This window comes from Poritiphilus flavus, from assembly GCF_009901585.1.
Taxonomy (GTDB): domain Bacteria; phylum Bacteroidota; class Bacteroidia; order Flavobacteriales; family Flavobacteriaceae; genus Poritiphilus; species Poritiphilus flavus.
Map to the genome: position 1 here is coordinate 288,358 of NZ_WXYO01000007.1, position 115,343 is coordinate 403,700.

Here is a 115,343-nt window from a genome sequence, read left to right on the forward strand (position 1 = left end):
TCCTCTGTTCTCCCAACAACCCTACAGGAAATTGTTTTAGTGCGGACCTCATTCGGGAGTTGCTGGAAGGATTTCCCGGTCTTGTGGTCATAGATGAAGCCTATATCGACTTTTCAACTCAGGAAAGCTGGACAAAGCAATTGAGTAATTATTCTAATCTGGTGGTTACTCAAACACTTTCCAAGGCTTACGGAATGGCAGGGGTTCGCATGGGAATTGTTTATGCCAGCTCGGAGATCATTGCGGTTCTGGATAAGATCAAACCTCCGTATAATGTCAATACCCTGACACAGTCCAGAGTGAATGAACGTTTGCGAAACAAAAGCATTGTAGCCAATGAAATTATCTCAATTTTAAGTGAAAAGAAAAAACTATCTAAAGCGTTACTTGAAATAGGTTTTATCTCCTCAATTTATCCTTCGGATGCTAATTTTCTCCTGATTAAGGTGGATGATGCGGATAGGCGCTACCGCGAAATGATAGATAGAGGCCTGGTGGTTCGGAACAGGAGTTCTCAACCGCTTTGTGAGAACACCCTGAGGATAACAATAGGAACGCCCGAAGAAAATAAAAAATTAATCACCACTTGTAAAGCAATGGAAACATGGGACGCAAAGTACTCTTTATAGACAGAGACGGAACCATCATTACCGAAACCAAAGACGAACAGATAGATGCCTTTGAGAAGTTGGTTTTTTATCCAAAGGTTTTTAGCTATCTGAGTCGGATTGCAAAAGAACTGGATTTTGAGTTGGTCATGATTACCAATCAGGATGGCCTGGGAACCGATGTTTTCCCGGAGGAGAGTTTTTGGCCGGTTCACAACTTTGTACTGGAAACCTTTGCCGCTGAGGGTATAGTTTTCGATGAAGTATTTATCGATCGTACTTTCCCGGAAGAGAATGCAGCTAGCAGGAAACCTGGTACGGCCATGCTTGGGTCCTACTTTTCCGATTCTTATGACCTGGAGAACTCCTTTGTTATCGGGGATCGCCTTACGGACATGGAACTGGCAAAGAACCTGGGTTCCAAAGGTATTTTTATTAATGACAATACGCAGTTGGGTACAGACGAAATTACAGTGAAACGAGATGAACTCGATTCCTATATCGCTTTGGAAAGCAATGACTGGGAGAAGATCTACGAATTCCTCAAATTACCGACCCGGACCACAGCCGTCAAACGTACAACCAAAGAAACGGACATTGCTATTTCATTAACGCTGGACGGTACTGGCAAAAGTGATATACAGACAGGCCTGGCCTTTTTTGATCATATGCTGGATCAACTGGCAAGACATGGGCAAATGGATCTCGAGATCCGTGTACAAGGAGATCTTGAAGTGGATGAACACCACACTATTGAAGACACGGCGATCACGCTCGGCGAGGCATTCAGCAAGGCATTGGGTAACAAACTCGGCATTGAACGCTACGGGTTCAGTTTACCGATGGACGATTGTCTGGCCCAGGTAGCCATAGATTTTGGCGGGCGGAATTGGCTGGTCTGGGAAGCGGATTTCAAACGGGAAAAGATTGGGGATATGCCTACAGAAATGTTCTATCATTTCTTCAAATCCTTTACGGACGGTGCAAAAGCCAATTTGAACGTAAAAGTAGAGGGCACCAATGAACATCATAAAATTGAAGCGATTTTCAAAGCCTTCGCAAAAGCCATTAAGATGGCAGTGAAAAGAGACGTTGAGAAAATGGTCCTGCCCAGCACCAAAGGAGTGTTGTGATTTACGATATACGATATACGATATGCGATATGCGATATGCGATATACGATATGCGATATACGATATGCGATATGCGATATGCGATATGCGATATGCGATATACGATATGCGATATGCGATATGCGATATGCGATATGCGATATGCGATATACGATTTGCGATATAAGATATACGAATTAGTATTCAACTGAAGTATTGAAAGATGAAGGCGATTATTGAAAAGAGAACACAAGAGTTGGCAATTGAATGTTGGAGGTTTTGTGCAAGACTGCCGAATTCAAGGGAATACAATAATTATGTAAATCAATTGCTTAAAAGTTCCAGTTCAGTTGGAGCAAATTACAGAGCTGCTCAGAGGGCCAAGTCTACGGCCGACTTTGTCAATAAGCTAAAAATTGTTGAAGAAGAGGCCGATGAAACGCTATACTGGCTGGAGATTTTTAAGAAAATAGCCGATGGGCATCAAAAGGAGATTCAAAGATTGTACAAAGAAGCAAACGAGATTTTAGCAATTGTCGTCGCTTCAATAAAAACAGCAAAAAGTAAACTATAAATTCTAATATCTAACATCTAATATCTAACCTAACATCTAATATCTAACATCTAACATCTAACATCTAATATCTAACATCTAATATCTAACATCTAATATCTAACATCTAACATCTAACATCTAACATCTAACATCTAATATCTAACATCTAATATCTAACATCTAATATCTAACATCTAATATCTAACATCTAATATCTAACATCTAATATCTAATATCTAATATCTAACATCTAATATCTAATATCTAACGTCTAATATCTAATATCTAATATCTAACATCTAATATCTAACATCTAATATCTAACGTCTAATATCCAACCGTCTAACAATCCAAAAATCCAACAGTCTAACCATCTAACACTCAACAATCCAAAATGAAAATCGTTATCATAGATTACGGAGCCGGAAACATTCAAAGTATCAGGTTCGCCCTTGCCAGATTGGGCTATGATGCTGTTCTCAGCCATAGTGCCGAGGAGATCCGCCAGGCGGATAAGGTCATATTTCCAGGGGTGGGAGAAGCCAGTAGTGCTATGCAAAAACTAAGGTCCAGTGGTTTGGACTCCCTTATACCTGATCTAAAACAGCCAGTACTGGGCATTTGCCTTGGGATGCAACTCATGTGCAATTTTTCGGAAGAAGGAAATACCGATGGTTTGGGCATCTTTGACGTGAATGTGGTCAGGTTCAACGGGAATGTTAAAGTACCTCAGATAGGATGGAACCAGATAAGCAGCCTGAAGACGGAACTTTTTCGTGACATCCCGGAGCAGCAGTATATCTACCTTGTACACAGTTATTACGCTCCCTTGTGCCAGGATACCATTGCTGAATCAGACTATTCACTCCGTTATAGTGCAGCCTTGGGAAAAGACAACTTTTATGGGACCCAGTTTCACCCGGAGAAAAGTAGTACTGTGGGCGCGGAGATATTGAAGAACTTTATAGAAAGAACCTGAGCATGAGCATGAGAATTTCTACGGACAAGAGTGAATTAGACCTGGATGTAATCCATGAATACATCAGTAACCAGTCTTACTGGGGCAGGGGAAGGACTGTGGAGCAGGTACAGAGAACCGTTGATAATTCACTTTGTTTTGGAGGATATGTTGAAGGGAAACAGGTATGTTTTGGCCGGGTAGTAACAGACAAAACGGTCTTTGCGTATTTAATGGATATTATAGTGTTTGATCCCTTCCAGGGCCGGGGTTATGGCAAGGAACTCCTTCGATACATCATGGAGCACGATGCGATCAGGAATGCGTCTACGGTTGCGCTCAAAACCAAAGACGCACATGGCTTTTACGAAGCATATGGGTTTAAGAGCATAGGAGATTCCAGCTTGTGGATGGCCAGGGACACCCTGTCCTTATTATAAAACGAATATGAGAATAATACCGGCGATAGACATCATAGAAGGTAAGTGCGTAAGGCTTTCCAAAGGGGATTACAGTACCAAAAAGGTTTACAATGAGAACCCTCTGGAGGTTGCCAAGGCTTACGAAGCCCATGGTATCACATACCTGCACCTGGTTGACCTTGACGGTGCAAAATCCCGGCATATCGTAAACCATAAAATTCTGGAAGCGATTAGCCAAAAAACCAATCTCAAGGTCGATTTTGGCGGAGGCCTCAAATCTGACGAAGACCTTAAAATTGCTTTTGATTCCGGGGCATCTCAGGTCACAGGAGGTAGTATAGCAGTAAAGGATAGCCAAACATTCCTGGGCTGGTTGCAGAACTACGGCCCGGAACGTATTATCCTGGGGGCAGACGCTGATAATGAGCTTGTAGCCATTTCCGGGTGGCAGGAAGCCTCTGAGGAACAACTGATACCCTTCGTAAAGCGTTATCAGAAAAAAGGGATTCAATACGTCATCTGCACGGACATCAGTAAAGATGGTATGCTGGAAGGCCCTTCATTTGATCTTTACACAAAATTGTTGAAGCAAACGGCCGTAGTAAAGACCGAAATAACTTCCAGTGGAGTACAGGACAAAGAGGTACCGGGAATAAAGTTAATAGCAAGTGGGGGAATATCAGATATCGGGGAGCTCCCTCAACTGCAACGCATGGGTTGCGAAGGAGTGATCATTGGCAAGGCCATTTACGAAGATAAGATCAGCCTTAAGCAACTGGAACAATACATTATAGGACAATGAACGACAACGACATCAGTGAAAAAATGCGGTCAGAAATGGTCAAAAACGCGCATTACCGCATGGATGAAAGCAGCAGGATGATCAGCATATGCCTGGATCAGATAGGGGAAAAAGAAGTCTGGGCAAGGCCAAATAATATTTCAAATAGCGTGGGTAACCTGATTTTACATCTCTGCGGGAATATCAGGCAATATGCCATAGCATCGCTTGGGCAGACCCAGGACACCCGCGATAGGGATAGTGAATTCTCCGCCAGGGAAGGCCTGAACAAAAAGGAGTTGTTCGCCAAGCTCAGGGATACTGTAGAAGAAGCCAAATCCGTCATGGAAAATACTCCGGTATCAGAGTTGATCAGGCCAAGGGAAGTCCAGGGATTTAGTTTTTCAGGAATTGGGATCATCACGCATGTTGTGGAACATTATTCCTATCATACAGGACAAATCGCCTTCTGGACAAAACAATTAAAGAATGCGGACCTCGGTTTTTATGACGGGGTCGATCTCAATGTGAAAAATTCAGATACTTAACACCAAATTAGCACAAGAAATGCTTACAAAACGCATTATTCCCTGCCTTGATATTAAGAACGGACGCACCGTAAAAGGGGTAAACTTTGTAGATCTCAGAGATGCCGGAGACCCGGTGGAACTCGCCGCCATCTATGCGGAAAAAGGGGCAGACGAGCTGGTCTTTCTGGATATCTCTGCGACAGAAGAACGAAGAAAAACCCTGGCGGATCTGGTTCGTCGGGTGGCCGAAAAGGTAAATATTCCTTTTACGGTTGGAGGTGGGATCTCCTCAATAGAAGATGTGAACATCCTCCTGAAAAACGGAGCGGACAAAGTATCGGTAAATTCCTCTGCGGTAAAGCGCCCGGAACTGATCAACGAACTTGTGGCCAAATTCGGATCACAGTGCATAGTCGTAGCTATTGACGCTAAAAAGATAGGTGAGAATTGGAAGGTGCACCTGGTAGGAGGAAAGGTTCCCACGGATGTTGATCTGTTTGAATGGGCTGAAGAAGTGGAGAAGCGTGGCGCCGGTGAGATCCTGTTTACTTCAATGGATCATGACGGAACAAAGAACGGGTTCGCGAACGAGGCTTTGGCTCAGCTTTCAGAATCCCTTAAAATTCCGATAATCGCTTCAGGCGGAGCCGGAAATATGCAACATTTTGTGGATACCTTTGTCGATGGGAAAGCAGATGCGGCTTTGGCCGCCAGTGTCTTCCATTTTAAAGAAATTGAAATAGCAGACCTTAAAGAAACACTTAAACTCAACAATATTCCGGTTAGGATCTGACGGCCAATTCAATGAGCTTAATTGATCATTGAGAACTGTATTCCTGGCAGATATATTTATAGAGACTTAATTATTAAGATATGAAGATTGATTTTACCAAAAGTCCGGATAATCTGGTTCCTGCAATTGTACAGGATAATGAGACAAGAAAAGTGTTGATGCTGGGTTATATGAACGAGGAAGCCCTGAACCTGACGAGGAGCAGCGGTAAAGTCACGTTTTACAGCAGATCTAAACAGCGACTCTGGACCAAGGGGGAAGAAAGCGGGAACTATTTGCAATTGGTAGAGGTGAAAGCCGACTGTGACGCGGATGCGCTTTTAGTTTATGCTACTCCGCAGGGCCCTACCTGCCATACCGGAAGTGATACCTGCTGGAATGAGGAAAATGACCCCAATTATGGATTTTTGAGTCAGCTTGAAGGGATTATTGCAGATAGAAAAGCCCTTGCCGAATCCAAAGATCAGGCCCAAAAACCAAGTTATGTGGCCTCATTATTTCAAAAGGGGATCAATAAAATTGCTCAGAAAGTAGGAGAGGAGGCCGTAGAAACGGTCATTGAGGCAAAAGATGATAACGACGATCTATTTCTCAATGAAAGTGCAGATCTGCTCTTCCATCTGTTAATACTTTTGCAGGCTAAAGGCTACAGTTTGCAGGACATTGTGGGGGTTCTAAAATCCCGTCATTAAACAAAATCGTTAAGTTTTCTTAAAAAGATCAGCCATTTTACGAAATGTAGTATTTTTATAAGATGGCTATGATATCGAGAAAAGGCTTCCGCTTTTCTTCCTATGAAGCACCGGAACAGACCCCTTTTGAAAAACTCTTCGAAATTTTTCAGGAACTGATCACTCACACCTCTGGGGATGTGGATGAGGCACTGGATTGGCTCAGGGAGTTGGACGAGGAATACGAGCTCACGGACGACGAGTACACCATAGATGATTTCATTGAAGACCTCAAGGCCAAGGGCTATTTGCGGGAAGAATTTGAAGATGGAGGTGGAGAAGGTGAGGGTCAGGAAGGTGAGGAAGGTGATGGCGATGGCAATGGGACGCTTTCCATAACAGCAAAGATGGAGAGGATCATCCGAAAAAGGGCCCTGGATCAGATCTTCGGCAAATTAAAACGCAGCGGAAACGGGAACCACAAGACTGGAAAATCCGGTAGGGGAGACGAGCATACCGGAGAGTTCCGGGAATACCGCTATGGAGATGGCCTGGAACATATTTCCATGACCGAAAGCCTAAAGAATGCCCAGATCAACCATGGGATGGATAGCTTTTCGCTGGACGAAAATGATCTTGTAGTAGAAGACACCCAGCATAAGGCACAAATGAGTACTGTTCTTATGATAGATATCAGTCACAGTATGATCCTTTATGGGGAAGATCGCATTACACCTGCTAAGAAAGTGGCCATGGCCCTGGCGGAATTGATCACCACGCGCTATCCGAAAGATACCTTGGATATCCTGGTGTTCGGAAATGATGCCTGGCCCATAGCCATTAAAGAGTTGCCCTATCTTAAAGTAGGGCCTTATCATACCAATACGGTTGCCGGCCTTCAATTGGCTATGGACATGCTCAGAAGAAAGCGAAATACCAACAAGCAGATCTTTATGATCACAGATGGAAAGCCTAGCTGCCTGAGGATGCCGGATGGTACCTATTATAAGAACAGTGTAGGGCTGGACGACTTTATTGTTGAAAAGTGCTACAATATGGCCAGGATGGCACGGAAATTACATATCCCGATTACCACTTTTATGATCGCTCAGGACCCTTATCTGATGCGTTTTGTGCGCCAATTCACTGAGGCGAACAAAGGCAAGGCGCTTTTCACCGGGCTTCAGGGGTTGGGGGAAATGATTTTCGAAGACTATGAACAAAACAGAAGGAAACGATTAAGAGGATAAACCTATTTACAACTTAAAGAGGACAAAGCGTACAGATGAAAATAGAAACCAAAAAGCTGAAAACTTTAGGTGATTTAAAGAAAAGTGGCTACATATCCAGATCTATCAAGGACGAACTACGCCATAACCTTGTAGCTAAGATAAAAAATGGTGAAACCACATTTGAAGGCGTATGGGGTTACGAAAACTCAGTGATCCCGGAATTGGAAAGGGCCATACTATCCAGGCATAACATCAATTTATTAGGACTGAGAGGACAGGCCAAAACACGTCTGGCCAGACTAATGATAAACCTGCTGGATGAATGGATCCCCATTGTGGAAGGTTCGGAGATCAATGATGATCCCTTTAAGCCCTTATCGCGATATGCCAGGGAACTGATTGAAGAGCAGGGAGACGCCACACCGATTTCCTGGCTTCACAGGAGCGACCGTTTTTATGAAAAGCTGGCTACACCAGATGTCACGGTAGCGGATCTCATTGGTGATGTAGACCCTATAAAGGCAGCTAATCTCAGACTGTCTTATGCGGATGAACGCGTAATACATTTTGGAATGATCCCAAGGGCTAACCGCTGTATCTTCGTGATCAACGAATTGCCCGACCTGCAGGCCAGGATCCAGGTATCTCTTTTCAATATTTTGGAAGAAGGGGATATCCAGATCAGGGGCTTCAAACTGCGCTTGCCGCTAGACCTGCAATTTGTATTTACAGCAAATCCCGAAGACTATACGAATAGGGGAAGTATCGTTACACCTTTAAAGGACAGGATTGGCTCTCAGATACTGACGCATTACCCTGAAGATATTGAAACTGCCAGGAAGATCACGGATCAGGAATCAGCGCTGGAGCAAGACCAGCAAGATATGGTCTATGTTCCGGCTTTGGCTAAAAACCTCCTGGAACAGATCAGTTTTGAAGCGAGAAAAAGTCCGTATGTAGACGCTAAAAGCGGTGTTAGTGCCAGAACAAGCATCACAGCTTACGAAAACTTACTCAGCACGGCAGAACGCCGTGCATTACGACTGGGGCTAGACCGTACGACCGTACGATTAAGTGATTTTATGGGCTTGGTCCCGGCAATTACAGGAAAGATAGAATTGGTGTACGAAGGGGAGCAGGAAGGTGCGGATACCGTGGCCACCCTGCTGATCGAGGAAGCTGTAAAATCCATATTCCCCGATTTCTTTCCTAAGATCAACAAATTGGAACACAAAGACGCGGAGTCGCCCTATGACGAGTTGATTCACTGGTTTTTTGAAGGTAACGGGTTTGAGCTATTGGACGATCTGGATGATAAGGATTACCAAAAAGAACTGGACAGTATTCCACCGCTGAACCAATTATTAAAAGAACATCAACCCCACTTTCCTAAAAAGGACAGTTACTTCCTTAAGGAGATATTACTTTGGGGTCTGGTTGCCCATAAAAAATTGAGCAAGTACCGCTTTACTCAGGGCTACCAATTCAAGGATGTCTATGGTAGCTATATCAGCCGTTTATAAAATCAAAGAACCCTGACGCTTGGTCAGGGTTCTTCCTTTCATAGCAATTATTTTCCCATTATACCTGATAAGCCGGTAAATTGAAAATAAAAGAACTGCCTTCTTTCGGTTTGCTTAAAACCGTAATAGTGGTATCGTGTAGATCCATGATTTTTTTGACGATCGCCAGGCCAAGCCCGTACCCTTGTTTTTTAGTGCCCTTGTCCACCTGTTTGTAGCGATCAAAAATAAACGGCTGTTCACTCAGAGGTATGCCCGTCCCGGTATCTGTAATATTAATCTCAACGTTCTCGTTCTTCCGTTTCAGGGATAGAACAACCTTACCCTTGGGTTCCGTAAACTTAATCGCGTTTTCTATGAGGTTTTGAAGTGCCCTTTCCACAAGGCTTACATCGGCGAAAACCATACTGTTCTCTTCAGGATTATCCAGTTCCAGCTGCACACCTTTTCTTTCCGCAATAACTTTGAATTTGGCAATAAGGTCATGAGACAATTCAGTTATGGAGAAGGGTTCCTTAACCGGTGTTACCTGTTCCGCTTCTAATTTGGAGTATTCAAACAACTGGTTGATAAGCTTTGAGAGTTTATCTACATTGTCGTGAGTAATCTGTAAATATTCCTCTTGTTCCGCCTCGCTGAGCGAACTCTTTTTCATCTGAAGCGTTTCCACGTAACCTTTCAATATGGCTAATGGGGTTCGGAGGTCGTGTGATACGTTTGCGATCAATTCACGCCTCAACGCGTCTACCGATTTCATTTTATCTATGTTCCCCACAATGGTATCCGCCATTTCATTAAAGGAATAGGCAAAAACTTCGATATCCGATTTTTCAGGATTTTCAATCCGGACATCCAGGTCGCCCTCACGAAACTTGCGAACGGTTTGAGTGATCAGTCGTAGGTTCTTTGTGAGGAACCAAATACTTAACATGCCTATAAGGGCGGCGAATAGCATGGTCAGGATAGTGGCGCCAACACCCAGTTTTGCAAAATACTGCCCCATCAGATTGTCGCTGATAAGCTCAAATTCCCGCCCAGCCAGTATAATATAAATGTAACCCTCGCGTCCGTCTACATTAAAACTGGCCGCGGAGAATATTTTTTGCTTTTCGGGATCCCGGGGATCATCGCCCAGGATATAGTTTTCTCCTTTATCAGCTATAAAAGAATTCACCGGATCCAGAGAGACAAACTTAGCCGGAGCATTGTCACTGTGATCCAGTACCACCGAATAGAGTATCTCCCCTGTGGTATCCAGAAGGTATACTTCTATGCTTCGGTTAACGGCCATCATATCGTGCATCAGGTCGCCAAACAGTTCTTTGTTCGGGCTACCGTCTTCCAAAAAAGGCGAGGCGTTCTGAAACTTTTCTTCGATCAGGTGATTGGCAATATTTGCATTGACCCGCTGTGCTGTGGCCTGATTGTATCTGTTGGCAAAGTAGCCCGTGATAAAAACATAGGAAGCTCCCATCAGTACAATGATCAATATGAAAGCCAACCACAACTTTTTTACCAAACGGGGTGTAAGTGTTTTTTCCGCGTTGCTCATGTAGCGATATCTTCGTTAAACTTATAACCTACGCCCCAGGTAGTGAGTATATAGGTCGGATTGGCCATATCGGACTCGATCTTCGCCCTTAGCCTATTGATGTGAGAGTTTACCGTATGCTCGTAACCTTCAAAATTATATCCCCAAATCATGTTCAGCAGTTCGCTCCTGGAGTAATTCCTCCCTGGATTAGACGCCATCAAAACCAGTAATTCAAACTCCTTGGGAGACAATTCTATTCGTTTGTCGTTCAGCAGTATCTTTCGCTTTTCTATGTCTATATGCAGGTTCTCAAAATTGAGGGCACTACTTTGTTCTTCTTCCTTGGGTTGAGCGCTTGACCGTCGAATCACCGCTTTAATTCGCGCCAACAACTCCCTTATACTGAAAGGTTTAGTAATGTAATCATCAGCGCCAATCTCCAGACCAAGAACGCGATCGATCTCTTCGGATTTAGCGGTAAGCATAATTATTGGGGTGGATTTCTGGGTGCGTAATCTTTTACAGACCTCAACGCCATCCATGACCGGAAGCGTAAGATCCAGCAATATAAGGTCATAGTCATTTTCCAGGGCCATTTGAAGGCCGGTTTCACCATCCATTGCCTTATCTGTTGAGTAGATAAGATCGGTTAAATGGATTTCCAGCAGTTTGATGATCTCCTGGTCGTCTTCTATAATTAGGATTTTCTTCATAATCTAGGGTACGAAAAACGTTAAAAAGTATCACATAAATATCACACCTCTATAAAATTAGGTGATCTGTTCCAATTCTTCAAAAGCGCTAAAAATTACTGGGATTACCGGGCTTCCAGGATGACTTTTGTCCGAAATAATCACAAAACCCTTACAAGAATCACGGAAAAGTTTAAGGTTTTGTGACATTTCTGTTATGTAGTTAAGGTTAATTTGATAGAAACTGTTAAAACATTAGAAAATGGGAAAAAAATTACTCGTGAAAAAGATTACGGATCAGGATTCAGGCCTCTGGGAATGGCTGATACCTCTGTTCTTGATCTGTTTTTTGTTTTTTAGCTCCAATACCTTTGCGCTTTCGGGCCCGGAGGTACCCTCTTCCGAAGCACTCAACATTGACGGAGGGGAGATTAGCGGTGGCCCTTTTGAGTTTTGTGTGGGTGATGGTATACCTGACAATGTATCCGGCATTACACTAACCGGAAACAATACTGAAAACTCTCAGTGGGTGGTCACCGATGAAGCCGGAACCATTCTCGGACTACCTCCAACTCCGGAAGCCGTAGATTTTGACGGAGCGGGTCCGGGAGTATGCCTGATCTGGCATCTGAGTTATGCGGACGGACTCTTAGGCCTGGAGGCAGGCAATAATACGGCAACCGACCTGATTGGAAGTTATGACTTCTCCAATTCCATTACCGTTTACAGAAACCAACCAGACGGTGGAGTCCTTACCGGCGGGCCCTACGAGTTTATAGTAGGAGACGGAATTGCAGACAATGTATCTTCCGTGGAACTGTCCGGCAATTCAGGGGCTTATTCACAATGGGTAGTTACCGATGAAGCCGGAACCATTCTTGGACTTCCTCCATCTCCTGAAGCGGTTGACTTTGATGGCGCAGGACCAGGCGTTTGCCTGATCTGGCATTTGAGTTACGAGGACGGACTTACCGGCCTGGAAGCAGGTAACAATGCAACTACTGATCTACAGGGTTGTTATGACCTTTCTAACGACATTCGTGTTGTTCGCCGTGAACTGGACGGTGGGACCATTAGCACAGAAGACGAAACAGAGCTTTGCCTGACAGGGGAGGAGATCTTCCTCAACTTTGAAGTTAGCGGGGAGTATGGCCTTAATACCTATTGGATACAGACTGAGCGGGCAAACGGAAAGATCATCAAGGTACAGTCTTCATCTGAATTCGGTTTTGATTTTCCGGCCTGGTGTACAATTTATCATATTTCTTTTGGAACGGTTACCGGCCTGAGTCCTGGAAATTTCATCGGAGATCTCGGGGGTACATTCGACCTTTCCAACGGGATAGATGTATATCGCTCTGAAGCTATCGGAGGGGAAATTTCAGGAGGACCTTTTCAATTTAGAGTAAGCGATGGCCAGGCAGACCATGTTTCGGGAGTTTATGTTTCCGGCAATAAAGGGGCTAATTCGCAATGGGTGGTAACAGACGAAGCAGGGACTATCCTGGGTTTGCCACCAACTCCGGAAGCGGTTGACTTTGATGGCGCAGGACCAGGTGTATGCCTGATCTGGCACCTTAGCTATGCCGATGGCCTTACAGGCCTGGAGGCTGGCAATAATGCCCTGACGGATCTGGAAGGTTGTTATGACCTTTCTAACGAAGTTCGGGTAGAACGTATTGAAGTAATAGGCGGTGAGATCAGCGGGGGACCTTTTGAGTTCTGCGTGGGAGATGATGTGCCTGATAATGTTTCTGGAGTAAGCCTTAGCGGCAATTCAGGCTCTAATTCACAATGGGTGGTAACAGACGAAGCAGGGACTATCCTGGGCTTACCACCAACTCCGGAAGCGGTAGACTTTGATGGAGCAGGACCGGGTGTATGTCTGATCTGGCACCTTAGTTATGAAGACGGACTGACAGGCCTGGAACCCGGGAATAACGCTCTAACGGACCTATATGGATACTACGATCTCTCCAATGAAATAAGGGTTTATAGAGATCAGCCTGAGGGAGGAGAAGTGACTGGCGGACCATTTGAATTCCTGGTTGGTGATGGCCTTCCGGATAATATATGGGTAGACGTTTCAGGGAATAGCGGTGATAACTTCCAATGGGTGATTACCGATGAAGAAGGAAATATACTGGGACTTCCCGGGAATCCTGAAGAAGTGAATTTTGACGGCGCAGGACCAGGTGTCTGCCTGGTATGGCATTTGAGCTACTCCGACGGCCTGACCGGGCTGGAAATGGGTAATAACGCCTTGACCGACTTAGAAGGTTGCTATGACTTTTCTAATTATGCCAAGGTCGTACGGACTACAGTGAACGGAGGTGAGATCAGCGGCGGACCATTTGAATTCTGCGTAGGAGATGGAGAGGCGGACAACGTTTCTGGCATCACACTAAGCGGAAATATTGGGGCGAACTCTCAATGGGTGGTTACCGATGATTCGGGAACCATCCTTGGTCTGCCTCCAATGCCGAGCGCTGTTGATTTTGACGGTGCAGGGCCAGGACTATGCCTGATTTGGCACTTGAGCTATGCGGATGGACTAACCGGACTCGAAGCCGGGAACAACGCCCTTACTGACCTGGATGGAGATTACGACCTTTCTAATGAAATAGCTGTATACAGAAATCAACCTGAAGGGGGCGAACTTTCCGGAGGACCATACGAATTCCTTGTTGGAGATGGAAATCCCGATAATGTGATGAACGTAGTCCTGAGTGGAAATAGTGGCGCTAATTCCCAATGGGTAGTTACCGATGAAGCAGGAACTATTTTAGGATTACCGCCTGCACCGGAAGCTGTTGATTTTGATGGAGCCGGTCCTGGTGTCTGCCTGATCTGGCACCTGAGCTATGCCGATGGTCTGATGGGCCTGGAAGCGGGCAACAATGCACTAACCGATCTCTATGGATGTTATGACCTTTCCAATGAGGTCCGCGTAGTACGCAAAACAGTTAGTGGTGGTGAAATCGCCGGGGGTCCTTTTGAGTTTTGTGTGGGTGATGACCAGCCGGACAATGTCTCTGGTGTCACGCTTAACGGAAACGTAGGTCCCAACTCCCAATGGGTGGTAACCGATGAAGCAGGAATGATCCTTGGCCTGCCTCCAAACCCGGAAGCTGTAAACTTTGATGGGGCCGGCCCTGGCGTTTGCCTGATCTGGCACCTTAGCTATGAAGACGGCCTGACCGGCCTGGAAGCAGGGAATAATGCGCTTACGGACCTTATGGGTTATTACGACCTCTCTAATGATATTCGGGTATACCGAAACCAGCCTGAAGGAGGCGAGATAAGCGGTGGTCCCTTTGAATTTACTGTAGGCGATGGTGTGCCCGACAATGTTTCCGGGGTTAGTGTTAGCGGAAACAGCGGCGCTAATTCCCAATGGGTGGTGACCGATGAAGAAGGGCTCATTCTTGGCCTGCCACCAAATCCGGAAGCAGTAGACTTCGACGGAGCAGGAGTTGGTGTATGTCTGATATGGCATTTGAGCTATGCGGACGGACTCACCGGACTGGAAGCAGGAAACAATGCGCTGACTGACCTTGTCGGTTGTTATGACCTCTCAAACGAGGTGAGGGTGGAACGCGTAGACGCGCAAGCCGGCAAAAGCAGTGTTACACTCTTCCCAATACCGGCAAAAGGAGTGCTGAACGTGGTTTCTAAAGAAATGGATGCCAGTAAGGCTTCATTTAACCTGTTCGACCTTGGAGGCAATAATATTACCGCGAGACTAAGGCCAATAGATGATGAGGGAACATCCTTCGATATCCAATCCCTTCCAAGCGGGATGTACTTTTTGCAGATCAGGGACGAAAACGGCAGATCCTATACCAAAAAGATAATTAAGCAATAACCATTAACATTAGTTTATCTGAAGAACCTTGGGATCCCGTTCCCAAGGTTTTTGTTTTCGCTGATCTGACCTAATGCTACAATAAATATGAAGATTTTAAAAGTTTAAACTTTTGTGATACTTATGCCACTTTCTTTGGCTTAATTTACATCGTATGGAAGTTCGGATCGTCCGTGCTGTTCTATACACTTTAATTGTTAGGTTGTTGTTTGTTTTAAATGAAAAGACCTTGGAATAAGCTCCAAGGTCTTTTACTTTGCCATAACATGAATTTCTTTAGGGCCAGGGATCTATATTTTCGTTGATGTTGTCAAAATTGTAGTCTCCAACCTTGTTCTTTCGATGCCATATCACTAATACGGTTAGTGCCATAAGGCTGAGCTGTAAGCAGAATATCAAGATCCCCATGGGCAGAAATGTTCCGGGCAGAATATGGTCCTCATAGTCTTTATAGCTCATTAAAATGTAAAATGTATCGCTCGCCTTAAAGAGATATATCAGGAAAATAGCATAGAGAGCATATTCCAGGTTTCTCATGGCAGGGTCTGTATACTCTTCCTCCCTGATCTTAAATCTAAGGACATATAGGTAGGTAAAGTGTATAATAGTAAGCAGCGGAAAAATATAATTATCAAACTTTACCAGGTAAAACTTATTGGTATAGAGCCCGTAAAAGTTTAGTACTATCAACGAGATCAGCACACCTATAGTCAACGCCAGACACCTATTTAAGGTAAATAGTTTTAAGATCGAGTTCATATAAGTAGGTTTCAAGGTTTTGGGGACCTTGTACGCAGTCTAAAACGACTACGGTGAAACCTTTATTTCAAAAAAATCGATGAAGCGCACGCAATGTTGAGTAACCTCTGATTCTTGTGGCGAAACCCTATTAATTGTAAGTCCGAAATCCTTAAACTACCGCTTTGTCGATCATCTTCCTTTTACGGAAAGGATAGCGCCTGAAATAAGTAAGGCTGCGCCATATCCACTCCAGTGGCCCATAATAGAAATAGCGGAGCCACCATTTGCTCAGTAGCATTTGTACAACGATGATTCCCAGGGCGATAAGGAAGGTGTAGCTGTTCCTTATTTCTCCAAGATATCCCAATCCCCAGCCAAAAAACAGAAAAGTCCCAGCAATGCTTTGAAAAACATAATTGCTAAGCGCCATTCTTCCGTAAGGAGCGAATTTCGATAACCATTTCCGCGGTTTCTTCATTCGATAACAAATGACAAAGAGAGACAGGATTATGAAGGTCATCGCAATATTGTTAAGGTCCAAAGCTGTCAGGCCTATCATAGCCAGCCAATTGTCAAAAGTCACTTCGGGGCCAAGATTTGCAAATGCCAGAATGGTAAGTCCGATGGAGACCACAAATAAGGCGATTGACCAAAGCAGTACATTTTTAACCAGCTTTTTGTGTTCTATAAAGTTTTTGAACAACCCCAGTCTGCCTACCATAAGTCCCAAAAGGAAAAATCCAAGTGTCAGATACGCCCTTCCAAAAATGCCCAACTGAAAGTCAGCTTTCATTAAATGTCCTTCTGTAGCGTTGGAGTAGAAGACCTCTTGTATTGTTCCTGTTTTCAGAATTTCAAAATAGTTTGCGATAAGCGGACTTGCGGGGGTGAGTTCACCCGGAAAGAACAGGTTTGCATCCTTAAATATGGCAAAGATCACAAAACGCCCTACACCAATGAATAGTAAGGATGCCAGGGCTATCAACCACTTATTGGAAACCTTATAGAAAGGGATCAAAAAAATACCCAGGACCGCATATATGGTAAGGATGTCCCCTCTGTAAAACATATGATGCAAATAACCGATCCCAAGCAGTAGCATTAGTCTCCAGAAAAAGCGCGCCCGGAAGTCCTCACCTCTGTCATAGGCGGAATCCATTTGTAAAAAGAAGCTCAGCCCAAAAAGAAAGGAGAACAAGGCAAAAAACTTTCCTCTTAAAAGTAAAAAAATGAAGCCGTCAACAATGTTGTCGGCAATACCCTGATGAGTGGCTTCCATAGCGCCCTCAGGCGTCGGAGCTCCAACATAATTCTCAACAATATGAACGATTACAATACCGGCAAGGGAAAATCCACGTAAGGCATCAACGATCTCCAGCCGTTTTTTAGGGGTTGTGGTGGTCATGAGGTGTTGTTTATTGATTGATAGACAATAAGTAAGATGACCTTTAGGGAAAAATGTTACATAATATCAGCTCAAATTTGAAAAAAAAGGGATTTTTTTAAGCAATAAAAAACCTGCTGGAAAAACTCCAGCAGGTCCGGCTGATTTAGGCTGGTTAGTTTCCGTTTTAGCTCAGCCAAAGCTTTTTGTCTGCCAAACGTGCAAAAAACACCAGGGCAATTCCAACAATGATCACGAACAGGGGAATTATGAGTCCCTGAACCTGCCCGTATAATTCTACTGAATTCGTCATAAAAAAACCATGGGCCATTTGGACCAGGATAGCCAAAAGGCTCAATGTCAGAACAGGTTTTGCCCATTTTTTCCGAAGAAGCAAAGCAATACATCCTAAAAGGCCACCCCAGGTAGCTATAGCAAAAGCTGCAGTAACCCAGGCGGGGGTACTATCGAATAATGCTGCCTGCTCCGGGCTTAGGTCTGCCCTGATCTGATCTTTCATAAAAGCGCTTCCCAGATAGGCCCAAACGCCTACCAGGTTCCATAATAGCGCCAAAACCGTTACAACCCAATACCAGGTTGGCGGCTTACTGCTGGATTTTTCAGTCATATAAATTTGGTTTAGTTGTTCGGTTTAAGGTACAAAAAAATACAGAATACAAATTGCGAATGGCTGCCGCTTTTCGTTCAGATACCAACCAAAGCGCCAAATGAGCTTACCGGAACGTAGCGGTAAATTTCCCTGAAGCGATTTTATCAGTTACTCCTTAAATTTATACTATGGATAAAAGATACTATTACCTGATCCGCTTGCAATACCTGGGGTTCCGCTATAGTGGTTGGCAAAAACAACCGGAATACAAAACCATTGAAGGAATGCTGCTTAAAACCCTGAAATTCGCACTGCCAGAACGGGATTACAAAATACTTGGAGCAGGCAGGACAGATGCCAAGGTTTCTGCCGAACAAGCTGCCTTTGAGCTATTTCTCAAAGGAGCCCCACTGGTGGATATGAAGCTCTTTCTGGAGACGATGAATAGCAATTTACCTCCTGATATTAAATTGATTAATATAGATGAAGTTAATGAAAACTTCAATATTATTAACCAATCAAAAATTAAAGAATATCATTACTTTTTCTCCTATGGTTCTAAGAATCACCCATTTTGTGCTCCGCTAATGGCCAATTTTCTTTTTCCTCTTGATATTGATTTGATGAAGCACGCGGCCACACTTTTCGCGGGCACCTATGATCTCAGGGCCTATACGACCAGGAGTAACGAAAACAAGCAATTTGTGAGAACAATTACGGCCTGTGAGCTGGTTGAAAATACCCTGATGCAGGCCAGTTTCTTTCCGGAGAAAAGTTATGTGCTCAAGGTAAGCGGCCCCGGTTTTATGAGGTATCAGATACGGATGATCATGGGCGCTTTGGTGGAATTGGGTAGGGGAGCCCTTAGTTTAGACACCATAAAGCAATCCCTTCAACCCAACTCTGATGTGCAATTCTCTTTTGTAGCACCGGGATCCGGACTGCAGCTGGCCAGGCTGGAGTTTCACGCCAACCCTTTGTAAGACCGAGATTTTTTGTACATTGAAAATAAATGACTTCCATGCCGGTTTGGGCTTACATTCTGCTGATCATTCTCGCGATCTACGCGATCATTAGTCTATTGCTGTATTTCTTGCAGGATTATTTCATGTTCAAACCCGAAAAACTACCCAAGGATTTCCAGTTTTATTATGACAACCAGGTGATCGAGGAATACAATGTGGAAACCAGGGATGGAGAAACCTTGAACGGTCTCCATTTTAAGACTCCAAACCCCAGAGGGATTGTGTTTTATTTAAAGGGAAATTCCAAGAGCATCAAAGGCTGGGGCAAATTCGCGGTAGATTTTACCAGGCACCGTTATGACGTGATTATGGTAGACTACAGGGGATTCGGAAAAAGTACGGGAAGGCGGAGCCAGAAGGCCATTAAGCGGGATATGCAGGTGGTCTATAACAAGATCAGGGAGAAAGTCGCGGAAAAGTATATTGTGCTATACGGCCGCTCTCTGGGATCCGGATTCGCTGCCAAGTTAGCTTCGATGAACAATCCCAGGATGCTTATCCTGGATGCCCCTTATTACAGCCTCAGGAAGGTGGCTAAGAAATATATTCCCTTCATGCCGCTCTCCTTGTTGTTGAAATTTCCCATGCCCACTTACAAATGGCTTAAATACGTCAACTGCCCGATTCATATTATTCACGGCACAGATGACAAGTTAATACCCTATAAGACCAGTGTAAAACTTTCCAAGATCAAACCAAAACTCACAACACTCTACACTGTAATAGGAGGAGGGCATAAAAACCTGAACAATTTTGAGTCTTACCATAAAATGCTAAGCGCGATCTTAACCACCAAACCAAAGAAAGTAAACCTTGAAGGATCGAGTATTGAAGTAAATCATTCCTCAAAACGCATCAATGCCTAGGTTGAAAAAGTTTGGGCTAGCCGCATTCTCAGGGTATCTTATTATTGCAGCGATGTTGTATTTATTACAGGAAAGACTCATTTTTTTGCCCACAAAATTACCTGCGGACTATCAGTTTAGCTTTACCCAGCCATTTCAAGAGGTTTTTTTGAAAGCCGGAGATGAGGCGCTGCTAAATGGAATTCATTTTACACTGGATAACCCAAGGGGGGTGATCCTGTATTTTCACGGAAATGCCGGAGACCTTAGCAGATGGGGGCAGATCACTTCTTTCTTTACAACAAAGGGATATGAAGTGATTGTGATGGATTACCGCACCTACGGTAAGAGCACAGGAAAGCTAAGTGAAGCGGTTTTATATACGGATGCAGCCTTGTTTTACAACTACGCCCAATCTAAATTCCCGGAAGATAAGATCATAGTCTACGGGCGTTCTTTAGGTACTGGAATTGCCTCTAAAATAGCTTCTTTAAATAATCCATCTAAACTAATACTTGAAACACCTTACTACAGTCTTGAAGATGTTGGCAAGTCCAGGTTCCCCTGGTTACCGGTTAAACTTCTCAGTCGTTATGCTATGCGATCTTATGAATTCGTGGCTCAGGTTAATTGTCCTATCACCATATTGCACGGTACCAGGGATCAGGTTGTGCCCTTTGAGTCTGGAGAGAAGCTCTTTGAGGCCATTCCGGGTAAGCAAAAAAAAATGATCGTAATAGAAGGGGGTGGGCACAATAACCTCGCAGGTTATGAGGCTTACCAAAATGCCATTAATGCCATATTGCTGGAGACCAATTAGAACAAGTCGGATGACAGGTACCGATCACCCCGGTCACATATAATGGAAACAATAGTACCGCTATCCAGTGTTTCCGCAAGCCTTAGTGCCGCGGCGGCAGCACCACCACTGCTCATTCCAGCGAAGATCCCTTCCTCTTTAGCCAGCTTTCTGGCCATTTCAGTAGCTTCAGCCTCACTGACTTCCAGGATCTGATCTACTTTTTCAGGCTTAAAGATCTTTGGCAAATAGGCTTCGGGCCATTTTCGGATCCCGGGGATCCTGGAATTATCAGTAGGCTGCACCCCTACGATCTGAATTCGTTCATCCTGTTCCTTCAGAAAGGTAGAAGTACCCATAATAGTTCCTGTGGTTCCCATTGAAGAGACGAAATGAGTAATCCCTCCTTCGGTATCTCTCCAGATCTCCGGCCCGGTAGTTTTGTAGTGGGCCCGCCAGTTGTCGTCATTGGCAAACTGGTTCAGCATTTGATAACCTTCGTCCCTTACCTTGGCCTCGGCATAGTCCCTGGCGCCCTCAATCCCAACATCCGCTGAAGTAAGTGTAACCTTTGCGCCATAGGCTCTCATGGTTTGTACCCTTTCTTTGGTAGAGTTTTCGGGCATCACCAGTTCGATATCCAATTTGTAGATCCCTGCTATCATAGCAAGCGCGATACCGGTATTTCCGCTAGTCGCTTCTATCAATCTGGATCCCGGCTTTATGTCGCCACGCTCCAGGCCACTTCGTATCATATTCAACGCAGCCCTGTCCTTAACACTTCCTCCGGGATTATGTCCTTCGAGCTTAAAAAAAAGCCGTACGTTCTTATTGGTATTCAGGACGGCAGATTCCACCAGGGGAGTGTTCCCTACAAGATCCAGTAAACTATGAGACACGCCTGGAGGTTTTTATTTTGATTTCCGGGGTATGAAAAACCGTGGAGTTAGCCGGAACCGAAGAAGTTAACCAGGAATTCCCGCCTATGACCGAATTTTCACCAATAACGGTTTGCCCGCCAAGGATGGTAGCGTTAGCATATATGGTAACATTGTCCTCAATGGTCGGGTGCCTTTTGGTCTTTTCCAGGTTTTTGGCTACATAAAGCGCTCCCAGAGTAACCCCCTGGTATATTTTGACATTATTTTTGATGACCGCAGTTTCCCCTATGACAACACCGGTAGCGTGATCAATGAAAAAGGAATCCCCGATCTGTGCCCCGGGATTGATGTCCACACCAGTCTGCCGGTGGGCGTATTCGGTCATCAGTCTCGGGACCATAGGAAAGCCTTTGCCGTAAAATCCGTGCGCAAGCCGGTAAATGGCAATGGCATAGAAACCGGGATAGGCCATATATACCTCTTCTATGGATAAGGAGGCCGGATCGCAACTCGCAATAGCTTCGGCATCCAGGTTGAGTTTCTCCAGGATCTGAGGAAGTGTACTCACATAATTCTGCCAGATCTGCTTACAGGGTTTTTTCACGTCCCAGCAAGCCAGGCTGACCAGTTCATCAAATTGTACTTCCAGTTTTTCCAGGTTCTCCGCAACCGGGGTTTCAATATCGAAAAGTGTCAGAAACAATAGATCTGTGAATGCTTCTGTTTTCTTCTTCAGCCGGTACCTGAGGTTTGGCTGCTTCTTGTTTTCCTTTATCTTTTGGATGATTGATGAAGTATCCATAAGTCTTAAGTTGAAATCCAAAATTAACTATTATTTACAAAGCCTATCGGACAAAAAGGTTAACTTTAGCATAAAATTTTAGGGTAAGGTTTTATGGCAATTTCCGTAATCTCAAAAGAAGTAATCCAGTTTCTGGAACAGTTAAAAAAGAACAATAACCGCGAGTGGTTCACTGCCAATAAAAAGATATTCAAAGCCCGGGAGGCCGAGGCAAAAGAGTTTTTTAACGCCTTGATGAGTGAGTTGAATACTCATGACGATATTGAGAAATTGAAGATGTTCCGGATCTACAGGGACGTTAGATTTTCCCATGACAAAACTCCATACCAACCGCATTTTGCGGGTTCGTTTTCGAGGGCTGGCGCACATCTCAGGGGAGGCTACTATTTGCGAATAAGACCTGGGGAGTCTTTTATTGCTACAGGTTTCTGGGGTCCGGAGAAGAATGACCTGCTCAGGATCCGGAAAGAATTCGAGATGGATGCCGGGGAATTCCGCAAAGTGATCAATGCCAAACCACTTAAGTCTGTTTGGGGCGAGTTGGAGGGAGAGGAAGTGAAGACCGCTCCCAAGGGCTTTAGTAAGGAAGATCCTAATATTGACCTAATCAAAAAGAAACAATTCATCTTCGTCCGGAATTTCACGGATGATGAAGTCACCGATCCGAATTTTCTGAATGAAGTAAACCGCTCGTTTAAGGCCATCAGACCTTATTTTGATTTGATGAGCGACATACTGACCACCAACCTCAACGGGGAATCGCTGCTAGACTAAAAGCGGCTCTTCAAATAATTGGATCTGATCCTTAAGCCTGGCGATGACCATATTCATCATTCGCTTGTTTAAAGCTGAAGAATTTGTGATATAACCGGAGTACTCTTCGGCTGTAAATTGCCCAATGACCATACCTTTCAAAGAGTTTCTGAACTTAATGTCCTTTTGGATGGCATTTTCAATATACAGTAGCCTTTTCTCGAGTCCCAGATCGTAAAAATGCCCCTTGTGCTTGTTTACGTAGTTTCTAAATGCAGCCAGGAATAGATCATTCTGAAATTTAATGATAGGCCTTAAAGTCGCGTTTTGAAAACGCTCTTCTTCGCTCATTTCAGGACTTACTCTTGCACTTGGAATATTCGGACGAATCTGTAGAAGACTTTGGGATCGTTCGTTCATCACTGGAAGTTTTTATAAAGTTAGGGATAACAGCAAATGGTATTTTTTGGGATTTCTGTTAGTTGTTAACCGGGTTATGAACAGTTTTCCGATTGACGAATTGAACTATTTAAACCCTGCTCACGCTTTAATTTATGTGGGATGGGATTTGACAGGGCCCGGATGCCTGATCATTAAAAAAAGGAAAAATTCCGACCGCTTATACAACTTATCCTACCATACATACAAAAGAATTCGCTCCGGTTTCCTAAATGAAGTACTTTATTATGGTCATGCCAATTATCATGCGTGAACTAGTAATTGATCATCCATAAAAACCCCCCGCCATGCCCTTCGCACTAGAAAAACTTATCGATAAAGCACACAGCGAAAAATCTTTCGAAGAAATTTGTGAACTCCCGGTAGCTGTACTGAGAGGAGTAACGGATAAAGATGCCATGCTCCTGGAGAAAGCTTTCGGGATCACAACCGTAGAAGACCTGGGAACGAATCCCTATTTTCTCAATGCACTGAATATTTTCAGGGCAACTCTGGACAAGACCTACGATTCCGGACCGCCGGCATTCTGGGTCAAAAAATTTGCCAGGCTTTCTGATGATTATTTTATCAATCACCCTTCGGAACGCTTTAGAACCAGCTTCGGGGGTGTCCTCTACCGCGGTCGGTTGGACAATACCGCCAGGCTGCTCATCATAGGGCAGGACCCCTCTACCGATGAAGCCATTGCGAGAAGGGCCTTTGTAGGCTCTGCGGGCCAACGCTTGCAAAAATTCCTCAGTAAAATTGGAATCACCCGATCTTATACCATCATGAACACTTTTGCCTATAGTATCAAAGGACAGTTCAATACGGAAATGCGGAATATCTCACTCGAAGCGCCCTTAAAGGAATTCCGGGAGGAGCTTATGGACACTATAATTGCAAAAAACCCCATACAAGCCATTCTTACCTTCGGAGCTGGTGCAAAACACGCCGTGGAAAATTGGGAAAATAGAGAGGAAATTCCGGTTTTCCATCTGGTACACCCCACGGCTCCGGAAGGTACTACACACCCCAGTTGGAACGAGATGTTGCCTCAAATCGCGGATTTTGTGATCCCGGACGATCCCTCACTTGTAGACCTCACTCCCTATGAAGGAAATTGGAATAACGAGCTGCACGCAATAGATATTCCCCGATTCGACCTGCCTTATGACGTTCCCTTTTGGCACGGGACTGGCGGAACACGAAGTCGCCGGGACCCTGCAGACCGTGTAAAAAACATAATTTGGCAATCACCATAAATCATGCCCGACCAACAGATACATGCCCATTTTGACTTGAAATACGCCCTTGAGGGCAGAATAGTAACCCTTGATGAAAACAGCACCGTGATAGATCGGGGCAGACTGTTTATTGATAAGGGAAACATTGTTGATATCCGTCCCGTGGGCGGTGGGTTCCCGGAAGGTTTTGGGAGCAAGGACGTTATAAAATCAGGGGGCACCATTTTCCCCGGGCTTATTGAACTCCACAATCACCTTCCCTACAATATTCTTCCCTATTGGGTGGCCGACAGACAATATACCAATCACGAGCAGTGGAAAAGGGTAAAGGGATATAAGGTCAATGTTACCGGACCCATGCAAACTCTCGGAAAGACCCCGGGTTTCCCCGAGGCCATCGTCAGATATGTGGAATGCAAGTCACTCATAGGTGGTGTCACTACCTCCCAGGGGATCACGCTTGCCAATTCCAGCCTGACAAAAAGGATATTTCACGGGATCACCAGGAATGTGGAAGAGACCAATGAGGCTGTACTGCCGGAAGCTCTTACCCGAATCGCGGATGTCCGGCCCGGGCAGGCAGATGCTTTTAGCAATTCCCTCTCAACAGTAAAGACCAGATTGTTACATCTTTCGGAAGGTATTGATAACAAAGCCCGATCTTTCTTTACTAACCTCCGGAAGCAGGATGGTAGCTGGGCCATCACGGATAAACTGAATGGAATACACTGTACCGGTCTTCATTCTGAAGATTTTGCGGTTTACGGCGCTCAGGGCGGAACCATGACCTGGTCTCCCATGAGTAACCTGGTACTGTACGGAGCCACTGCTGATATACAGGCAGCAAAAGACAATAACATCCTGATAGCCCTGGGATCAGACTGGTCTCCCAGTGGCAGTAAGAATCTTTTGGAAGAACTCAAAGTGGCCTACCTGGTCAGTAAGAATCATGCGGACATGCCCTTGTTCAGCAATGAAGAACTGGTTCGAATGGCTACTTCAAACCCGGCCAGGATTCTCGGTTGGGAAAATGCTCTGGGATCCTTAAGCGTGGGAATGAAAGCTGATCTCATAGTAGTCAGTGGCTATAAGGGGGATGCCTATGAAAAACTTATAGAGGCGACCGAACGCAGTCTTGTGGCCGTTTTCGTCAATGGAGTAGTGCGCTGTGGACAAAATCGCATCCTCAGGAAGTTTAATTTTGATACAGTTGATATAGAAAAATTCCAAATCAATTCCTCAAAAAGATACCTTTACCTTAAGGAATCCAATACGGACACAGGGCTTTCAAATATTACCCTGAACGAGGCTAAAACCAGGATCTCCTCCGGTCTTCTGAATATACAGCAGCTGGCCCTGGATCTGGAAACAGCCCATGGCGATGGCCTGCTTTCTGCTTCAGCCAATCCTTTTGATATGGACTGGTATTTAGTCCCGGATTTTCACAGTGACCTGGACGGACACGATCACGATGACGCTCATCTGGAGTGGGGGGCAAGTGTACCCTTTAGTGAGGTCGCGGAACCCATTCCCATAGATCTGCTTACCGTTTTGGAGGATGATGAGCACTTCCATCGAATGGCTCAACATCCGGTACCGGATTACATTCGCAAAGAACTGCCTGCCTTTTATGACCGGCCTGCACTATCCCTGGATCAAAGCATGTATTCTGATGAGGATGGCAGATGGGACAACTTTGCCGAGCTTATGCCTCTTGAAACCTTTTTGAAATCTGCCAGCAATCTCTCGGTTGAGGACAAGTTACTCATCCTGCAACAGGCCAGGGCTATACTGGAGGAAGCTTACGTCCACAGAGTGCTGAAGAAGTCCATGTATGCAATACATCCAATAGATCGTATATCATTGATGATTAGGGATATAAGGTATCGTACTTCAACTGATGAAGACGACAAGAACTTTCATAAGGAACTATTGGATATCTTTAGTTCGCTACGCGATTTGCATACGCGTTATATACTCCCACACCCCTATAAGAATCGTTTCGCATTCCTTCCTTTCCTGATCGAACGATATTATGCCACCCCTGAAGATGAGGATGCGGTTTATATCATAACTACGGTCTTCAAAGGGGTGGAAAAGGACTTTCCGGAACTGAAAGCCGGTCTTGAGGTGCTCTACTGGAATAACATCCCGATAAAGCGGGCTATTGAGCTCAACTCAGAGAACCAGTCCGGAAGTAATGAAGAAGCCCGGATCGCCCGTGGACTGGATACCCTAACTGTTAGATCATTAGGTACAACCACTCCGCCGGATGCGTCTAGGATCCGCTTGTCTTGTTATGACCATGAAATAGGGGAGCCTGTAGATCTGGAATTTGAATGGTTAGTGTCTTACTACCCGCCTTATTTTGACAGTTCCGTGGAAGAATTAAGTGCAACATTGGTTGCCCATGGATTTGATTATGATACGCTTTCCGTGAACCAAATGAAAGCCAATTTGTATAGCGGGGTTTCCGGTAAGAAGAGGCGTAAAAAAAGTGGCAAATGGGTTAGGCCCACCAACTACCCAAAGGCTATGAAAGGCCGTATTATAGATGGGAAAAATGCAAATAGTACTGTGGGCTATATCCGGATATACAGCTTCGCGGTTCCCGGCGCTTTGGAATTCCTGCAAGACTTTGAAGAAGTTTTCTCCGAATTAGAGAATCGCGGTATTAAAGGGTTGATACTCGATATCAGGGGAAATGGCGGAGGCCTTATAACGGCAAGCGAAATGCTGCTCGCGAGATTGGTGGGGAAAGAAGTGGAGTTTCAGAAGGCCCAGTTCATCAATTCCGAACTAACCCTGAAACTTTGCGAAAATTATGGGGTAGATAGCCCTATTATAGATCTGTCTAACTGGACACGCTCCATATCGCTTTCTAAACGTACAGGAGACTATTATTCCAACGGCTATCCAATCACTAAAGTAGCGGATAAAAGCAAGATAGAACGTCTGTGCAACTTGCCTATGGCCCTGATAACTGATGCTCTCTGTTATAGCGCGGCGGATATGTTCGCTGCCGGTTTCCAGGATCACAAACTAGGAAAAGTTATAGGGATCGATGGAAACACGGGTGCAGGTGGAGCTAATGTCTGGAGCCATGAAACGCTAAGACGACTGACAGCCAGGGCAGGATTGGATCAACTTGGATTAAAACCATTGCCTAAAGGAGCGAACTTCAACTTTGCCGTGAGACGCATTCTCAGGAAGAACAATGAGCCGATAGAAGATTTAGGAATTCTGCCGGATGTAGTGCATAAAATTACCAGGGAAGACTTGCTCAAAGGCAATCCGGACCTGATCAGGCGAACCATGGAGGTGCTGTTCGAGTCTTAGTCAGCTTTATAGGCTATTGCAGCTGAAACACCAGTTTTAGCCTTACCTTATTGTCCTCTTTTTTCTTCTTCAGGACGGTTATTCCAAAATCTACCGTGTTAAGTGTAGCTGTGCCGGTCAACAGATCACCCTGCTTCCGGAAGGCAATGGTAAGTGGTTTGGAAATCCCTTTCATAGTTAGGGTTCCGTTCACTTTGTAGTCGTTCCCGCTGACTGTTATCTGATTGCTCTTAAAGCTGATTTCAGGAAAGTTGTCCTCGTCAAAATACTTTCTGCCTTTCAGAGACCAGTCCCTTAAAAAGTTACCCGTTTTGAGGGTTGTAACCTTTACCGAACCCTTGAAAACAGAGCCGGGCAGGTCATCAGCATATACCTTGGAATCTGAAGTAAAACCATCAAGGGTGCCATCTACTCCTTTGGCTAAAAATTCAAATGAGATATCCCTGGCAACAAGTTTTTTCTGGCCGAAAACTGTGGGTTGCAAAACGAGCAATGCCAGCAACAGCAAAAAATTCAATTTCATAGTTCTTTTTTTATCGCCCGGAGGCCTTGCTAAATTAGCACAAAAGAATTTAACGACGAATTGGTGAAAAAACTCGACGGAAAGCTCTTAATGTACTAAAATACAGGGATGTAGTATGGAGAATTTGTAGTAATTTGCAAAGAGGACAAATCACTAATTTGAAAATGAAAAGAACTTCACTCTTAGCCCTGGGGTGCGCCTTTTTCTTTTGCATGGCGTTTCAAGCCGTTAACGCACAACAAAGGGATCCAAATACTACAGACGATAAATCCCTGAAAGTAAAAAAGAGGACCGTAATGGAAAGGTATGAGCCGGAAATGATCCTTTCTGTTGAAAAACGCGTTGAATTAAAGAAACAAAGACTTGCCACGATCAAAAAACGCAGGCAGATCATAGATACCCTCGATATATCAGAACGTAAAAAGCGCCGTCTCCTGAAGGAACTCTATCAATCCCCGTCCTCTGAGAAATGGGATAAGTTGATCGCAGACATAGAGTTCGAAGAGGATCCGCAAGACTGAGTGCTTAGCTCCCGGAAACAGGCAGGTTTTCGGGCTTTAAAATGTTAAAGCTATACCAACAAATCGTTAAACTATCGGTTAGGATGTTTTGGCAGTAGGAAATTATGCGCAAATTGCGTAACTTAATGTGCGCATTAGCGTAGAACAACCCCAAAACTCCTAACTGATGAAGACAGCGGAATATCCTTCCAGGAAAGACCGGGACACTATGCCCATGATCCTAAGGCTAGAACGTAACAATTCGCAAATCCTATGCCTTAAAGACAAATTGAGTTCGTATGTCTGCGAACCAAAGACCCTGAGTTTGTTTGAACACATGGAATCGCTGAAAAGCAGATTGGAACGTATGCGAAATTCCAATCTGGAGGTAATTTCCATGTTAAAAGACCAGAAGAAAGCTCTTGAAATCAGAAAAGAGAACATCGTCAACCGCTTTAAGGAGTTCAAAGAGTTGGAAGACAATGTGTTTGAATATATCGGGATGGCGCGCATGCACTGTTAGAGCACCAAAAGTTACTCCTCCAGTACTCTTTCAGGAATTCTCACAGAGGCTACTATCCCCGCCACAAGGGAGACTACGATAACCGTTAGTGATACCCACTCCGGGGGGTGGATATAATCCGATAGCAACATTTTTAGTCCTACAAAAGCCAGGATCACCACCAGGCTATAATTGATATACCTGAATTTCTGCAGCATTCGGGAAACCAGAAAATACATGGACCGCAATCCCAATATGGCCAGGATGTTAGAACTAAAAACGATAAAAGGGTCAGCGGTAATAGCCAGTATGGCCGGAATACTGTCTAGTGCAAAGAGAATATCTGTCAGTTCAATGACCAGTAAAGCAACGAATAGGGGGGTAGCCGCTAAAAGCCCCATCCGCTTTACAAAGAACTGATTTCCCTGAATGGCTCCGGTAACCGGAAAGATCTTTTTTACCTTGCGGAACACAAAGGACTTATTGGGATCAAAATCATCGTCCTCCGATTTCAGCATTTTAAAAGCCGTGTACAATAGGAACAGCCCAAAAACATAAATGATCCAATCAAACTTGTTGATCAGCGCTACTCCGAATACGATCATCAAAGCCCTGAAGACGATGGCTCCTAAAATACCCCAGAAAAGCACCCGGTGCTGATAAAGGGGTGGGATCTTAAAGGAGGTAAAAATTACAGCGATCACAAAGACATTATCAATGCTCAGGGAGAGCTCGATCAGATAACCCGTTATGTACTTTAGTACAGCTCCTCCCGGGCTCAGGCCGGTAGGATTCTCAATAAGTCCGTCGGAAAATAACCAGAAGATCACCCCACTGAAAGAAAGGGCAACGGTTACCCAAACAGCAGTCCAAATCCCGGCTTCCTTACTTCGGATAACATGGTCCTTCCGGTTAAATACCCCCAGGTCTAGCGCGAGAAATACGAAAATCAGGCTAATGAATGAGCCCCAGATCCACATGGTTAGTGATTTTAAGCGGCTAAGATAAACATAGTTTTCCCAACAAAAGCCTGGCTGAACGGTATACTGAGAAAATACCCTTCAAAAATCCCATACTTAACTTTTTATTTATAAAATCAGGGCTCACCGAAATCTGAAATCTCATACCTTTGCGCACATGTATTCCTAAAGTTTTAGCATGAACAAATCGGTATATGTAGCAGCCCTCGAATCTCACAGTGGAAAATCCCTTTTTGTTTTAGGTTTCATGCGATTATTGCTTGGCAAGATGGCCAAGGTGGGATATTTCAGGCCAGTGATTGATGATACCCAAAATGGCGAAGTAGATAATCACATCCAAACGGTGCTTTCCCATTTTGATCTCGCCCTGGAACCCGAATCAGCCTACGGACTTACTCAGAGTAAGGTCATTGAATATTACAACAACGGGCGGGAAGGTGATATCCTGGATGAGATCATCGCCAAATACAAAAAAGTCGAAGAGGATCACGAGTTTACCTTAGTTGAAGGCAGCGATTTTTCTAAAGAAGGCAGTGTTCTGGAGTTTGATCTTAACCTCGATATAGCCAAAAACCTGGGCTTCCCTGTAGTCCTTGTAGACAATGGAAGGGGAAAGACCCTGGAGGAATTCTGTGGCAACGTCGAATCCGCCGTCACCACTTACACCAATAAAGGGATAGAAATCATTGCGGTTATCGCCAATAAACTAAGGCCGGAAAACCTGGAGTTGGTCAGGGATACCCTTGCCAAATCCCTGTCCAAAAATATTATCATTGCTACGGTGCCCAGGGTAAAAAACCTGTCGCATCCCACACTAAAGGAGATCGTTCATAATTTGAACGGAAAGATACTGTTTGGTGAAGAACATATTGACAACCAAACCGGAAGTTTTGGAGTAGGGGCCATGCAATTACACAATTACCTGAACCATCTCAGGGACAGGAGCCTGGTGATTACCCCGGGCGACCGGTCTGATATTATTCTGGGTGCACTGCAGGCGAATTTGTCTGAGAATCACCCTTCCATTTCCGGAATGCTCCTCACCGGGGGCATTATTCCGGAACCTTCAATACTCAAACTTCTGGAAGGTTTTAACAATGCCGTACCGATCATTTCTGTTGAGCAGGGAACGTTTGACGCGACCTATCAGGTGGGTAGTATAAAATCCAAAATATACGCGGAAAGCAAACAAAAAATAGCCACTTCCATTTCGCTTTTCAATCAACATGTGGATGGGGAACGAATTCTGGACCGTCTCAGCACCTTTGAATCCGGGATCACCACGCCAAGAATGTTTCAGTATAATTTGATGCAACGGGCCAAAAAGGAGAAAAAGCACATTGTACTCCCCGAAGGTGAGGATCCGCGTATCCTGGAGGCCGCGGTAGAGCTTACGGAATTGGATATCGTTCAAATTACCCTGCTCGGCGATCCAAAGAAGATTGAGAACAAGGCGCTGCAGCTGGGGTTGGATATATCCGGCCTGGAGATCATCAACCCGGTTGAGGCCTCTAATTTTAATGACTACGCTTCCACTTTCTACGAACTGAGAAAGCATAAGGGGGTAAATATGGATATGGCCAAAGACCTGCTTCACGATGTCTCCTATTTTGGTACAATGATGGTCTATAAAGGGCATGCGGACGGTATGGTTTCCGGAGCGGTACATACCACACAACACACCATAAGGCCGGCATTGCAGTTCATCAAGACCAAACCGGGAATCAAAGTGGTTTCGTCTGTGTTTTTCATGTGCCTGGAAACCAGGGTTTCCGTTTTCGGAGATTGTGCCATCAACCCCAACCCCAACGCCGAACAATTGGCAGAGATCGCGATTTCCTCAGCGGATTCAGCCAGAAATTTCGGGATTGAACCTAAGGTGGCCATGCTTTCCTACTCGTCCGGGAGTTCCGGAAAAGGTGAGGATGTGGAAAGAGTGAGGGAAGCAACCGAAATCGTTAAAAAGCAAAGACCTGAACTTGCTATAGAGGGCCCCATACAGTACGATGCCGCTGTGGATCCCCTGGTAGGGAAGAGTAAACTCCCGGATTCCGAGGTGGCCGGGCAGGCTTCCGTACTGATCTTCCCTGATCTGAATACCGGAAACAACACCTATAAAGCGGTACAGCGGGAGACGGGGGCTATCGCCATTGGACCCATGCTCCAGGGATTGAACAAACCGGTTAATGACCTTAGTAGAGGTTGCACGGTAGACGATGTATTTAATACTGTGATAGTGACAGCCATTCAGGCCCAGGAAAATTAAAGATAAAGCAGATGCGAATTCTGATCATTAATTCGGGAAGTTCTTCCATAAAATTCCAGCTTATTGAAATGCCCTCAGAAACGGTGTTGTGCAAAGGCATCGTTGAACGCATTGGCTCTAAAAAAGCGAGGGTCCATTACAAAAACGGAATAAAGGAATTTGAAGAGGTTAAGGCGATTGAAGATCATTCGGCCGGTCTGAGTATCATTACCGATATGCTCACTAACCCTGAAAATGGAGTGATAAAACACCCTGACGAAATAGCGGTAGTTGGGCACAGGGTGGTCCACGGAGGCAAAAATTTTGATAAGCCCACGAAAATAACTCCTAAGGTATTGCGCAGTATTAAAAGGCTATCTCCCTTAGCACCCTTGCATAATCCGGCCAATGTACTGGGTATAAAAACAGCCTCCAGGATTTTTACCAATGCGGATCAGGTTGCCGTATTTGATACGGCATTTCATCAAACCATACCGGAAAAAGCACATCGATATGCTATCCCAAAGGACCTTGCTGATAGTCATTCTCTCCGTGTTTACGGCTTTCACGGTACAAGCCACAAGTACGTATCCGAAAAAGCCAATATGCATTTAAAAACCGGGAATTCTAAACTGATCAGTATCCATTTGGGTAATGGCTGCAGTATGACGGCTGTTCAGAATGGTAAGAGCATAGATCATTCTTTGGGTTTCGGTCCTTCCAATGGGCTGATCATGGGGACAAGGTCCGGGGATATTGATCAGTCCGTGATCTTTTTTCTGATGGATTCCTTTGGGCAGTCTTCCAAACAGATCAACAAAACACTGCAGAAAAAAAGCGGACTGTTAGGGCTTACAGGCCACTCAGATATGCGAGATATTCAGAAAGGCGCTGATAATGGTAATGCTGATTGTATTCTTGCGCTGGAAATGGTAGCCTATCGCATACAGAAGTATCTGGGGAGTTACGCGGCCGCTATGAACGGTTTGGATGCAGTGATCTTCACCGCTGGAATAGGTGAGAATTCAGCCGAACTACGAAAAAGGGTTTGCCAGGAAATGGACTTCTTTGGTATATCCCTGGACGATTCGCTGAATTCAGCGCTAAAATTTGATTCCGGAGTAGCAGAAATTCAATCTGACGGCAGTAAGGTAAAAATCCTGGTGATCCCAACCAACGAGGAGCTTGAGATAGCCAGGCAGAGTTATTTTTTAAACAAGGATAAATAAGGAATTGGCCAGGGGTTGGATCATCACAATCTTTGTTTGTTTGGCCAAAGGAGATTCAGATACTAAAACGCATTGACTCTCGTTCCATTTAGTCATGTTCTTAAACGGATTCAGAATCCAGGACCTCCTTCTTTCTGTATCTCAGTTTCCCCAATTCAATTCCAATTGAGGTTTTTGCGAGCATTGTAAAGATGAACGCCCCCAAGGCCCATATTCCAAGGGTTACCCATATTTCTATCCATGTTGGGGTATATTCCGCAATTTTCCCGTAAGGTCCGGGAATAAAACCAGGCACGATCAGACCGAATCCCTTTTCAATCCAAATGGCGACGAAGAGAATAAAACAGCAAAAATAGAGTACGTTGAGATTGTTGCGTAGCTTATGAAAGGTTAACAGAACCGTTGCCAGAATATTCAGTGGTATTGCAGTCCAGATCCAGGGCAGTAGGGCCGTCTTTCCCTCCAATCCGAAAAAGAGGTAATAGGCACTCTCACTGTGATGTGTGGGGGCATAAAACTCTTTGAACAATTCAGAGATCAGCATAATCAGATTGATTTGGGCCGCGACAGTCACGATCATTGCAATTTTCTTAATGGTCTTGTCCTCTATCCTGAATTCGGAAAATTTGCGAATGGCTGCCAATACCAGAATGATCAGTGCGGGACCCGCGGCAAAGGCCGAAGCCAAAAAACGAGGGCCTAAGAGGGCGTTATTCCAAAAGGGGCGCGCCTGAAGCCCTTCGTACAAAAAGGCGGTTACCAAATGAATACCCACTGCCCATAGAACGGATAGAATGGAACCGGGAATATAGACGCTGGCTTTGGCTTCTTTTCCCTGGTAGTGGCGAAACAGAATGTAAAGTGGAATGGAAATATTGATAAAGAGATAGCCGTTGAGCACAATGACATCCCATGCTAACATGGAATTTGGGAAATTAAAAACACCTATTCCGGGTATCATATGCCACAAGACCGAAGGGCCACCCATATCCGCAACTACGAATGCAAGGCACATAATAAGTGCGGCTACTGCAAGCCCTTCACCTATCAATACGGCCTGCTTAAAGTCTATATCGTGCAAAACATAAGTTGGCATTACCAACATAACGGCCGCGGCCGCTACACCTACCAGAAAGGTGAAATTGGAAATGTAAAGCCCCCAGCTTACCCTATCTGTCATACCAGTAACACTCAGGCCTTCGTCTAATTGAATCGAATAGCAATACATGCCAATCAGCATGATCACTGTCAGGAAGATCATCCAAATATGATAGGTCCTAGAGCCGTGGGTAATATAGCCCAGGCTGTCTTTGACCATACTCATAAATGCTTTTATTGTTTCCATTCCGTTTCACTTTTAATCCATGAAATACCAAAACTTGGGTTCTGTTCCCAGGTCTTCCTTTAAGCGGAAAACCTGTTTGTTTTCTAAAACCCATCGAATCGTACTGTCCGGATCCAGCAGGTTGCCAAATATCCTGGCTCCCGTTGGGCAGGCTTCCACACATGCCGGGTCTTTTCCGGCCCTGGAACGCTGTACACAGAAAGTGCACTTTTCCATAACCCCCTTCTTGCGCATTCGGTTACCTAAATAATGTTGATTCTTATTTACTTCGTCTTCCGGCACCTCCGGTTTACTCCAGTTAAAGCGTCTTCCATCGTAAGGGCAGGCTGCCATACAATAGCGACAGCCAATACACCAGTCGTAATCGATGACTACCAGTCCGTCTTCTTCGCGCCAGGTAGCTTCTACAGGGCATACGTTAACACAGGGAGGGTTATCGCAATGAAAACATTGGGTTCCCATATAAAAATGTCCCTCTGCAGGTACTTCGTGATAATAATTGTCGTCTGCCTCGTTGAATTTGAAGCCCTCTCCGTCTTTCATTTCATGAATACGTATGTATTGCATTTGCGAGTTTCTATCCTGGTTATTCTCCTCCACACAGGCACTTACACAATTCATATATCCCTGACATTTAGAGATATTAAAGGCGTATCCGAATAGCACATCTTTTGAAGCATCTGCCGAAGACATTTTGATATTCTTCTTCTTGCGCAATTGATAGGAACGGACCAGGCGATCAACAGTAGCCTGCTTTTCTTCCTTTGTCATCAGTTTGTAGTTGCCCTTAAATTGCTCTTCCCAATCTATCTGGGCTTTTTCTTTGGTTTCATTACCTGCAGTCAGGCTACAGGAAGTATGGACTGCACCTGCGCCTACGAGCAGACTGGCGGTGAGTTTTCTAAAGGCGGTCCTGCGGTCCATCTTAACGTCGAACACCTGCTGGAATCCGTCTTTTTGAGTCTGGCTTACAGCTGTTTCTCCCATAAGTTCCTTTTCAACAGCCGCGTCGAATTCCTCTGCCGTAAGCCTGTATTCCTTATCGGGGTGATCTGAATGTGATCCACAGTCACCGCTGTCCTTCCCACAACCACAGCTTCCGCTGCCTTGTGCTTTGCTTAACCCCAGGTCTAATTGAAACCACTTTTTCTTCTCAGCCATTTCCTCGCTATTTTCTTTCCATTTCTTTTTGAGTATTAAAGCGAACCGGCCATTTCGAGGCAATCTGCGGTTCGTGAGGGTTGTGGCAATTCACACAGCTCATAGCTGCTCTGGGATTAGCCCAACCGCCAATATTTTTTCCATGTGCACCACCTTTCCAATCCTCAAACTGAGAACTATGACATTGCGCACATAGTCTGTAACTCTGATTGAAATCTATTTCAATTCCCGCCAGACTATTTAGATGATTCATATCCCCAGGATTGTGGCAGGTGGCGCAATTCATGGTCTGTGAATTAGCGTGTTTGATCTTGATTTCCCAATGCGCCTGTTGCTGGTCCCTTGCCTGTTGTAATTCGCTTAAGGGTTTAGAGTGACACTCTGTACAGGCATAGGACTTTAGCTGGCTTTTGCGTTCCGGGATTAAAAAAGTATGCTCTCCTTCAGTAATTTCAATAGTTTCAATATCCCCTATATAGACTTCCGACGAAATTCCGGGATCCTGATAGTGCTTGCTTTCTTCTTCTATTTTTTCCTTCAGGTTGTGATAGCCACTCTCCTTGTGTTTACAAGAAGACAACAGACATATAATGACCAAAATGAACAGTTTAGGCTTTATTTTCATTGGTCAACAGTATTTGCTCTTACGAACAGTTCAACATTTTCTACCTCTTGCTGTTGCGGTACGTGGCACTGTCTGCAATTGACGCGTTCCGGATGATCTACCCATAACTCTTTTACCGCAGCTGGTCCTGCATGGCAGGATAGGCAGTTCTCACGCATTTGTAATTGATGTGGTATTGTAGGCGGACTTCCTGGCAAAGCACTATTTACACCTACAGCCGGCCCGGGTTTTTTGTAGAAATCCGTAGCGGCAAAATAGTTTTTGGTCTGCTGCTCCACATGACACTGTTTACAATTAATCATTTCGGGATGGGGTGTTACCGGGGCATAAGCGTTAAACTTCTGTACAAAACCACCATTTTGATGGCATTGCAGGCATATGTTACCGCCCATACCTAATTTTTCCTTTACCGGATGTGGTATACTGGGAGGTGCTCCGGGATAGGCCCGATTGTCATAATAGGATTCCAGGGTTCTTTGATGATTTTCATCCTGAGGCATATTCAAATAGTCCAGGGCGTACTCAGATCGTTCAAACACCTTTTTTTCCGAAGGGATAACGGGAGGTGCCTTGGTTTCCATAATTGGTATGTAAGCTTCCTCCAGACCCTGGTAATAGCTATAGGTCCAATTTGCGGAAAACCCGACAAACAATATGCCGAAAACCAATAAGATCCCTAATCGTTTTTTCATCTTAAGCTTTTTCCACTTTTACGGCACACTTCTTATAATCCGGTTCCTTTGAGATCGGACAGAAGGAATCCAGGGTGATGTCATTGATCAGCATTTGCTCGTCGAAGAAGGGTACAAAGACCTGCCTTGGTGCCGGCACCCCTCGCTGGTTAACAGAAGCTGGCAGAGAAATTTCCCCTCTTCTGGTTGTCAGTTTTACCATGTCCCCGGTTCTTATTTGCATGCGCTCAGCATCTTCCGGATGCAGCTCCACGTAAGCATGCGGCATGGCCTGGTGTAAAACCGGTATACGCCTGGTCATAGAACCGGTATGCCAATGTTCTACCACCCGACCGGTGCCCAGCCAGAATGGATAGTCCGCGTCAGGTTCTTCGGCAGCGGGCTCATAAGGCCGTTGCCATATGACAGCCCTGCCGTCTTTCTTGCCATAAAAATGGAAGTCTTTTCCGTTGGTACAGGCCGGGTCGTACTTTGCGTTGAAACGCCACTTTGTTTCTTTTCCATCTACATAAGGCCACATAGCACCAGGCTGATTTTTCAATACTTCCAGCGGGGCCATATTGTGTTTTTTACCTTCGTGATGTCTTCTATATTCGGAGTATATCTCTTCTATATGGGTTTCGTCCTTATAGTAGAACTGCTTTTCAAAGCCCATTCGTTTGGCCACTTCAATAAGTTGCACGGTATCGCTTAGGGCTTCACCAGGTGGTTCCAGCATTTGTTCAAAATACTGCGTACGGCGTTCGGAATTGCCGTATAAACCTTCCCGCTCTACCCACATGGCCGAGGGCAGGATCACATCAGCAATATCTGTGGTAGGGGTAGGGTAGACGTCGGAAACCACAATAAAACGACCTTCCTTTTTTGCCCCATCCCGATATCGTTTCAGTTTGGGCATGGTCACCATAGGGTTGGTGACCTGTATCCACATAAAACGGATATCACCTCTATCCAAAGCGCGGAACATCTCTACGGTGTGATAGGTGGGTTTTGGATCGATATTCTCAACCGGAACATCCCAGATCTTGGCGGCAAATTCCCGATGTTCTTTGTTGGCGACTACCCCATGGGGTAGCTTATGCGTTAAGGTACCAACTTCACGTACGGTGCCACAGGCACTGGGTTGACCAGTTAGAGAAAAGGGACTGTTGCCCGGACTTGAGATCTTCCCTGTGAGCAAATGGATATTGTAAACCAGATTATTGATCCAGGTACCCCTTGAATGTTGATTCATACCCATACACCAAAGGGACATCACCTTTTTGTTGGGATCCCCAAAATGTGCCGCAAGGTATTTGATGTCCTTTACTGAAACTCCGGATAGACCCGATACCTTTTCAGGCGTATAATCCTCCAAAAAGGCCTTGTATTCTTCGAAGCTAATGGCCTCTGGTCTATCGGTGAATTTGTAATGGTCCTCTAAACCATAACCCATATTGGTCAGGCCTTTACTAAAGTTGCAATGCTCTTCTACAAAGGCTGTGTTCATCCATCCGTTGTTGATGATCTCATAACAAATGGCATTGGCTACAGCCAGATCCGTTTGTGGATTAAAGATGATGGTTTTGTCCGCTGCCATGCTCGTTCGGGTGGTACGGGTAGCGAAATCGATGATCTTTACACCACGCTTCAGGCGTTGATCTAATAATCTGGAAAACAGTACGGGGTGCATCTCTGCCATATTATTACCCCATAAAACAAAAGTATCTGCGTAGTCAATATCTTCATAACAGCCCATGGGTTCGTCCAAACCAAAAGAGGAGAGGAAACCCGTTACCGCTGTGGCCATACACAGGCGGGCATTGGCCTCGACATTATTGGTGCCTATACATCCCTTAAACAGTTTGGAAGCCACATAGCCATCGGGAATAGTCCATTGACCGGAGCCATAAATGGAGACTGCATCCTTACCATGCTCTTTGATGGTCTCCTGCATTTTAGAGGCTACCAAATCCAGGGCTTCTTTCATGGAAGTTTCTACATATCGGCCATTTTTCTTTACAAGGGGCTTTTTGAGCCGGTCTTTGCCGTACATCGCCATAATGGAATGGTAGCCTTTAACACAGCACAATCCCTTATTGACCGGGGATTTTGGATCGCCTTTTACCGCAATTGCCTTTCCATTTTCTGTACCTATAAGAACACCACAACCTACTCCACAAAAACGACAGGGGGCTTTCTTCCAATCCAGATTGGCGCCATCAGGGATCCCCTTTTCCTGTTCCTCAGCGAAGATGATCCCGGGAAACATTCCAGCTGCAGCGGTCATTGCGGAGAGCACTGCCATTTTTTTAATAAATTCTCGCCTGTTGGTGAACACTGATTGATACATAATTATGTATTTTTTGGAGTATTGAAACCAGATACAAGGGCCATCAGCTTAATATCCCTGAATTGTTGAAGCTGCTCCCTTAGTAATTCTTCTTCTTTTTCGGAGTACGTCTCCGTGACCAAAACGAGCAGCTCTTCGTTCTTCGCGGCTATTACCTCGCATTGATCCATATTTGAAAGTGCATTCGCTACTTCCCCTTTTTTTCCTTGCTTCGGATGTACCAAATAGCTCTTTATTGGCATAACTAATCAGTTTTAGTTTGGAATAGCGTTGGCTTGATGGTTACCATGGCCCATCCCCAGTAATTCACATTACCATCAAAATTGTTCTTTAGTACTTCCATGCCGTCCGATGCGAACAAATGAGAGTACCCTGCCTGTATATTGATGTCTTTTTTGAAATTATAGTTAAGAACAAAATCTGCCTCGACACCCAATTGTTTGGAATCGGAATTTTGCAGATCGGCCGCGGCCGAAAAATTATGGACCCGGGCGTAGATAGATGCTTTTTCTCCCAGGCCAATTACAGAACCAAGATACACATCCAAGAGCCCGACGTTATTGGCGTGATTGCCTACAAAGAAGTAATCCATCAATCCATTGAACTTATGGTTGGTGCCGTAGAAGGGATTGAAAGCCTTGTTCTCTCCATTATCAGGTAATCCGTTATCGTTTCCGCTTATTAGTTCTCCGCCTAAGATCAAGGACCAGTTTGGTCCGCTTTTGTAACTGGCTTCCAAAGCAAGTAAATAGGCACTTATATCGTTATCATCGACATCCTTTCCGAACTGATAATAGACATTGGTCCACCAACTGAATAGTTGCTTATTAGACTTTAAATGGGCTCCAATAGTTTGACTAAATCGGGTTTCGTTGTTGTCCGGAATAAGATCATCAATAAACTGCAGTCCGTTATTCAGGAACAGAAAGCTGGCGGAAAGTGCGCTCCAATCCTGGTGAAACCAAAGGAATTGCAGGCTTTTATATGTATTTTCAGTAGTAAGAACGTTACCGAGGTTAGATTCACCATCCTGATTAAATGCTGCCCCCGCTAACAGTTTTGAATCGTTCTTATGATATGTGAAAAGAGCCATATCATGACTCCTTGCCTGTTGTGCCCATGCGACACTGCCAAATATCCGCTGGTCGTCCAGATCCAGGGCCTGCCTTCCTAATTTTAGAGTAACAGAAGGTGAAAAAACCACTGCTCCCCAGGCCTGAAACAGCCCAAGTCCATTACGGTCCGCCCGGTTCAATTGGGGTACGTCTCCCCAAACCCGAATATCCTGAATGCTCAGGTATAACTTAAGATAGTCTTTTGAAAAACTTGAATACAGACGTGTGCGTTGTGAAATGAAAGCAGAGGCATCCGCATTGTCCGGAAAGAGTGTTCCGAAACCATGTCTGTATTCAAAACGGGGTCTTACTTCGGCTTCAATTGTCAGTTGAGCTATGGCGGGCGACCATAGTAGTAACATGAAAAACAGCCCTAAACCATAGTTTTTCATCTTCATTAAGTGGTTATTTTTCTTGTAATAAATTACGTATTAAAAAATCCCAAACAAAATTTTATACTTTATTAATCGGTTACTTCTTATTATTTAAACTGGTTCAAAATAGTTCGATTGCAGCTTCTCCTTCTAAGTCATTTGGAGTTCATGACGGATACCGGACTTCGATTCAAAATCACGAGATTTCAATATGTTTATGATCGCAATACCGGACTGGTTCTAAATTTCCATAAGGGATAATTCCTTCCTGCCTGAAGCCTTTCCTGTAGCGGTATGAAGTTTGAATAGAGATCGGTTTTTAATTTCAAAAGCCAGTTATAATATTGTCCTTAAATAGGAGATCAAAAAACTTCAGGGGAAAAAGAAAATTTGAGATTTGGATTATGATAACTGTATGAGAATAGCTATCTTTTGAATCTATATAACCACTTAATCACCTTTTATTGGAGCACTATAACCAACGAATGCGGCGGGGGATCTATTCTCTCTTTTTAATCTTTTTGCCCTTCTTGCTTATTGCTCAGCAGAAACCGGAGTATACCATTGGCATTCTTGTGGATTTCAGAGCGGCGAATGTTGCTCCTCTTTTGGAAAAGCTAACATCCGAGATAGAAGCTGTAGTAGGGCAGGATGCCGATCTGCGTTTTCCCAACGAGTATATCCTGGCCAACAATTACAATTTGGAGGTGGCCCGGCAGCAATATCAAACCCTATTAGATAACGACACAGATATCATTCTGGCCTTTGGGGTGGTCAATAACGAAGTGATCACCAAACTGGACCAGCACCAAAAACCTACCATCCTCTTTGGGGCGGTTAACCGGGATGTGACGGGGATTGATTTCACCAAGACCAACTCCGGAATTGAGAATTTCACTTATCTGGTGGAGTCCGAATCCTTTGAGGAAGACCTGAAAACATTCCAGGAACTCAGTAGCTTTAAAAATCTGGGGATCGCTATAGATGCCCCATTTTTGGAAATCCTGCCGCTAGAGGAAGTATTTGACAAAGAGGTTTCCGCACTTGGAGCGGAATACAAAATGATCCCGTTCCGCTCTGTGGATGATATCCTTAATAATCTGGAAGGTATAGACGCTATTTATATGGCAGGTGGATTTTTTCTGAACGATGCTGAAAACCAACGGCTGGCCAAAGCTTTCATCGAACGTAATTTACCCTCATTTACCGTAAACGGGGTAGAAGATGTTAAGTCCGGGATTATGGCTACCAATCAGTCCAGTGATAATCTGGACCAGTTCTTTAGGAGAATAGCCCTGAATATTGAGGCATACATCAGCGGAACACCTCTGGAGGACTTACCGATCTACATAGACTATACCCCCAGACTAACGGTAAACTTCAATACTATGGAAACTATTGGAGTTCCCATAAAATATAGCCTGATTGCGAATACTGATTTCGTAGGGGAGTTTATTAATGTGCTTTCTGAAAAACGATATACGCTTTTAACGACTATTGATGATGCCCTGAAAAACAACCTGAATTTGCAAAGCAGCCAAAAAGACGTGGAGCTTAGCGGTCAGGATGTAAAATCTGCAGTAAGTAATTACATACCTTCGCTAACGGCTTCCGGTACGGGCACCTATATAGATCCAGACCTTGCCGAAGTCTCTAACGGGCAAAATCCGGAGTTTTCCACATCGGGGAATATTACCTTGCAACAGACCATTTTCTCTGAAGCGGCAAATGCTAACATCAGCATACAAAAGAGTCTGCTAAAAGCTCAGGAGGCCAACTTCAATGCCACTGAACTAGACTTGATCTTTGATGCTGCCAACGTTTATTTTAACGCTTTGATCCTTAAAGCGAACCTCCGGATCCAGAATCAGAATCTCGATCTGACCAAACGAAACCTGGAGATTGCCACGCAGAACTTTGAGGCCGGAGAGTCCAGTAAGTCTGATGTACTTCGTTTCCGCAGTCAGATGGCGCAGAATACCCAATCCATGGTTGAAGCAGTGAATCAGCTGGAGCAGGGTTATATCACTTTAAATCAAGTTCTTAATAATCCTACAGGAATGGAAATTGATGTGGAAGACGTAGATATGAACGACGAGATCTTTACCGATTATAACTACGATCAACTGATCTCTTTGCTGGACGATTCCACCCTCCGCGATCCCTTTATAGAATTCCTTATTGATGAGGCATACCAGAATGCTCCGGAATTGCGGGCATTGGATTTCAACCTCAAGGCAACAGATCGGAATGTAAAGCTGAACAGCTACGGCAGGTTGCTTCCAACCCTGGCCTTGCAAGGGCAGTATAACAGAATTTTTAGCCGTTCAGGCGCTGGCAGTACTGCTCCTCCCAGTTTCCCGCAGGTAGACAGCAACTATAACCTGGGATTGAGCCTTTCTATCCCATTAATCAACCAGAATCTGAATAATATCAATCGCCAAACGGCGCTCATACAAAAGGAACAATTAGAGATCAACAAGGAGAATACCACCCTGGCCATTTCAGCCAATGTTAGAAATGGTGTTCTCACTCTGGTAAATCAATTGTCCAATATCTCCCTCTCTGAGGTTTCGGAAGAAGCGGCGGAGGAGGCTCTGGACCTTACGCAGACGGCCTATTCCAGTGGGGCAGTAAATATCGTTCAACTGCTGGACGCTCAGAACAACTATCTGAATGCACAACTGGCAAGAACGAACGCCGTGTACAATTTCCTGCTGAATGCCTTGCAATTGGAGCGTTTCCTCGGGTATTACTTCTTATTGAATTCAGAAGAAGACAACAATGCGTTCAGGCAGCGATTTTTTGAATATTTAAACAGTAGAAACTAAGTCTTATAATTCCCATAGCCATGAAGAAAACAGTACATATTGGCCTATTCCTTTTAGGATCACTTTTAATCCTGTCCTGTGGGGAAGAAGAAAAGAAAGAAGTGAAATTCGTTCGGCCGGTGAAGTCGCATGTAGTAGGCTTTGTAGGTGGTGAGAAGGTCAGGACCTTCAGCGGAACGGCTCAGACGGAAAAGATCATAAACCTCAGTTTTAGGAACACCGGAATTATCACAGAGTTCAATATTAAACTGGGGCAGCGTGTTAAAAAAGGACAATTGCTGGCAAAGCTGGACAATGTACAATCCCGTTTGGCCTATGAGCAATCCGTCACCCAACTCAATAGCGCAGCCTCTCAGATGAATACAGCCAAGCTCAGCCTGAACCGGGTGCGATCCCTATACGAAAAGGGAAGCGCGGCCTTAAGCGACTTTGAAGCGGCAAAAAATTCTTTTAAAACGGCTGAGGAAGGCTATCGCTCCGCGGAACGCGGGGTAGATATTCAGCAGGAACAGATCAGATACGGTTATATCTATGCCCCTGAGGACGGTATAATCGCCTCCATTTCGGCGGAAGTGGACGAAAACGTTTCTCCAGGCCAGACCGTGGCCGTTCTCAATGCCGGTACGGAAATGGAAATTCAGTTGGGATTGCCAGAAAGTGTGATCAATAGGGTAAGTGAAGGGATGCAGGTGAAAGTAGGGTTCAGCGCATTACCCGACAATGAGTTCAATGCCAAGGTAACCGAAGTTGCTCCGGCGGTAGATGCAAATACAGCCACCTATCCTGTGAAAGTAATGGTTACCAATCCCAGCGATGATATAAAAAGCGGTATGGCCGCAAACGTAACCTTTGATTTCTCCGATCACAGCCCCGGTGGCCAGCAGGAACTCGTAGTACCCGCACATGCCGTGGGAGAAGATAGTGATGGCCGATTTGTTTTCCTGATCGAGGAAAGCGGGGAAGACGCCAAGGTGGTAAAACATCCAATAACTGTTGGCGAGTTAACATCCGAGGGCTTTGTGGTAACCGCGGGCTTGTCCTCAGGGCAACGTATCGCGACCGCGGGATTGCAAACCTTGTTAGACGGGCAGGAAGTAAAGTTGTAGCTGCAGTTAAACCCGGAAATCAGCATTGAAACTAATGGCTTAAACCTTTAAGGAATACTAGAACCAACCGAATGAATTTAGCGAAATTCTCCATTGAAAAGAACCGAATAACCCTGATGGTTTTGGCTACGATCATCCTGCTGGGAATGGCTATGTACTCCAGCTTGTCCAGAGATAGTATGCCGCCATACACCGTTCGGGTGGCTACAGTGGTTTCCAGTTTTCCTGGGGCGAGCCCGGAAAGAGTAGAGCAGTTGGTAACTGATAAGATCGAGAAGTTAGCTCAGGAGCTTCCAGAACTTAAAGAAGTTACAAGTACCTCAAGAACAGGACTTTCTGTGGTGTCAGTTACATTAAAAGATGAAATTCCTGAAGAAAAAATGCAATCCGTCTGGGACCGGCTCAGGCGCAAGCTGAATAGTGTTGAAGGGCTTCCTGAAGGTGTCAATCCCAACCTTAACGACGATGGTATAGGGGATGTTTACGGTATAGTTGTCGGGCTGACCTCAGATGGTTATTCCTATGCTGAAATGAAGGAGTATGCCGATGATATTCGGGATGATCTCATCAAGTTGCCTGATGCCGCCAAAGTGGAGCTTGGTGGTGTTCAGGAAGAACGGGTTTTCGTGGAATTTGACAATACGCGTCTGAAGGAGTACGGCCTATCAGCTTCCAGGCTCCAGCAAAGTATTGCAGCCACCAATATTTTGAATTCCGGAGGGCAGATCAATATGGGGGATGAGCGGATCATTCTCGAGCCAACAGGGAATTTTAACTCGGTTGACGATATCAGCAACATGTTGATCTCCGTTGGGAATGGGCAAAGCCAGCAGTCTATTAAGCTCGGAGATATCACCAATATAAAAAAGGGTTATATCGATCCGCCTACCCAAAGAGTAAGAGTAAATGGAAAAGAAGCCATTTCACTTCATGTTAATCTTAAGGAGAATGCTAACGTTATCTTCTTAGGTGAGGAAGTTAATGCAGTGGTTGAGCGTTGGCAGGGAAGGCTGCCTGTGGGCCTGGAACTCACCCGGGTTTCCTCCCTGGACATTTATATAGATGATAAGGTAGATAACTTCATCGGAAACCTGATGCAATCAATCACCATCGTATTGCTGGTAATGCTGGTTTTTCTTGGAATCCGAACCGGATTTGTGATCGCCAGTCTGATCCCGATCGTAACGATAATGACCCTGATGATCATGGGGCTCATAGACATGGGATTGAACCAGGTAACCCTGGCTGCACTAATTATGGCTCTCGGAATGCTTGTAGATAACGCCATTGTGGTCGCTGAAACCATTATGGTAAAAATGGAGAAGGGAATCAACTCTAAAGATGCAGCGGTTCAGGCCTTTTCAGAATTGTGGATGCCTTTATTGATCTCTACACTAACCACATCGGCTGCTTTCCTGGCATTTTATTTATCCCCTACGATTATGGGAGATATCGTTGGGCCCATCTTTGTGGTGATCACCATAGCACTGATGTCTTCATGGATCATCGCTCTAACCGTGATCACTATGTTCTGCTACCTGTTTATCAGGGTAAAACCTAAAGGTCAGGCAAAGCCAGGCTTGGTGGACAGGGTTATTGCCAAATTAAAAAAATACTATAAGAATCTGATCCTTTGGGCGTTAGGCAATCGATGGAAAGTTATCATTGGCATATTCATCGCCTTTTTTGCGTCGATCTATGGGTTTGGTTTTATTGCCTTCATTTTCTTTCCGGACAGTGACCGCAACATGATCACGGTAGACATCAACCTGCCGGAAGGAAATAAAATAGAACGCACCTCCGAGGTTGTCGAGCGATTGGAAAAGTATATGGCAGATTCGCTTCAAACCAATGAAAGCAGAACTTTGGGAATTGTAGACTGGTCTTCCTATGTGGGTGAAGGACCGGAATCTTATGACCTGGGTTATAACCCGGATGAAGCCAACTCCAATTACGCGCATATCCTGGTCAATACTTCCTCGTTCAATGAGAACAATGCCATGATAGCACGTGTGGACCGTTTTGCTTTTAACAACTTCCCCAATGCGGATATTAAAGTTGGTCCCCTTGGTGCAGGAGGAGGAGGAACACCTATTGAGATCAAGGTTTCAGGTTCTAACCCGGATGAGTTGGCTACTATAGCCGGAAAAATCAAAATTCAATTATCCGGCATTTATGGAACAAAAAACGTTAAGGATGATTGGGGACCTAAAAGTAAAAAGTTCCTTATAGAAATAGACCAGAACCGGGCCCAGAATGCCGGGGTTACCAGCCAGGACATCGCGACTTCCCTAAAAACGGTCTTAGACGGATTTCAGACCGGAGAATACCGGGAAGAAGACAAGTCTATCCCTATACTCATGCGGAGTGATAGCGAACAGCAACAATCGCTTGCATCATTAGAAACCCTTAACGTCTATTCTCAAAATACGGGTAGAAGCGTACCCCTTTTGCAAGTGGCTTCCATAATCCCGGCCTGGCAGTATGCTAAGATCAAAAGACTGGACCTCAGAAGAACTATCAATGTATCCAGTGAATTGCGGGAAGACGGTAACGCTTCCGCGATCACGGCGGAGATCACCCCCTGGTTGGAAGAGCAGATGCAAACCTGGCCAGAGGGCTATACTTACGAATTCGGGGGTGATGCGGAAAGTACAGCCGAAAGCATGGGATCAGTAATAGGTTATCTTCCTGTTTCAGCGTTTATTATAGTACTTTTATTGATTATTCAGTTTAACTCCTTTAGAAAGATGGGAATGGTGGTTCTTACTATTCCCCTGGGTATCATCGGGGTAGTAATCGGACTGCTGGCCTTTCAGGAGCCTTTCGGTTTTATGCCTTTTCTGGGTGTAATTTCTTTGGCAGGGATCGTTATTAACAACGCTATTGTTTTGATAGACCGGATGGAAATCGAACAAAACGAACTTAAAAGATCAGAACAAGACGCTGTAATAGCCGCCTGCCTACAGCGTTTCAGACCTATATTACTGGCCACCTTTACTACGGTATTAGGCCTCATCCCGCTTTATGTAAGTGGGGGAGAAATGTGGGAAGGAATGGCTGTTAGCATTATGGTAGGATTGCTGTTCGGTACCGTAATAACCCTTGTGTTTATACCTTCACTGTACAGTGTATTGTTCAGGGTGAGCTACAAGGATTACACCTTCAATGATAGCTTGTTAGAGGAATAAGCCGGGAGTTATGATCCGTAAATTGTATGAACACCGGTTCGAATTGTTTTTAGGGACCCAGATCCTGATCCTCTTTGGGTCCTTGTTTTTCCCCCTGAATTTTTTTGAAGATATTCTACTTCCGGTATTGTTCTCACTTAATATTGCAGCCGGAATACTATTGATTTCAAAGAAGAAAGGGTTGATGTGGTTTTTTATAGCCCTCTTCCTCATCGCTGCGGTCAGTTTTGGAGGCGGCATGTTCTCCAAAGAGGCTGGACCTTATATACAGATCCGCCTGGCGGTTTATTTTATCTTTCACATAATCGTAACCCTGGAGATCATTAAACAGGTTTGGCAGGCTCGTTTGGTTAACAAGACTGTGATCATAGGTTTGATGAGTGGCTACATATCCCTGGGCTTTTTGGGTTTTTTTCTTTTCCTCTCTATTGATCTATGGGAGCCGAATTCATTTAGCGGCATCCTTATGGATAACGCCGGTTTCGATACACGGGCGGATAATCTCATGTATTACGCCTATATCACGCTATTGACCATCGGATATGGGGAGATCGTTCCTGTTACACAAATTGCCCAGAAGGCCGCCATCTTGGTTGGTTTAACGGGTCAATTCTACCTGGTGATCATTACCGCCGTAGTGGTGGAAAAATACATCAGGCATTCCACCAAATGAAATTCCGGACAACCGGATCTTACCAGTTATTGGCCTAATCATTCTGGGAAGTTAACTACTGTACTTACAGCACGTTAAAGTTAAGTTAATTGGGAATTCCCGGTTCTTTTCGACTTTCAAAAAACGATATTTTTAGGAAACTACTAATCCGATACCAATGAGAAAACTAATTGCAGGCCTGGCGCTTATTGCCTTGGTAATGCTAAGCATTTCTGCGACCAGAGACACATTCACATCAGATCTTAAGGCAGGATTCACACTGGGGGATCCGGATATTGCTTCAATCAACAAACTCACTTTTGGGCCTGAAGGCATACTTTTTATGGGTGATACCAAAAGTGCCACCATCTATGCACTTGACACTAAAGATATCACTCCAAAAGAAAAGGGAGACGAGATCCGCATCGAAGGGTTTGACAAAAAACTCGCGGCTTCACTTGGTACAAGTACAGATGATGTCAAAATTTACGATATGGCGGTAAACCCGATTTCAAAATCCATTTATTTCTCGGTTTCCACCACAGATGGTACCCCGGTGCTGTTAAAGCTCAAGGGTGAAAAATTGGAAAACGTTCCTTTGAAAAACGTCAGTTATTCCAAGATCGGTCTTGTAGATCCGGTCGGACTAGAGGCCAAGGACAGAAGAGACCGGCCACTTAGGGTCTGGGCCATTTCCGACTTAAAATACCACAACGGCAAAGTTCTGGTTTCAGGACTTTCCAATAAAGAGTTCAGTTCTACTTTCAGAAGTATCCCGTTCCCTTTCTCAGAAAGCCAGGATTACGCCACCCTGGAGGTTTGGCACGCCGCACACGGACAGTTTGAAACCTTTGCACCCATAAAGACCTTTGACATCATCCAAATTGAAGGAAAGGATTATTTGATGGCCAGTTATACCTGCACCCCATTGGTGTTGTTCCCATTGGATGAACTTAAAAATGGTGTGCATACCAAAGGAAGGACGGTGGCCGAATTAGGATCGGGGAATTCCCCGGTAGATATGATCTCCTATGAAAAAGGAGGGAAACAATACTTTCTGATGAGCAACACCAACCGTCCGGTAATGAGGTTCAAGCACGAGAGTATAGCCGGATACAAGGATGCGGTTACCGAGCCGGTTGAAGAATTCGCTGTTGCTGTTGGAGTTCCTTATGACAACCTTCCTTTCCCCTATGTCTTACAAATGGATAATCTGGACCCGGGTAATGTTGTCTACCTGCAACGTACCGCGAACGGAGACTTACTGTTGAGAAGCAGAACGACAAAATGGATGTAATTCGTCCCATTAAAATCCTTAAAAAGATCAGGCTCGTCTTGGTCTTTTTTTGTTTTGCTGTGTTCTTTTGGAGTTGCCAATCGGCTATCGAACCTAAAAATATTGAAGTTTTATATAAAGAAGGGAAAGCGGTCGCCGTAAGCTTCAATTCAGGGGCCGGTCCCGAACAATTAGGGATTTTCCTTGAGGGCGAAAAGCGATTCCCTGTACTGGGTGATCTTACGAAATCACGCGGTAAGCATACATTTACGCCGGTAGTACCCTTTTCCAAAAACCAAACTTATGAGATCCGTTATCTTGGAGAGACACTGGAAAGTTTTACCATCCGGTCCGAAGAAAATGAGCTCGCTCCCGAGATCCTTAACATATATCCCACGCGAGATACCGTACCGGAGAATTTGCTAAAAATGTACCTGGTATTTTCCCAGCCCATGCAACAGGTGGGAAACGCTCTGGATTTTGTACGTGTATTTGATGAAACCAAGCAGAAGGAGGTCAAGGTATTTCTGGAACTGGAGTCGGAATTGTGGAACGCGGAACACAACCGCCTCACGCTTTGGCTGGATCCCGGACGCATTAAGACCGATCTCATTCCGAACAGGGAACAGGGCTTACCCATAAAGCAGGGACACCGATATAGACTGGAGATCGACCAGGGTTGGCGTGATGCTAACGGAAATGCGCTTAAAGAATCCGTCAGCAAGCGATTTTACGTCGGTAGCAGGGACGTCGGTAAACCAAATCCTAAAGGCTGGGAAATCCTCCTTCCGAAATCCGGTAGCAAAGGGGTATTAAAACTCAATTTTGGAGAGCCTTTAGACGCAATTTTGGCCAAAGAGTCTATTGCTGTCTATAGCGATTCAGGAGAACCGATAGAAGGGGAACTCGATCTAATTTCAAAAGAAAAAGGAATAAAAATAATACCCGTAAATAATTGGAAAAAAGGAAAATATAAATTATTAATTAATTCAAGACTTGAAGATCTTTCCGGAAACAATCTCAATAGGTTGTTCGACAGGGACGTAGACGAAACTGTCTCAGACCCATCGCCGGAGAAAGTTCACAAGATAAGCTTTAGAATCGAATGAAAATATTGCTTGGGCAACACCTAATTTTTGGTTACTTTCAAGCTGCTAACTCAAACTAAAAACCCTCATGAAAAGAATTACCTTAAGCACCTTAATCCTTTCTTTTATTCTAACATTTTGCTTTGAGGCTCAGGCTCAGGAAAAGAAGTTCGACCCCCTGGGTGGAATGAAATTTCGTAGCCTGGGACCGTCTTTAACTTCTGGCCGAATTGCCGATATCGCCATACATCCGGAAAACGAGAACGTTTGGTATGTCGCTGTTGGCTCAGGAGGTGTGTGGAAGACCCTCAATTCCGGTACTACCTGGACCCCGATATTTGACAAAGAGGCTTCTTATTCCATTGGCTGTGTTACCATCGACCCAAATAACCACCATACCGTTTGGGTTGGCTCAGGCGAGAACGTAGGCGGCCGTCACGTAGGCTTTGGAGACGGGATCTACGTTAGTCATAACGATGGTCAGAGCTGGACCAATATGGGATTGAAACAATCCGAACACATTTCCAGGATCCTGGTACATCCGGAAAATTCTGATGTCATCTGGGTAGCTGCCCAGGGACCTTTGTGGAGTAAAGGTGGAGAACGCGGTGTTTACAAGAGTACGGATGGCGGAAAGAGCTGGAAGAGGACCTTAGGCGACAGTGAATGGACTGGTGCAACGGATCTGCTGATAGACCCCAGGGATCCTGATGTACTCTATGCGGCTACCTGGCAAAGACACCGTACTGTGGCTGCTTATTTGGGCGGCGGCCCGGGCTCAGGCATTCACAAAAGTACCGATGGGGGAGAGACCTGGACCAAATTGAGCAAGGGCATTCCAAAAGCTAAAATAGGAAAGATCGGGTTGGCTATGAGTCCGTTTGATTCCGATAAGATCTATGCCGCTATAGAGTTGGAGCGACTTAAGGGAGGCGTATTTATGTCTCCTGATGGAGGGGCTTCATGGACCAAGCAGTCCAATACGGTTTCCGGCGGTACCGGGCCTCATTATTACCAGGAATTGTATGCCTCTCCGCACCAGGAAGGACGACTCTACCTGATGAACAATATTGTTAAGATCTCTGATGACCACGGCAAGACTTTCGTCAGTATGAACGAAGAGAAAAAACACGTGGATAGCCATGCGATGGCCTTTAAACCTTCGGACCCGAATTATGTGCTATTTGGTACGGATGGCGGGCTTTACGAGAGTTTTGACCTGACCAAGAGCTGGAAGTATGTTCGTAATTTACCGCTGACACAGTATTACAAAGTTGCTGTGGATGACACGGCTCCGTTCTACAATATCTATGGGGGAACCCAGGACAACGGTTCTCACGGAGGGCCTTCCCGTACCCGAAATAAAGGAGGGATCTATAATTCGGATTGGTGGATTACACTTACCGCAGACGGGCATCAGTCCGCTATCGAGCCTGGGAATCCGGACATCACCTATGGGGAATTCCAGGAAGGCTGGCTTTGGAGAGTGGATCAGACCACCGGAGAAACTGTTTTTATCCAGCCACAAGCTGGTTTGGGAGAACCTGCCGAGCGATTCAATTGGGATGCTCCAATTCTGGTGAGCCCTCATAAACCAACACGACTGTATTTTGCATCACAACGCGTATGGAAATCCGAAGACCGAGGTGATTCCTGGCAGGCGATCTCTTCGGACCTGACCCGTGATCAGGAAAGGCTGGCGCTGCCAATCATGGGTGGGCAACAAAGCTGGGACAATGCCTGGGATGTCAATGCCATGTCTAACTACAATACCATCACTTCCCTGGCCGAATCGCCTTTACAGGAGGGCTTGATCTATGCCGGGACAGACGATGGGATCTTACAGGTTACGGAAGATGGCGGATCGAACTGGCGAAAATTTGAATTAGGAAGTATAAAAGGGGTACCTTCTACAGCCTTCGTAAATGATGTACGGGCAGACCTTTTTGATGCCGGCACTGTTTATGCCGCTCTGGACAATCACAAGTACGGGGATTTCAAACCTTATCTGATAAAAAGTACTGACAAGGGCCGTACCTGGAGCTTTATCAATGGAGACCTTCCTAAGCGACTGTTGACCTGGAGGCTGGTGCAGGACCATGTGGAAAAGGACCTGATGTTTGCCGCGACGGAATTTGGGGTGTATATGACCCAAAACGGAGGGGCGAACTGGAAACAACTTAAAGGCGGTATCCCTACGATTTCCATTAGGGATATTACCATACAGCGAAGGGAAAACGACCTGGTAGCCGCTTCTTTCGGGAGAGGTTTCTATGTATTGGACGATATTACGCCGCTGCGAAACTTTAATTCCCAGGTGCAAAATAGTGACGCCACTTTGTTTGATATAAAGGACGCCTATTGGTATGTGCCCAAGCAAGAGGTTTACGGTCAGGGAAATGCGGAATACGCGGCTAAGAATCCACCGTTTGGAGCAGTTTTCACTTACTATTTAAAAGACTCTATTCCTTCTAAGGCTTCGGCACGAAAGCTGGCCGAAAAGGGCAAGACCAATATCCCATTTCCGGGATGGGAAGCATTGGAAGCCGAGAAAACTCAGGAAAAACCTGTGGTATGGCTGGTAGTAAAAGACAGCCGGGGGCAGTTAGTGAAAGTAGTGAAGGGTACCAACAAAAAAGGTTTCAACAGGGTTAACTGGCCTTTGGATGTCCCTGACAGAAGCGGGGAACTCTTAGAACCTCCTAAACCGGTGGAAGATTATTTTGATCTGAATATCATGGCTACCCCGGGAGATTATTCCGTGGCATTGTATAAGGAAGTAGACGGACAACAGGTAGAATTGGCAGCGTCTAAACCCTTCAAAGTTGTGCCGCTGGCCAAAGGAGCGCTGGAGGGTGCGTCCTATGATGAGATCATTGCCTTCCGCAAGGATTTTGAAAACTTCCAACAGGATCTCAAGGCCACACAACTGGTGTTAACTGAGAACAAGCAGAAGGTAGGAGCTATGCAGAGAGCGCTACGTAAAGCGAATTCCACGAATAGTTCGCTGGAAACCAGGATCTATGAAACCGGTAGGGGCTTGCTGGCCATAGACAGCGATCTTAACGGGAACAAGGCCAAAGGTGAAGTAGGGGAAAAATCCAAACCAAATCCAGGATCAGGAGCTTTTGTTGGCCTCGTTGGGCTTGCGAGCAGCACTTATGGTCCGACCCCGATGCACAAATCGGCCCTGAACGTAGCCAAGGCTCAGTTGAAAGAACTTAAGTCCAGGCTAAATACATTGGTAACTACTACAATCCCTGGATTGGAAGCAGAACTAAAAGCGGCAGGCGCACCTTATATAGAGGGGCAGGGGCTGCTGAAGAACTAGTGGATTAACCTCCATGTTGTTTATTAAAAGAACCGGTCTTTGTTATAAAACAGGGACCGGTTCGTCTTTTAAAAAAAGACGACAATGGAACTGAGCATCGCCAGAGATATTACGCTTCTGATCAACGCTGTTGGAGTAGGCAATTGTTTTCTTCTGTCTTACTTGTATGTTCGCCAACCGCGGCAAACGCTAAACAATGCTACGGAATTGCTGTCTTTACTATTTTTTATTATCGGATCTGTAATCCTGAATACCATCTTTAATTTTACAGGATACAGCGAGTTGTTTTACGGATTCGAATCCATCAGCAATGCCTTGTCCTTTGCCATAGCCCCTATACTGTATTTGTATATAAGATCATTTAATTATACCAATGAGGAACAAGACCTCAGATCTCCTCACTTGTGGCATTTTTATGCCTATCTCTGCCTGGTTAGTTTACAGTTGATATTACCAGAAAGCCTGATTGGGCATTGGGCAAAGAGTATTATGGATAGTCTGGCGATGATCGTAGTGTGGAATGTACACTTTTTAGTTTACACCGTTTTGGTGGCCCGGGAATTTCAAAAGAAACACACTCAGGATCTGGGCATTCAGAAGCTCATAGCGGGTGGGATAATTTCTATTTGGGCAGCGAATCTCATCCTTTTCCTTTACCGCATTTTTGTAGCCCCCTTGTCCATTTTCGTCTACTTGAATATAACTTTGCTGTTTTCAGGCCTTACCTTCTGGTTATTGTTTAGAAAATTCAAAGACAATTCTTTAAAACCAGGCAAGGCGAGGAGGAAAAAGGTCGCATCCAATGTATTACCACTTCTTGATGAGGAAAAATTGGTCCGGAACATAATAGATCAAAAATACTATCGGGACCCTGAGTTAAATATCCGTAAACTCGCCGGGTTATTGGAATTGCCATATACCTCGTTAAGCGAGTTAATCAATAGAAGATATAGTAAGAATTTCAATGAATTCATCAATGGCTTTCGCGTACAGGAGGTGGTAGACGCATTGGAATCCGACAGCCATCATTCCTTTACCATTATGGGCCTGGCAGAAAGAGCCGGTTTCCGCTCTGCCTCTTCCTTTTATGCTGCCTTCAAGAAGGCAAAAGGAACCACTCCAACCTTATATCTGGAGCAATTAGCCTAGCGCCAAAGGCTGTTTGCTTTTGCAAATCCGAACAATTTTGAGTTGTAACTTCTGCCGGAAGGGCATAGGTTTGGGGTAAATTCATTTCATCATCAATCAAAAAAACCTCATGAAGAAATCAGATCTATTCGGGACCTTTATCCTGATATGGCTAAGCTGCAATGCTGGCCTTGCCCAAAACAACCAGATAGAGACCAGGGGTAATATCGCTTATCAAATCAGTGTAAAAGCAGATAATCCCAAAATCGCTTATGTAAAAGCAGATTTCACTCCTAAAGACAGCATACTTTATATGTCCCAGGGTGCTGCGGATCTGCCCGATCGATGGGCCACCTTTGTGCACAAGCTTGTGGTTACAGACAGCAAAGGTGAGACAGTGGAAGTAGAAGACCTCCAGGACGCCATGTGGAAGTTACCCTCAGAAACTGAGGATGAGATCAGCCTTAGTTATGAGCTTCATTTGGATCATGAGCAGCAGCAATGGAGTGGGGGACTGGATGGGGTGGCCTACAGCACGGACTGGGGAGTTTTCTACACTACAAGGGCCTTGTTGATACTTCACAGTGACAATTGGGAGGATATTCGTGTGGATTTCACCCTACCCGATCCCTGGAAGGTTTCAACACCATGGCAGCCACTAAACAAAAGGAAGACTTCCTTTAAGGTTCCCAGCCAGGCCTCTTTAATGCAATCGATGCTATTTGCCGGAACACATCGTGAACTGAGCTTCAAGCGGGAAGATTTTGAGTTGATCTTTGCTCTTGGAGGAAGTGAGGTGCTCAAAGAAGAATCGCTTTATAAGGATCTGGCCAATGGAGTACTCGATTACTATATCGAGATTATGGGAGGCCTGCCCAATCCGCCGCCGGATAACCCCCTGGAAAAGGCCGTGGTGATCATCAACACCGCAGATCAGACGGATGGGGAGGTTATAGGGACCAATATTAGCATCATGTTAGAGGAAGGAGGAGACGCCATGTCTAAAATGATATCCCGCTTCATTTTTGCGCATGAGTTCTTTCACCTCTGGAATGGAAAATCCATAGTTCCCGATGATCAGGAAACCGAGTGGTTCAAGGAAGGCTTTACAAACTATTATACCCTGAAGGCACTCAGACAGGTAGGCCTGTTAGATGATAATGCATTTTATCAGGTGCTGAATAATTTATTCTACCAGAGATACATAAACGACAGCGGCCTGGGTTCCATTTCCATGACCCAGGGAGAAGAAAAACACGATCATTGGGGAATCATTTACGGCGGAGGCCTATTTGTCGCTATGGCTCAGGACGCGGTAATAAGGGAGGCCAGCGGAAATTCCCGTAGTATAGACGATCTGATGCGCAGCATATTTAAAAAGTACGGGGGCACTCATGAGCATTATACCATTGACGATGTGTTGAACGGACTTACGGAACTTAGCGGTGAAGATCAAAGCCCTTTCCTTAAGAAATACATCCGGGGCAAAGAGCCCATCCCCATTGAAGATTACCTTCCCAAAGTTGGCATTAAGGCGCAGGTAAGCGATAAGCAATTGTTGCTGGAAACCGCGGCTAAAGCCACGAAACTACAATCAGAAATGAGACTGGGAGTATTTGGCCAATTGGAACCGTAAGAAACCCTAGGCTTTAGATATTTTCCTTCTTGGTTTACTTAGGCGGTAATAATACGCCAGAATAGCGCAGGCCAGCAAACCACAGATAAGGAAGCCCATGAACATTGGATATACCGTATTCGTAACAAACTTACCGATGTAAGCACTAATCGGTACAGCCATCAAGGTCGCGGCACAGCCAGTCATCGCTGCGGCGATACCTGCGATATGCCCAACGGGTTCCATGGCTAGCGCCCTAAGGTTTCCAAAGAGGAATCCCACGGCGAAAAACTGTAGGCTAAAGAAAGTCAACAGTACCCAGAAAGGCGGGTTTCCGCCCTGGAAGAAAAGCAATACATAGGCCAAGGAGATTAGTACATAGGCGATAAGAGATACCGTTACCAGTTTCAGCATCCCAAATCGCAGCACCAGGGTGCCATTTAAGAGGGTAGAGGTGCCTATGGTCAGTGCCAGGGCCGCAAATATATATGGGAAGGCCTCTTTTAGTTCATATTGCTCCTGGAAGATCTGCTGAGCGGTGCTTAGGTATACCAGGAAGGAACCGGTTACAAAACCCCATATTAGCGTAAAAACTACGGTTTGCCTGTAGTTAAGCAGTTCCTTGTAGCCATCCACAAAAACCTTGAACCGGAAGGAGGTCTTGTTTTCCTCTGCCAGGGTTTCCGGTTGCCGCCTCCAGAACCAGATGGTCACCAAAATCGCGAAGACAACCTGAATATGAAAGATGGCCTTCCAACCAAAGAAATCCAGTATGGCTTTCCCCATGGCCGGGGCAATGATGGGCACCAGGATAAAAACAACCGTTACAAAAGACATGATCCGCGCCATATAGTCTCCGCTATATACATCCCGTATCATGGCCACACTCATGGTTCTTGGGGCAGAAAGTGAAATACCCTGTAGTATTCTTCCCAGAACCATAACTTCCAGGCTCTGTGCAAAGACGCAGAGCATACTCGCTCCAACAAAAAGAGCGAATCCCATGTAGACCACAGGTTTTCTTCCTATACTATCTGCAATAGGACCGAAGATCAGTGGGCCCGTACCTACTCCCAAAAAGAAAAGGGTAATGAGCAATTGATAGTCCGAAGGATTGGAGGTGCCTACGGCCAGTCCAATAATATCCAGGGCAGGAAGCAGCGCGTCCAGAGACAGGGCGACAATAGACATCAGGGCAGCCATAAGGGCCACAAATTCCAGTTGGGAACGAGGTTTTTGGGTCATTCGGCAAAAGTAGCGAACCCCTGCCAATAAATGAGGCAACACAATGGCAGATCATGGCTTTTTTTTGAAAAATTATCATCTTTACATAAAATTTACATTAGACACCTGAAACATGAAAAACCACTGCTGCCTGATAGCGGCTGTTCTCTTTGTGGTCATGACCGGAAACGCCCAGATGGGTACGGTTACCAAAAGCAAGGTCTTAAGCGATTCCACCAGGTTAATGACCAGGATGATACTTCCTGAAAAGCCACTTAAGAAGAAACCCCCTGTACTGGTCATAGTCCACGGATCCGGAAACCAGGGAAGCTGGAATACCTATATCCCAATGATTAGCCGGTTTTCTGCCCAGGGTTTTGCTGTGGTGTTCTTTGACAAAAGGGGGACAGGAGATTCCGAAGGAGTATACGAAGAAGTCACTGCGGAAAACAGTGAGGATGTTTTTGAGCGGCTAAGTAATGATGTGGTATCTGTATCGGCCTGGGCAAAAAAGCAGGCCCGAATTGATACGGCAAGGGTTGGATTATTGGCTTACAGCGAAGGTGGTTGGGTGGCCCCGCTTGCCCTGAGCAAGTCTGACGACCTAAAATTCGCTGCTATACTTTCAGGGCCTTTATGCACGGTAGGACAGGAGTTGTTGTTTACCGAATTACAGCAAAAAGCTGAAGAAGTTCCGGAGATCACTCTGGATTCAATTTACAAGAGCTTAGCGGATTTTACCGGGAAAGCCGGTTTTGATTCCAGACCCCTGGTAGAAAGCATGGAAACACCCGGTTTTTGGCTGTTTGGAGGAAAAGACCAGAGCATGGCGGTTGATTTTAGCAAAGCCCAGTTAGCTGAGCTTATGAAAAAGTCGCCGGAGATCCCTATCCGGTTCAAAGTATACCCAAATGCCAATCACAGCCTATACGATGCGGAAACCAAGGAACGCATGCCTTATGCCGAAGACATCCGGGATTGGGTTTTGGAGTGCATGTATGAGTAGGAGAATTGTAAAGTTGTGAAACTGTAAAACTGTGAAATTGTGAAACTGTGAAATTGATGTTTAGCAGGCTGTATAGTTGCAGTTAGACAACACAAATTCTGCCACAAAAGATGTCCTTATTCCCACCATTTATACATAACTCCGTCTAATACTTCGAATTCACCCAATTTTATTGTAACTTTTTTCTGTAAAAGTTGTGAACCCTTCCCCCTGGACATTTATGTCCAAAAATCAATTCTTATGGCTAAGGAAAAGATATTTATTAGCTATTCCCGCGATGATCTTGAATTTGTAACCCGGCTCGTAAACGGGCTTCGGAATAAGGGGAAGCACGTATGGTTCGATAGCCAGATCCGTTCGGGGAGTCAGTGGGACCGAACTATTGAAAAGGAAATCAGGGACTGCGACATATTGATCACGGTGATGTCCGAAACCTCTGTAGATTCGCCCAATGTGATGGACGAAGTTTCTCTGGCCATAGATCTGAATAAGAGGATTATCCCCGTGCTGATGCGGGAGTGCGATATTCCCATGCGCCTGAGGCGTTATCAATATGTGGATTTCACTCAGGGAGTGCAATGGGGTTTCAACAGACTGCTTGATGATATTGATCATCCTGATAAATTTGATCAGAACAGGCATCATCGTATAAAAAGGAAACCGAAGAAGAAGTCTAACAACCTGGTTTTGTTTCTATTAGGAGGCTTAGTTTCTATTGTTGCTTTTATTCTCTTAGTAGGCATATTCTATAATGAAGATGAGGATCCTATCGATCCAGGGGAAATAAAATCGAACATTATCCAAACAGAAGACCCTTTAACTCCCTATAAAAACAATGTGGAGCCGGTACACAACAATCCGGGGCCATCAACGCCGGATCCTTATGAAGAACCGGTAAATGAGACCAGAACGGGATATGTGCTGTATTCAAATCCTTTTGGACAGGTGTTCTTTAATAAAGCGGAGGGTGGATATCCCTATGTGGGCGACATTCTATATGTGATGGCAGACAGGTATGTCTACAACCAGAATCTGATGCAAACAGGAGATATCATTTACCAGGGAGAACAGGTGGAAGTCCTGCAGATCATGCCGGTTACGGCTGATGGCTATTATTACCTCAAGGTCCGTTATATCTATTAGGCAGTACCTGCCAGATAAGTCAAAAGGTCGTACACCAGAAATGCAGGCCATACCAGGGCTTTCAGGAATCCGAGGAATCCATTCCAAAAGCCATCCGCAATTTGAATGTAGTAGACCGCTGCACCGATAAAACCAAAAAAATAAAGCATGCTGGAACCGTTGGAGCCCTTGTATTTTTTAGAACCTTCCATGTGTAGTTGTTTAATGCGCTAATTTGGATTAACGGAAGTAATCCTGAAATGATTTTTATCAGGACACCCAAAGGAATCTCATCGAGAATCTGAGAATCTGAACGGGAATAGGGGAGGGAAGCTGGTAAAAGAAAGTATTTTTGACTTAGAACGCTTAGGATCATGAAAAAATTAACCCGCCATTTGCTCTGTGGCGCTTTTTTTCTGTGCGCCGCAACCTTATCTGCACAGCAAACCCCTCAGAAAGATGCTTTGAAAAAGGCAGAAGAGGAGGCTGGCCCATTGGTATTTAAGTTTGAACCGGGATTGATAGCCGACAAAGAAGCCAGAAGGATGGCCATACTTCAGAAGAAGGCTATTATAGATACCCTTGACATTTCGGAGAGTAAACGATTAAAGCTTCTTAAAGACCTGTACCAGGGCAAAGAATCTAAACGGTTGCAAAAATATCTCCTGGCCGATAACGCATACGAGGAAGCTGAATACCAGGACCCCGAGAAGTAGCATCAAGGGCTTTTTTATCAAAATTTTACCACATTTTAGTTAAAATTATGACTATCTTAAGTCTACTTAAATAGTTATAAAATACTGTGCTATGAAGCTTTTGAAAATCGTTGTGGTAGCAGCACTAATTGGCTGTTTTATAGGATGTGGGTCCGGTAAGTCGACAACCTTTGAGGATATAGACAATCTGGAAAATATGGTCTATTCCAAGGCCTTTACCATAGAGGCGGAATGGGCGATCCCTATGACTACCGGGAGTTTAACCACAATTGCCGGCAGTGGCCTTCTACCCATTGGAAGCACCATAAACCGAATAAATATACAAGGGCAATACAACCATCTTACGGTTAAAGGGGATAGTGTTTCCGCTTATTTACCCTATTACGGAGAACGACAAATGGGAGGGGGGTACAACTCCGCACAGGGGGTTCAGTTTAACGGCCTGGCCAAGGACTATAGCGTTGTAAAGAACGAGAAAAAGAATAGTCAAACCGTAAGCTTTCAGGTGAACAACAAAACGGAAACCTACCAGGTAACCGCCACGCTATACCCGAATCGCGTCGGCCAAATATTGGTAAACAGCTCCCAACGCTTCGCCATCCGTTATGAAGGTACGATTACTGAGATAAAGGAAGAAGGGGAGGAGATTCAGTAAACAGTTTGCAGTAATCAGTGAACAGTCCTCCTTCGCTAAAGCTTTGGCGGGTAACATCAGTTGGCAGTTGGCCGTTCGCAGTGGGCAGTCCTCCTTCGCCAAGGCTACGGAGGATGAGATCAGTGAACAGTCCCATAACTGCCTGGAGTGATCCGCTCACTGTCTAATTATCCAATTGTCTAACCATCTATCGATCTAACCGTCTAACCGTCAAACCGTCTAACCATCCAATCGTCCAACAATCCAACGGTCTAACAGTCTAACCTTCTAACCATCTAATCGTCCAACAATCCAACCATCCAATTCCTCAATTTTACGATTCCTCAGTTTCACATTTCCACATTTCCACATTCTTCCCAATTTCTGTAACAATTCCTCAGGCAACCCGTCTATTAATTATAGCGTCTTATAATTAGGGGGTTATTCATTGATCAATCAAAACAAGCAGAAAATGAAAAAGCTAGTAGTACTATTCGCAGTAGGGTTTCTTACCGCCGGCGCAGCCATGGCCCAAAAGAAACAGGTATTTAAGTTCGATTCTTTTGAGAACGTAGACCTGGATGGCAACATCCGCATTTTCTTAGAACAGGGGAGAGAAGCCGAAGTAGAGATCGAAGCCAAAAGGGAAAGTCATCTGGATGAATACAAGGTAGAGGTTCGAGGGAATACCTTGTATGTTCAGCATTACGAGCCCGACCGTTTCCGTTCCGCGCCCAAGATCCATGTGTATCTAAAACATCCCGGAATACGCGAAATGGATGTTGATGGCCTCATTTACATTTACAGCAACGACACTGTAGAAAGCGAATCCCTACGAATTAAAGGTGACGGCCTTATCCGCGGAGACATCGTGGTGAATGTGGGTTACCTGAGAGTTGCCCTGGACGGACTTTGCACCATGACAATCTCTGGCCAGGCAGATGAAACAGACCTGAGGCTGGATGGAATGGGCAAGATCCGAGCCCAGGATCTGGATACCCGGGTCATCAGCAAATCCGCAGACGGACTGGCGAGTATTCGTGTAGGAGGGCGTTGACAGTGGGCAGTTTGCAGTGAACAGTAAACAGTTCCCTTTCGCTAGAGCTTCAGAAGATGAAATAAGTGGCAGTCATTGGGATCGAACGTCCGACGGTCTACTACGTAGGAAATGGGATTCGAAAACTATGTCAGTTCGAGCGCAGTCGAGAACTTATTTAGGACAGTTAAAAGCGCCGATAAATATCGGGAGTAATCAGTGAACAGTTCACTATTTAATTATCCAATTGTCTAACCGTCTATCGATCTAACAGTCGAACCGTCCTATTCCTCAATTCCTCAATTTTACGATTTCACAATTTTACAATTTCACTTTAAGAACGGTTAAGAATTAGGTCAAGCTCCTGAATCAGCTCCCTTTCACTTGTATCTTCATTGACAAGTGTATGATCTGTAGGGATCGCCCTCTCGCGAACCAGAGTATTGATCTTTTGAATATCAGTTTCACTTACGGGAATATGGATTGAGCTATCTCTTGCCTGGATACGCTGTAAACAAAGAGTGTCCGAGGCCTTTATTCCAATAGTTATCACCTTAAAGCTTTGCTTTAAGCTGTTATACATGGCATCAAAATGGGAGGAGAGGCCGGTTGATTCAAAACAGACTTGATTATGTTTCTCTAGTTCAACTCTGATACCATTTTCAATAGTGCTAAAAACCTCTGAGAGGTATTCTTCAGTATAACCGCCATCCGGCTTTGGAATTTCCCTGGCCCAGTCTTCTACCCGGATAAACGGAATGCCAAAATGTTGGTCTAACAAATCTCCGATATAAGATTTACCGCTTCCTTTAGGACCAATGAGGAGATATATACGCTTCGGTTGCATTATGCAACGAAGATACGAAGAGATGTATCAGTGGGCAGTCCTCCTTCGCTAAAGCTTCGGCGGATGAGATCAGTAGGCAGTCCTCCTTCGCTAAAGCTTCGGCGGATAAAATCAGTTGACAATAGGCAGTCCTACAAATAGTTGATGGTTGATAGTTGATTGTTGATGGCCAATGTATAGTGCAAAGTTTGGAGCTTAAGGCGATATACGATATACAATATTGGATATACGATATAGACCATTAATAGTATTGATCGAACAATTCGATAAACCGTCCAACCATCCAATTCCTCAATTTCACAATTTCACAATTTTACATCGCGGCATTCTTAATTGTACTTCTCTGCTTTGATATTGCAGTGCCATCGGTTAACTTATAACTGGGGTGGGGTTAGGACCCCAGGAAAATTGGGGAACCAATTTTCAGTAAACAGTGAACAGTTGGCAGTCCTCCTTCGCTAAAGCTTCGGAGGATAAAATCAGTTGGCAGTAGGCAGTCCTACAAATAGTTGATGGTTGATAGTTGATTGTTGATAGCCAATGAATAAAGCAAGGGATAAAGCTTAAGGCGATATACGATATACAATATTGGATATACGATATAGGCCATTAATAGTATTGATCGAACAATTCGAGAAATCGTCCATCATCCAACTCCTCAATTCCTCAACTTTACGATTTTACATCGCGGCATTCTTCACTGAACTTCTCTGCTTTGATATTGAAGTACTATCGGTTAACTTGAAATTGGGGTGGGGTTAGGACCCTGGATTCAGTGAGCAGTAGGCAGTTGGCAGTGGGCAGGCCAATGACTGCAGGTAGTGAATCGTTCAATGTCTAATTATCCTATTGTCTGTCCGTCTATCGATCTAACAGTCCAACCATCTAACTATCTTATGATCCAACCATCTAATAGTCTAACGATCCAATTTTTCAACTGTCTAACCGTCTAATAATCTAACCATCCAACTGTCTAACAATCTAACCATCCAAACAAGTAGAAAAAATGGAACGCCTCCAAGCGGTAATTGAACCACAGGGTAACTAACTAAACCGAAAACTCTTCATAGCAATCTTATTCGCCACAAAGATCAACACCTTTTGCCTGAAGAACGTTCCATATGTCGAACTTGCATCCAATGGCATTTCATTTTGTTTAACGAAATACCCATTTTCTTAGACAAAGATAGTTCATGTTGCATTTGGTTGCGAGGGAAATAGGAATTTGGGAATACTTTAACAAGATCGGGTCTTGTAATTAAGGGATATTGAGCATGCGATGCTCCGGTTTTTTATCGTAACTTCTTCCTGATAAGTAGGTTAGAATAACACCAAGATCTGGGGATGGCAGAAAACCAACTTTTTATAAGTTATTCCAGGGCAAACATCGATTTCGTTACCGACCTGGTAAACCGGTTAAAAGAGCAGGGGGTATCGGTTTGGTTTGACAGGGATATCCCAAGCGGGAGTCATTGGGATAATACCATTGAAAAAGAAATAAAAGCCGCAGATACCTTAGTGATCGTCTTGTCTAAAACCTCGGTAGCCTCCCAGAACGTCTTAGACGAGGCATCATATGCCATCCGCCTCAATAAACGGATCATTCCCATACAAATAGAAGAGTGCGAAATACCCATGCGCCTGGCTCGGTACCAATTCATTGATTTTACGAAAGATAGAGAGGCTGCATTTGAACGACTGATTGCGGATCTGGGTTATAAGAGCGCGGAAAGCCCTAAAACAGCACCACAGCAGCCAAAAGAGGAGGTAAATCAACCGATCTATGTAGACGATAATCCTAAAAAGGAAGACAAAAAAGGCTTTCTAAGGTATGCTTTACTTACTGCCTTTGTGATAGCATTAGTAATTATCGCCTTTTTCCTTGTACGATCCGGAGATGGGCGGGAAGCTATTCCGGCAGCTGTTGCAACAGCGCGAGAGGTAGACCCTCAGTGGGATTCCGCAAATAAGAAAGCTTCTGTAGAATCTTTTAGCAACTACATTAGAAGGAAGGGCAAAGAAGCCCCATATTATAAGGAGGCGCTACAAAAGATAGACAGCCTGCTTCCGGATTTTGTCCTGGTACAATACAGGAACAACCAGGACCAACTGCAGTTTCATAAGTATTTAGCCTTTAACGAGGATGGCAGCCCGCAGAAGCAAACTGCGGTATATTCCAGGCCAAAGCCCGGGGATCTCTTGATCGCCACCTGGGATCTTACCATTTATTACGATGAGGATGCATTTACAGAGGAGATCCGCGGTTGGGTAATACGTGGAGGAGACAAGGTTCGTGTGCTTGAGGTACAACCAAAAGTATCTGGCGGGAATGCCATATTTATGCGGGTAAGGTGCAAGAAGTTCAAAGACTAGGGGAAAACCCAAAATATGCTATTTGACATAATATAAATTATAATACAAATGTCTCAGAATTTAATTTTAGAGGTTTTCGCCATTTGTAAGCTATAATGATATTATGTAAAATATCCCAGAAGCATTTCGTTCCAAAACCAACATCCTACTGGGGTCAATCAACTTTTCTAAGCGGTGTGCTGCGCACGTACTCGTTTTCATTTGTCCTATAATTAGTCGCTATGTAAAATTGCCGCGCGCCAACGCTTATTGCTTTATAAAATCAAATTGCTTAGGCAATTTATTTTACATGCAATTCCCAGCCGCTTGGCCCACGCCATAAAAAGCTAGCTTTCCAGCTCTGCATAAAACTTGCGTGTACGATGAAATTCCGTTAAATTTTTTTCTATGAGATTCTCGTCCAGCTACGCGCAAGAGTATAAAATTACTCTGCGAGATAATTTCTATACACTTGCTTTCTGAGTTGCTCCAATTCAGCTTTTTTTCATTTTGCCTTGATGCAAAACGAAACAAAAAATCAAGAAGAAAATATGCTTCCAACGCGCCCTGTCCAAATACTTGAAATTCTATCAAAGTAGTCCACGCTACCGCGTGAAAACGTAAACGCCTTTGATGAATTTACTACGTATTTGTCCATTCCCGCACCTCCGGCCCGCATTTTCTTCGGGCCAGCGCACTTCATTTCTACTCAACCTAGTTAACATAATACTTATCAAGACTTTTTCCCTCTAGTAAGTCTTCTGGTTGAAAGTTTTCTTCGAATAGAATCTGCTAGTTCTATATCAGCTTTTGAAAACCCAAAATTCTCATTTAGAATTTGTTGATTAGTAAACTTCAAAACCTCTTGTATGCCTTGTTTGTTTCTTAACCTAGAATCAATCTCATCTAGTAAACAATCGTTATTCACATGATAAGGAAGTATTATACTTTCTGCTTCATTTGGCATAAGTTCTAATACCCCTCCTCCATGGCTACGCCCACATATTTCTGCGAATGCTAATGACATTGAATTATAATAACTAGCAATAAATGCTCGAATGTCTACTTCATCCTTAACCCATACACGATGCATAGTATCTGTTGTATAAGCATTAGCTTCATTTATTATTAGTCGTGGATATAAATTATTCCTTCTAATAAAAAGTGCATCCGAAATTCTTGTAGAAGGTACAATTTGCCATTCATCACGAATTCTACATTTATAACCCTTATGAATTTCAGCTTCCTCTCCTTGTTTTATGTACTGTATAGCTTTCTTATTCCCATTTATTTCTTTTATAGAAGGGAATTTTAAGAAATTAGCTCTAGCCCCTACATTTAAGTTGTTTTCCCAATCTTCTGTTGTAAATATCGCACTAGTAACTTGGACACTCCTACCAACCATTGGCTTCGCAAATTCATGCAAATTAAACGCATCCACTGTTGATTTTGGAACAGTAAAAAATGGGTTAGATCCAGTAGTGATACCAACTTCCACTTTTGCAAAATCTCCAATACGTGAAAGGTTGTTGTCTTTTAGAACACCCTCAAGAAAATCAATTTCTCTTTGCTCTAAAAAATAAAATGTCCACTTATTAGAATCAAAGTCAATTTTTTTCTTCGGGCTTCTCAGTTTTGATACGTCAATCTTTTTTAGGTCACTGGCATCATTTACCTCCAGATGCTCAATTAAATGTTCTTGGGTATTATTCTTCTCGCATAGTAATAAAACAACCTCTTGTTGAATATCAGGAAAAACAAGCTTTTTGAAGGAGACTATATTTATTTTATTATAAAAGCGAGCCAAAAACTTTCTTAGCCCCTGAGCATAAGAGACCTGCAATATTTCGGCAGGAACAACGAAGCCAATTTTACCTTTTTCTTTAAGAAGCAAACTAGAGCCTACTACAAAAGAAACCCATGCATTCATCAGCTTAGAGTATTTTAAGCCTGCGTAATGAAATATCTTCTGAGCTTCAAATTGTTGATCTCCACTGAAATATTGATATCTAATATATGGGGGGTTGCCTATAATTATGTCATATCGGTTTTCTGTTTCATTACAGTAAGTATGAAAATCAGCATTGATAATTGTACTGTTTTTAAGGTTAATTTGACCAGCTTTTTGAGCTTCTTCTTCATCTAACTCTACTGCTGTTACCGAGTTAAACTTTTTATTTCTCAACAATCTAAGAAAATTACCATCCCCACAGCTTGGCTCTAAAATATCACTATCAGTACTACCATTTAAAGCCCATTCTAAAACAAATTCAGCTATTGGTTCAGGAGTATAGAATCCTCCTCTTAATTTGTCTTTAGATGCATGTTTAATGAGCTTCATTGGAATCTTTCTGCTTTAAATATTTCACTTTTGCTTCGGCAACTCTTAACACTTCAGTTGCATATCTTTCATCCTCAAGTTGATAGGCAACTTTATCACTTAAAAAATCAATATGAAGTTGCTTTTCATCTACATTGAAGAACTGGGAGATTTTTGCTATTAGTTCTTTTGAAGCAGATCTCTGGTTCTTTTCTATTTTTCCTAACGTTGAAATATCAATATCCAGTTTACTGGACACATCCTTCAGTGTTAGCCTTCTTACTTCCCTTAAACTCTTAACCGTTTCTCCGAATGTTTTCTTATTATTCATTTTGGACAAAATATGTCCAAACTTAACAAATGTTTTTGAAACTAAAAACTAAGTTGAAGAATAAAAAATCAACTAGTAAATGTTAATAGTGAATGGTTGATTATCAGCAATCGGACTATGCAAGTCTAGTGTCATACCTCTCAGATCTACCGCTTGAATGCTATCAGAAGCATCTCCCCAAGAAATTAATGTTGTATAGTTATTTTGTCCAGCTTCACCACTAGGTTTATGTCTTAAATTAAGCGCAAATGTTCCAACATTCCTTCCTTGAATTATAATCCGGAAATCAACTACCGCAACTTCCCTAAATGGATTCTGGTTAGCCACATTCCAATTTTCACCAACAAAGATTTGATTTCTAAAATATGTGGTTTGATCTATTCGCTGTCCTCTAACTTCATACCTTGCTTGAACAAGTCTAAGTCCCCCTGTAGGGTTTGTTCCAGGAGGAGCAAACTGAACATCCGAACCAGGTAAATTACTTTTTCTCCAAACTAAATTACCTAATTCATCATTAGGGTTATTCTCTACATCTTGTTCTTGATTGGCTTCTCCCGCACCTCTCCTAGCCTGTCTAATTGGTGTGAATGCATCGGGTAAACCTTGTAACGGAATTGATGGGAAAATTTCCCTAATATTTGGAATTTCTCCTTGATTCTCATCATTTTGTTCATTAGCAGCTTTGTGATATTGAGCTCTTCTAACAGCCTCTGTTTTCACAATATTGGCAGCTACCAATTGTTCAATCAATTCATTAGTTAACTGTTCTAAATTTACACTTTCGCCAGTTAAAATAGGATCAAAATAACTCGTAATTTGTTCAAGTAAATTTTCCCCTTCTACATCGTTCTTATTAAAGGTTATTTCAACAGAACCTTCAATGTTTTGAACAAGTCCCATCTGAGTTAGGTTATTAGAACCGATAATTACTAATACTTCATTGTTACCTTCAAACAGGTATATCTTAGGGTGAAAAATAATTCTTTGTGAAGTATAAAAAACAAAAGTATCAACTCCCCAATCTATTAAAGATTCAAGAGCTTCTTTTGATGTGCCATTTTGATCAACACCAACAATTACTCGAAAAGAATTTATGTGTTGTTTAGAATTCTCAACATGATCTCTTAAACCAGATACACCCGTATGACTTGCAAAAGCAACTAAACATTTAAAAGTATGGAATGAATCATTTCCGAACGCATCTATCAGTGCTTGTGCAACTGAACTACCTACGTCTCTATTATATCCTTGTCCTAAAAAGCGAACATTCATAATTTCAAATTATTCACTAATTAGTTTTAGATTTTTACAGACTTCCTCAAGAACTTCTGCAGGCTCTACATCAATAGCTAGAGCAATAAGATAAAGTTCATCAACCCGAAGTTTTGTCTTGATATTATTTGCCAGCTCGCTTAACCTTGTTTTACTAATACCTGTCTTTCGAGAAACATCGGAACGGTTTACTGATTTTCTTGAAAGATACAATCCTAATTCGGTCATTTTATCTGATTTTCAAGACATAAAGGTACTTAATCGGAAATTTTATTCCGAAAATCTAAACTTTCGATTTGGATTTTATCCGATTTTCGGTATTTTTGTTCCTATAATCGGGAATTTTTAACCTAAAATCGTATAATATGGGACGCTTCGGTTACACAAAAGCAGAGCTAGAACAAATAGTCTATCGCCAGTTGGAGAACTTAAACGCCATGAATGACCTCTTGCAGATCATGAAATTGCAAAACGAATTGATCGAGAACGCTAATACCAAATTAAAAGACGAGATAACGGGGTTTAAGAAAACCTTTGTCAAGTACCCAACAACTTTACGAAATAGGAAAAAAGATGAGTAACTTTTTCTCTTAAGGTAGAACATTTGTGGTTCTTAACCATTCCATACACATTCCCCTACTCTCCTACTGTCGCTTCGGGCAAAGAGTATTCCATTACCTTTTTAAAGAGCTTTAGGGAAAGAAAAAAATCAGGAAAATCTGGGAGGGGAACTTTGCTTTGGAAGTCGCTTTCAATCTCTTAAAACTTGGAAAGGCAAAATTACCGTCCTGTTTTAATGGAACTTAAAGAGTTAGTGCTTACTAAGCAACCTTCAGGATGAGTTTACCCATTTTTTTTCCAGAAAACAATCGCAGAAAAGCTTCATGAAAATTCTCGATGCCCTCAGCGATGAATTCCCTGGAACGCAACCTTCCCTCACGCATCCATTGCCCCATCTCCAACCTGGCCGTTTCACTTTCACCAAAATAATCGATGACAACAAAGCCTTCCATTTTGGCTCTGGCAGCTAATATGAGATAATAGTTATCCGGTCCTTTAGGCTTCTTATTGTATTGTGAAATGGCGCCGCAAATAACAATCCGAGCCTTCCTGTTGATTCGCGTTAGGGCGGTGTCCAGAATTTCACCACCTACATTGTCGTAATATACATCAATACCATTTGGACACAAGACATCCAATCGTTCGGTGATATCCTCATTCTTATAATCAATGGCACCATCAAAGCCCAGTTCGTTCACAATGTAATCGCATTTTTCGGTGCCACCTGCAATGCCCACGACATGGCAGCCTTTAATTTTGGCAATTTGACCTACTACGCTGCCAACCGCGCCAGCAGCGCCAGATACCAGTACGGTCTCACCTGCTTTGGGTTGTCCGATGCGTAGCAATCCGAAATACGCTGTTATCCCTGGCATTCCTAACACACTAAGATAGGTTGTTAAAGGTGCCTTATTAGAATCTATTCGGAACATACCATTACCATCTGTAACCACAAATAGCTGCGCGCTGTGGAATCCTGTATAGTAATCGCCTACTTTCATATTCCGATTCTTGGAGGCTATGACCTTACCAACGATAGCCGCTCGCATCACCTCGCCTAATTTTACTGGAGGCAAATATGATTTCGCATCCCTGATCCAGCCACGCATGGCAGGGTCCAGCGATATATATTCTGTTTGTATCAAGGCCTCCCCCTCGCGAAGACCCGGAACAGGCAGCTCTTCCAGTTGCCATGTTGAGGCATCAGGCATTCCTTTTGGCCTTTTGGCCAATAATACACGCTTGTTCATAAGATCGATCTTATGCGAAGTCTTTTCTTTTACTTGTTCTGCTTGTCGCATGTTCCTGTTTTTAAGATTCTACTGTTTTAGTGCCGTGTATCGCTGGGATATCCCAGGCTTCTTCCGCTTAAAAGCGTCACCAGACCGTCCAGTCCTATTCATGAGTGCCCAGTTTTCAACCAAACCCTAAAGCTGCTCGATTTCAGTTGTTTAAACAATGATATTGGTCATTACACACCCATTCCCCTCCCCTTCCGGGCAGTGTAAAAAGTGTTTGCTCGCTCCACTTCTATTTGAGATATAAGTGCTCGCGGACCCTCCGGGTTTCATTACATTTTTAAAGAAGATTTTTAGAAGAAATTTTTCAGACGCTATAATTTTTAAAGAATGAGATTCTTTAAAAATTTAGGTGAGTCGGCGCGGTGGCAAGAACTTTCGCTTTTTCCAAAGCAAAGTTACATAACGCAGTACATTATGGTTCATTTCAATTCCAAACAATACGATGACCTACAAATTCGTTATTTCTAAAACATTAGATTTCTTCTAAATCAAATACATATGTTTTGAGGCTTAAAAAGCACTGGAAACAGATTTTATTAGTGCTCATCTTGGCGCCTATCTTATTCATAGGAGGCCTATTGCTTTATGTGCAAAACAACCAATCTGAAATTATCAAAGGTGAAATCGCCCTACTGAACCAAGAATACAAGGGCCGAATAACCATCGGCAATAGTAACTTGTCGCTATGGGGCAATTTTCCAGACCTTTCCATAAAACTTTATGATGTTCAAATTTTTGAGACCAAGGCAGACAATGCACCCCTGATCATGGATGTTAAGGACATTTATGTAGGCTTCAATCTTTGGGATATGATCGGCGGTAACTATGATATTCACTCCTTGCGGGTAGAAGACGGCGTTTTTAATATTGTTATTCACGAGGATAATACCACCAACATCCAAAATTCCCTGGCCACGACGACTGAGGATGGGGCGGCAACCACCAATATTCATTTAAAAAAGATCCGATTAAAAAACCTGGATCTGCATACGCTTGATGAAGCCACCAATACCGATGTTGAAAAGTTCATTTATGACGGCAAAGCGGGCTTTCGTATTCGAGACAGTATAATCGCCGGCCACATTGATACCGAATTGGAACTGAACGTGATCAAAGATGGTGATACTTCCTTTATACGCAAAAAACACTTTGAAATACACACAGACCTGGTATTCAATGAATCCACAGGGATACTGGACATAGCACCCTCTGGTATTGTCATGGAGAACGGTGATTTTGAGCTTGCAGGGTCCATAGACACCAAGAACGATGTAGACCTTGACCTTGCCATAAAAGGAGCCAAGCCCAATTTCGATATGCTTATTGCCTTTGCCCCAGCGGATGTAATCCCCTTTTTGGAGAAATACAAAAATGCGGGGGAAATCTATTTCAATGCCACCATCAAAGGCCCTGCAAACAAGGGAAACCGGCCCGCCATCAATGCCGAGTTTGGTGCAGGAAAGGCTTTTTTAGAGAACACGGCCCGTGCCAAAAAAATAGATAATATGGGCTTTAAGGGCCATTTTACCAACGGTGCAAACCGTAACGCCAGCACCATGGAATTTTCGCTGGCCGATATGACCGCCTCCCTCGAAAAAGGTGAGTTTAAAGGGGCACTTCTTGTTAAGAATTTTGAAGCTCCGGAAGTTGATATGCAAATTGATGCAAATTTTAATCTTGATTTTATCACGGACTTCTTTGAACTGCAACAGGTACAGAACGCCTCAGGGAATATTGCACTACAGATCAATTTTCATGACATCGTTGATATCGACCAGCCTGAAATGGCTTTGCAAAAACTAAACCAGGCATACTATGCGGAGCTGAAAGTAGAGAATTTACACCTTGAAGCAAAAGAACTTCCTGTCCCCCTGGACTCCCTAAATGTGAATCTGCGTATGAATGGTAAGAAAGCTACCCTCAAACAATTTGATCTGTTAATGGGGAATTCAGATGTTTCCATAAGTGGTTTCCTGTCAGACTTACCCGCTATTGTACATCATACAAACACCCCTGTAGAAGCGCATTTGGATATCACCTCCAAATCCTTGGATATTGCAGAGTTGACAGGGTTTTCAATCCAAGATTCCATCCTAATTGGGTATGATGAACAGGTGGAAAATCTCAGCCTTGGACTTTCTTTTGTTGCCTCAGCCAAAGACTTTACCGAATCAGCCTATTTGCCGAAAGGGGAATTTTTTATCGATAGCCTGTATGCTGAGTTAAAGCACTATCCGCATCATTTGCATGATTTTCATGCCGATGTATTGCTGGATGATAGGGATCTACAAATAGTTGACTTCAAGGGCTATATTGACGATAGTGATTTTCATTTTGATGGATTGGTACATGATTATGCCTTTTGGATGCAGCCCGAGCGTAATGGCGATGTAGCCCTGGATTTTAATCTTATCTCAAAAAAGTTACGACTGGAAGATGTCTTCTCGTACAAGGGCGAAAATTATGTGCCGGAAGAGTATAGACATGAAATTTTTGACGAGTTGGCTCTGCATTTTAGCTCGAAGATGCATTATAAAGACTCTTCATTACATTCCATTGATATTGCTCTTGATAAGCTTGACACAAAGATGGAACTCCATCCGCAACGCTTTCACGACTTTAAGGGCAACATCCGTTACGAAGATGACCATCTAGTGATCAATGATTTTCATGGCGAGATTGGATCGACCAACTTCAACTTGAACCTAAATTATTATTTAGGGAAAGACCAGACAATCAAAAAGCGTGATAATTATCTGGCAATACAAGCTGATTACATTGATTACGACGCCCTGTTTAATTTTGATCTAAATCCGCCAAAATCTATAGAAGCCGGGGGTTCTACTACCCAAGATGTTGCAGCACATGCAGCCGCCTTCAATATCTATGAATTGCCATTTACAAACATGCGATTTAAAGCCGATATAGCGCACTTCATATATCATAGGATAGACTTTCAAAACATCAAGGCGGATTTGAGAACAACACCCGATCATTATCTTTACGTGGATACCCTTGCCATGGATGCTGCGGGGGGAAACATTCGTTTAAACGGCTATTTTAATGGCAGTGACCCGAAACACATTTATATGAAGCCTGATTTGGTGCTAACTAATGTTGATCTGGAAAAATTACTTTTCAAGTTTGAAAATTTTGGGCAAGACCACCTTGTTTCAGAAAATTTACAGGGAAAACTCACCTCTAGAATTAGCGGTAATATTCGAGTATACCCAGATTTGGTGCCAGATTTGGACCAATCTTCTATAGAAATGGAGGTGAAAGTGTTGAACGGAAAACTAAAGGATTATGACCCCATGTTGGCACTATCGGATTATATGGGAGATAAAAACCTGCGAAACGTTCGGTTTGACACCCTGCAAAATCGTTTGGCCATTGATAAAGGGAAAATCAATATTCCGGCTATGACCATTGAATCGACCCTAGGTCATATGGAATTGTCAGGAACCCACGACAGCGATCAAAATATTGACTATTACCTGCGCATACCATGGAAAACGGTGCGAAAAGCCACCTGGCAAAAACTCTTTGGAAATAAGAAGGACTCCGTTATTCCTCAAGAGCAGGTTGATGAAATCGTAGAGGTAGACCCCGATAGAAAGACCAAATTTCTCAATCTAAAAATACGGGGTACCATAGATGATTATAAAGTTTCATTGGGTAAGAAAAAGAAAGGCAACCCCTGATTTTAAAAGTTTTATGGAATACGAAAATATTAGAAATTATGAGGTTTACCCATTCCACACACCCACCTTCGCCATGGTTATGGCGCGCGTCGCATTACCCTCCCCTCCTATCCTTCGACTTCTCTAACGCAGTACATTATAGAACATTCAGTAAGATATTTTAAAGGTCCAACAAAAATTGGACATAAGGATGTTATTTAATAATTTCCATTCTTATCATAGAATTTAAACTATAAATATCTCTCTGGAATTCATGGCAATAAAAACATCACATTTTAAAATACTTTTCGCTTTTCTGTTATGGATACCAACGGTTTGCTCCCAGGAACAAGAATATCAGTTTCCACTCACGATTTCTGAGGACCAACGTTATTTAGAAGACCAGTCCGGAAAGACTTTCTTCTATGGTGCTGACACGGCCTGGATGCTTTTTTTAAAGCTAAACCTTGAAGAAGCTAAACACTATCTTGAGGATCGAAAAAGAAGCGGATTTACCGTGGTACAGACCATGCTCACTGGCTTTGACGGAAACACAGATACGGCCGGACGCCGACCCTTTGCCGACTCCAATGATTTTAGCACGGTAAATGACGAATATATGGCACATGTTCAGGAAGTTGTCAAAATAGCGGAATCCCTGAACCTGGTAATTGCCATGGTTCCCTTGTGGGCTGGGTGCTGCGGGGAAGGTTATGGAGGCCGTAATGAATTTCTCAACAATAATGGAACGGATAAAAGCCAATGGTTTGGCGAATATCTGGCCGAAAAATTTGGGAAGTTCGATAACATATTTTGGATCATTGGTGGAGACAATGACCCGCAAACCAGTGTAGAGGAATACGATGCATTGGCCAAAGCCTTAAAAGCTAAAGCCCCACACCAGTTGATTACATATCATGCTGTATCTACGCATTCCAGCACTGATGTTTGGGACAATCCTGATTGGCTAGATGTATCCATGATCTACACTTACTTCCGGGGTTTTAGGAAAGCATGGAACAAGAAGCAACTGGATGTTTATGAGGTAGGTTATACGGAGTATCAAAAAACCCCGACAAGGCCATTTTTCCTTGGCGAATCCACCTATGAAAGGGAGCACGACCCTATGGGGAGCCCATTGCAGATACGAAAGCAAGCCTACTGGTCCGTTTTTTCAGGAGGTGCGGGTCATGCCTACGGTTCGGCCAATTGGAAGATCCCTCCTGAATGGAAAGAGAATCTGCAGAAATTTGAAGGTGCAAAAACCCTGGTGCATCTTAAGAATTTATTCTATTCCCTGCCATGGACCAATGTAAAACCCGATATTTCAGGCAGCTTGATCGTAAAGGGAAATAACACCTACGCTACCAATGACTATGCAACTTCATTGATAGCTGATGACGGAGGTTTTGCATTATCATATGTGCCATCACAACGTTCTTTTACCGTGGATCCAAAAACCTTAAAAGGCAAAACGCTTAAAGCCTATTGGTATAACCCTATTGATGGCAATGTAGATTACCAAGGCAGTTATTCCACCCAGAGCAGTATTGATTTTACATCACCATCTACCCAGGATTGGGTCCTTGTTTTGGATGCGGGGAACACCGACTTCAGACCTAAATAAGTATCGAATACAGGAGCATTGAAAATTAAAGCTCATTTTCAAAAAGTTTAAGTTAAACTTTCCAAGACTTTAAGTTAGACTTTCGGATAACAAGGTTTTCTACCAGAGATGGACGTAGGTAATTCGTGCTAGTTCTATTCTTTAAGTATCCTTTTTTGATGTTCTTTTTTGCATCGCCAAAAAAAGAACGAAAAAACGCTAGGCTGATTTTAGCTTTCTTGAAATACTACTAAAAGTTTGCAGCCGCGCAATCCAGGCCGCTTTTGCTCTGCAAAATGCTCTATGGATTGCTTCCTACTCCTACGGCAAACTTTTCTTGATTTACTACGAAACCTAAAATATGCCATTTCTTTCAACTAACATTTGATATCAATCCTCATTTGCATAAAAGACGAAAGCACTTCCGCTCGCAGCACCGCTATTTCTGAAAAACCTTCGGTTTACTATCATTCAAAAGCTTCATTCGAGGATTAACCTTTTTGGGCAGCATAGAAGGCAAGCTTCGTAAAGAATCGCCGAAACCCTGGAGGCGATTTAGAAGAATGACTTCGGTTTTAAAGCATTGCTTTAAAAATGCCTCTCCAAAAAGTCCCCTTTTTAGTTTCCTTTTTGGGGAAGCAAAAAGGAAAAGAAAATCCGCTAACAGCTATTTAAGCTCTAAGAGATATGAATTGGTTGTTCCGTTCTACTGTTGAATTTACCACGAGATACAATCTCGCGGTAGCGAAGGAGTTTTAAGGATATATCACAACCTCAAAAAAACCTGGGACTACTGCTCCGGCACAAGCCGTATAAGTCTGCCGGGGCTTTGTACTGCAATATACAGATATCCATCTCTACCCATTTGTGCGTCACGGACTCTGCCTATACCATCCAATAGCGTTTCATGGCCAACCACTTCGTTTCCACTCATCTTTAAACGATGCAGGTATTCGAATTTAAGTGAGCTGACGAACAGATCATTTGTCCAGTTTCCATAAAAATCGCCAGAGACAAAAGTCATTCCACATGGAGCAATAGATGGGGTCCAGTAATGTACGGGCTGTTCCATACCATCCAATTCCGTAAGATCGGTAAAGGTGGTCCCATCATAATTGATACCGTACGATATTACAGGCCATCCGTTGTTATCTCCTGCTTCCAGAAGATTGATCTCATCCCCTCCCTGGGGTCCATGTTCACCTTCCCAGATCGCTCCGGTTTCCGGATGCAAACTCATGCCCTGAGGATTACGGGTTCCATAAGTGAAAATGGAATTTACCGCTCCTGAAGTGTTATAAAACGGGTTGTCTGTAGGAATTTGACCGTCATCACGAATCCGGTGTATTTTCCCGAGAGAATTGTCCAAGGCCTGTGGGTAAACGTCTCTTTGTCCGCGGTCTCCAACGGAAACATACAGGTATCCATTGTTATCAAACAATAACCTTGAGCCATAGTGTAAATCGCTATTCAGATATGGAAGTGCCGTAAAGATGATCTCCACCTGGCTCAGGCTGTTTCCATTGAGTACGGCTCGGGCAACTGCTGTGGTCGCTTCTGATGAATTATTGGGATTAGCCCTTGAATAAGACAAATAAACCAGGGAATTGTTTTCAAAATTTGGGTGGATTATAACGTCCAATAGCCCCCCTTGCCCTGATGAAACAATATCGGGAAGATTGTCTACTTCTACCAATTGCCCATCGGTCCGTACCAAAAACAGCCTTCCTCCCCTCTCGGTCACCAAAATTTCGCCATTGGGCAATTGCTCTATCCCCCAGGGAATACCAGGGATCTCATCCGTTATGGTTTCCAATCGAAAACTAAGATCATCTGAGGAGATCAATCCTGATAGATCAGGGTTCTCCTCCTCCAGCATGGCTAGCGTTTTTCCTTCAATTTCGGAAAGTATATAATCCGTTAGATCCTGGATCTCCTGTTCACTAAAAGTAGCCCCGTAAGCCGGCATACCATTGTCCGTAAACCCATTGGCTATGGATTGAAACACCTCTTCAGAAGAATTGCCATAGGTCCATTCGCGTTCTACAAATGAACTCAGGTTTTGCCCGTGGCAGCCTCCACAGTGATTTCGATAGTTGAGCGCGGCTCCTACCGGATCCACAGTTTCATTGTCCGGATCGATTTCTTCTATTGGAGACCCAGGATCTTCCGAGCTATTGCAACTGATGGTGAGGCAAAAAAGGCCAAATAGCATAAATTTCGTGTATCGCAGCTTGGCAATTAATTCATAAAACCGATTGGGGATTGTTGGGGTCATGACTAGCAATTTTTAAGTATTCATGAAAAAGCTGTAGTGTGTCGCGTCCAAAACCTTAAGAAATATAGGGATTAGGGCTAATTTTTAATACCACAGATTACATAAATAAGTACATTTATGTAACGCTTTTTATCAGAATAAAGTATTCCGTAATATCAGACATTAAAAAACGGGAACTGCATTTGCAATTCCCGCTTGATCTCAATATGATGTCTATTAAAGTACTACTTATTCCAGGGACTTTGCTTTTGCCAGGGCTTCCTCAGCTTGTTCTGTTTGTCCCAAAGCTTTTAAAGCGGTACCCAGGCCTTCCCAAAAACTGGCGTTTTCCGGAAAATTTTCCACGAAAGTACCAAATACAAAGGCTGCTGGCTGATACTGTTGCTGGTCCAACAGCATCTGCCCTACCTGGCTAAACTCTTTTTCAAAGTTGATGTGTTGGTATTTGGGATCGCGGATAATGCGATTAGCATCCGTTTTAAGCTGCTCCAGCTTTCCTTCCCCAAAAAGCTGTGTAAAATACGCCATAGGATCTATCACTGTGGTTTCAGGGTCTATGGTATCAATAAGTGATAAAACCGGATCCTGATTGGTACGATACTCCTCAAAAGTGGGCTCGGCATAAAAATTAGGTGTGGTGGCATCCGCGTTCTCCCATTGCGGCTTGTCCTGCCACCAGGCAAAGGACAAATAAGCCTTTACCCCTGAATTGGGTAGCTGCACCAATTGGTTATCACCGTAAAAGTTCTTGTTTTCCGAAGTGGGCTCCCCTACCAGGATGGCCTCCGTAAAGGTCTCCACATCATTGGTCAGGTTCTGACAGGCCGAGAAGGTGTTACGGCCAATAACGAAAAAGAAGTTCCCCTTTTTGTTCAGCTCAGGCCTGGCCATAATACCCTTCATAAAGTGGATATTGTTGTAGTTGTTACCTCCCCCATTCAAGCGAACGTCGTAGATCAGTTTCTCTACACCCTGGGTATCGATAAAATTAAAAAGGCGGGCATAAAAATCCTTTAAGGTCTCTTCCGGATGATCGAATACCGAGCTTTGGCGCACGTACAAGGTCTTTGTCCCTTCCAACAACTCAAAATAAAAATACTTGTCATTAAGTTGCTTCAAATAGAATGGCGTTTCCGCTGCATCGCGAACACTAAGCCAGTTCTCGTTGGGTTTGGTAAACAGATAATCGCGGGACATATCCTCCAGGGGAATGGCCGAAAAACTATGGGTAAAGCGCTTCCCGTCTTTTTCCAGGCTCAGGCTTACCTCCTGCTGTAAGGTCTCAGTAATACCCTGCGCATGCAATACGCTGGGAACCGTTAGGAAACGCAGGCCGTAACCCTTAAAGTATTGCTCGTTCTCCGCAGGAACCACAGGCCTGATTTTGGAAAGGGCCTCCTCAATAGGCATTCCATTGATGGCCAAAACTTTGGCGCCTAAAGCTTTAGAATCGTCCTTTTGCACTCCTTCAACGTGGATACCGTCCTTAAAATGATAGAGGTTCACTGCTAGGACGGCATCCTTGGCCAGGGTACTGAATGGAACTTGGGTATGGCCGTATTCAAAGGCAGATACCATTCGGCTCAGTCCTACTTTGATCTCGTGTTCTGCCAGGCTTGGGATTTCGGCTCTAAGATCCGCAACCTGCTTGTCCCAGGCCTCCTGAGTGATCTTTTTAAACAAAAAGGGATATTCCGAATGTACTTGTTCTTGTAAATAGTCCAGATCGGCCTGCCATTGTTCTGCGGTAAGCTTCTCTTGCGCTATAGCATTGTTTGTTAAGGTGATGGATAATACGACTAGTAGTATTGATTTAAAGATGTTGGTTTTCATAATTTTGTCTCATTTTATGTATTTGAGTGCAAGTAACAATGTTTGTTACAATTTTCAGCCTACATTTTTTTGAACTATCATTTTCTATGGTTGAAATAGCGCCTGGGGCTTTTGGATAAAAAAATACCTCTATGTAGTTTTTACGCCGCTGAGAAACATCTTCAGGACAATTCACAGAATTTTAAGACTGCCCAATTCATAAATCGCGAATTTCCCGATTAAAATCCAAGGAACATGAACCGGAAATCATTTATTAAAAAAAATCTCTTTCTGAGTGGCCTTTTTCTGGCTGCTCCCATAACAGTATTGGCTCGTAAGGATGGTCCAAATGAGGTATTTGATGCAGAACTAATCAGTGAGTTTGTATTTGCGGCCCACAAAAGCCTGGATGAAACAAAGAAGATCATTGAAAAATACCCCCTGCTCTTAAACTGTACCAGCCAACTCAAAAAAGGCGATTTTGAAACTGCTGTCGGGGGTGCTTCACATATGGGAAGAAAGGATATTGCGGATCTACTGGTGGCTAAAGGGGCCCGACTTGATATTTTTAACTATGCTTTTTTAGGATATGATGATTTTGTAAAAAAACTCATCACGGATTATCCACAATTATTGAAGGCCCCTGGGCCACATGGCTTTACCCTTTTGCATCATGCCCAGGTAGGAAACAGAGATGACCTGGCAGATTGGCTACAATCCCAGGGACTGACTGAAACTTTTTTTAAGGGTGCATTTGGATAACAGTCAGGATTAGATCTATGAAAAACGCTTTTGGTATATTTAAAGGTTGAATTAATTCTGCATTCTCATGCCTTTGATTTCCGATAACAGGCGGTTTTATCTCTTTTCAACTCTGTTGTTGCTGGTCTTTTTTATAATAGCCTTTTTCCAAAATTTTATAAAGTATAGCAATCACAGCAGCTACAGTGTTTGGACCACCATCATATACCTGTCGGTGCTTTTATTTCTTTTTGTTCCCGTGTTGATCGCTTGTGTGCGAGTGCTTCAATACTTCAAGGCGCGTTATTTGGAATGGTACTGGTATCTGAGTATAGGATTGGCACTATTTACCTTGGCCGTATTCTTTGTTGTATCCAATGTAATCCTCCACAGTGTTGGTTTTTTTGATTCGTATTTGGACGCCAATTTTGTGCGGTATTACTTTGGAAGAGAGGCCCTGTTCCATCTGATCTTGATTGTATTAGCTACCTTTTTCGTGTATTACCGAACCACCGTATCACAGAAATTGCAGGTCTATAAGGGAAGGAAAAAATTGACCATCGGCGTTGATCTGGTTCATTGGATAGAAGTTGAAGGGCACTATCTCAACTTCTATACAGCGACTGATAGTTATATAAAAAGGGAGCGCATTGGTGTAATGGCCAAACGACTATCGCCTGAATTTATCCGGATCCATAGAAAGTTTCTGGTAAACAAGAACCAAATTGCTTCAAAAGAAAAAGAAAAGCGGGATGAGTATGTTGTTCTTAGTTCAGGAAAACGTTTGAAAATAGGGCCTTCTTATAGCAAAAAAGTTACATTTTAGACCGGCACTCACCTATCGAACCAATTATTGTTATAACTCACGGATCTTCATATTGCGGAACCAAGCCTCAAAATACCAGTTCTGAAGCGCGATTTTTCCTTTTGTAGCCTTTCCAAAAGCCGGGGCGTCCTTAAAACCGGAGCTGGCAATCTTAGTTGTCCAGGCTGGTGACCTTAGATCTTCTTCCGCGGTCAGCTTTCCATTGAGGTAAAATTGGATCTTTCCATCTTGCTGAATGATCCTGGCGGTATTCCATTGTCCGGTAGGATTGGCCTCAACCTGGTTCAACTGAGGGGATATACCCCAGAGGCAACCGGGGCGTTTTAAAGGTGTTTTTGTATCCATATGTGCAGGCTCCAGGAGTTGGTATTCCGGTCCGGTCTGATAGGTAGCCTTATACCGCGGAGACTCCTGTACATTGATAAAAACACCTCCGTTTCCGCGCAGGGCCATCTGCCATTCAAATACTAGCTCGTAATCTTCGTATTCTTTATCGGTAACCAAATCCCCAAAGACTTTAGATTCATCGGTAGCATTGCAAAAAATAGTGCCTTCCCGTACTTCCCAGGCCGAAAATCGGGTGGAGTCCGGCTTATTGAAAAGATGCCAGCCGTCAAGGCTTTTACCGTCAAAAAGTAAGGTCCAACCCTGCTCTTTTTCAATATCGTGTAATTGATTGTGCACCTTGTTTTTAATGGCAAGTTCCTTGGAACGTTCAATCTGGAATTTGTCTTTTTTGTCCGTCTTGCAAGAGACCCCTATTAGTAGTGGAATCAGTAATAGGAATAGGAAATTTCGAATCATTGTTTATTAATATCGTTGAGATGGTTTATGGTTAGGTTGAACCATCAAATCCTGATTTCTTCATGCAATCAAAATTCTTTGGGACTCCTAAAATAGCAAAATTGTCCACCATCTCGCTGAAACTGGCAAACATCCGCAGGATAATCGCTAAAACGTGGAATTCATCATAACATAGCCTGCAATAAGGTTTGCAAGGATAAACGCAATTCCAAATATGTATTTAAACCTAGGTTTTATCGCAATGAGGACCACATAAACAAGCAATGATAATAAGCCTATTAATCCTGGAATAATGATGTATATAAAACCACCATGGCCAGAACTTGGAGAAATGTCTGCCATTAAAGCAATGGAAATTGAAAGGATTATAGAAATGAATATTAAGGCTATGAAGGTCATGCTGACTTCATCAAAACTTTTTGGTGGTTGTTTTGTATTCATTGGTTGTATCTTCCTAAGAACCATAAGCCCGCCCAATTAGAAACCAAGTCCTTCAGACAGGCTTTCCACTATACCTTGAGAAAATCTGTAAAAATAATTCCAAATATTATCTGGTCTTCCCTACCGAGATCTGCGGGATGCTTTCAGTTTTAGTGTTGATTCCTTTAATATCCGTATTTATGATCTTATTCAAGCTACTGCTCGCGTCGTTCACCTCCCCCTTTAATTGTACCAATCTTGCAATCTGTGGTTGAGTGGGTTTGGCGGTGGCGCTGTTAACGGCACGCATCAAAGAACGGATCTCTTCGCGCAGTCTTGGTCTTTGACGATAGGTCATAGCCGGAGGTGGCCTTTTTAAAATATCATCCTGGAAATCAGAAATGCGCTTCATAGCCGTTTTGATATCCTCAAACAAAGATTTGTCAACGCCCGGGCCTTCGCTATGTTCCAATTTGTTCTTCAACTCTTTTAATTGAGATTTATAAGTGCTGGTATTGTTGATCATAGTATTTGTTTGTGACAAAAGCTCCCGAAGTTCCAGCAGTGTATTTGTTTTAGAGTCATAGTCCTGGGGTGTAAGATCCATTCTGGGATCAGCGCGAACTTCAACGGATGTTTCTTGCACCTCTCCATTCACCTTCAATCTCGCCATGTAGGTTCCAGGCGAAACAAAAGGATACATGGGGCCGGAATAGAACCCTCCTCCTGTATCATTTTCCAGTTTTGTGGCAGCCTCATGGCCCAGATCCCAAACGATTCTGTTTATGCCTTTTTTCGCCGTGGAGTCTTGCAAAGTGCGGATAACGTTCTTAGAAGCGTCCACAATCTCCACAGTTATTGGTTCCTTTTGGTCTTGAGCAAGGTAATAGTTGATATTGGCCCCATATTCAGGATTTTTGGCGCTATAATGACGATCTCCCAAATTTTCCAACCTCCAGAACATATGCCATAGAGTAGCTCTCCGGACAGGGAATAGATGAGTGGATTTCCCTTTGGTATCCGTTATTTCCTGAAGCGGTCTGATATCGTCCAAAATCCAGGCGCCCCTTCCATGGGTCCCGACAATCAGATCCCGGTCCCTGGCTTGAATTCTTAGATCTCGCACTGAGACATTCGGGAGGTTATTATTGATTTTGGTCCAGTTCTGTCCCTTATCCCAGCTTGCGAATATCCCATGCTCCATTCCTGCATATAAGAGGTTTGGATGGATAGGGTCCTGCCTTACCACCTTTACATAATCGTCCTGAGGAAGACCATTGCTTATCCTGGTCCAGGATTTTCCATAATCTGAAGTCATAAAAGCGTGCGGCCTAAAGTCGTCCGATCTATGCTGATCTACGGTTACAAAAGCCGTACCCGCATCGTGTTCCGAGGCGTGTATTTTAGATACCCAGGCAAAAGCAGGCAGTCCCTTGATCCGATCTTTGAGATTGGTCCAGCTCACTCCCCCATCCCGGGTTAATTGAATGTTACCATCGTCAGTGCCAACCCATATTACCCCCTTTTCTACAGGAGATTCATCAATGTATAGTATGGTACAATGGAATTCAGCCGCGGTATTGTCCTGATAGATCTCTCCACCGGAAGTCTTTTGTTTGGATTTATCATTGGTTGTAAGATCTCCACTAATTTCTTCCCAGGAATGTCCTCTGTCAGTCGACTTGAAAACCACATTTCCTCCCGTATAAACCGTATTGTTATCATGTGGTGAAATAAGGATGGGAGCATCCCAATTAAAGCGGTACTTGTGATTTTCAATGGCATCTCCGGCAGATCCTACGATTTTCGGATAGGGATGTATGTTCCTCACATTGCCATGGCGGGAATCCACATGAAAGATTACACCTCCTTGCAGGTTGGCATAGACCTCATGCTCGCTTCCGGGGATAGGTACGGCATAATAGCCATCCCCATATGCCAGCCCCTTCCAATGTCTTTTCAATATTCCGGCGGTATATAAGGAATTGCTTGGGCCAACCCAGGTGCCATTGTCCTGTAATCCCCCGTAGACATTATAGGGATCCTTGTTGTCTATGAAGATCTGATAGAATTGAGACAATTCTACATTATTGATGATTTCCCAGCTGTCTCCGCCGTCATGAGATATCTGATACCCACCATCGCTTCCATTCAGGATATGATTGGAGTTGGTGGGGTCTATCCAAAGCGCCTGATGATCTCCATGCACCGTTGTGGCAATCCGTTCCCAGGTTTTACCTCCATCAACGGATCTGCTGAGCCTGCCGGAAATTGAAAAGAGAATATCAGGATTGTTTGGGTCTACCCTTACATCACTGTAATAGAAAGGGCGGAAGTTGATATTGGGGTCGTCGTTCACCATGACCCAGTTATCTCCGCGATCATCAGACCGGAAGGCCGTTCCCCCACCCTGAAACTCAGTCATCAGGTAGATGATGTTCGGCTGGCTTTGAGCAATATGGATCCCTGGTCTTGCCATTGGGGTTTCGGGTAATCCCTTCATTATCTTTTTCCAGGTCTCTCCCCCATCCATAGTTCGGTAAACAGCGGTTTCCTTACCCCCATCATCAAAACGCCAGGGTTTACGCCTAAAAGTCCACATACCCGCATACATAATCCTCGGGTTGCTCCTATCCATAGCGATATCCGCACAACCGGTGTCCTCATCTATGTATAATATTTTATCCCAACTTTTACCGCCATCTGTAGTTTTAAACACCCCTCTTTCCGGATTTGCTCCCCACTCCTTCCCCAGTGCGCAAACGCAGGCAACATCCGGGTTGTTGGGGTCTACTACGATCCGCTTTATTCTTTCCGTTTCCTTCAGCCCTAGATGCACCCAGCTTTTCCCTGCATCTACCGAGCGGTAAACTCCCCATCCGTAACCCACACTGTTTCTGGGATCACCTTCCCCGGTACCTACCCAAAGCACATTGTGATCTGAGGGGGCTATGGTTAAGGCGCCGATGGAATAGGCGCGCTGCCCTTCAAAAATGGGTGTAAAGTCCACTCCCCCATTGGTAGTCTTAAAAATCCCTCCATCTGCTCCGGATACGTAAAAGGTGCTGGCATCCCCTGGGATACCGTCAATATCGGTCACTCTACCTCCCATATTGGCCGGACCAATGGCCCGCCATTCATAAGATTTTAGGGCTTCGGCATGAGAGTTATTCTGGGAGAACAGTGGACAAGTCAATAGAAAGGCCCCCACTACCGGGAGCATCACGGAAAGTCTCATAATGGATTGAATTAGTCAGTTGAAAATAATAGACAAAATAGCCAAAAAACTAGAGATATGGAAAAGAATTGGCAAGGGGCAAACTGTATTATATGAAGTGCCCAAGTACATCCGAATAATTCCATTTGCTACTTCTGTCAAAGGACATTCTGACATCTCTTAAAATCATCCTCTGGATAATCACTTCCGGAATTTAGAAATATAGTCTAAAAGACTGATACACATCATTGTAAGCCAGCGTTTTCAGGAATAGTTTTGAACATCAAAAACCTGAAAATCATGAGAACGCTAACATTCCTTTTCTTCATTTTGTCTTTGACCTTTATAACTGCGCAAGAGACCGATCAGCAATCGAGAAAAACAACTGTAGGATTTGAATTGGATGCGGTACCATATATATTCCAGGGATATTATGGTTCGGTCTGGGTAGGTCATGATCATTTTAGATACAGGGCTGTAATTACAAAAATAGATACCCCGGACTTTATCCTGGAAGACGGTTTTACCAATAATGAAATGAGGGTCTATGCGGCAATTGTAGATTACTTTTTTAAACCCGACTTCCAAGGTTGGTGGATAGGACCTGGTCTGGAGTATTGGGACGCGAGTATACAGACCGACGCGGAATTGGAAACCGCGGAATACAGCAATACTATATTCACCCTTGGCGGAGGATATGTGTGGAAATTTCACAAGAATTTTTATTTGAATCCCTGGGTGGCTGGACACTTTAGGATTGCAGGCGATAAGGATGTTAGGGTAGATCAAAGCATATATGAAACTCCGTTATTCATACCGGAGGTTTCCGTAAAGTTAGGCTGGCATTTCTAAATTAATATGCAGCTTAATGAGAAAGGCGACTAATATATTAGGGCTAATTCAGGCTTTCGTTGCATTGGGTGCCATTCCTGCCGGACTTGCTGTTTTAGTCGATCCCAGTGGAACAGACATAGGGGCGCCTTTAGAATTGTTACGGCACTCCCCTTTCCAAAACTTTCTTATCCCCGGGCTTTTCCTTTTCATAGTTAATGGCCTCTTTAATGTTGTTGGTGCATGGTCTTCTTTCACCGGCAAACCATATGCCGGGAAGCTGGGCTTTTGGCTGGGCTTGTTTTTGGTAGCCTGGATAGTTATTCAAGTTTATTTTATCCGTTCCATCCACTTTTTACATCTATTGTATTTGGCGATCGGATTCCTCGAAATAAGTATTGCTCATAGAATTAATTCAAGGAAATAAACGTCGTACAACAAAATACCTGGACATCTCCCCTATTAATTGGCTACTGTTTTATAACACATCCCATCCCCAATAATTGACACTTCAGTCAGAAAATATTTAATGAAGTCAGCTAATGTTGGAACTTTAGAACGCAAAACTTTCTATCATGAAGCTTTTGATCATCGGCGGAACGGGCAAAACCGGCAGAAAATTAATTGAGCAAGGCCTTACGCAAGGGCACTACATCACCGCTGTCGTTCGAAAACCCGGAAAACTAAAAATCAAATCCCCGAATTTAAGCCTTGTAAAAGGGGACGTACTTATAGCAGAAAGTATAGAGGATGCCTTTAAAGATCAGGATGCCGTACTTTCTGCCTTAGGCCACAAACGATTCTTTATCAAAACAACCATTCTCTCCAGAGGCACAAGAAATATCATAGCCGCAATGCGCAAAAATGGAGTTAAGCGATTTATTTGTATTACTTCTCTGGGTATAAATGACAGTAGATTTAAGCTCGGGTTATACTATACGCTATTTACCATTCCTGTAATTCTGTTTTTCTACTTTTTAGACAAATCCAAACAGGAGAAATTAATCATGGAAAGTGATTTGGATTGGACCATAGTGCGCCCCGGTCAATTGACTAACGGAAAACTAAGAACAAATTATTATCATGGTGTGAAAGCGGGGCATTATGTTTTAACCAAAATGATCTCCCGTGCCAGTGTGGCCCATTTTATGCTGGAAAATTTGGGATCCGATCAGTATCTGCACCAGGCAGTTGGGGTAACGAATTGACCCAGTGCAACTGTATTTATTAGAACTTCTAAATTTGAGCCTAGCAAAACATTACACCACCACAAATAAGCGCGAATACTCTAAAAATGATACCTTTGGTCTTTATTTATACTACTTAATTGTGGCCTAAATGTTAAAACCCCAAAGCGAAACAATTTAGCGCTGAAAAACAAGTTAGGAGTAAACAAATCGCTCATACCATGCTAAACCTACGACCGCCTCTTAAGTATCTTTTTGTTTCAACTATATTGGGTTCTCTTTTGTTTTCTTGTAGTAACGAAAATGGGGATTCTGAGACAAGCATAATAACAAAAACTGCGAATATTAGTTTTTCTGAGACTTCTTCGACCGGTTTTGAGGGAGGGGTTACCACTTACAGCTCCAATACGGACCCTCAAAGTAAAAATTCAGACTCCGAGTTCTTTATTTCTCAGTACCCACTTGCAGAGTATCGAAAAATTTATGAGGTAGAATACGATTCTGTAGTCACTGTTGAACTGGATACCATTACTATGGATACGCTGTCCGTAAATGTAGAAGTGGTGGAGTTGTCCAGGGAATTCACAGGGGAAGTCATAAAGGGAAACCTATGGGCGCCCTATGAGCAATACTATGTTTCGGAACTGTATGTGGGAGTTCCACAAGCTGTTTTGGATACGGTTCAGAGAATTGAAATACTGGCAGATGTAACGGATAGCTTAGCCGATGAGCCTGCAAGAGGCGGGATCTCCATTTCCCTTCGGAATCCGGATATTGACGTAAACTATTTTCTATATGACAGTTATTTTGAGATGGATTCCTCACTCTACGTCAAATCCGATGAAGTACCGGTCTACAATGATAATGGAGAGGTAGAAAGTTATACTTCCGGTTTGATTCTGCCTTTGTTCAGGCTGCATCACCAATCGGACGATGTTACACAACCGCTTACCAGATCTTTTAGAATGGAAATAAGGCTCGGAGAGACCAGTTTCTTCGCGGATTTCTCTGTTTATTTCGTATCCGCGGAAGTCTGGGGCAATCGGAATTGCTGGTTGCACCAGGTACCTGAATGCCGGGATTATTTTGAGGAGTAATTATCGTTTATCGCATTTTACTTATAAGTCCTGCTGATTTGGCGTTCAATGATTATATGGGACATAATTAGACCATTCCCAGGGCGTATACTGGTCTGCAAATGTGTAATTCAATAATTCTTTAAAGATACTTTCGCCATTTTCGGAATTGGTCATAATTAGGATCCCTTTGCCGGATTCCGGGAAAATAAGGGAATAGTGTTGAAATCCACTGCCATTACCTCCCTTAGAAAATCCTTGCCCATAAGGGGTTTCCAGGGAAAGCCACCCCAAGCCACAGCTTAGATTGATGTTATCGTATTTATTGGTAGTCTTTGCTGCATCCGGTCCAAAGTGTTTTAAGGAATGAATTCTTATCTGTGGACTGAAAATTTCCTTATACGAAGATTCACTGAGAATCTCCTGATTGAGAACAGCCGTTAAAAACTTGATGTAATCCTCGGCTGTGGTTTCCAACGTACTTCCTGCCCTTGGTTCATTGTCTATGTCTTTGTTATAGTTCTTTCCGTTCTTCATGTGTCCGTAGGCAAAATCTTCTTCGAATCTGCTTTGCCATTGGTAGGCAGAATTCTTCATTTGCAAGGGTTCAAAAATAATTTCCTGGGCAAGTTCTTCCAGGCCCTTTCCTGTTATCTTTTCCAAAACCACCTGCAGGTAGACAAAACCTTCGCCACTGTAACCGTATTTGGTGCCCGGAGGAAAGAGGACTTTCAATTTTTTGTCCGGCTCAAAGAACCTCCAATTTGGAAATCCGGTGGTATGTGCCAAACACATTCTGGCGGTTATCTTAGGATATAGACTGTCATTTTTCAGATCCGAATAATCATCATGCCAGCGGGTTAAGGGTTCATATTCATAGATTCTCTTGGGAAGATAAGACTCCAGAGGCGTGTCCAGATCAATAACTTTATCTTCTACTAATTTCATCACCAACACGCTAAAGACCGCTTTGCTCAGTGAAGCTCCATAGATATTTGTGGAATCTGTCAGGACCAATTTATTCGGAAAGTCTTTGTATCCTACGATATTTTTATAGACGGCTTGCTTATTATCAAATATGGCAACCGCCATTCCGTGTACGTTTGCTTCGCTCGCCAGTTGTTGGATCTTAAGCGTTATGGAATCTTTGGAGATCAAACTTCCATCCAGACGTTCTATTTGTGGCTTAGGCTCTGAAGTACAATTGCTAAAAGCCAAAATCAGTAAAAACAAAGCAACTGTGTTTATGGATTCAATCGGTTTGAATTTTAAAAAAGGTATAGCTAATGGGTAGTAGCATTTTTCACTTCGAATCACATAAATGATGTTGAACATCACAATGACAATAATAATGGGTATGGTAGCGATAAATATGAAGAAGCCCCATTTTTCTACAGTAACCAGACTGATAAAAGACAGGAAAAAGAGTAATAATGCGGTAATCTGAAAATTAATAACCTTAACCCCATGCTGATTATAAACGGGATTGCCCTCTCTTTTATGGATCCAGATGAAAAGCGGAAGAAGAACATTGCATAGGGGTATAAAAAGCCCGATTAGCGGAGTCGCGTGCAGCAACAAAAGCCATTTTTTCTTGATGGTTTCTTCTTTTGGATTTTCTAAAGGGAGTAACTCGTTTACCTCAATGTCCAGAGCCACCGCCAGCAGTTTTAGGGTATTCAGGTGAGGATTAACTTCGGCATTTTCTATACGTTGAATGGTGCGAACCGTAACACTGGCTTTGTTGGATAATTCTTCCTGAGAAAGTCCTTTACTTTTTCTGTGAAACTTTAATCTTTCGGCAAGCGATGTATTGGGCATGAATATCAGTTTTACTTCTAAAGCAAATGTATTCAATACCGCTTGCATTTCTTACGACATTTAGATGTCATGTTTATGTCATTGCTCTTAAAACCGAATCATTCCTTATGGGTTTATTGAAACAAATCCTGGTAGAACATGTTCCGCAATGATTTGCAACATACCGTTACCGTCGTTGTTATGACCAGTGGCTACAACGATTAGATCCAGCTCGTCTATTTGAACAATATACTGGCCTCCCCCACCCTGGGCAGATGCGCTGTAATAGCTTTTATTGCCATGTTTAAGGTCTGCATTCCAAAAGAAATAGCCGTATCCCTGCTTAGATACATCTTTGCCGCCGCCAAATACATCATCGTCTCCGGTAAGTAGTATTCTGCTGGTTGCTTTAGCGATATAGTCCTCCGGAATCAGCTGTTCGCCATTCCATTTGCCTTTATTCCTGACCAGTATACCTAATTTAGCCATATCCCTGGAGGTTACGCTGGATCTCCATCCTGATGCAGGCAAGCCATATTCGGTTTCCCACTTGTAATTTGTAATACCTAATTTATCAAAGAGTTCATTTTTGATAAAATCTTCGGCAGTACCGGGTACAACAGCCTCAATAACTTGCATCACGAAGGGTGGATTGAAGTTCCCATATTTGAATTCCTGAGACTTTGGAGTAATTGGCGCGCTATGTTCAAGAACGGCCTGAACGATCTTTTGGCCGGTTAAACTATTGTCTTCCCTGAATTCTTTCCACTTGTCTTCAGGAATGCCTAACCCACCCTGCATGGTTAAGGCTTTATTAAGAGTGATTTTTTCTACACCTTCTGGAAATTTTGAGGAATCCAGCTCTTTGAGAAAGCTCACTACGGGCTTGTTCAGATCATCCATACTCAAATACCCCAGCTGTATAGCACGGCCTAGCAACAAACTGGTCATGGCTTTGGTAGCAGAGGCCTGAGGGTGTGCCACATTGCTGCGGCCACGTCTGAAATAGGATTCAAAGAGCAGCTTGTCTTTGTGGATAATAAGAAAGCTATCGAAGATGCTATCCTGACTTTTAGCAATCTCCCGGGCCAGCTTAAGAATCGCTGCTTTATCGCCACCATCCTTGCCCAATTCCCCTACTGAAAGTCCGTCTTTTCGGTCCTCAGGAGTTGGATTAATATATGCCTGATTTAGTAGTGGGGTTTTAGAAGCAAATTCATCAGTATTAAAGGTAGAACCGTCCTTTATTGCGGTGGATAGCCAGGCTATGCTGCGTATGGCGGTCATAGGAAAGCCGGATTCATGATTTCCTTCAATCACTTCCTTATGTATAGCCAAGCCTACATCTCTTCTTTTCCTCAGTAAGCTATAAAAATCCTCGATAGACTTAGCTGCGTCCTCTTCTAACGTGCCATAAGAAAGGAACACATTGGCATTTAAGCTATTGTTTTTATCTGTACGGGAGGCATTAAATTTAGAATAAAGTTCAGATAGATAGGGAACTTCGTTTTTTATAGATGGACTACCAATAATGTAGTTGTCAAAAGTTTGAGGTTGCGTTAACAAGATATAAGCCCCAAATTCTCCACCCAGTGAGTAACCAAAATAGGTGCGGCTGTCCGGATCTGTGCGATAGTTATTGTCTACGTATTTAATGACATCATTCTTTATAAACTCCAGATGTTTGCTGGCTTGCCCTAGTTGATATTTGGCTTGGATCTCAGGATTGTCATGTTCCTTCATGCTGTAGTCCCGAAACCGGCTAACATGCTTTCCCCGCTCTTTTAAAAGATCTTCGTTGATGTCTAATTGCCAGGAAATACCAACCAAGATCACATCTTTTAGCATATATTCGGTAGCCGCTGATAGTACTTCTATATGCCAAATGGCATCTGTGTAATAGATAACGGGATAGGCTACGTCTGTATTCTCTGAATACCCTTCCGGCAGCTTTATATAAAGTTCATAGTTTTTGTTTGCTTTGGTATCTTTTATTGGGATAACCTGTGTATGCGCTAATTCGAAGGTGTTGTTTGCGTTATTTTCTTGAGTAAAAGCAAGCTGTGACGAGATGGCAAAAACCAGTAGTAGTAACTTCTTTATATTCATCTTCTCTTTTTTATATTTCCTTGATCTGATGGCTGGCAAGCCTTTGTTTCCATAAATTTTGGCTAAAACTAGCGCATAAATGTCGTCAAAATCTTTAAACAGGATCAACGGAAGAATTAAATGACAAAAGCATTTCGTCATTGATTTAAGGCTTTCGTACGGAAATTGAAGTGTCTTGAATTTCAGGATAGTATCTTTGATAGGTTTTTAACAAAAGCACTTATGCTAAAAAAGTCTTTGAGGAATACCATACTCATAAATGTTGGCGCCTTTATATTGTTCGCCATGCTTGAAATATCAGGTAGTTGGTTATTCAAAGATCAATATGATAGTGCTTCTGCCTTTTACCTATGGCAACTGAGCTTTGCTGTGGTCATTATGGTGGTCATATGGATCAACCATTTTATTCTTATCCCGATATTCTACGATAAGCGAAGGTATTTTCTATATGGCATTCTGCTGATCGGTAGCATGTTTCTTGGCGCTTATTTAAAGATATACAAGTCGCCCAGCGTAGTTGGTTTTTATAAGATGTTCTTTTATCTGATCTATACCACCGGAACGGGTATGGCTGCTTTCTTTCTGAGAAGGAATATGCTCATCCAAAGTGAGAATGCTGAGAAAGAAAAACTGCAAAAAGAGATGGAGCTCAATTACCTGAAGGAGCAGGTAAATCCGCATTTTCTATTTAATTCGCTAAACAGCATATACTCACTTTCCAGGCAGAAATCCCCCGAAACTCCTGAGGTTGTCATGCAGCTATCAGAGTTAATGCGATATCAGTTAGAGAGTTCTAAAAAAGACAGTGTTTTATTAAAAGAGGAGCTTGAGTTTTTGGAAAATTACCTTTTACTGGAAGAAAAAAGGCTGAGTAAACGCTGTAAAGTTGAATTTTTAATAGAAGGAGCGCTAATGGGTTTAAGGATCTCCCCCATGTTACTGATCCCCTTCGTAGAAAACGCCCTTAAGCACGGCGCCCAAAGTACCAATGAAGAGAGTACTATTGATATTTCTGCTGCTGTAAAGAATAACACCCTTCATTTTTCTGTAGTGAATTCCAAGCCTTCCACGGTTGTTGAATCTGAAAGAAAGGGGCTGGGGCTTGAAAACGTAAAAAGGCGTTTAAACCTGTTATATCCCAATGCTCATGAATTGGAAATTGAGGATAAGGAAAAAGAATATCGCGTAAATTTAGCTATTGATTTAACCGTTTAGACCATAGAGTTGATGCTAAAAATTGCCATCATAGATGATGAAGAACTGGCTCGTAAAGTCCTAGAAGACTATTGTTCTAAAATAGACAACTTTGAACTGGTCTTGAGCACTGGCAACCCATTGGAATTCATCAATTTCACTCAGCAAAACGAAGTTGATCTCATCTTTCTGGATATACAAATGCCAGAACTCAATGGTATGGAAATTTTGCGTTCGCTAATACATCCACCAAAGGTTATTTTAACTACAGCTTATTCTGAGTATGCCTTGGAAAGCTATAATTACGATGTGGTAGATTATTTGCTGAAACCCATTAAAATTGAACGCTTTTTAAAGGCGATTAACAAGGTTGCAGCATCAAAAATTACACCAACAGAAAAAGATAATGGGAATGAAGGGCTGCAAATAAAGCACGATGGTGTCCCGGTCAATATCCCTTTTAAATCCATCCAGTACATCCAGAGTTTCGGGAATTATTTGAAAATATTCACCGATTCCAGAATGTACCTTATCACAGAAACGCTAATTAACATCAGCACCCTGTTATCCGAAAATTTCCAGCGCACCCACAAATCCTATATTGCCAATCTGGACAGGGTTTCCAAGGCAAGCAAAACCCATTTGCTCATTGAAAACAACAAAGTCCCGGTTAGTGCAACCTTTAAGGTTTTGGTTTTTAAGAAGTTGGAGGGGTTAACTAAACTATGAAGTACTAAATTCTATTTTAAATTGTTGGTGATACGCTCCTATCCTTCTTTGCAAAAGGCTGTCGTTGGCTGGTATTTTCTTCAAATCAAACGACTTCATTATTTTAGGTTTGATCGATAGAATAGTGAAATTTACTTCCTAACTACTTACGTTTGCTAACCTTCTCACCGTTTTTACGAAACTATCTCCGAATTGGACCGCACGGTATTGACTTAAAAACATCAAACCTGACAGAATTGATCCTAGAATCCACTTGTCATTATAAAAACTCAATATTGATGCGATTAATGAAGCGGTATAAATAGATTTAAATAGATCGTTCAATGCATACCAATAATTTGCAGAATCAAAATCATCTTTAATTTGCAACCTAGCACAGTCTTCCCAGAAATGCTCAACATTATTCCATGTACCATTTTCATTAATTTCTTTGATTACCGCATTTACGACCTTCACTCGATACATAAAAAAATGAAGTATTATTCTCATCCATTCGATTAATCGAAACCTCCTTAATCGATTTTTATTTAGAAATTCATGAAATTCCTTGTAAACCTTTAGTGATAAAAATCCTACTCCATGTAAAATGTGGCCAAGAATATAAACTAATGGAACCAGTATTATCCCCAACAGAGTAGCAAATCCATCTAAGAATTCATAATTCTTGAAAAAGTCACTGACTATTTTCAAGATTAAATCAAAATATACTACATCCATCAGAAGTACAAAAAATGACCCTGATGAAAAATAAACAAGAAAATCTCTAAGTGTGAATCTGGCAGTCATATGGAACTAGTGTCTGGGATTGGTAGTAGCATAATATACTAGAATTGGGTGCACATCTCCTTCCATATATTTTGGTTTAACAGGAGCCACAATTCTTTCATCGGCTTTTAGTCCTGGGTTCAATTATCATTGACATGGTCTACCTTTCAGGATTCAGTTTGTTATTCTCTATTTCTTTATCACTGAGAATTATAGGTGCTTTTGTTTTGTTCATGGATTTAGTAAAATGTTCATTCATCCATAAAACTTCTGTTCTTTTTTTTGATTGGCCATTTGCACCTTGGGTGGTAACTTCAAACTCCTTCATAGTCCAACCTTTCTTTTCTGTTAATAGTTCCGCATACAGCTCATTTGAATAACCACTTAAAAAAATCATAGATTTGGATCTGCAGGCCACGTTTAACAAGTCCAAGTGAAAGTTAGGATCATTTGCCTCATTTTGGTAACCATTAATTCTATCTGCCAAATAAGGAGGATCTAAATAAATAAGAGTTGCAGGACGATTGACAAATCTTTCCATTAGCTTTTTAGCATCCTTTTGTTCTATTCTGATGTTCTTAAGCCTTTCAACAACCTTATCTAGCCTCTCAGGCAAATTATTCCAACGGTTTACCCTTGCTTCTCTCTCATTTCGAACGTAAGAATCCGAATATGAAAAGCCTCCCTTACTTGAGCCAAAGGAACCATTTATTGCCATCATAGCTTTAACCAAAAACTGACGAGCTTTTTCCAAATCATTTAACTTTTCGTTGCTTTCTCTTGCCAAAATTAACTCTACTTCGGCGTACGGGGTCAATTCCACTTGTTTTTTAAGCCTTTTGGAATTATTACGTAGTTGCCTAAAAAGATTAACTATTTCACCGTCAATATCATTTATAATTTCAATTGGTGCCGGGGGTTTTGCCAAGGTAACGGCAGCGGAACCACAAAAAGCATCAACCCAACAATTGTGGGGCGGTAAGTCCTTACAAAGTTCAATGGCTAGTTTGTTTTTTGAACCAAAGTATCCAAATGGAGGACGAATTTTTTTATATGTCTTTTTAGTTTTAGTGCTCAATTTCTATATTTTAAAATAATCTATTGTAAGCTTCCAAATCTTCATCCCCTGTAGTCATGTCAAGTGAATAAATTCCAAATTCCTCTTCAATTATGCTATACATTTTTTCTGCTTTACGATTAAGGTTGTCAAAAATATCTATATCAATAGTACTTCTGTATTGCAAAAAGTAATAATTAGATTTTTTTAATTCTGAGCCACCGACTCTATGAATCCTATCCAATGACTGTAGATATTGAGCACAGTTATAAGATAAGTCATAATAAATGGCGTCTTGACAAGTCTTATGTAAAGAGATTGATTCAGCACAAGCCGCCGGATTTGCTATTAATATATCTAAACCGCTATTCTCATCAACGAACTCATTTCTGATTTGTTCTCTACTATTTACTATTGTCTCCGACTCTTTTTCTATTGGGGTGCCGCCGTAAATAATTTTACATCTCATCGAGTTACTTAAAAGATGTTTTTCTATAAGCCTTAAAGTGCCAATAAAGTTAGACCATATGACAACCTTCTTTCTATCCCTTTGAAATCCTTTTACTAAATCAATAAGTTTTAAGATTTTGGCCGGAATCTCAATATTTTCATATTGAAATACAATTTGCTTTAGTTCCGACCTATCTTCCAAAATGTCTTCTTCATAGTCTTCAATTGATGAACTAATTAAGGCTGTGTTAGATGCCGCCTGCCTTAGCCGTATCATCCTTCCTCTATATAATTTTGAGACAAATTCAATGTTATCTATGTAGTCGGTTCTAGAATAGTCTTCAATTCTATTCTTTATGGCCTTATAAATCTTTCTTTCATACGGATTCATATCCACCATTATTGGAGGAAAAAAGACTTGTTCTTCTAGTCCTAATTCGGATTTTCTTACCCTATAGAAAAGCGGATTAATTTTATCTTTTATGATTGCCCCTGCTTCTTCATATAGACCGTTATTTTCTAAATTTTGAATTCTAATTTTTGCATCTTCATCAATAGGACTTTTGTAAGGCCATAAAAAATCAAAAAGATTAAAAGAGTCCATAAAACTTTTAGGCATTGGTGTACCTGTCAACACACAACGATATTTAGTTAATGAGCTTAAGCTTAAAACAGCATTGGCCCATTGGCCTTCTATTCTCTTGATGTAATGGGCCTCATCAATCACTAAAAAGACATCTATTCCGTTTTGGTCGAACAAATGTTTAACATTGTCTAGGTCAAATAAAAGAGTTTGAAAGGATGTCAAATATAACTCTGAACTATTCTCTGTCGTATCGAAATAATTTAATTGTCGCTTTTCCCTTGATCCTCCGGCTAATACTTTTGAATCTGGAACTTTACCCAAAACCATTTCAAACTCTGATCGCCAAGGTCCGAAACTTGCTAATGGACCAACAACAAATAATGTATTGACCTTGCCTTCATCCTTTAGTTTAGCGTATACACTAAGCACTACAGATGTTTTGCCACTACCGGGTACAGAAAAATTTGCGCCGTTCTTTATTATATAAAGATGATATGCCGCCTTTACTTGATGAGCTTTCAAAGGCCTTAACAATATTCCAGACAATGATTGAATAAACATATGGTATTCTTCAACATCAAAAGAACCATTTTTGAAATTTAGAGCTCGCTCTTTTAATATTCTAAAATCTTTGTCATGCTCTTTGTGTTCATCAACTATATTCAAACACTTTGGACATAGCTCATAAATGATATTTTCATTATCCAAATAATCCGTTATTTCAACTATTAAACTGTGATTGTCCTTACCACTAGAAACATAGTCTCCGTCGCCGTTTCTGAAAAAGCCCATATACTCGATATTACCTAGTTGATGACCTTCTAATTCAATAAAATCCTGGATGACGACGATATTTGAACAAATTGAAATTTTCACAATACTATTTATGATTTTTCATAAGAGAATAAATCTCCTTTTTTATTTCATCTGCTTTTTGAGCTACCTGTTCGGCCATTCTTAAACTAGGTTTAAGTTTTGCCTTTCCTATAGCTTGTAAGTTCATATTTTCATGATTAAGCTTTGCAAGAGCAGCTTTAAGTAATTCAAAAGGTGTTTCACTTTCCTTTTTTCCTAAATAAATGTTATAGGATTTTCTTACTCTATGAACTATATCCTCTTCATTCTTTCTATACCATTGCAAATCTTTAATAACTGCATCTTTTGCATCTTTTGTTGTCTCACCATAGGACTTCAATTTTATCTCATCCCTTAATCTTAGTAATTCCTCTTTTGAACTTGGATTATTAAGAAGTTTAGGAATTAGTCGCATTAATTCATGCGATTTCTTATCAACTCCTTGAATCTTTTGTGACCTTATCAGTTTAAAGGCAACATCTTCCACATCTCCTCTTTCACTTTTAGAAATTCCTAATTTGTGTAGACGTTGTGGATCTCTCAAGTACTTGTCAATACTTTTGTAATAATCTATAAATGCCTGCCATTGACCTTTGTTTGAGCCCTTAGCCGTTGCGATAGTATTATATAACCCATTTCGACCCAATCTATCAAGATATTTGTCTATACATTCCAGTGGTTTTAAAAAATCTTCTTCAATCTGCCTAATTTTCTTCCTTTTCTCCGTTGTAGAAAGCATATTAAAGGTTGCATCATAAGACAGCTGTTCTTCGATTGACATTCCATTATCTAATTTTCTTCTAATGGAGATCGCCTTATCAAAATTGGTATATTCTGACTTGCCGTGAGTGTGGAACTGGTAAGCACTTTCAATTTGCTCAATTTCATAGTACGTAGGAGGAGTCTCATCATCTTCATTCTTCTTTCTACCTGGAAGAACTACCACTTCCATTGTTCTATATCTGGACTCAGAGGGATATTCTATTGACAATAATTCTAGTGCCATTTTTCTCCTATTGCCATTGATAAGAAATCCATCACAAGTAATTACAGCAGGTTCATCTTGTCCCCTATCCACAATTGTTCTTTTCAATTCTTTTGTTCTTTCAACGTCCTTTGCTCTTAAAAACCCTCTTATAATTTCCTGACCAAAATCAGTTGCTTCCACAAGTTTACCTTTCTTATGTTCATATGAATGAATGTCAGAAGCAATTCTTCCGTTATCTTTTCGAAATTTTAAATATATCGTAGGTATAGAATATACTTGTCTTTCAATATTTCTTCTCCTATCATCTCTAAAATATATTGGTCTAGTTTTACCTCTAACTTTAGTTTTGTTTTCTTCAATTTCCTTCACCAAAGAATCGATTATTACTCTTGGTTTATTTGCATCAATATTTTCCATAATCTATTTTTCTAGATTTATATTTTGAGTTTTGAAAGAACCTCAAAGGCAAATGCACTGGCATTAACAGAAGCCAATTCTTGATACCGATCTTCTTTATTATCTAGCATATCCGAAATTCCTCTGACGATAAGACCTAGGACACCTTCATTGTCCTCTATGGCTTTATAAAATCCATAGCCCTCCATTTCAATCGCTGCAGTATCGTTATAGTGTGACCTTAATAGTTCTGCAACTTCTGACTGAGAGTCTGCAACAACTTTTTCTCCAGCAGCAATTGGCTTAACCACGGCTTTTGGATTGTTATATATATCATCTGGTTTTTTTATTCTTATTTTCCAATCATTTTTCCTTGCAACGGCCATCGCTCGTTGCAGCATGGCATAAGACGACTTTCCTGACTCCGGTCTTGCTAACATTTTACCACTTTTAATTTTTCCATGCTCGTAAGCATATGCTCTTTCAGCGACGACAATATCGCCAAATGTTATGTCATCCTTGAAACCACCTGCAATACCAACGAATAATACGACTCTAGGTTTGAAGTAATCAATTGCCCGTTCAGTTTCTAAGCAACATTTAATATTACCAGCCCCTACTTGTGCCACACCAACCTCCCAAGATCTTTCTTCTCCATCAAAAAACCCCTTTTCATATACGGTTCCTTTCGGATGAGTGATCTCAACAACATCTCGTAAATGCTCGCATATAGAAGTAAACTCAATTGGAATAGCAGTTATGATTACTGCTTTTAGCAGAATTTCTTCTTGTTCATCCAAACTTTTAGACATAATTATTTAGTCAGAAGCAATTTCTTAGGTAAGTAGGAATTCGATATTTAAGGGACCAATTCAAAAATATATTTTTAACACGAAAAGTATTAAGTGAGTCTTAGAATATTACCTTAATTATCAAAAGTACCTAATGCTATGTTTATGACTTAATTCTTTGTGGATACAGGTAATTCATGAGTATCCATATCCAGTATTTCGGTTATTGTTTTAGGTCTTTGAGATGAGTACCGGTTAATGGTAGGAACTTAAATCAAAGATCACAAAATGGGAACTCTTTAATGGTCTCTTTTCGGGGAAAGTAAAGTGTAGGCAGGCAATCGTTTGGAGTACTTAAATATATAAACTGCAAGGATTTTGCAGTTATACATAAACCATAGAATTTGTATGGGTTTTATACAATTGAGGATTTGATAGGGTATAAATTTATACCTCTGCGAAAAAACTAACCCCGGGCTGGTGCGAGCGTCACGCTCGTGCCCACAAAGGTTTGCCTTAACGACATGCTCGCGCCAGCAGGAAGCCGTGGATAGTAGACAATTTCTTCTTACCTAAAACTTAAAACTTACAACCTACAATTGAACTTAAGCTTAATCTTAAACTTCCAAAATATGGGTCCGTAGTAAGTCTTGATATAGCTTCTACTTGCTGAGATTCGTTTCTACCCTAAGTTCCGGGAAGTGTGTTTTTGAAAGCTCAATATCTTGCTTTCCTTTCAAATAGCGATCCCAAAAATTGAGTATTGCGGTATTCATGATTTCCATGACTCGCTCACCTTCTAAGTCACCAGATTGCCCATAATATTTAAGAATAGGCCAGATAACTGCTAAATCGGTCAAATCTGCATGCCGTGTTCCGGTCAGATGGCATTCATAATAGTATGCTTTGCTTTGTAAAAACTGGAAGTCGTTCATTCCTACTCCGTCCTCGCTGCTTAACATCATAAAAGGCACCTTCAGGCTATCTTTCTGAGTTGTCCCATACTGTAGGCCGTCTATGTTTATTCCTGCTGTTATACGCTGGTCCACAATACACATTTCTCCCGCCGTAGCCCCTCCTATGGACATGCCCATTACCCCTATTTTCGAGGCATCGATGACGGGAATTCGACCATCGAATTTTGAGGGACTAGAAAGTAACCAATTCAGTACAAATTGGTTGTCTTTCGTCCACTCAACTACCGTTTCATTTATAGCGTCCGCCTTTTCCAGGGAAGTAAGCAGTACTTTTGCCCGTGTCGCTCTGTCATCAAGGGAGGCCATTTTTTTCCGGGCCTCTTCTATGGGCCTGGAAGCTTCGGCAATCCATTGCATGCCCTTTTGAAAATTTTCAAAGCTTGTGACGAACTCAGGGAGTATTACCCGACCCCGCCCAAGATCAACACGAATGCTTTCATAAGGATGCCCTATGCTTGCCACAATATAACCGTGACTTGCCAAGTGCTCCATCAGCAAAGTGTTTTGAGAAGCAAACATTTGAAGGCCGTGATTGAACAGAATGAGCGGGCGAGAACCCTGAGCCGGCCTTAGGTTCGGAAAGGAATGCGTACTGATCTCCTGTAAATAATTGGTAAAAAAGCTTATTACATCCCTTTCTCCCGAATAAAGCCCGGACCATAAAGTGCTTGCCTTCGTCATGGGACCGGGAACAGCTGGATACCATATTTCTAACAGTAATGCTCTTTTGTCATTTGGGTCTTTGGTATGATGCTCTTCCCTTTCTTTGTTTAAGATTGTCACCGAGGTATGCCCTACCGCATACTTCCCGATGGGCTCATCCAATTTCAGTATGGGCATGGTAGAAGAATAGAAGGCAGAGGTCACCAAAAGCACCAAGGCCAGAAGAAATCCCAAAATTCTAAAAAACAAATAAGCGGTCGATCTCTTGAAGAACAAGAGCCCTAAAACAACCAATACCACATAGATAAAAACCATTTGCCATCTTACTACTTCAAATATCATGTGAAGTATAAATATGCCCAGACTGGCCTGGATAAGTCGTAATTGGATATTTCTACGCTCACCCAAAAAGCAAATGACCACAAGCAATGCCAGGGTACTGAATAATAGTACAAGCTCTAAAAATTGCATGATCGGAGTTTTACAAGATCTTTGCTAAACCTACAAGGAGGAGGCCTTTATTGAAAACTTCAATTTTAAAGCCAATTCCCGCTATATTCGTTTTCAATTGAATAAAGGAAATAAACGATCTACAGCTTTAGGTATTGATTTATGATTTAGTACCAGATTGTGTACCTTGAAGGAGTGATATACTTGAAATAAATCAGATTATGTGGCCGAGTATTATTAATGCGCTTTCGCTTACCGCTGCGATAATACTGGTTTTTATCCTCAGTATTTTACCTGCCCGGAGAGGTGGCCGAAACCTGTATCTTCTGGTGCTGTTGGTTTACCTGATCATTCATCTTACAGGTGGACTACTTATGCTGATAGGGGTTTTGAGCTTAAGTCTTTACGCCATGTTTTCCCTGTCAGTTGTCGTGCTCTATGGTCCAACCTTTTATTTCTACATAAGAAGATTTCACAACTTGCCCACCAAAGGTTACCTGTGGCACGTGGTAGCTATTGAATTAGTCCTGTGGTCCCTATTTATTATGCATGGGCTGAATATCCTGGAAACCCCTCAATGGTTTTACAATCTGTATTACACTACCGTACTGTTGGTATACTTTGTAGGAGCCATAAGGATCAGGCTGTTTGTTCCCCTGGGAAAAGGGAGGGACTGGATGAAAACCACAGCCTTTGGCTTCGGGATCCTCATACTTCTTTACATCATCGAATCAATCTGGATGAGTATTGATTTTGATTCGATCAGCAGCATAGTCGTGATCAATGCTACGGTTTATAACCTGTTTTGCTTTGCCTTTTTACTTATTGCCATAAAACAGATAATTATCAGGCCTGAAACCTTTTCCGATATGAGGGTAAGAATTCCATATAGGAGAAGTGAATTAGGAGATGTTCAGTCTGAATTGGATTTAATCAAATCCTTCGTTTCGCGCCAAAAAGAATACAAGAACCCCAATCTGGATCGTGCTAAAATTTCGGACGCCACGGGCCTGACCTCTCATCGTATTTCCGAAATCATCAACGGTAGCTTTGGAAAGAATTTTAATGATTGGCTTAACGACCACAGGGTCACGGAGGCAAAATTACACCTGACTAATTCCAAATTGAGCATTAAAGAGATCTGTTATGAGGTTGGTTTTAATTCCAAATCAGTATTCAATAAAGCTTTTAAAAAACGAACAGGTTTAACGCCTTCCGAATACCGGCTTGCAGATCCTGAAAAAAAACGGGAGTCAATGTGATTGGTTATTTGAACCTTCTGCAATTTGTCTATAAAGCGAAGCGGTCTTCGTCGCAATGGCGGCAGTGCACAAATAGTAGTTGCTACTCCCAGCTGTCCATCAATTCCACAACATACGGATCTACTTCAGTAGCCAGTTTTTCTCTAAATTCTTCTTCGGTTAACTTGTCCTTGTATGATTCATCGTATTTGATCAGAAAATCATTCAGGGGTTTTAGAATTGAGTTTCCCAAAGAGTCGATAAGCATTTGCCCGGCTTTGGTAAATCTCATTTGGTATTGACCGTAATTTGCCGGATCCATGGTGAAGTAATTCGTATCAAAATCCTCCAGAGTGCTGTACTGCAATGCTGGTGGAGGGTTTTCCAGGCTAAAATCAACCAAATGCATAACATATTGTAATTCTTCGGGTCTTTTGGTCTTGTAGAAGGCATATAATCCCATATTCGCATGGATTTCCTCCAGCCATCTGCTCATGGAATAGCCTTCCTGATTCTTTGGATCCTGGAAATTATGGGTAAGTTCATGGATGGAAAGTTTATCAAAAAAAAGTCCCATGTCTAGTTCTCCCTCATCGTTGATATACGTTCTGATCAGATCGACCGTCATTTCCTCTGGCATACTTTTAATCATTTCTCCATAACCCAGGGCCATTTCATTTTTTTCCGTTCCTACGATAAGATTCCCCTTATAATATTCCGGCATGCCTACCACGGGGGAATAAGCATTTTTCTCCCAGTCTTCTCCGGCAACTACCAGTAGGCAAAATTCCTCTTTCGGCCCCATGATTTTTGAAAGGAATTCATAGGCCTCATGCACTAAGGCAGTTTGTTTCTCAGCATGATCTATTGCCCCATTGCTGTATAATGTTTTAAAGGAGTGAGTTGTTTCCAGTTCCGTAAGGCCGACATGCCTGGACTGGTCTGTTGTAATTTTCTCTTTGGTGGAATTACACGAAAGCAAAAAGGTTCCCGCGAATACTAATAGCAACTGTCTCATAGTAGTGGTTTATTTAGCTACCATAGAGGGAACGAAAAATATGGTTCGCATTGTCAAGACCCTAATTTAGAAAAAATAAGAAGGAGGAATGAATGGATTCAAAGGAAAACTTCATTTTGGGCAGGAGCTAGTTTGTTTTTTGTTGATTGGCTGCGTCATTTAGGTGAATGCCCTTAGAATTAAGGCACCAGGAGCAATAATAAGGCCTATATAGAATAGGACTCCCATTGATCGATGGATTTTAAGTCATTCAATTGGCCAATAGTGTCTTTAGCTTTGTCGTTTCCAGCGTGATTATCTCGTACATTTCAGATTGAAACTCAAATAGTTTTAGGCTTTCAACCAGGGAATTATTAAGTATTTTAATTTGTACAGATTCAATATCCTTCTGCCATATTTTGGTATCCTCTCGTACCCTGTCCGATAGTCCGGTCAAAATAACCAAATCAAAATTCTTTTTTATTTCTTGCTCGTATAATGCAACGTCCTGGATAGTTGAAGCTTCATAAAAAGCATATTGTTCGTGTACATTTTTCAGTTTCAATATAGCCAACCTTTCAGATTCCGGAAAAAGTGCCAAATTACCCGTTGTTATAAGGTCTTCTATCGTATATGCATTCGTGTAAAAAGCTCTTTTTGAGGTATTGACACTATCCATCTTTTGTAGTAAAACTTCGGGTTTAGGATTCTCTGAATTGTAATAGTCAAAGTATTTTTTTATCGATTGCTTTTTCTTTTCGTTTGATACGTTTAATGACTTAATTCTCATCAAATCAGCCTGGAGTTCCGCAATAAGATTTTCTTCATAGGATTTCAGTAAAGAGAGTTTTTTTCTGTTCTCATTCCAATTATTAATCTGTATTGCTATCAGAATACCGATGACCACAAGAATAATTTCACCAATCGCGTACAAAAGATATTTGCTTAACCTGTTGTTGGTCAGGCTTTTTTCGCGGATTTTTCTGAAGAGCTTTATCATTAGCCAGAAGTTGGACAAAATGGTGGACCAGGCCTTATCCAATATTACGCTTAAACATTATTGATACCTATTTTATTTTCTTTCAGCATAAATATCTGTCCACATAGACCTCCATATTTTCCAGGTTTTGTCCGTTTGCTTTCTATACACTGTGGTGTTTATACCTTTTTGCAACATTCCAAAGCTGATAGTATCTTTTTGGTAAGTCCAATCCAGTAATGAAGTGTGGCTAGACACCGCCAGAGTGTCCATTACTTCCAGACTTATTAGTTCCGTTTTGTATTCATTTATGATTGTTTTTGAGCTGTCTTTCGGAAACCAGAACATCCGTATGTTTGACTTTCCTTCTATGGGTTTTAGCCTGTTGGGTTGAATTCTGGCATTTTCTTCTAAAAGACCCATTACCTTTTCCTCGTCCATTTCCAGCCAGCCATTGACATAATCCGTATGCATTTGTTTTATTTCCAGATGGTTTGAATCGATTGCCTCCTCCGACTTTGGAGAATTACAGCTCCAAATTAGTACTGCCATCAAAGTTGGGATTAGTAATGTTCTTAAAGTAAATCGTGTCATTTGTTCCTTATTATCAATTGAGGGGTAGCGTATATGTTATCAAATTACGAAAATGTCCTTTATGATGCTTTTTCCTTATTACGATAAACAAGATGATAGTTAGCTATACACGCCTTCCAATGCTAAGAAGAATGGGTTGTAAATGAATGTGCTTCTTCCCTTACGCTTTCCGAAAATTATTAAAACGTTCCTTCATTTATTGTATACGTCTTATGAAGAAGTTTTCAATGAACTGCATTATCAACTTTTGCCTTCATACTCCGATAAGTAATGAAGAAGGTCTCCTCTCTGCTCAGATAACCAGATAGCCAAATCTCGGCAAACCAAGATTAAGAAATAAGAGATATTGGTTAAACATGTAAATATGTGATAAAGTGGGAAGGAAACAAATTGTTCTTTATTCATTTTCTTTGCTTGTCCAAAGAAAACGAATCAAAAGAAAAGACACTTTTTACAAGGTATTTTTATCCCGAATTCTCGGGATAAAACCGACTCAGTTTTCTAAATTTTCTCCAAGGCTTCGAAAATTTTAAACGAAAACTTCGCCTATACTGCGTAAAAAGGAATTCCTCACCTTAAAATTTGGACGTAAAGAGATGCTTTCTCAACAGTTGCTAAAACAAACTATTGGTATGGGTATGCTATTGATTGAGCTTGACTTGATGAACACTAAACAAACCTATGGTCTGATTGCGCCCCCTTAATTGAACCTCCCCTAAGGATTTGAAATCATAACGACCTTTGGATTTCATAGCATTCAGGAAAACGTCTGAAACCAGCAATTCTGCCTCGTACTGATTGCATAGACTTTGAATCCGGGCTGTGGTATTCAAGGTATCACCCGTAAAAACGATATCTTTTTTGAGCAATCCAATCTCGCCGGTGGTCACCTTTCCATAATGAAGGCCAGCTTTAAAGGTAGGAGCAACATTGTACTTAGCAAGATATTTTGGGTGTTGCTCGCTTAAGGCTTTCTTCATATCAAAAAAACAGTCCAAAGCGCTCTTTGCAAAATCATTTTTTGCCTTCCAGGTCACTACAATTTCGTCCCCCACGTACTGATAGATTTCCCCGCCACATTTAAGAATGGGTTGGGAAATATCGTCATAATACTCCTTGAGCATTTCAAAATATCTGATATTACCCAGTCTTTCCGCATGCGCGGTGGAGGATTTCATATCGAGGAACATAAATACCCTGTATTCCGACTTCGGCTGATGATATTTGCCCGTAAAGAAGTTATAAGAAACAGACTGGCCCATATTATCACTTACTTCTTTATAGAACAAACAGATCACAATAGCCAGGGAGTAGAAGCAGATAATACTCCAAAAAGCAAAATTGCTAAAGAAGGCCAGCACAAAACTCCAAACTGTAGCGCTGAATGGGCTCAATCCCTGGTTAACCGAATGGCCAAGGACAATTATGATCAGGGCGGCAACTATGATTGCAAAGGTATAAACCACGGATTTGAAAAAGATCTTTTCAAAAAAGCTCCTATTCTTAAACCAGTTGTTTACATAAAGTACCTCAAAACTTCCAATAGTAAGTCCTACGGCAAGAGAGGTTAAAACAGATATTATAATATTTGCATCGTATGGATTTCCGGTTGAAGGATACACCGGATGATCACCCAAAATGCCTTTTTCCATTATTACGTGGATGGCGCTAAAAACCGCTGGAATTATACCAAAGGGAAGAATTTGAAAAAGTAACCTTCTTTGTTTATTCGATAACAAACCTTAGCAGTTTTTTTGAGTACATCATAGTGGTATATGATGTGTGACCCTAATTTAACACATTTCGCTTAGGTAACGGCTTTAGTTTAAGTGTTGAGTGTTAAGTTTTAGTTGTTAGATTATATAGCATAAACCAATCCAACACTTAAGATCTAATAGGTGATTGTAGTGCGTTGATGATTGTCAGTTCTCTGCCTTGTACTTCTTAAATGCGCTTATACCTAATCGCTTTTTTGCATGCGATGTATACTATCTCGCTACCATGCATGGGTACTTATTGGGACATCAGCAAACTTCTTGCTAGGAGAAAAACGGATATTTAAACACAACAAAAATATATTTCGGCACATACGGTATCTCTCACATAACGACCTTTGTACGTAGCAATAATAAAAGCATATGAAAATTACACTAACAGGGTCTTTGGGGAGAATTGGGACGCCCTTGGCTCAGATACTGCTCAAAGAAAGACATAAGGTTACAATAATCAGCAGTAATCCTTCCAGAAGAAAAGAGATAAAGGAGTTGGGAGCAGTAGCCGCTATTGGCAAACTACAGGATATCGATTTTTTGACCTCCAGTTTTACAGGTGCCGATGTGGTATACACAATGTCTCCTCCGGCTAATTATTTTGACCATGATCTTGACTTGCCTGGCTATTTCAAAGAACTTGGAAATACCTTTGCCGAAGCTGTACGCATAAGCGGTGTTAGGCGTGTTGTTAATCTCAGTAGTATAGGTGCACATTTGGATGAGGGTAATGGGATTTTGGAAGGCACATACCTTGTGGAACAAAGCCTTGATAGTTTAGCGGAAAATGTGGCCGTCACGCACATTAGGCCAACGGAGATCTATTACAACCTATTCCAATTCGTGCCTTTGATAAAGGAACAAGGGATAATAGGAAGCAACCTTGCAGCGGATAATGTTAACGCATGGGTATCTCCAAAAGATATAGCCAAATGTGTTGCGGAGGAGATCAATACACACTCATCATACGGAAGAAAGGTGAGATACGTTACCAGTGAAGAGCTGACCTATGGAGAATTGGTCAGGATCTTGGGCACGGCAATCGGTAAGCCAGACCTAAAATGGGTAATGATTACAGATGATCAGATGTTGCAAAGTCTTGAAAGCACTGGAATGCAACCAGCAATTGCCAGGGGAATGGTGGAAATGTATGCTGCCATCCGCAGTGGATTGTTGTATGAAGATTATAAATTGCACAGACCCGAGCTCCTTGGCAAGGTTAAAATGAAAGATTTTGCCCAAGAGTTCGCAGCGGTTTACAACGAAGAATAGTATTTACTATGCAACCCTATAGATTTAAGACAATCGGTCAATACCATAGCTTCCGGGGACTTCCCGGGCCGTCACATCCGTTGATAAGTGTCTTCCGTATTGAGGAAATTACCTCGCTAAATGATGATGAACCAGAGCATCTTATCCAGGACTTCTTTTCCATTGCACTGAAATCAAATGTGAGCGGAACCCTGATATATGGGCAGCGCGAGTATGATTTTGACAAGGGAAGTATGGTCTTTATCGCGCCAAATCAGGTGTATTCCATTCGGGGAACAAAGGATCTGACCCATTCGGGATGGCTTCTGTTAATTCATCCCGATCTCTTTTGGGATACTTCTCTTGCCGCCAGGATTAAAATGTATGAATATTTTGGGTATGCGGTGAACGAGGCCCTTCACCTCTCGGAACAGGAGGAGAAAACCATTGTTGCTGTCTTAAAAGGCATCCAGGAAGAATGCGGATTAAATATCGATAAGTTCAGCAAGCCGGTAATCATTTCACGTATAGAAACCTTGCTGAACTATGCCGATAGGTTTTACCATCGCCAGTTCATAACAAGGGAAAAGGAAAATCATGAAATCCTGGCCCGATTGGAAACCATACTGAATAATCATTTCAGTAGTAGTGAATTGGCCACCAAGGGCTTGCCCACAGTCCTGGACATCTCCGAATCCCTGAACCTTTCACCAAACTATTTAAGCGGTTTGCTGAAGGTGCTGACTGGAAAGAGCACTCAACAGCACATCCATGATAAACTCATTGAGAGGGCAAAGGAAAAATTAGCCATAAGCGAATCGACTATCAGTGAAATCGCATTTCAGTTGGGGTTTGACTATCCACAGTCGTTCAGTAAGTTCTTTAAATCAAAAACCAACCTCACGCCTACCGAGTTTAGACAATCCTTCAATTGACCGTAGATATAATCTAAAAAGTAGATTTGGCTATGCATTCCAGGGATTTGGAAAGGTATTAATGCAAGGAATTCAAAACCTTTGTAGCGTAAGTTTTAAACCTTGATACAATATGGATTTAAAAAAAGTGTGGTTCGTCACCGGAGCATCCAAAGGCTTGGGATTAAATTTGGTTAAGAAGTTATTGGATAGCGGCTACCGGGTTGCGGCCACCTCCAGAAACAAGCAGGCTCTAATTACAGGTATTGGCGAGAAAAATAAGGATTTCCTGCCCATTTCAATGGACTTGGGTCAGAACGCAAGTGTAAAACGTTCCATAGAGGAAGTTATCTCTCATTTTGGGACAATAGATGTTGTGGTTAACAATGCAGGCTACAGCCAGATTGGGACTTTGGAGGAGTTGACAGATCAGGAAGTAAAGAACAATTATAATGTAAATGTGTTCGGTTCTCTGAACGTTATTCGCAATGTAACACCTTTAATGAGAGCAAAGCGGTCTGGGCATTTTTTCAACATTTCGTCCATAGGCGGTTATGTGGGGAACTTTGCAGGTTTCGGTATCTACTGCTCTACAAAGTTTGCAGTGGCGGGCCTTACGGAAGCCCTTTCTGAGGAGATGAAACCTTTTGGTGTATATACCACCTTGGTCTATCCTGGATATTTTAGAACCAACTTCCTGTCCAAAGGCTCAGTCAAGACACCAGCGAACCCTGTAGTGGAATATAAAGCCGCCCGTGACATGGAACAGGCACACTTAAAAGAAATTGACGGCAACCAGCCTAATGACCCGGAAAAGGCAGCAGACGTGCTAATCACCCTAAGCGAAATGGAAAACCCGCCAGTTCATTTCTTTATGGGTGAAGATGCCCACCAGTTCGCGGGCAAGAAAATAGAGACCATTCAAAAGGCCCTTAAGGATAACAAAGTTTTGGGTACTTCAACCGGATTTTAAATCTTTATCCTAAAGACGCATCTCTGTAAAATAAGAAAATGTACCGATTCAAAACCATAAGCGATTTTCACCAATATGGCAATTTACCAAAACCGGAACATCCTTTGATCAGCCTCGTGGATTATGGAAAGGTGAGTTATCCTGCGGATGACCATCAAATCAAATGGGTTCAGGAGTTTTATTCTATTGGCCTGAAACGGAACGTAAGCGCCAAGTTCAACTATGGACAGCAGCAATATGATTTTGACGAAGGGGTACTTACATTTGTTGCGCCACAACAGGTTCTAACGGTTAAAGTGAACCAAAATATAAAGACCGAAGCATCCGGTTGGCTCCTGCTTGTCCATCCGGACTTTTTTTGGGGCACTTCCCTGGCCAAGACCATCAAGAACTATGATTTCTTTGGTTATGCTGTCAACGAGGCGCTATTCCTTTCTGAAAAGGAGGAAAGGATCATAGACGATCTGTTACGGAATATCCAAAGGGAGTACCAGTCTAATATGGACAAGTTCAGTGAAAACATCATTGTCTCCCAAATAGAGCTTTTGCTCAATTACGGAGAACGCTATTACGAACGCCAATTCATTACGCGCAAAATTACCAATCACCAGGTGCTGATTAAACTTGAGGAAATCTTGAACGGCCATTTTAAAAAAGAAAACACGCTTTCCAGGGGTATCCCAACTGTTGTTGAGATTGCCAGGCACTTGAACCTTTCTCCAAACTACCTAAGTGCATTGTTGAAGGCAGTGAGTGGACAGAGTACGCAACAGCACATTCATAATAAATTGATAGAAATAGCCAAGGAAAAACTTTCCACTACGGAACTCAGTGTAAGCGAAATTGCCTTTGAGCTGGGTTTTGAACACCCTACCTCCTTCTCTAAGCTGTTCAAGAACAAAACGAACGTTTCGCCTATGGCCTTTAGACAAACCCTCAATTGAAAACAGCAATGAAGAAAATACTATACACATTTCCGTTACTGTTTTGTACCACTTGCTTTTCCCTGATACATGCACAAACTATGAAAACAATAAACATCAAAATCAACGGCGAAAACTTAGTCTATTACGATAGTGAAAAAGGGGACACTACCCTACTCTTCATCCACGGGGCTTTTATAAACAAGGAATATTGGAATGAACAACTGTCTCACTTTTCCAAAACTTATAGGGTCTTGGCGGTGGATTTAGCGGGGCACGGAAACTCCTCCCATTACCGTACAGATTGGACCGTACAGGAATATGGCAGGGATATCAGCGAATTTATCAAAAAGCTTTCGCTCCGTAACGTAGTCTTGATTGGACATTCCTTTGGTTCGGATGTGATGCTCGAAACTGTAGCTCTTGATCCTGCCCAAATCATTGGATTGATAGAAGTTGATCATATGAAAAGTGTTGGTGTTGAAGTGCCACAGGAAACTATAGAACATTTAATAGCGAATTTAAGGACCGATTTTGCAAATACCTGTGAACAATTTGCGAGGCAGGCATTATTGTCCGAAGGCACTGATCCCGGACTGGTTGCAAGATTATTAAAGGACTACCGAGAAATGAATCCGGAAGTGGGTATACCCCTTATTGAAAACACCTTTACTTACACCAAAAGAGAGACCGAGCTTTTAAGG

The 115,343-nt window shown here is 42.8% G+C and carries 97 protein-coding genes (2 of these 97 only partly in view); 54 read left to right on the plus strand and 43 right to left on the minus strand.

Annotation, left to right across the window (positions count from 1 at the left end; translation table 11 throughout):
* The 12 genes from hisC to GTQ38_RS16530 form a co-directional block, all read left to right on the plus strand.
* Window positions 1-629: the 3' portion of a histidinol-phosphate transaminase gene (hisC, locus tag GTQ38_RS16475; protein ID WP_161436646.1), read on the plus strand. The gene continues 448 nt to the left of window position 1, outside the view; only the last 629 of its 1,077 coding nucleotides appear in the window; the start codon falls outside the window, past its left edge; the stop codon is at window positions 627-629.
* Window positions 605-1,741, plus strand: a complete 1,137-nt coding sequence (gene hisB, locus GTQ38_RS16480; protein WP_161436647.1) for a bifunctional histidinol-phosphatase/imidazoleglycerol-phosphate dehydratase HisB — start codon at window positions 605-607, stop codon at window positions 1,739-1,741. Before hisC ends, hisB begins: the two co-directional genes overlap by 25 nt.
* Window positions 1,738-1,932 carry a hypothetical protein gene (locus GTQ38_RS16485; protein WP_161436648.1) on the plus strand — a complete coding sequence of 65 codons (195 nt, stop codon included), beginning with the start codon at window positions 1,738-1,740 and terminating at the stop codon, window positions 1,930-1,932. Before hisB ends, GTQ38_RS16485 begins: the two co-directional genes overlap by 4 nt.
* Window positions 1,933-1,943: 11 nt before the next feature.
* Window positions 1,944-2,294, plus strand: coding sequence for a four helix bundle protein (locus GTQ38_RS16490; protein ID WP_161436649.1), 351 nt, complete (start codon window positions 1,944-1,946; stop codon window positions 2,292-2,294).
* Between the two features lie 376 nt (window positions 2,295-2,670).
* The gene (gene hisH / locus GTQ38_RS16495) at window positions 2,671-3,255 is read left to right on the plus strand and encodes an imidazole glycerol phosphate synthase subunit HisH (protein WP_161436650.1); all 585 of its coding nucleotides are present in this window, start codon (window positions 2,671-2,673) and stop codon (window positions 3,253-3,255) included.
* A 2-nt stretch (window positions 3,256-3,257) separates the two neighbouring features.
* Complete coding sequence (locus GTQ38_RS16500; RefSeq protein ID WP_161436651.1) at window positions 3,258-3,674, plus strand: GNAT family N-acetyltransferase; 417 nt, start codon at window positions 3,258-3,260, stop codon at window positions 3,672-3,674.
* A gap of 7 nt (window positions 3,675-3,681) precedes the next feature.
* Complete coding sequence (locus GTQ38_RS16505; protein ID WP_161436652.1) at window positions 3,682-4,458, plus strand: 1-(5-phosphoribosyl)-5-[(5-phosphoribosylamino)methylideneamino]imidazole-4-carboxamide isomerase; 777 nt, start codon at window positions 3,682-3,684, stop codon at window positions 4,456-4,458.
* A complete protein-coding gene (locus GTQ38_RS16510) occupies window positions 4,455-4,985 on the plus strand; it encodes a DinB family protein (protein ID WP_161436653.1) in 531 nt (176 codons plus the stop codon). The genes GTQ38_RS16505 and GTQ38_RS16510 overlap by 4 nt, the downstream gene beginning before the upstream one ends.
* 19 nt (window positions 4,986-5,004) lie before the next feature.
* Window positions 5,005-5,760 (plus strand): imidazole glycerol phosphate synthase subunit HisF, encoded by a 756-nt coding sequence (hisF, locus tag GTQ38_RS16515; RefSeq protein WP_161436654.1) that lies wholly within the window; start codon window positions 5,005-5,007, stop codon window positions 5,758-5,760.
* An 80-nt stretch (window positions 5,761-5,840) separates the two neighbouring features.
* Window positions 5,841-6,452 carry a bifunctional phosphoribosyl-AMP cyclohydrolase/phosphoribosyl-ATP diphosphatase HisIE gene (hisIE, locus tag GTQ38_RS16520; protein ID WP_161436655.1) on the plus strand — a complete coding sequence of 204 codons (612 nt, stop codon included), beginning with the start codon at window positions 5,841-5,843 and terminating at the stop codon, window positions 6,450-6,452.
* A 62-nt stretch (window positions 6,453-6,514) separates the two neighbouring features.
* Window positions 6,515-7,681 (plus strand): vWA domain-containing protein, encoded by a 1,167-nt coding sequence (locus GTQ38_RS16525; RefSeq protein WP_161436656.1) that lies wholly within the window; start codon window positions 6,515-6,517, stop codon window positions 7,679-7,681.
* Window positions 7,682-7,716: 35 nt separating this feature from the next.
* Window positions 7,717-9,186 carry an AAA family ATPase gene (locus tag GTQ38_RS16530; RefSeq protein ID WP_161436657.1) on the plus strand — a complete coding sequence of 490 codons (1,470 nt, stop codon included), beginning with the start codon at window positions 7,717-7,719 and terminating at the stop codon, window positions 9,184-9,186.
* 58 nt (window positions 9,187-9,244) lie between these two features.
* Here GTQ38_RS16530 and GTQ38_RS16535 read toward each other — a convergent pair whose 3' ends face one another.
* Together GTQ38_RS16535 and GTQ38_RS16540 are read right to left on the minus strand one after the other, a co-directional pair.
* Window positions 9,245-10,738 (minus strand): sensor histidine kinase, encoded by a 1,494-nt coding sequence (locus GTQ38_RS16535; RefSeq protein WP_161436658.1) that lies wholly within the window; start codon window positions 10,736-10,738, stop codon window positions 9,245-9,247.
* The gene (locus GTQ38_RS16540; protein WP_161436659.1) at window positions 10,735-11,433 is read right to left on the minus strand and encodes a response regulator transcription factor; all 699 of its coding nucleotides are present in this window, start codon (window positions 11,431-11,433) and stop codon (window positions 10,735-10,737) included. The genes GTQ38_RS16535 and GTQ38_RS16540 overlap by 4 nt, the downstream gene beginning before the upstream one ends.
* A gap of 241 nt (window positions 11,434-11,674) precedes the next feature.
* On the opposite strand from GTQ38_RS16540, the gene GTQ38_RS16545 reads away from it, so the two are divergent.
* Window positions 11,675-15,280 carry a T9SS type A sorting domain-containing protein gene (locus tag GTQ38_RS16545; protein ID WP_161436660.1) on the plus strand — a complete coding sequence of 1,202 codons (3,606 nt, stop codon included), beginning with the start codon at window positions 11,675-11,677 and terminating at the stop codon, window positions 15,278-15,280.
* Between the two features lie 276 nt (window positions 15,281-15,556).
* On the opposite strand, the gene GTQ38_RS16550 is transcribed toward GTQ38_RS16545, so the two are convergent.
* The 3 genes from GTQ38_RS16550 to GTQ38_RS16560 all read right to left on the minus strand — a co-directional run bounded on the left by GTQ38_RS16550 (window position 15,557) and on the right by GTQ38_RS16560 (window position 18,033).
* Entirely contained in the window at window positions 15,557-16,039 is a 483-nt protein-coding gene (locus GTQ38_RS16550) for a hypothetical protein (RefSeq protein ID WP_161436661.1), read from the minus strand.
* 151 nt (window positions 16,040-16,190) lie between these two features.
* Window positions 16,191-17,426 carry a DUF418 domain-containing protein gene (locus tag GTQ38_RS16555; RefSeq protein ID WP_161436662.1) on the minus strand — a complete coding sequence of 412 codons (1,236 nt, stop codon included), beginning with the start codon at window positions 17,424-17,426 and terminating at the stop codon, window positions 16,191-16,193.
* A 166-nt stretch (window positions 17,427-17,592) separates the two neighbouring features.
* Complete coding sequence (locus GTQ38_RS16560) at window positions 17,593-18,033, minus strand: hypothetical protein (RefSeq protein WP_161436663.1); 441 nt, start codon at window positions 18,031-18,033, stop codon at window positions 17,593-17,595.
* Window positions 18,034-18,203: 170 nt separating this feature from the next.
* Here GTQ38_RS16560 and GTQ38_RS16565 point away from each other — a divergent pair, with 170 nt between their 5' ends.
* The 3 genes from GTQ38_RS16565 to GTQ38_RS16575 are packed head-to-tail and all read left to right on the plus strand — an operon-like array spanning window position 18,204 to window position 20,705.
* Window positions 18,204-18,998, plus strand: a complete 795-nt coding sequence (locus GTQ38_RS16565; RefSeq protein WP_161436664.1) for a tRNA pseudouridine synthase A — start codon at window positions 18,204-18,206, stop codon at window positions 18,996-18,998.
* 38 nt (window positions 18,999-19,036) lie between these two features.
* Complete coding sequence (locus GTQ38_RS16570) at window positions 19,037-19,906, plus strand: alpha/beta hydrolase (protein WP_161436665.1); 870 nt, start codon at window positions 19,037-19,039, stop codon at window positions 19,904-19,906.
* Window positions 19,899-20,705 carry an alpha/beta hydrolase gene (locus GTQ38_RS16575; protein WP_161436666.1) on the plus strand — a complete coding sequence of 269 codons (807 nt, stop codon included), beginning with the start codon at window positions 19,899-19,901 and terminating at the stop codon, window positions 20,703-20,705. Before GTQ38_RS16570 ends, GTQ38_RS16575 begins: the two co-directional genes overlap by 8 nt.
* Here GTQ38_RS16575 and cysM read toward each other — a convergent pair.
* Entirely contained in the window at window positions 20,702-21,583 is an 882-nt protein-coding gene (cysM, locus tag GTQ38_RS16580) for a cysteine synthase CysM (protein ID WP_161436667.1), read from the minus strand. The genes GTQ38_RS16575 and cysM overlap by 4 nt on opposite strands.
* A complete protein-coding gene (epsC, locus tag GTQ38_RS16585) occupies window positions 21,573-22,367 on the minus strand; it encodes a serine O-acetyltransferase EpsC (protein ID WP_161436668.1) in 795 nt (264 codons plus the stop codon). Before epsC ends, cysM begins: the two co-directional genes overlap by 11 nt.
* A 93-nt stretch (window positions 22,368-22,460) precedes the next feature.
* Between epsC and GTQ38_RS16590 the strand changes: the two genes are divergently transcribed.
* The gene (locus GTQ38_RS16590; protein WP_161436669.1) at window positions 22,461-23,141 is read left to right on the plus strand and encodes a DUF2461 domain-containing protein; all 681 of its coding nucleotides are present in this window, start codon (window positions 22,461-22,463) and stop codon (window positions 23,139-23,141) included.
* Here GTQ38_RS16590 and GTQ38_RS16595 read toward each other — a convergent pair.
* Entirely contained in the window at window positions 23,133-23,540 is a 408-nt protein-coding gene (locus GTQ38_RS16595) for a glyoxalase (RefSeq protein ID WP_161436670.1), read from the minus strand. The genes GTQ38_RS16590 and GTQ38_RS16595 overlap by 9 nt on opposite strands.
* A 326-nt stretch (window positions 23,541-23,866) precedes the next feature.
* Here GTQ38_RS16595 and GTQ38_RS16600 point away from each other — a divergent pair, with 326 nt between their 5' ends.
* Window positions 23,867-24,823 carry a uracil-DNA glycosylase family protein gene (locus GTQ38_RS16600; RefSeq protein ID WP_161436671.1) on the plus strand — a complete coding sequence of 319 codons (957 nt, stop codon included), beginning with the start codon at window positions 23,867-23,869 and terminating at the stop codon, window positions 24,821-24,823.
* A 3-nt stretch (window positions 24,824-24,826) separates the two neighbouring features.
* The gene (locus GTQ38_RS16605; protein WP_161436672.1) at window positions 24,827-28,144 is read left to right on the plus strand and encodes a S41 family peptidase; all 3,318 of its coding nucleotides are present in this window, start codon (window positions 24,827-24,829) and stop codon (window positions 28,142-28,144) included.
* A 13-nt stretch (window positions 28,145-28,157) separates the two neighbouring features.
* Here the strand turns inward: GTQ38_RS16605 and GTQ38_RS16610 are convergent, their stop codons facing one another.
* Window positions 28,158-28,667 (minus strand): YceI family protein, encoded by a 510-nt coding sequence (locus GTQ38_RS16610; RefSeq protein WP_161436673.1) that lies wholly within the window; start codon window positions 28,665-28,667, stop codon window positions 28,158-28,160.
* A 164-nt stretch (window positions 28,668-28,831) separates the two neighbouring features.
* Between GTQ38_RS16610 and GTQ38_RS16615 the strand changes: the two genes are divergently transcribed.
* Together GTQ38_RS16615 and GTQ38_RS16620 are read left to right on the plus strand one after the other, a co-directional pair.
* Entirely contained in the window at window positions 28,832-29,188 is a 357-nt protein-coding gene (locus tag GTQ38_RS16615; protein ID WP_161436674.1) for a hypothetical protein, read from the plus strand.
* 166 nt (window positions 29,189-29,354) lie between these two features.
* On the plus strand, window positions 29,355-29,690 hold the full coding sequence (locus tag GTQ38_RS16620; protein ID WP_161436675.1) for a hypothetical protein: 336 nt from the start codon (window positions 29,355-29,357) through the stop codon (window positions 29,688-29,690).
* Between the two features lie 11 nt (window positions 29,691-29,701).
* On the opposite strand, the gene GTQ38_RS16625 is transcribed toward GTQ38_RS16620, so the two are convergent.
* Window positions 29,702-30,649, minus strand: coding sequence for a TerC family protein (locus GTQ38_RS16625; protein ID WP_161436676.1), 948 nt, complete (start codon window positions 30,647-30,649; stop codon window positions 29,702-29,704).
* A 178-nt stretch (window positions 30,650-30,827) separates the two neighbouring features.
* Between GTQ38_RS16625 and pta the strand changes: the two genes are divergently transcribed.
* A complete protein-coding gene (gene pta, locus GTQ38_RS16630) occupies window positions 30,828-32,915 on the plus strand; it encodes a phosphate acetyltransferase (protein ID WP_161436677.1) in 2,088 nt (695 codons plus the stop codon).
* 11 nt (window positions 32,916-32,926) lie between these two features.
* Entirely contained in the window at window positions 32,927-34,123 is a 1,197-nt protein-coding gene (locus GTQ38_RS16635) for an acetate/propionate family kinase (RefSeq protein ID WP_161436678.1), read from the plus strand.
* Window positions 34,124-34,223: 100 nt separating this feature from the next.
* Here GTQ38_RS16635 and dsrP read toward each other — a convergent pair whose 3' ends face one another.
* From dsrP to GTQ38_RS16670, 7 genes are read right to left on the minus strand one after another with little or no spacing between them, the layout of a single operon-like run.
* On the minus strand, window positions 34,224-35,468 hold the full coding sequence (gene dsrP / locus GTQ38_RS16640) for a sulfate reduction electron transfer complex DsrMKJOP subunit DsrP (RefSeq protein ID WP_161436679.1): 1,245 nt from the start codon (window positions 35,466-35,468) through the stop codon (window positions 34,224-34,226).
* Between the two features lie 12 nt (window positions 35,469-35,480).
* Window positions 35,481-36,629: a 4Fe-4S dicluster domain-containing protein gene (locus tag GTQ38_RS16645; protein WP_161436680.1), complete on the minus strand. Its 1,149-nt coding sequence runs from the start codon at window positions 36,627-36,629 to the stop codon at window positions 35,481-35,483.
* Window positions 36,630-36,636: 7 nt separating this feature from the next.
* Entirely contained in the window at window positions 36,637-37,254 is a 618-nt protein-coding gene (locus GTQ38_RS16650) for a cytochrome c3 family protein (protein ID WP_161436681.1), read from the minus strand.
* The gene (locus tag GTQ38_RS16655; RefSeq protein WP_161436682.1) at window positions 37,251-37,946 is read right to left on the minus strand and encodes a nitrate reductase cytochrome c-type subunit; all 696 of its coding nucleotides are present in this window, start codon (window positions 37,944-37,946) and stop codon (window positions 37,251-37,253) included. Before GTQ38_RS16655 ends, GTQ38_RS16650 begins: the two co-directional genes overlap by 4 nt.
* A 1-nt stretch (window position 37,947) precedes the next feature.
* Window positions 37,948-40,278 carry a molybdopterin-dependent oxidoreductase gene (locus GTQ38_RS16660; RefSeq protein ID WP_161436683.1) on the minus strand — a complete coding sequence of 777 codons (2,331 nt, stop codon included), beginning with the start codon at window positions 40,276-40,278 and terminating at the stop codon, window positions 37,948-37,950.
* 2 nt (window positions 40,279-40,280) lie between these two features.
* The gene (locus GTQ38_RS16665; protein WP_161436684.1) at window positions 40,281-40,520 is read right to left on the minus strand and encodes a chaperone NapD; all 240 of its coding nucleotides are present in this window, start codon (window positions 40,518-40,520) and stop codon (window positions 40,281-40,283) included.
* Between the two features lie 2 nt (window positions 40,521-40,522).
* On the minus strand, window positions 40,523-41,791 hold the full coding sequence (locus GTQ38_RS16670) for an alginate export family protein (protein WP_161436685.1): 1,269 nt from the start codon (window positions 41,789-41,791) through the stop codon (window positions 40,523-40,525).
* A gap of 497 nt (window positions 41,792-42,288) precedes the next feature.
* Here GTQ38_RS16670 and GTQ38_RS16675 point away from each other — a divergent pair, with 497 nt between their 5' ends.
* From GTQ38_RS16675 to GTQ38_RS16715, 9 genes are all read left to right on the plus strand, one after another.
* A complete protein-coding gene (locus GTQ38_RS16675; protein ID WP_161436686.1) occupies window positions 42,289-44,598 on the plus strand; it encodes a TolC family protein in 2,310 nt (769 codons plus the stop codon).
* 20 nt (window positions 44,599-44,618) lie between these two features.
* Window positions 44,619-45,704, plus strand: coding sequence for an efflux RND transporter periplasmic adaptor subunit (locus GTQ38_RS16680; RefSeq protein ID WP_161436687.1), 1,086 nt, complete (start codon window positions 44,619-44,621; stop codon window positions 45,702-45,704).
* A gap of 71 nt (window positions 45,705-45,775) precedes the next feature.
* A complete protein-coding gene (locus GTQ38_RS16685) occupies window positions 45,776-48,895 on the plus strand; it encodes an efflux RND transporter permease subunit (RefSeq protein WP_161436688.1) in 3,120 nt (1,039 codons plus the stop codon).
* 10 nt (window positions 48,896-48,905) lie between these two features.
* The gene (locus tag GTQ38_RS16690; protein ID WP_161436689.1) at window positions 48,906-49,568 is read left to right on the plus strand and encodes a potassium channel family protein; all 663 of its coding nucleotides are present in this window, start codon (window positions 48,906-48,908) and stop codon (window positions 49,566-49,568) included.
* 157 nt (window positions 49,569-49,725) lie between these two features.
* Entirely contained in the window at window positions 49,726-50,844 is a 1,119-nt protein-coding gene (locus GTQ38_RS16695; protein WP_161436690.1) for a hypothetical protein, read from the plus strand.
* Complete coding sequence (locus GTQ38_RS16700) at window positions 50,835-51,932, plus strand: hypothetical protein (protein WP_161436691.1); 1,098 nt, start codon at window positions 50,835-50,837, stop codon at window positions 51,930-51,932. Before GTQ38_RS16695 ends, GTQ38_RS16700 begins: the two co-directional genes overlap by 10 nt.
* 67 nt (window positions 51,933-51,999) lie before the next feature.
* On the plus strand, window positions 52,000-55,242 hold the full coding sequence (locus tag GTQ38_RS16705; RefSeq protein ID WP_161436692.1) for a WD40/YVTN/BNR-like repeat-containing protein: 3,243 nt from the start codon (window positions 52,000-52,002) through the stop codon (window positions 55,240-55,242).
* A gap of 84 nt (window positions 55,243-55,326) precedes the next feature.
* The gene (locus GTQ38_RS16710; protein WP_161436693.1) at window positions 55,327-56,391 is read left to right on the plus strand and encodes a helix-turn-helix domain-containing protein; all 1,065 of its coding nucleotides are present in this window, start codon (window positions 55,327-55,329) and stop codon (window positions 56,389-56,391) included.
* 109 nt (window positions 56,392-56,500) lie between these two features.
* Complete coding sequence (locus GTQ38_RS16715) at window positions 56,501-58,006, plus strand: M61 family metallopeptidase (RefSeq protein WP_161436694.1); 1,506 nt, start codon at window positions 56,501-56,503, stop codon at window positions 58,004-58,006.
* A gap of 6 nt (window positions 58,007-58,012) precedes the next feature.
* Here GTQ38_RS16715 and GTQ38_RS16720 read toward each other — a convergent pair whose 3' ends face one another.
* On the minus strand, window positions 58,013-59,230 hold the full coding sequence (locus GTQ38_RS16720; RefSeq protein WP_161436695.1) for a multidrug effflux MFS transporter: 1,218 nt from the start codon (window positions 59,228-59,230) through the stop codon (window positions 58,013-58,015).
* Between the two features lie 112 nt (window positions 59,231-59,342).
* Between GTQ38_RS16720 and GTQ38_RS16725 the strand changes: the two genes are divergently transcribed.
* Entirely contained in the window at window positions 59,343-60,215 is an 873-nt protein-coding gene (locus GTQ38_RS16725) for an alpha/beta hydrolase family protein (protein ID WP_161436696.1), read from the plus strand.
* Between the two features lie 240 nt (window positions 60,216-60,455).
* Window positions 60,456-61,358 (plus strand): toll/interleukin-1 receptor domain-containing protein, encoded by a 903-nt coding sequence (locus GTQ38_RS16730; RefSeq protein ID WP_161436697.1) that lies wholly within the window; start codon window positions 60,456-60,458, stop codon window positions 61,356-61,358.
* Here GTQ38_RS16730 and GTQ38_RS16735 read toward each other — a convergent pair.
* Entirely contained in the window at window positions 61,355-61,549 is a 195-nt protein-coding gene (locus GTQ38_RS16735; RefSeq protein WP_161436698.1) for a hypothetical protein, read from the minus strand. The genes GTQ38_RS16730 and GTQ38_RS16735 overlap by 4 nt on opposite strands.
* A gap of 162 nt (window positions 61,550-61,711) precedes the next feature.
* On the opposite strand from GTQ38_RS16735, the gene GTQ38_RS16740 reads away from it, so the two are divergent.
* The 3 genes from GTQ38_RS16740 (at window position 61,712) to GTQ38_RS16750 (ending at window position 63,744) form a co-directional block, all read left to right on the plus strand.
* Window positions 61,712-62,053 (plus strand): hypothetical protein, encoded by a 342-nt coding sequence (locus tag GTQ38_RS16740; RefSeq protein WP_161436699.1) that lies wholly within the window; start codon window positions 61,712-61,714, stop codon window positions 62,051-62,053.
* Window positions 62,054-62,144: 91 nt separating this feature from the next.
* Complete coding sequence (locus tag GTQ38_RS16745; RefSeq protein WP_161436700.1) at window positions 62,145-62,708, plus strand: DUF4251 domain-containing protein; 564 nt, start codon at window positions 62,145-62,147, stop codon at window positions 62,706-62,708.
* Between the two features lie 451 nt (window positions 62,709-63,159).
* Window positions 63,160-63,744, plus strand: coding sequence for a GIN domain-containing protein (locus tag GTQ38_RS16750; protein WP_161436701.1), 585 nt, complete (start codon window positions 63,160-63,162; stop codon window positions 63,742-63,744).
* A gap of 313 nt (window positions 63,745-64,057) precedes the next feature.
* Here GTQ38_RS16750 and GTQ38_RS16755 read toward each other — a convergent pair whose 3' ends face one another.
* Window positions 64,058-64,570 (minus strand): ATP-binding protein, encoded by a 513-nt coding sequence (locus tag GTQ38_RS16755; RefSeq protein WP_161436702.1) that lies wholly within the window; start codon window positions 64,568-64,570, stop codon window positions 64,058-64,060.
* A 1,344-nt stretch (window positions 64,571-65,914) separates the two neighbouring features.
* On the opposite strand from GTQ38_RS16755, the gene GTQ38_RS16760 reads away from it, so the two are divergent.
* A complete protein-coding gene (locus GTQ38_RS16760; RefSeq protein ID WP_161436703.1) occupies window positions 65,915-66,943 on the plus strand; it encodes a toll/interleukin-1 receptor domain-containing protein in 1,029 nt (342 codons plus the stop codon).
* Between the two features lie 712 nt (window positions 66,944-67,655).
* Here GTQ38_RS16760 and GTQ38_RS16765 read toward each other — a convergent pair.
* From GTQ38_RS16765 to GTQ38_RS16780, 4 genes are all read right to left on the minus strand, one after another.
* Window positions 67,656-69,263, minus strand: a complete 1,608-nt coding sequence (locus GTQ38_RS16765) for an Eco57I restriction-modification methylase domain-containing protein (RefSeq protein WP_161436704.1) — start codon at window positions 69,261-69,263, stop codon at window positions 67,656-67,658.
* Window positions 69,250-69,573, minus strand: a complete 324-nt coding sequence (locus GTQ38_RS16770; RefSeq protein WP_161436705.1) for a helix-turn-helix domain-containing protein — start codon at window positions 69,571-69,573, stop codon at window positions 69,250-69,252. The genes GTQ38_RS16765 and GTQ38_RS16770 overlap by 14 nt, the downstream gene beginning before the upstream one ends.
* A gap of 72 nt (window positions 69,574-69,645) precedes the next feature.
* Window positions 69,646-70,845, minus strand: coding sequence for a restriction endonuclease PLD domain-containing protein (locus GTQ38_RS16775; protein WP_161436706.1), 1,200 nt, complete (start codon window positions 70,843-70,845; stop codon window positions 69,646-69,648).
* A 9-nt stretch (window positions 70,846-70,854) separates the two neighbouring features.
* Entirely contained in the window at window positions 70,855-71,073 is a 219-nt protein-coding gene (locus GTQ38_RS16780; RefSeq protein WP_161436707.1) for a helix-turn-helix domain-containing protein, read from the minus strand.
* Between the two features lie 137 nt (window positions 71,074-71,210).
* On the opposite strand from GTQ38_RS16780, the gene GTQ38_RS16785 reads away from it, so the two are divergent.
* Window positions 71,211-71,426, plus strand: coding sequence for a hypothetical protein (locus GTQ38_RS16785; RefSeq protein WP_161436708.1), 216 nt, complete (start codon window positions 71,211-71,213; stop codon window positions 71,424-71,426).
* 240 nt (window positions 71,427-71,666) lie between these two features.
* Here GTQ38_RS16785 and GTQ38_RS16790 read toward each other — a convergent pair whose 3' ends face one another.
* Window positions 71,667-72,707 (minus strand): NADP-dependent oxidoreductase, encoded by a 1,041-nt coding sequence (locus GTQ38_RS16790; RefSeq protein ID WP_238857987.1) that lies wholly within the window; start codon window positions 72,705-72,707, stop codon window positions 71,667-71,669.
* A gap of 503 nt (window positions 72,708-73,210) precedes the next feature.
* Here GTQ38_RS16790 and GTQ38_RS16795 point away from each other — a divergent pair.
* Together GTQ38_RS16795 and GTQ38_RS16800 are read left to right on the plus strand one after the other, a co-directional pair.
* Window positions 73,211-76,411, plus strand: a complete 3,201-nt coding sequence (locus GTQ38_RS16795) for an AsmA family protein (RefSeq protein WP_161436709.1) — start codon at window positions 73,211-73,213, stop codon at window positions 76,409-76,411.
* Window positions 76,412-76,664: 253 nt separating this feature from the next.
* Entirely contained in the window at window positions 76,665-78,017 is a 1,353-nt protein-coding gene (locus GTQ38_RS16800) for an apiosidase-like domain-containing protein (protein WP_161436710.1), read from the plus strand.
* 769 nt (window positions 78,018-78,786) lie between these two features.
* Here the strand turns inward: GTQ38_RS16800 and GTQ38_RS16805 are convergent.
* Both GTQ38_RS16805 and GTQ38_RS16810 read right to left on the minus strand, forming a co-directional pair.
* Window positions 78,787-80,274, minus strand: coding sequence for a PQQ-dependent sugar dehydrogenase (locus GTQ38_RS16805; RefSeq protein ID WP_161436711.1), 1,488 nt, complete (start codon window positions 80,272-80,274; stop codon window positions 78,787-78,789).
* A gap of 228 nt (window positions 80,275-80,502) precedes the next feature.
* Entirely contained in the window at window positions 80,503-82,107 is a 1,605-nt protein-coding gene (locus GTQ38_RS16810) for a tetratricopeptide repeat protein (RefSeq protein ID WP_161436712.1), read from the minus strand.
* A gap of 234 nt (window positions 82,108-82,341) precedes the next feature.
* Here GTQ38_RS16810 and GTQ38_RS16815 point away from each other — a divergent pair, with 234 nt between their 5' ends.
* Window positions 82,342-82,848: a hypothetical protein gene (locus tag GTQ38_RS16815; protein ID WP_161436713.1), complete on the plus strand. Its 507-nt coding sequence runs from the start codon at window positions 82,342-82,344 to the stop codon at window positions 82,846-82,848.
* 67 nt (window positions 82,849-82,915) lie between these two features.
* Entirely contained in the window at window positions 82,916-83,653 is a 738-nt protein-coding gene (locus tag GTQ38_RS16820; protein WP_161436714.1) for a LytR/AlgR family response regulator transcription factor, read from the plus strand.
* A 30-nt stretch (window positions 83,654-83,683) separates the two neighbouring features.
* Here the strand turns inward: GTQ38_RS16820 and GTQ38_RS16825 are convergent, their stop codons facing one another.
* From GTQ38_RS16825 to GTQ38_RS16835, 3 genes are all read right to left on the minus strand, one after another.
* The gene (locus tag GTQ38_RS16825; RefSeq protein WP_161436715.1) at window positions 83,684-84,457 is read right to left on the minus strand and encodes a 3-keto-disaccharide hydrolase; all 774 of its coding nucleotides are present in this window, start codon (window positions 84,455-84,457) and stop codon (window positions 83,684-83,686) included.
* A 147-nt stretch (window positions 84,458-84,604) separates the two neighbouring features.
* Window positions 84,605-84,898 (minus strand): hypothetical protein, encoded by a 294-nt coding sequence (locus GTQ38_RS16830; protein WP_161436716.1) that lies wholly within the window; start codon window positions 84,896-84,898, stop codon window positions 84,605-84,607.
* Between the two features lie 106 nt (window positions 84,899-85,004).
* Window positions 85,005-88,115 carry a WD40/YVTN/BNR-like repeat-containing protein gene (locus tag GTQ38_RS16835; protein WP_161436717.1) on the minus strand — a complete coding sequence of 1,037 codons (3,111 nt, stop codon included), beginning with the start codon at window positions 88,113-88,115 and terminating at the stop codon, window positions 85,005-85,007.
* A gap of 279 nt (window positions 88,116-88,394) precedes the next feature.
* Here GTQ38_RS16835 and GTQ38_RS16840 point away from each other — a divergent pair, with 279 nt between their 5' ends.
* Complete coding sequence (locus GTQ38_RS16840; RefSeq protein WP_161436718.1) at window positions 88,395-88,946, plus strand: hypothetical protein; 552 nt, start codon at window positions 88,395-88,397, stop codon at window positions 88,944-88,946.
* A 139-nt stretch (window positions 88,947-89,085) separates the two neighbouring features.
* On the opposite strand, the gene GTQ38_RS16845 is transcribed toward GTQ38_RS16840, so the two are convergent.
* The gene (locus tag GTQ38_RS16845; protein WP_161436719.1) at window positions 89,086-89,253 is read right to left on the minus strand and encodes a hypothetical protein; all 168 of its coding nucleotides are present in this window, start codon (window positions 89,251-89,253) and stop codon (window positions 89,086-89,088) included.
* Between the two features lie 247 nt (window positions 89,254-89,500).
* On the opposite strand from GTQ38_RS16845, the gene GTQ38_RS16850 reads away from it, so the two are divergent.
* Window positions 89,501-90,133, plus strand: coding sequence for an NAD(P)-dependent oxidoreductase (locus GTQ38_RS16850; protein WP_161436720.1), 633 nt, complete (start codon window positions 89,501-89,503; stop codon window positions 90,131-90,133).
* A gap of 200 nt (window positions 90,134-90,333) precedes the next feature.
* Entirely contained in the window at window positions 90,334-91,209 is an 876-nt protein-coding gene (locus GTQ38_RS16855) for a hypothetical protein (protein ID WP_161436721.1), read from the plus strand.
* Window positions 91,210-91,254: 45 nt separating this feature from the next.
* Here the strand turns inward: GTQ38_RS16855 and GTQ38_RS16860 are convergent, their stop codons facing one another.
* Window positions 91,255-93,009 (minus strand): serine hydrolase, encoded by a 1,755-nt coding sequence (locus GTQ38_RS16860; RefSeq protein ID WP_161436722.1) that lies wholly within the window; start codon window positions 93,007-93,009, stop codon window positions 91,255-91,257.
* Between the two features lie 105 nt (window positions 93,010-93,114).
* On the minus strand, window positions 93,115-95,097 hold the full coding sequence (locus GTQ38_RS16865) for a serine hydrolase (protein ID WP_161436723.1): 1,983 nt from the start codon (window positions 95,095-95,097) through the stop codon (window positions 93,115-93,117).
* Between the two features lie 222 nt (window positions 95,098-95,319).
* Between GTQ38_RS16865 and GTQ38_RS16870 the strand changes: the two genes are divergently transcribed.
* Window positions 95,320-96,312, plus strand: coding sequence for a sensor histidine kinase (locus tag GTQ38_RS16870; protein WP_161436724.1), 993 nt, complete (start codon window positions 95,320-95,322; stop codon window positions 96,310-96,312).
* A 12-nt stretch (window positions 96,313-96,324) separates the two neighbouring features.
* Window positions 96,325-97,020 carry a LytR/AlgR family response regulator transcription factor gene (locus tag GTQ38_RS16875; RefSeq protein ID WP_161436725.1) on the plus strand — a complete coding sequence of 232 codons (696 nt, stop codon included), beginning with the start codon at window positions 96,325-96,327 and terminating at the stop codon, window positions 97,018-97,020.
* Between the two features lie 138 nt (window positions 97,021-97,158).
* Here the strand turns inward: GTQ38_RS16875 and GTQ38_RS16880 are convergent, their stop codons facing one another.
* The 6 genes from GTQ38_RS16880 to GTQ38_RS16905 all read right to left on the minus strand — a co-directional run bounded on the left by GTQ38_RS16880 (window position 97,159) and on the right by GTQ38_RS16905 (window position 105,019).
* Entirely contained in the window at window positions 97,159-97,806 is a 648-nt protein-coding gene (locus GTQ38_RS16880; protein ID WP_161436726.1) for a hypothetical protein, read from the minus strand.
* Window positions 97,807-97,945: 139 nt separating this feature from the next.
* Window positions 97,946-98,863 carry a DNA adenine methylase gene (locus GTQ38_RS16885; RefSeq protein WP_161436727.1) on the minus strand — a complete coding sequence of 306 codons (918 nt, stop codon included), beginning with the start codon at window positions 98,861-98,863 and terminating at the stop codon, window positions 97,946-97,948.
* Between the two features lie 10 nt (window positions 98,864-98,873).
* A complete protein-coding gene (locus GTQ38_RS16890; RefSeq protein ID WP_161436728.1) occupies window positions 98,874-100,754 on the minus strand; it encodes an SNF2-related protein in 1,881 nt (626 codons plus the stop codon).
* A gap of 4 nt (window positions 100,755-100,758) precedes the next feature.
* Entirely contained in the window at window positions 100,759-102,138 is a 1,380-nt protein-coding gene (locus tag GTQ38_RS16895) for a hypothetical protein (protein WP_161436729.1), read from the minus strand.
* 17 nt (window positions 102,139-102,155) lie between these two features.
* The gene (locus GTQ38_RS16900; RefSeq protein ID WP_161436730.1) at window positions 102,156-102,929 is read right to left on the minus strand and encodes a 5'-methylthioadenosine/S-adenosylhomocysteine nucleosidase family protein; all 774 of its coding nucleotides are present in this window, start codon (window positions 102,927-102,929) and stop codon (window positions 102,156-102,158) included.
* A gap of 641 nt (window positions 102,930-103,570) precedes the next feature.
* Window positions 103,571-105,019 (minus strand): alpha/beta hydrolase family protein, encoded by a 1,449-nt coding sequence (locus GTQ38_RS16905; RefSeq protein ID WP_161436731.1) that lies wholly within the window; start codon window positions 105,017-105,019, stop codon window positions 103,571-103,573.
* A gap of 200 nt (window positions 105,020-105,219) precedes the next feature.
* Here GTQ38_RS16905 and GTQ38_RS16910 point away from each other — a divergent pair, with 200 nt between their 5' ends.
* Window positions 105,220-106,260: a helix-turn-helix domain-containing protein gene (locus GTQ38_RS16910; protein ID WP_161436732.1), complete on the plus strand. Its 1,041-nt coding sequence runs from the start codon at window positions 105,220-105,222 to the stop codon at window positions 106,258-106,260.
* An 82-nt stretch (window positions 106,261-106,342) separates the two neighbouring features.
* Here the strand turns inward: GTQ38_RS16910 and GTQ38_RS16915 are convergent, their stop codons facing one another.
* The 4 genes from GTQ38_RS16915 to GTQ38_RS16930 all read right to left on the minus strand — a co-directional run bounded on the left by GTQ38_RS16915 (window position 106,343) and on the right by GTQ38_RS16930 (window position 110,461).
* The gene (locus GTQ38_RS16915) at window positions 106,343-107,257 is read right to left on the minus strand and encodes a hypothetical protein (protein ID WP_161436733.1); all 915 of its coding nucleotides are present in this window, start codon (window positions 107,255-107,257) and stop codon (window positions 106,343-106,345) included.
* A 250-nt stretch (window positions 107,258-107,507) separates the two neighbouring features.
* Window positions 107,508-108,170 carry a DUF6090 family protein gene (locus GTQ38_RS16920; RefSeq protein ID WP_161436734.1) on the minus strand — a complete coding sequence of 221 codons (663 nt, stop codon included), beginning with the start codon at window positions 108,168-108,170 and terminating at the stop codon, window positions 107,508-107,510.
* 138 nt (window positions 108,171-108,308) lie between these two features.
* Window positions 108,309-108,767, minus strand: coding sequence for a YybH family protein (locus tag GTQ38_RS16925; protein ID WP_161436735.1), 459 nt, complete (start codon window positions 108,765-108,767; stop codon window positions 108,309-108,311).
* A 683-nt stretch (window positions 108,768-109,450) separates the two neighbouring features.
* Entirely contained in the window at window positions 109,451-110,461 is a 1,011-nt protein-coding gene (locus GTQ38_RS16930; protein ID WP_161436736.1) for an adenylate/guanylate cyclase domain-containing protein, read from the minus strand.
* A gap of 486 nt (window positions 110,462-110,947) precedes the next feature.
* On the opposite strand from GTQ38_RS16930, the gene GTQ38_RS16935 reads away from it, so the two are divergent.
* The 5 genes from GTQ38_RS16935 to GTQ38_RS16955 all read left to right on the plus strand — a co-directional run.
* Entirely contained in the window at window positions 110,948-111,850 is a 903-nt protein-coding gene (locus GTQ38_RS16935; RefSeq protein ID WP_161436737.1) for an NmrA family NAD(P)-binding protein, read from the plus strand.
* 8 nt (window positions 111,851-111,858) lie between these two features.
* On the plus strand, window positions 111,859-112,764 hold the full coding sequence (locus tag GTQ38_RS16940) for a helix-turn-helix domain-containing protein (protein ID WP_161436738.1): 906 nt from the start codon (window positions 111,859-111,861) through the stop codon (window positions 112,762-112,764).
* A gap of 112 nt (window positions 112,765-112,876) precedes the next feature.
* A complete protein-coding gene (locus tag GTQ38_RS16945; RefSeq protein WP_161436739.1) occupies window positions 112,877-113,716 on the plus strand; it encodes an SDR family oxidoreductase in 840 nt (279 codons plus the stop codon).
* 38 nt (window positions 113,717-113,754) lie between these two features.
* On the plus strand, window positions 113,755-114,660 hold the full coding sequence (locus GTQ38_RS16950) for a helix-turn-helix domain-containing protein (protein ID WP_161436740.1): 906 nt from the start codon (window positions 113,755-113,757) through the stop codon (window positions 114,658-114,660).
* 80 nt (window positions 114,661-114,740) lie between these two features.
* A protein-coding gene (locus tag GTQ38_RS16955) for an alpha/beta fold hydrolase (protein ID WP_161436741.1) crosses the window boundary here: on the plus strand, window positions 114,741-115,343 show its 5' portion. It continues 198 nt past the right edge of the window; the window shows 603 of its 801 coding nt (coding positions 1-603); the start codon lies at window positions 114,741-114,743; the stop codon falls past the right edge of the window.

Excerpts from the sequence above, each read along its gene's own strand:
- GTQ38_RS16570 (WP_161436665.1), top strand. The coding sequence starts at position 19,037 with ATGCCGGTTTGGGCTTACATTCTGCTGATCATTCTCGCGATCTACGCG.
- GTQ38_RS16615 (WP_161436674.1), top strand. The coding sequence starts at position 28,832 with ATGAAAAGAACTTCACTCTTAGCCCTGGGGTGCGCCTTTTTCTTTTGC.
- GTQ38_RS16665 (WP_161436684.1), bottom strand. The coding sequence starts at position 40,520 with ATGCCAATAAAGAGCTATTTGGTACATCCGAAGCAAGGAAAAAAAGGG.
- GTQ38_RS16805 (WP_161436711.1), bottom strand. The coding sequence starts at position 80,274 with ATGACCCCAACAATCCCCAATCGGTTTTATGAATTAATTGCCAAGCTG.
- GTQ38_RS16705 (WP_161436692.1), top strand. The coding sequence starts at position 52,000 with ATGAAAAGAATTACCTTAAGCACCTTAATCCTTTCTTTTATTCTAACA.
- GTQ38_RS16720 (WP_161436695.1), bottom strand. The coding sequence starts at position 59,230 with ATGACCCAAAAACCTCGTTCCCAACTGGAATTTGTGGCCCTTATGGCT.
- GTQ38_RS16645 (WP_161436680.1), bottom strand. The coding sequence starts at position 36,629 with ATGGCTGAGAAGAAAAAGTGGTTTCAATTAGACCTGGGGTTAAGCAAA.
- GTQ38_RS16935 (WP_161436737.1), top strand. The coding sequence starts at position 110,948 with ATGAAAATTACACTAACAGGGTCTTTGGGGAGAATTGGGACGCCCTTG.
- GTQ38_RS16715 (WP_161436694.1), top strand. The coding sequence starts at position 56,501 with ATGAAGAAATCAGATCTATTCGGGACCTTTATCCTGATATGGCTAAGC.
- GTQ38_RS16725 (WP_161436696.1), top strand. The coding sequence starts at position 59,343 with ATGAAAAACCACTGCTGCCTGATAGCGGCTGTTCTCTTTGTGGTCATG.
- GTQ38_RS16760 (WP_161436703.1), top strand. The coding sequence starts at position 65,915 with ATGGCAGAAAACCAACTTTTTATAAGTTATTCCAGGGCAAACATCGAT.
- GTQ38_RS16785 (WP_161436708.1), top strand. The coding sequence starts at position 71,211 with ATGGGACGCTTCGGTTACACAAAAGCAGAGCTAGAACAAATAGTCTAT.
- GTQ38_RS16940 (WP_161436738.1), top strand. The coding sequence starts at position 111,859 with ATGCAACCCTATAGATTTAAGACAATCGGTCAATACCATAGCTTCCGG.
- GTQ38_RS16590 (WP_161436669.1), top strand. The coding sequence starts at position 22,461 with ATGGCAATTTCCGTAATCTCAAAAGAAGTAATCCAGTTTCTGGAACAG.
- GTQ38_RS16925 (WP_161436735.1), bottom strand. The coding sequence starts at position 108,767 with ATGGCAGTACTAATTTGGAGCTGTAATTCTCCAAAGTCGGAGGAGGCA.
- GTQ38_RS16790 (WP_238857987.1), bottom strand. The coding sequence starts at position 72,707 with ATGCGACAAGCAGAACAAGTAAAAGAAAAGACTTCGCATAAGATCGAT.
- GTQ38_RS16700 (WP_161436691.1), top strand. The coding sequence starts at position 50,835 with ATGGATGTAATTCGTCCCATTAAAATCCTTAAAAAGATCAGGCTCGTC.
- GTQ38_RS16635 (WP_161436678.1), top strand. The coding sequence starts at position 32,927 with ATGCGAATTCTGATCATTAATTCGGGAAGTTCTTCCATAAAATTCCAG.
- GTQ38_RS16510 (WP_161436653.1), top strand. The coding sequence starts at position 4,455 with ATGAACGACAACGACATCAGTGAAAAAATGCGGTCAGAAATGGTCAAA.
- GTQ38_RS16595 (WP_161436670.1), bottom strand. The coding sequence starts at position 23,540 with ATGAACGAACGATCCCAAAGTCTTCTACAGATTCGTCCGAATATTCCA.
- GTQ38_RS16830 (WP_161436716.1), bottom strand. The coding sequence starts at position 84,898 with ATGAATACAAAACAACCACCAAAAAGTTTTGATGAAGTCAGCATGACC.
- GTQ38_RS16740 (WP_161436699.1), top strand. The coding sequence starts at position 61,712 with ATGAAAAAATTAACCCGCCATTTGCTCTGTGGCGCTTTTTTTCTGTGC.
- GTQ38_RS16555 (WP_161436662.1), bottom strand. The coding sequence starts at position 17,426 with ATGACCACCACAACCCCTAAAAAACGGCTGGAGATCGTTGATGCCTTA.
- GTQ38_RS16490 (WP_161436649.1), top strand. The coding sequence starts at position 1,944 with ATGAAGGCGATTATTGAAAAGAGAACACAAGAGTTGGCAATTGAATGT.
- GTQ38_RS16575 (WP_161436666.1), top strand. The coding sequence starts at position 19,899 with ATGCCTAGGTTGAAAAAGTTTGGGCTAGCCGCATTCTCAGGGTATCTT.
- GTQ38_RS16650 (WP_161436681.1), bottom strand. The coding sequence starts at position 37,254 with ATGAAAATAAAGCCTAAACTGTTCATTTTGGTCATTATATGTCTGTTG.
- GTQ38_RS16880 (WP_161436726.1), bottom strand. The coding sequence starts at position 97,806 with ATGACTGCCAGATTCACACTTAGAGATTTTCTTGTTTATTTTTCATCA.
- GTQ38_RS16525 (WP_161436656.1), top strand. The coding sequence starts at position 6,515 with ATGGCTATGATATCGAGAAAAGGCTTCCGCTTTTCTTCCTATGAAGCA.
- GTQ38_RS16690 (WP_161436689.1), top strand. The coding sequence starts at position 48,906 with ATGATCCGTAAATTGTATGAACACCGGTTCGAATTGTTTTTAGGGACC.
- GTQ38_RS16500 (WP_161436651.1), top strand. The coding sequence starts at position 3,258 with ATGAGCATGAGAATTTCTACGGACAAGAGTGAATTAGACCTGGATGTA.
- GTQ38_RS16735 (WP_161436698.1), bottom strand. The coding sequence starts at position 61,549 with ATGGAAGGTTCTAAAAAATACAAGGGCTCCAACGGTTCCAGCATGCTT.
- pta (WP_161436677.1), top strand. The coding sequence starts at position 30,828 with ATGAACAAATCGGTATATGTAGCAGCCCTCGAATCTCACAGTGGAAAA.
- GTQ38_RS16625 (WP_161436676.1), bottom strand. The coding sequence starts at position 30,649 with ATGTGGATCTGGGGCTCATTCATTAGCCTGATTTTCGTATTTCTCGCG.
- GTQ38_RS16620 (WP_161436675.1), top strand. The coding sequence starts at position 29,355 with ATGAAGACAGCGGAATATCCTTCCAGGAAAGACCGGGACACTATGCCC.
- GTQ38_RS16600 (WP_161436671.1), top strand. The coding sequence starts at position 23,867 with ATGCCCTTCGCACTAGAAAAACTTATCGATAAAGCACACAGCGAAAAA.
- GTQ38_RS16710 (WP_161436693.1), top strand. The coding sequence starts at position 55,327 with ATGGAACTGAGCATCGCCAGAGATATTACGCTTCTGATCAACGCTGTT.
- GTQ38_RS16895 (WP_161436729.1), bottom strand. The coding sequence starts at position 102,138 with ATGGAAAATATTGATGCAAATAAACCAAGAGTAATAATCGATTCTTTG.
- GTQ38_RS16915 (WP_161436733.1), bottom strand. The coding sequence starts at position 107,257 with ATGAGACAGTTGCTATTAGTATTCGCGGGAACCTTTTTGCTTTCGTGT.
- GTQ38_RS16775 (WP_161436706.1), bottom strand. The coding sequence starts at position 70,845 with ATGAATGTTCGCTTTTTAGGACAAGGATATAATAGAGACGTAGGTAGT.
- GTQ38_RS16750 (WP_161436701.1), top strand. The coding sequence starts at position 63,160 with ATGAAAAAGCTAGTAGTACTATTCGCAGTAGGGTTTCTTACCGCCGGC.
- GTQ38_RS16505 (WP_161436652.1), top strand. The coding sequence starts at position 3,682 with ATGAGAATAATACCGGCGATAGACATCATAGAAGGTAAGTGCGTAAGG.
- GTQ38_RS16550 (WP_161436661.1), bottom strand. The coding sequence starts at position 16,039 with ATGAACTCGATCTTAAAACTATTTACCTTAAATAGGTGTCTGGCGTTG.
- GTQ38_RS16730 (WP_161436697.1), top strand. The coding sequence starts at position 60,456 with ATGGCTAAGGAAAAGATATTTATTAGCTATTCCCGCGATGATCTTGAA.
- GTQ38_RS16870 (WP_161436724.1), top strand. The coding sequence starts at position 95,320 with ATGCTAAAAAAGTCTTTGAGGAATACCATACTCATAAATGTTGGCGCC.
- GTQ38_RS16810 (WP_161436712.1), bottom strand. The coding sequence starts at position 82,107 with ATGAAAACCAACATCTTTAAATCAATACTACTAGTCGTATTATCCATC.
- GTQ38_RS16755 (WP_161436702.1), bottom strand. The coding sequence starts at position 64,570 with ATGCAACCGAAGCGTATATATCTCCTCATTGGTCCTAAAGGAAGCGGT.
- GTQ38_RS16855 (WP_161436721.1), top strand. The coding sequence starts at position 90,334 with ATGCTAAACCTACGACCGCCTCTTAAGTATCTTTTTGTTTCAACTATA.
- GTQ38_RS16945 (WP_161436739.1), top strand. The coding sequence starts at position 112,877 with ATGGATTTAAAAAAAGTGTGGTTCGTCACCGGAGCATCCAAAGGCTTG.
- hisIE (WP_161436655.1), top strand. The coding sequence starts at position 5,841 with ATGAAGATTGATTTTACCAAAAGTCCGGATAATCTGGTTCCTGCAATT.
- GTQ38_RS16770 (WP_161436705.1), bottom strand. The coding sequence starts at position 69,573 with ATGAATAATAAGAAAACATTCGGAGAAACGGTTAAGAGTTTAAGGGAA.
- GTQ38_RS16545 (WP_161436660.1), top strand. The coding sequence starts at position 11,675 with ATGGGAAAAAAATTACTCGTGAAAAAGATTACGGATCAGGATTCAGGC.
- GTQ38_RS16605 (WP_161436672.1), top strand. The coding sequence starts at position 24,827 with ATGCCCGACCAACAGATACATGCCCATTTTGACTTGAAATACGCCCTT.
- GTQ38_RS16835 (WP_161436717.1), bottom strand. The coding sequence starts at position 88,115 with ATGAGACTTTCCGTGATGCTCCCGGTAGTGGGGGCCTTTCTATTGACT.
- GTQ38_RS16680 (WP_161436687.1), top strand. The coding sequence starts at position 44,619 with ATGAAGAAAACAGTACATATTGGCCTATTCCTTTTAGGATCACTTTTA.
- GTQ38_RS16905 (WP_161436731.1), bottom strand. The coding sequence starts at position 105,019 with ATGCAATTTTTAGAGCTTGTACTATTATTCAGTACCCTGGCATTGCTT.
- GTQ38_RS16610 (WP_161436673.1), bottom strand. The coding sequence starts at position 28,667 with ATGAAATTGAATTTTTTGCTGTTGCTGGCATTGCTCGTTTTGCAACCC.
- GTQ38_RS16565 (WP_161436664.1), top strand. The coding sequence starts at position 18,204 with ATGGATAAAAGATACTATTACCTGATCCGCTTGCAATACCTGGGGTTC.
- GTQ38_RS16540 (WP_161436659.1), bottom strand. The coding sequence starts at position 11,433 with ATGAAGAAAATCCTAATTATAGAAGACGACCAGGAGATCATCAAACTG.
- GTQ38_RS16695 (WP_161436690.1), top strand. The coding sequence starts at position 49,726 with ATGAGAAAACTAATTGCAGGCCTGGCGCTTATTGCCTTGGTAATGCTA.
- GTQ38_RS16850 (WP_161436720.1), top strand. The coding sequence starts at position 89,501 with ATGAAGCTTTTGATCATCGGCGGAACGGGCAAAACCGGCAGAAAATTA.
- GTQ38_RS16655 (WP_161436682.1), bottom strand. The coding sequence starts at position 37,946 with ATGAAAAAACGATTAGGGATCTTATTGGTTTTCGGCATATTGTTTGTC.
- GTQ38_RS16860 (WP_161436722.1), bottom strand. The coding sequence starts at position 93,009 with ATGCCCAATACATCGCTTGCCGAAAGATTAAAGTTTCACAGAAAAAGT.
- GTQ38_RS16825 (WP_161436715.1), bottom strand. The coding sequence starts at position 84,457 with ATGATTCGAAATTTCCTATTCCTATTACTGATTCCACTACTAATAGGG.
- GTQ38_RS16535 (WP_161436658.1), bottom strand. The coding sequence starts at position 10,738 with ATGAGCAACGCGGAAAAAACACTTACACCCCGTTTGGTAAAAAAGTTG.
- dsrP (WP_161436679.1), bottom strand. The coding sequence starts at position 35,468 with ATGGAAACAATAAAAGCATTTATGAGTATGGTCAAAGACAGCCTGGGC.
- GTQ38_RS16660 (WP_161436683.1), bottom strand. The coding sequence starts at position 40,278 with ATGTATCAATCAGTGTTCACCAACAGGCGAGAATTTATTAAAAAAATG.
- hisB (WP_161436647.1), top strand. The coding sequence starts at position 605 with ATGGGACGCAAAGTACTCTTTATAGACAGAGACGGAACCATCATTACC.
- GTQ38_RS16865 (WP_161436723.1), bottom strand. The coding sequence starts at position 95,097 with ATGAATATAAAGAAGTTACTACTACTGGTTTTTGCCATCTCGTCACAG.
- hisF (WP_161436654.1), top strand. The coding sequence starts at position 5,005 with ATGCTTACAAAACGCATTATTCCCTGCCTTGATATTAAGAACGGACGC.
- GTQ38_RS16900 (WP_161436730.1), bottom strand. The coding sequence starts at position 102,929 with ATGTCTAAAAGTTTGGATGAACAAGAAGAAATTCTGCTAAAAGCAGTA.
- GTQ38_RS16765 (WP_161436704.1), bottom strand. The coding sequence starts at position 69,263 with ATGAAGCTCATTAAACATGCATCTAAAGACAAATTAAGAGGAGGATTC.
- GTQ38_RS16800 (WP_161436710.1), top strand. The coding sequence starts at position 76,665 with ATGGCAATAAAAACATCACATTTTAAAATACTTTTCGCTTTTCTGTTA.
- GTQ38_RS16910 (WP_161436732.1), top strand. The coding sequence starts at position 105,220 with ATGTGGCCGAGTATTATTAATGCGCTTTCGCTTACCGCTGCGATAATA.
- GTQ38_RS16745 (WP_161436700.1), top strand. The coding sequence starts at position 62,145 with ATGAAGCTTTTGAAAATCGTTGTGGTAGCAGCACTAATTGGCTGTTTT.
- GTQ38_RS16685 (WP_161436688.1), top strand. The coding sequence starts at position 45,776 with ATGAATTTAGCGAAATTCTCCATTGAAAAGAACCGAATAACCCTGATG.
- GTQ38_RS16840 (WP_161436718.1), top strand. The coding sequence starts at position 88,395 with ATGAGAACGCTAACATTCCTTTTCTTCATTTTGTCTTTGACCTTTATA.
- GTQ38_RS16950 (WP_161436740.1), top strand. The coding sequence starts at position 113,755 with ATGTACCGATTCAAAACCATAAGCGATTTTCACCAATATGGCAATTTA.
- hisH (WP_161436650.1), top strand. The coding sequence starts at position 2,671 with ATGAAAATCGTTATCATAGATTACGGAGCCGGAAACATTCAAAGTATC.
- epsC (WP_161436668.1), bottom strand. The coding sequence starts at position 22,367 with ATGGATACTTCATCAATCATCCAAAAGATAAAGGAAAACAAGAAGCAG.
- GTQ38_RS16780 (WP_161436707.1), bottom strand. The coding sequence starts at position 71,073 with ATGACCGAATTAGGATTGTATCTTTCAAGAAAATCAGTAAACCGTTCC.
- GTQ38_RS16815 (WP_161436713.1), top strand. The coding sequence starts at position 82,342 with ATGAACCGGAAATCATTTATTAAAAAAAATCTCTTTCTGAGTGGCCTT.
- GTQ38_RS16930 (WP_161436736.1), bottom strand. The coding sequence starts at position 110,461 with ATGGAAAAAGGCATTTTGGGTGATCATCCGGTGTATCCTTCAACCGGA.
- GTQ38_RS16670 (WP_161436685.1), bottom strand. The coding sequence starts at position 41,791 with ATGAAGATGAAAAACTATGGTTTAGGGCTGTTTTTCATGTTACTACTA.
- GTQ38_RS16560 (WP_161436663.1), bottom strand. The coding sequence starts at position 18,033 with ATGACTGAAAAATCCAGCAGTAAGCCGCCAACCTGGTATTGGGTTGTA.
- GTQ38_RS16875 (WP_161436725.1), top strand. The coding sequence starts at position 96,325 with ATGCTAAAAATTGCCATCATAGATGATGAAGAACTGGCTCGTAAAGTC.
- GTQ38_RS16530 (WP_161436657.1), top strand. The coding sequence starts at position 7,717 with ATGAAAATAGAAACCAAAAAGCTGAAAACTTTAGGTGATTTAAAGAAA.
- GTQ38_RS16820 (WP_161436714.1), top strand. The coding sequence starts at position 82,916 with ATGCCTTTGATTTCCGATAACAGGCGGTTTTATCTCTTTTCAACTCTG.